Below are 115,343 nucleotides of genomic sequence, written 5' to 3' on the forward strand. Positions count from 1 at the left end.
TGAAGTGATCATAATAGGCGAGGACAGCTGGGACGATGCCGCACGCGCCGTTTGTTGGTGCCGTCACCACTCGGCCCCCAGCGGCGTTTTCTTCATTTACCGCTAGCGCGAACATATTAACCCAGTCCACTACGTTCATCGGGTCGTTGGACAGCTTATCGGAAGACACCAGTATACGACGCAGCGCAGAGGCACGGCGTGGAACGCGCAGCGGGCCGGGCAAAACGCCTTCGGTATTTATACCGCGATCGATACAGGCACGCATCGTCTGCCAGATATCAGCAAAATAGGCGTCAATATCCTGACGACTGTGTAGCGCCAGCTCGTTCCGCATGACCATCCCGGAAAGTGACAGACCACTCTGCTTGCAGTGATCCAATATCTCTTTGGCGGAATTGAATGTATAGGGAACGGAGACATCGGTAGTGGCATCTTTGCCAAAATTCTCTGCATCAACGATGAAGCCACCGCCGATGGAGTAATAGGTTTTACTATAAATTTCTTTATTGCTGGCAAAGGCGGTGATCGTCATGCCGTTTTCGTGCAGTGGCAGATTCTCGCTGCGGAAAACCATGCCGCCTTCGCGTGGGAAATCGACCTCATGCTGCCCGTTAGCCAGCAGCAGGCGTTGGCGTTGCTCAACATCACGGATAAATCCGGGAATCGCATCAATATCAACGGTATCCGGCATGTTGCCCGCCAGACCCATGATGATAGCGATATCCGTATGGTGGCCTTTACCCGTCAGCGACAGAGAGCCATAAACATCGACGGCAATACGCGTGGTCGCAGTCAGTAAATTCTGATTGATCAATTCATCGACAAATTGCTTACCGGCTTTCATCGGTCCAACCGTATGAGAGCTAGAGGGGCCAATACCGATCTTAAACATGTCGAAAACGCTTATCACGCGAAACTCCTCAAAGACTCAGGATCGTACCCACTACTCTCTGGCTGCCTGCTTCCAGCGTCTTCATCACCATCAGATAGTTATACTCGTCGCACTTCAAGATGAGCCTCGCCCTAAAGAGCCAACGCTAACGTATTGCCCTGAAACTCGAATTATGTAGAGTCATTGCTGCAAACTACCTGGCGATTCTGATTCTGGCGAGACATGGCCTGAATTGTAGTGGGTATATACCCAAAGATTAGAATAAAACTCGTCAAATCGCGCTATTTTAGTGTGGAATATGTTGTAAGACTTTCTTTTTCGCATGAAATAAACTTATGCCAATGCATAATTTAACTTATCTCAAATATGACCTAAGTCATTGTAAATTATCTATCTGAATGGTTTTTGTTCGGCAAGGCTGCATTGAAGGTGATGATAATTAGTGAGAGAAAAGAAGTGCCGAGCAAAAGCCGCAGAGTGCGGCTTTGTACTTAGGGCCTGTCGGAAATCTGTAAAGCAAGCTGGTGGATGATGGCGGCAGTCAGTCCCCAGACAAACTGCTGCTGATACCAGGAGAGATAAACCCGGTGCCGTTGCTGTTTACGCTCAATATCCAGCGGATAATAGCGCGTCAATGCGAAAGCCTCATCCAGCGGCATTTCAAACAGTTCGGCGACTTCATCTTCATTGGGGTGAAAGCGTGTCTGTGCGGCGATCAGCCCGACGACGGGCGTGACTTGAAAGCCGCTAACGCTATCCAACGGCGGTAGCACGCCCAACACCTGTACATTCTCCGGTGGGATAGCCACTTCCTCCTGCGCTTCACGCAGCGCCGTTTCTATGATTGAACGATCCGTTTTGTCTGCCGCGCCGCCGGGGAACGCGACTTGTCCGGCATGCTTACGGAGATCGGCAGAACGTCGGGTCAATAATAGCGTGGGCGTAGGATGACAAATAATCGGCACCAGAACCGCAGCCTGACGTTGTTGATGAACCGGCCGTAGCGACGGTGGAAGCTGTAACTGAAAGCGCGTAATAAAGTCGTTCAGCGCAAACGCCGTTGGCGGCAAGGCGATCTCACTCATTTACTCGGTACCTGAGTTATTTGGGAATCCTCCAGTAGGGGGAGAATGCGGCCCACTTTATCAAACGTTTCCTGATATTCAGCCTGTTCCTGGCTATCGGCGACGATGCCGCCACCCGCCCAGCAGTAAATTCTGCCGTGTTCGGTTAATAACGTCCTGATGGTGATGTTAGTGTCCATGGTTCCACACAGGCTAATGTAACCGAGGCTGCCGCAGTAAGCATTGCGGCGCTGAGGCTCTAGTTCTTCAATAATCTGCATAGCACGGATTTTTGGTGCGCCGGTAATCGATCCTCCGGGGAAACAGGCGCGTAGCAGTGTGGTGGCAGGGCAATCTTCCGGTAGCTGTGCTTCAATCGTACTGACTAGATGATGTACCGCGGGAAAAGGTTCGACGACGAACAACTCAGGTACACGAACGCTGCCCGGAACCGCGACGCGGCCAATATCGTTGCGCAGTAGATCGACAATCATCAGGTTTTCAGAGCGATCTTTCTCGGAACTTGCGAGCCGTACTGCCTGCTGTTTATCAGCATCCGGGTCTGCGAGGCGCGGTAATGTCCCTTTAATCGGGCGCGTTTGAATGTGATTGTTTTCCAGCCAGAGAAAGCGTTCCGGCGACACGCTGATTACCGTATTTTCCGGCAGGCGCAGGAAGGCAGAAAAGGGCGCTTTATTTCCTGCGGACAGTTGTACAAACGCCTGCCATTCATCGCCCGCATAAGCGGCAGAAAAACGCTGCGCCAGATTGACCTGATAGCAATCGCCCGCCAGAAGATAGTCCTGTATTTTGCAGAATTTTTCACCGTATGCGTCGCGTGACATATTCGGTTGCCAGTCGCTGGTGAGGTTGAAACCGACTTTCGTCGTGTTAACGGGCGGGTTGGCTAACCAGTCAAGTCGCGCCTGAAGAGAATGATGTACGATCAGCGTTAGTGTTTGCCGGTGATGATCGGCAATCAGCGCCCAGTCGTATAATCCAATCGCCATGTCTGGCAGGTCGATATCCTGTTCTGCCTGTGTGGGCAACGTTTCAATCTGACGCCCCAAATCGTAGCCGAACAGGCCAAGTGCGCCCCCCTGAAAAGGGAAATCAAGGTGGGTTTCGGTGGGTAGCGCCAATGCATCCAACTGTTGCTGCAGCAGAGTAAATGGATCGCTCTCTACTGTATTCGTTACGCCGTCACTTGTGATTTCCGTCTTGCCCCCCCGCGTGCATAGCGTGACTCGCGGGTCAGCGACCATGACATCGAAGCGATTGTGCGGATGATCGGCAAACCCCGAATGCAGCAACATAGCCCACGGCTGTTGAGAAAAGGGCGCAAAGCGATCGAACAATACGTTCGGGTAGTAAGGCAGCGCGTGATAGAGAACGGCGGAGCCTGTCGCGGTGGCCGAATCGTTTGCAGAATCTCTTGTATGAGTGACGTGAGTCGTATTGGCGGCAGTCATGTTTTTCGTGTTGTGTCTACTATGGCAGCAATTTTACTGACCACAGCGTACCACAAAGCAGAAATGCTGGTGTATGCCGAAGCGGGCATGCGATGATACGGCGAATTGATCAAACAGGAAATTATCATGATTGCAGGTATGCCCGCGCTGACACACAAACAGCAGCAAGATGCCGTAGAGCGCATTCAGGAGTTGATGTCTGAGGGCATGAGCAGTGGACAGGCTATCGCGCTCGTCGCGGCGGAAATTCGCGAAAACCATACGGGTGGCAACGTCGCGATGATGTTTGACGATGACGACATGATTAATGACAGCGATGATGAATATCATTTTGACGATGGTGAGGAAGAGGAAGAGCAGTAAGCGCGCTTCCTCTATACCTGTGTAACTTCAAGTTGCATGGGCGTTGGTCGCACTTAAATGCTCGCCCTAACGGGCCAACGCTTTGCGTTGTTCAAGCCGTTAACGTTTTGTCCTGAAACTCGAATTATTTAGGGCATAGGCAGGTATATGTACATAAGGGGTTATGGTTTATACCGCCGCTATTGCTTTTATTTCGACTTTAAATTTCGGATGCATCAACTTCGCCTGCACGGTACAGCGTACGGGCGCGCTGCCAGCCACGACCCAAGCATCCCACGCGGCGTTCATCGCAGCAAAATCATCGGCGTCGGCGAGAAAAATCGTCACGTCCAGCAGCGTGCTCTTATCCGTTCCCGCCTGTTTTAGGACTGCATCTATCGTGCTCAGCGCGTTTTCCGTCTGCGATTGAGCGTCGTCATCCAAATTCTCCGGCACGCTGGTGTAATAGAGCGTGTTGTTGTGGATGACAGCGTCTGACCAGCGTGCTTCAGGATTAATGCGTGTGATCGCCATGGGTGAAATTTCTCCTAACGTAATAAAAGCGAATCGCCAAGCCTAACACAGTAGCTGTCGGCACGGGTTCCTGATTTAGGGTGGTAGCGGCGAGTGACTCTTGGCATAATCAGCGCGATATTTTTGCCGCGGCCTGAAACGGCTAGAGGCTTATAGATTTACTCTAAATAATTCCTTTGATAAAGAGAGCTGGCGTGACGAACGATCGGGTAATCGATGATTTTGCTAATGACGGCGCGCTGGCGAAAGCGATCACGGGCTTCAAGCCTCGTGAACCACAGCGGCAGATGGCGCAGGCCGTCATGCGGGCCATTGACGACAAAACGGCGCTGGTGGTGGAAGCAGGAACCGGAACGGGTAAAACCTATGCTTACCTTGCGCCTGCTTTGCGTTCAGATAAAAAAGTCATCATTTCAACTGGGTCGAAAGCGCTACAGGATCAGCTCTATAGTCGTGACTTACCGACGATTGCGCAGGCGTTGAAGTACAAAGGCAAATTAGCGCTGTTGAAAGGCCGCTCGAACTATCTCTGTCTGGAACGGCTTGAACAGCAGTCGCTAGGAGGCGGTGATTTGCCCGGTGAAACGCTGAGCGAACTGGTCAGGCTGCGCGGCTGGTCGTCGGAAACAACGGAAGGCGATGTCACGACCTGTGCAGGCGTGGCCGAAGATAGCGCGATCTGGCCATTAGTGACCAGCACCAACGATAACTGTCTGGGCAGCGACTGTCCGCATTATAAAGAATGCTTCGTAGTGAAGGCGCGGCGCAAAGCGATGGATGCCGATATCGTGGTGGTCAATCATCATCTTTATCTGGCGGACATGGTGGTGAAGGAGACGGGGTTCGCCGAGCTGATCCCGGAAAGTGATGTCGTTATTTTCGATGAAGCCCACCAGATTCCCGATATCGCCAGCCAATATTTTGGCCAACAGCTTTCCAGCCGCCAACTGCTGGATTTGGCAAAAGATATCATCATTGCCTACCGCACCGAAGTACGTGATGCCTCTCAACTACAAAAAAGTGCCGATCGTCTGACGCAGAGTACGCAGGACTTCCGGCTGGCGCTGGGCGACCCGGGGTTTCGCGGCAATCTCCGCGATGTGCTTGAACAGCCGTCGCTTCAACGTGCGCTGCTGCTGCTGGATGATGCTCTGGAGCTGTGTTACGACGTCGCGAAACTGTCACTCGGCCGTTCTGCGCTGCTGGATATTGCCTTTGAACGTGCAACACTTTATCGCAACCGGCTGAAACGACTGAAAGAGGTTCAACAGCCGGGCTACAGCTACTGGTACGAATGCAATTCGCGTCATTTCGTATTGGCACTGACGCCATTGTCCGTCGCCGATCGCTTTCGCGAACTGATCAAGGAGAAGCCCGCGGCCTGGGTGTTTACCTCCGCAACGCTGTCTGTTAACGATCAACTCTTCCACTTCACCGATAGGCTGGGGTTGGATAACGCAAAGACGCTCCTCTTGCCGAGCCCGTTTGACTATGCCAATCAGGCACTGCTCTGCGTCCCTCGTAACCTGCCGGAAACTAATCGTCCCGGTGCGGCGAAAAAGCTGGCGGCGATGCTGCGACCGTTGATTGAAGCGAATCAGGGACGCTGTTTTATGCTGTGTACCTCGAATCAGATGATGCGCGATTTAGCTGCAGAGTTCCGCGCCACGCTGACGCTACCGGTGCTGTTACAAGGGGAAACCGGCAAGGCGCAACTGTTGTCACAGTTTGTCTCGGCGGGTAATGCCTTGCTGGTGGCGACCAGCAGCTTCTGGGAAGGCGTGGATGTGCGCGGTGATACGCTCTCCTGCGTCATTATCGATAAACTGCCGTTTACCTCACCGGACGATCCGCTGCTGAAGGCACGCATTGAGGATTGTCGTCTGCGCGGCGGTGAGCCGTTCGACGATGTGCAGGTTCCCGATGCGGTGATTACCCTGAAACAAGGCGTGGGTCGCCTCATTCGTGATGTCGACGATCGCGGTGTGATTGTGATTTGCGATAATCGACTGGTGATGCGTCCGTACGGTGCCGTGTTCCTTAACAGCTTGCCGCCGACACCGCGTACCCGCGATATTCAGCAAGCGATTACTTTCCTGACGCGTAACACCTAATCTCCGTTGACGATTGCCGTATGGCCTAACCGATGGTGGGAAGGGCTGCGGCACGACAGGGGCTTATGCTATGATACGGGTTATTAAGATTTATTTATCCTGCCTGAGGTTGGCATGTCTACGCGAATTCTAGCGCTTGATACCGCAACGGAAGCCTGTTCCGTTGCACTCTGGAATGAAGGTGAAATTCATTCTCTGTTCGAAATTTGTCCCCGTGAACACACGCAACGTATCCTGCCGATGGTTCAGCAGGTGCTGGCCGACAGCGGCCTGACGCTCAAGGATCTTGATGCGTTGGCCTTTGGTCAGGGGCCAGGAAGTTTTACCGGTGTGCGGATTGGTATTGGTATTGCGCAAGGGCTGGCGCTGGGTGCGGATCTACCGCTACTCGGCGTATCGTCACTGGCGACCATGGCGCAGGGCGCTTTCCGCCTGATGCAGGCGACGCAAGTGCTGGCTGCCATTGATGCGCGGATGGGAGAAGTGTACTGGGGTTGTTATCAGCGTGATGCTAACGGCGGCTGGCAGGGGGAATCCGAAGAAGCCGTATTGAAACCTGAACAGGTGCAGGCGTTAACTGCCGCGCTGTCAGGCGAATGGGCCACGGTAGGAACCGGGTGGGAAACCTACCCTGAACTGGTCAATCATTCCTCCCTGATTTTAGCGAAGGGGGGCGTGCTGTTGCCACAGGCGCAGGACATGTTACCGCTGGCCTGTCAGCTATGGCAGGCAGGGAAAGCGGTCAGCGTCGAGAATGCGCAACCGCGTTATCTGCGTAATGAAGTGACCTGGAAAAAACTGCCCGGCCGCGAATAGGTAAAACGCACATTTTGCGTGATGTATACCGGTAATACTTCAAGCTGCATGTGCGTTGGCTGCGTTTACTCACCCGAATCACTTACCTGAGTAAGCTCATCGGGATTCCCTCTCTTGCCGCCTTCCTGCAACTCGAATTATTTGGGGTATATAACGGCAATAAACAGCAACTTATTCGATACTGAGCAGTCTAACGATCAGATATCTGAAGAGGGGGGTGTGCCATGCTTGTACAGATAAAAAGCGTACAGATGAAAAGTATGCACATGAAAAATCTGAGACAGAAAAAAGCCCGCCTCTGTATGGTGGCTGCGACAGTGCTGCTACTTTCAGGCTGTGTCACGGTGCCGGATGCCATCAAAGGCACATCGCCAATGCCGCAGGACGATCTCGTTCGTGTAATGAATGCGCCGCAAATTTATGTCGGTCAGGAATCCCGCTTTGGCGGACGGGTGGTTAGCATCCGTAATGAAGCGAATAAAACGCGCCTTGAGATAGCCAGCATGCCGCTGGATAGCGGTGCGAAACCGCGGCTGGATATGCCGTCAGAAGGGCGCTTTATTGCCTATGTAAATCGCTTTCTGGAACCTGTCGATTTTAAAGACCAACTGGTGACGGTTGTAGGGCCCATTGTCGGCACTGAACAGGGTGCTATTGGTGATAAACCTTATCGCTATGTCGTGATCGACGCACAAGGCTACAAACGCTGGAATGTCGTGCAGCGTCTGATGGTGCCGCCCGGTGGTTATGGCTATGGTCCGTGGGGATGGCGCGCGGGTTACGGTTACGGCTGGGGCCCTGGATGGGGATTTGACGGCGGTTGGCCTAGTCCTGCACGGATTGAGAATATCGTGACAGAATAAGAATAGGGCTATTTTACTTGTCATTTTGAACTAGGGCAGTGCTCAAACAAACGCAATTGCGTTTGAACGCCACTTGGGGCGGCCCGCAGGGTGAGCGTAGCGAATAATCCTCACGTACTACGTGTACGCTCCGGTTTTTCCGCGCTGTCCGTGTCCAAACTGACTGCGCCAATAACGCCCTATGGGGTAGGCTCTAAAATTATTTTGTTCGACATAAAGAGATCAGGCGACGCAGGTCGCCTGATTTTTTTTGAATAAAGAATAAATTAGTGATCGTTCTCGCAACCTTCACATTGTTTGTTAGCTAACTGGTAAGCTGAGTTAAAATAATGTTAATAACAATATGCCTTTGAGGGCGACGACGATGCCACTAAAAAAATATCTCGGGAGTGACGTCTTGGAAAAAATTTGGTTATCTCGCTATCCGGCGGACGTACCGGCGGAAATTGACCCGGATCGCTATTCGTCGTTGATTGACATGTTTGAAAATAACGTAAAGCGTTACGCCGATCGACCTGCATTCATCAACATGGGTGAGGTGATGACGTTTCGCAAGTTGGAAGAGCGGAGCCGGGCGTTTGCGGCCTATTTGCAAAATCAGCTTAAATTGCAGAAAGGCGATCGCGTGGCGCTGATGATGCCCAATCTGCTGCAATACCCTGTTGCGCTGTTTGGTGTGCTGCGTGCGGGTATGGTGGTCGTCAACGTTAACCCGCTGTATACGCCACGGGAACTGGAACACCAGCTAAAAGATAGCGGAGCCAGCACCATTGTTATTGTGTCTAACTTTGCACATACGCTGGAAAAAGTCGTTCATAACACGGCGGTGGAGCACGTTATCTTGACCCGCATGGGCGACCAGCTATCCACGGCAAAAGGCACTCTGGTTAACTTCGTCGTGAAATACATTAAGCGACTGGTGCCCAAATATCATTTGCCTGATGCAATCTCGTTTCGTCGCGTGTTACAGGAAGGGCGACGTCAGCAGTACGTTCGGCCTGATATCATCAATAGCGATCTCGCCTTTCTGCAATATACCGGCGGCACGACGGGCGTGGCGAAAGGCGCCATGCTCACGCACCGCAATATGCAGGCGAATGTGGCACAGTGTCTTGCGGCTTATGGCCCGGTGTTGAAGGAAGGGAATGAATGGGTGGTAACGGCGTTGCCGCTGTACCATATTTTTGCTTTGACGGCTAACTGTCTGCTGTTCTTTGAACTGGGCGGGCAGAATCTGTTGATCACCAATCCTCGAGATATTCCTGCGGTGGTAAAAGAACTGAAACAGTATCCTTTTACTGCGATTACGGGCGTCAATACGCTGTTTAATGCGTTGTTAAATAATAAAGAATTCCATGAGCTTGATTTCTCGACACTGCGATTATCCGTTGGCGGAGGCGCGTCGGTGCAACGGGCAGTCGCGGAACGTTGGGAGAAGCTAACGGGTAAACATCTGCTTGAGGGATACGGGTTAACAGAAAGCTCCCCCTTGGTGGCCGTGAATCCCTACGATCTCAAACATTACAGCGGCAGTATCGGGCTGCCAGTGGCCTCAACGGATGTCAGAATCATTGACGATAACGGCAACGACGTTGGGCCGGGCGAATCCGGTGAACTGTGGGTACGCGGACCGCAGGTGATGTTAGGGTACTGGCAGCAGCCTGCCGCCACGGATGACGTGTTAAAAGACGGTTGGTTGGCGACAGGTGACATTGTCACGGCTGATGATGAAGGATTCCTGCGAGTGATCGACCGTAAGAAAGATATGATTCTGGTTTCCGGTTTTAACGTCTACCCGACGGAGATTGAAGACGTGATCAGCCGTCATCCCAAGGTATCCGAGTCGGCGGTGATTGGGGTCGAAAATGAGGTTTCCGGTGAGGCGGTAAAAGCCTTTGTGGTCAGGCGTGATAACTCGTTAACAAAAGAGGAACTCATTACGCACTGTCGTCGTAATCTTACGGGCTATAAAGTGCCGAAAGAGATCGAATTCTGTGAGGATCTGCCAAAATCCAACGTCGGAAAAATTCTGCGTCGTGAATTACGTGACGATAAGAAGGCAAAGAAAGACGCTGCTGCCTGACGATTTTCCGCGAAAAACGACTGCCAGAGAGAGGCAGGACGCGATATGATGTTTTCACGCCGGTTTATCCGGCGTTCTTTTTTATAGCGATACGGATTTTACTCAGAACCGTAAAGTAAAAACAACCAAGAGAATGACGTTTTGAATTATCAGTTGATCACTTCCGACATCGGGTTACAACAGGTTTGCTCTCAGGCGCGACGCTTTCCGCAGGTGGCATTGGACACGGAGTTCGTCAGAACCCGTACTTATTACCCGCAATTAGGGTTGATTCAATTGTATGACGGCGAACAGCTTTCACTTATCGACCCGTTAACGATTACAGATTGGGCACCTTTTCAGGCGTTACTGCGTGACGAAGAGGTCACTAAATTCCTGCATGCAGGCAGCGAAGATCTGGAAGTGTTTCTCAATACGTTTGGAACATTGCCGACGCCTTTCATTGACACACAGATTCTGGCCGCATTTTTAGGCAAACCGCTTTCTTATGGTTTCGCTGCGCTGGTGGCCGACTACATGGGCGTGTCGCTGGATAAAAGCGAGTCGAGAACGGACTGGCTTGCCCGACCGCTAAGCGAAAAGCAGTGTGACTACGCGGCCGCCGATGTGTTCTACCTGCTGCCGATGGCCATTCAACTGGTGGCGGATACGGAAACCGCAGGGTGGATGAACGCCGCGCTGGACGAATGTCTCCTGCTTTGTCAGCGTAAACAGGATATTTTAGCACCGGCGCTGGCCTATCGTGAATTTGGCAATGCCTGGCAGCTACGTGGCCGAAATCTGGCTTGTCTTCAGCGCCTGGCTGAGTGGCGCTTGCGCAAAGCGCGTGAGCGGGACAGTGCGGTGAATTTTGTCGTACGTGAAGAGAACCTCTTGCAGGTAGCGCGCTGTCTGCCTTCTTCGCTGGGAGAACTGGGTTCACTGGGGCTGAGTGGCCCGGAGATCCGCTATCACGGCAAAACGCTGCTGGACTGTGTTGCACAGACGGACGGTATTACTGACGCAGATTGCCCACCGCCAGTGATTAATTTGATCGACCATCCGGGCTATAAGAAAGCGTTTAAAGACATCAAAGCGCTGGTACAGCGTGCGAGTGAACAGAGTGGATTATCCGCCGAGTTATTGGCATCTCGTCGCCAAATTAATCGCCTGCTGAACTGGCACTGGAAATTAAGCAGGCAAGATGCTGGTATGCCGGAAATGTTGTCCGGCTGGCGCGGCCAGTTATATGGCGACGAACTGCGTGAAATTGTGCAGGGCTATTAATCACCGGTAAACGAGTGCTCTCCATTCACCTTATTTGTTGCGATGATTCAATTATAAAAGCAGCAAATAGGGTGACGAGAATACGGCGAAAAAACAAAGCAAGAAAAAATAACTGGCTAAATATACAGTTATATTGTGAAGTGAAACGCACGCAATTTGAAGTATGACGAATATACCCTAAATAATTCGAGTTTCAGGAAGGCGGCAAGAGAAGGAATCCCGATGAGCTTACACAAGTAAGTGATTCGGGTGAGTGAACGCAGCCAACGCACATGCAACTTGAAGTATGACGGGAATAGATATCCCCTGCGTAAAAGCAGGGGATACTAAAGCAGAAAAATCATTTAGGCGTTTCTTCCGCTTCCGGTAATGTAACGTTCAACTCAAGCACGGAAATATCATCTCCTTTTTGCTCAAGTTGAACCGTTACCATCTCAGGATCAATCTGTACATATCTACAGATAACCTCAAGAATGTCTCGCTTTAATTGCGGCAGATAATGGGGTTCGTTATCACCCCGGCGTCGCTCCGCGACAATAATTTGCAGCCGTTCCTTGGCAATATTGGCTGTCGTTTTTTTGCGGGACAGAAAGAAGTCCAGTAAAGCCATAATTTATCCCCCAAAAAGTCGTTTAAGGAAACCCTTCTTCTCTTCTTCAATAAAACGGAAAGGACGCTCTTCGCCAAGCAAGCGTTCAACGGTATCCGAGTAGGCTTTACCCGCGTCGGCTTCAGCATCCAGAATCACTGGTTCGCCTTGGTTAGAGGCGCGGAGTACGGATTGATCTTCAGGAATAACGCCAATCAGCGGGATCCGCAGGATCTCAAGAACGTCTTCCATACTCAGCATGTCGCCACGGTTCACCCTGCCTGGGTTGTAACGCGTCAACAGCAAATGCTCTTTGATTGGATCTTCAGAACGCTCCGCGCGACGTGATTTTGAGGACAAAATGCCCAGAATACGGTCGGAGTCGCGAACGGAAGAGACTTCCGGGTTGGTGGTGATAATCGCTTCGTCAGCAAAATAGAGCGCCATCAACGCACCCGTTTCAATCCCGGCTGGTGAATCACACACGATAAAATCGAAGTTCATATCGCCCAGGTCGTTGAGTATTTTTTCAACGCCTTCATACGTTAACGCATCTTTATCACGCGTTTGTGATGCTGGCAGAATGTAGAGATTATCCGTTCTCTTATCTTTGATCAGCGCCTGATTTAGCGTGGCATCACCCTGAATAACGTTCACGAAGTCATAGACCACGCGACGCTCACACCCCATGATCAAGTCAAGGTTACGCAGACCAATGTCAAAATCGATGACAACGGTCTTTTTTCCTTTCTGGGCTAAACCGGTAGCAATGGCCGCGCTTGATGTGGTCTTGCCAACGCCCCCTTTACCCGATGTAACAACAATGATGCGTGCCATAAATGTTTCCTTGGGAGATTCTAGTCTAGAGGTTTTATCGTTAAAACATTGTCCAGCTGGTTCAGGTTGATCCGTGCTGGCTGCCCAAAATACGCTTCCGGTACCTGATCGCTTAGCCAGTAACGACCTGCGATAGAGACCAGTTCTGCGGCCAGATGCGTACAGAATATCTGGCTCTGAACATCACCAGAAACGCCTGCAAGGGCTCGGCCGCGCATCATGCCGTAAATATGAATATTGCCATCGGCAATCACCTCTGCCCCTGCGCTGACGTTGCTTGTGACGATTAAGTCACAGTTCCGGGCGTAAATCTGTTGGCCGGAGCGAACGGGGGTGTCGATGATTTGCGTTTTCACCGCAGCAGGAACGGCGGCGACGGGCTCGACTACCCGGCGTTGTGCTTTACCTTCGCTCAGGAGGGGAAGCCCTGCCTGCGCAATGATTTTCTTTAATGCGTCATCGGTACATCCGCTGACACCGACGACATGCAGGCCGGTAGACGAAATGGCCTGCTGCAATTTTATCCAGTCGGTTTCCGCTGTTAATGCAGCAACATTAATGACAACGGGGGCATTTTTCAGGAAAGCAGGCGCTTGCTCTATTTTTTCCTGTAGTGCCTGGTAAATTACCTCGGGTTGGGAATCATGCAAATGAACAACCGATAAGGTAAAGCTGCTGCCTTTTAGCTCTATTGGCATTTGTGACATCTATCCGGACTCAGTTTCAGCATCTTTTAATCCCTAGAGTAACATCTAAGGCATGATATTCCAGAGCGCTATAAGCATGTTATAGTCACAATTATATACAGGCAAGATGGCATTCCCATCAAATAGAGTAAAAAAAATGTTTTGTGTGATCTATCGAAGTGTGAAACGCGATCAGACCTATCTTTATGTTGAAAAAAAAGACGATTTCTCACGCGTGCCTGAAGAATTAATGAAAAGTTTTGGCGCGCCGCAGTTAGCCATGGTTTTACCGTTGAATGGACGTAAAAAACTGGCGAATGCCGATATAGAAAAAGTGAAACTGGCGCTTCAGGAACAGGGTTTTTATCTGCAAGTTCCACCTCCGGTTGAGAGCTTATTAACCACGCCGATGTAAGTGTAAAAAAATAATACCAAGACGTACTTTCAGATAAAGCCGCAAACATAATTTGGTGTGGAATATCTCGACCGTTTACATGATATTCCGCGCGATAAATATTCATCTTTCGAGTTTTAGCCCGTCGTAATTTAATTGTTTCCATTTTTGATAGGTTATGGCGTCTTCTTCAGATCGCACGATCGCTAGCCTGGCTCTCCTGAAATCTGTTGGGATAACCCCTGTTGCGATGATATAACGATGGTTTTGCACCATCGTGTTTTTATATAGCTGTTTTCCATTTTGGCGAGTTCTGTGCCATGAAAGCAGTGATAATCCAACAGACAGGGCAGGAGAATACCCATGTATCAACACAGAGACTGGCAGGGCGCGCTGCTTGATTTCCCAGTAAATAAAGTCGTTTGCGTCGGGAGCAACTACTCAGAACACATCAAAGAAATGGGAAGTGCGACCCCGAGCGAGCCAGTTTTATTCATCAAGCCTGAAACCGCACTGTGTGATTTACGTCAACCCGTCGCTATTCCTAAAAATCTGGGCTCGGTTCACCACGAAGTCGAGCTGGCGGTGCTGATCGGTACGCCATTAAAGCAGGCGAATGAAGAACGCGTTGCCCGAGCCATCGCGGGTTATGGCGTGGCGTTGGATTTGACGCTGCGTGATTTGCAGTCCGAATTCAAAAAAGCAGGCCAGCCGTGGGAAAAAGCCAAAGCCTTTGACGGTTCCTGCCCGATCTCCGGTTTTATTCCGGTTGCTGAGTTTGGCGATCCGCAGCAAACCGAACTGGGTGTAAAAGTGAATGATGAAGTACGCCAGCAGGGCAACACGCGTGATATGATTACGTCGATTCTGCCGCTGATTGCCTACATGAGCCGTTTCTTTACGCTGCGCGCGGGCGATATTATTTTAACGGGTACGCCAAAAGGAGTCGGTCCGATCCTGTCAGGCGATATGCTGACGATTACGGTAAATGACCGGACGCTGAGCACCCGTATTATCTAACGCTCTGGCTGCCCGTATTGAACGACGGGCAGCAAAACATCCCCGCAGTGCCTGCCAGAATCACGCATCTTTTTTTACAACGCTATCGATCTACAACAGGAATAAACATGACTGAACGCCCTTTTTGGCAGCAAAAAACGTTGTCTGAGATGTCTGACGATGAATGGGAGTCGCTGTGCGATGGCTGCGGTCAGTGCTGTTTGCATAAACTGATTGATGAGGATACGGAGGAGATCTACTTTACCAACGTCGCCTGTAATCAACTCAATATTAAAAGCTGTCAGTGCCGTAACTATGAGAAACGTTTCGAATACGAACCGGACTGCATCAAGCTGACGCGTGAAAATCTGCTGACGTTTAACTGGCTGCCGGCGACCTGTGCTTATCGTCTGGTTCATGAACGTGAGGATTTACCGCAGTGGCATCCGCTGGTTTGCGGAACCAAAACAGAAATGCACCGTGAGCGTATCTCAGTCCGTCATATCGCCGTGCGCGAAAGTGAGGTGATGGACTGGCAGGATCACATACTGAACAAACCGGGATGGGCTAGGTAAGGCTGTAAATTAAAGATAGGTCACCGTGATGTGGGGGTAGACGCCACGGTGACGTGCTGCTGTTGTGCTGTATTTAGTCGTAGCCTTACTGTGCGGCGATTTTATAGTTTATGATTTTTGCTCTGTCTATAGACTGCTGATTCCTGTCAATCTCTTGTTGTACCAACTGATTTTTTTGTGACTGTTGATAGCGAGCTTCGTCAGCCTCAGCTTCTTGTTGTTTGTATGCGATGTACTGATTCTGCAATTCAATCCTCGCCTCCAGATCCTTTAGTTCCCCCTTGTCCACTTTCTGCCCCAGCAATTTTGCGTTTAAGACATAAAGCTTCAGCCAAGGTGTTGAAGAGAGTATGGGCTCTTCTTTTATTGAGTAATCCAGACAGGTAGCCATATCGCTGAGGCGAACGTACCGCTTTTCGCATTCAGATTGGAGCTCGCTTGCTGTTGTACACGATGTCAACATCAGTGGAATAATGGCAAAGAGATATTTCATTACAGACTTCTTCCTTGTGAAAAACCACAGTAATTTTAAGTGATTATACTGTAATGAATGGAGTATTTCTTCTTCATATCTTTAGGTTCTGGTCGTGAATTTACACTATTGATAGCGATAAATCGGTAGGGATTGCAGGCATTGAATTGTAAAACTGTAACCAGTATCACAATGTTTCATTAATGATGTTAATTTATTGTTTTTTAAGTCCATATCCCATATTTCATTCGAAATTTTGCTAGAAATTAATGTGTTTTTCTTCTTTTCGGCAGAAGTCGAGTGGCTGCGGCGGAGGGCTTCCCTGTGTTATTGCTAGCGTGTTGTATAATTTTAGAGCAGTCAAACCAGCAGGAGGGAGAGCATGTGATTAACTTTGAGAAAATCATTCTTGAGTACAGCGAGCAGTACACCGACTTTGCTGCCTCCACAATTGCTTTTATGGAAAGTCAGGAAAAAAAGATCGACGCAGATGAAATATCACGAAGAATTCCGCAGGAAAAGAGACCTTTTTTCAACGAACGATTAGGCCATTATCGCGATATCTACAGACCACAGCAGTGAGGGTTGGCACAAGCCTGTGAAGCGTAGAAACAGTCACCAGAAGCCCGACGACGTTATCGTCGGGCTTTTAGGTCTATTCTTTAGCGGCTGAAGAGGTCGCGTCGCTTCGGACGGAAAGGTTGAGCGATCAACACCAGCACAGCAATCAACAGATAAGCGGCGAAGATGCCAAGCAGCCATTGTGGCATTTCCATCGAGAGGAATGACCACTGACGCTCTGAACAATCACCGGTCGCATTGAAAATGGCCGGGAGCCATTTGTCTAAAGGCAGCCATGATGGGAAGCTGACAAAGAAATCGCAGGTGGTAAAAGGCGACGGATTCAACAAAATATCGGTGTGTTTCCAAGCCAGTCTAATCCCTTCATAGGAACTGTATATCCACAGTGCGATGGCTGGATAACGCAGTAGACTTGACGGCGCAATGGCACCGACAATACCTGCCGCGAATACTCCCCATAGAGCACTGCGCTGATAGATACACAGTACGCAGGGTTTTAATAACATAACGTGCTGAAAATAGAGTGCAGTCAATTCCAATGCTAAAGCAGTAAACGCCAGCAGCAGCCACGCACCACGTCCGCGTGAGCAACGATTAAGAAATCGCAACATAAAAATATTCCATGCTAAACATGATAAAAGCAGCAGTGTAAACCGTTCTGGCTTCACTGCCATCATTTCACTGTGCAAAACGTAACGATATGTTTATTTGATGCTTTTCTATCATTTTACGGCGGCGAAATATGTGTTGATAAAGCCATCAAGACAGAAATTGTCGCCACCGAGATTACTATACACGATCGTGATTATGCGTGACTGCCCGATATGGTCAAATTTGGCAAAGAAATCCAGTGATTATTCATCAAAAAATCGGTGAACGGCACCAGCGTGAACTCAACGCAAAGCAACCCGACCAGCGTCATCACAATGGTGTAAGGCAGTGCCATGATCACCATGCGCCCATAAGACAGACGGATAAGCGGAGCTAGCGAGGATGTCAGCAGAAATAGAAACGCGGCTTGCCCATTTGGTGTGGCCACGGAAGGCAGATTAGTGCCAGTATTAATCGCCACGGCGAGTAGCTCAAATTGGGGTAAGGATATTTTGCCGCTCTCAAACGCATTACGCGCTTCGTTGATATACACCGATCCAACAAATACGTTATCTGATATCGACGATAGCAGGCCATTGAACAGATAAAATTGTGTCAGTTGGGCACTATCAGAAGATTGCAGGACGTAATGGATAATCGGTGAGAACAGTTGCTGATCGATAATGACGGCGACGATGGCAAAAAAGACCGTCAGCAGTGCGGTAAACGGCATAGCATCTTGAAATGCTTTACCGATAGCGTGTTCTTCGGTCACGCCGCAGAACGTTGTGGCCATAATAATCACGGAGAGGCCAATCAATCCGACCTCAGCCAAATGAAACGCCAGCGCGATAATGAGCCAGACGCCAATCACTGCCTGCACGAGTAAACGCACTTTATCCTGCTGCGTGCGTTTTTCTGTCATGTCCCGATCGTAATCCTCAAGTACGCGGCGCACGTTGTCCGGCAGGTTTACCCCATAACCGAATAGCTTGAAGCGTTCGACCAGCACGCAGGTCAGGATGCCGCAAATAAAGACGGGCACGGTTACCGGTGACATGCGTAGAAAAAAGTCGACGAAATCCCAGCCTGCGCTTTTCGCAATAATCAGATTCTGAGGTTCGCCGACCATCGTCATCACCCCGCCCAGTGCCGTACCGACGCCTGCATGCATCATCAGACTACGTAGAAATGCACGGAATTGGTCCAGCGTACGATGATGCTCCTCGCCGTTTAACGTGCTGTCATCGCTGATATCGGCCTCGTCTTCACCTTGCTGAGAGGCGAAACGGTGGTAAATACCATAAAACCCGATAGCGACGCTGATGATGACTGCAATCACAGTCAATGCGTCTAAAAAGGCGGAGAGAAACGCAGCCGCCATGCAAAAGGCGAGTGAGAGCAGGGATTTAGAATGGATGCGCAGCAGCAGTTTGGTAAACACAAAAAGCAGCAGTTGCTTCATGAAGTAGATGCCTGCCACCATAAACACCAACAGCATGAGAACTTCAATATTCCCTGTGACTTCATGCCACACCTGCTGTGGGCTGGTCATGCCGATGAGTATTGCCTGTAACGCCAGTAGACCACCAGGCTGTAGCGGATAACATTTCAGCGCCATGCCGAGCGTAAAAATAAACTCCACGACCAATAACCAACCAGCCCAAAACGGACTGACAAAATAAAACAGCAGCGGATTAATCAGCAAGAAACCAAAAATAGTCAGTTTGTACCAGTCTGGCGCGTATCCCAGGAAATTTTTTAACAGCGCACGGTGGAGGGGCATGGCGATCATATGGGCGCGGGATCCTTATTCGTTATAATAGCTTGATGGTTTTTATCATATAGTAAAAACTTTACAAACAGTCATAAGTCTACCGTTCTACGCTGTGACAGGGCGGTTTGCAGTCACAATTTTTCATTGAAATGGTTCGGTGCCTGAGTACGGCGCTATATCATGATTCTTTCGTCTGGTATTATGATTCGGCTTTTTTCGGCAATCACCGCTACGGATTATCAAACACATGGTTATAAAGGCGCAAAGTCCGGCTGGATTCGCGGAAGAATACATTATCGAAAGTATATGGAATAACCGTTTTCCTCCTGGCTCTATTTTGCCCGCGGAAAGAGAGCTTTCCGAACTGATCTGCGTGACCCGTACTACGCTGCGCGAAGTGCTTCAGCGTTTAGCCCGTGATGGCTGGCTGACGATACAGCACGGGAAACCGACAAAGATTAACAACTTTTGGGAAACCTCCGGTCTCAATATTCTGGAAACGCTGGCTCGGCTCGATCACGATAGCGTGCCGCAATTGATTGATAACCTGCTGGCTGTGCGCACCAACATTGCCGCGATCTTTATTCGGACGGCGTTACGACACAACCCGGAAAAGGTGCGTGATGTGTTGACCCAGTCAAGCGCGGTGGACGATAGCGCAGAAGCCTTTGCGCAACTTGACTACAACGTGTTCCGTGGTTTGGCTTTTGCCTCCGGTAATCCGATTTATGGCCTGATCCTGAACGGTCTGAAAGGGTTATATATTCGCGTAGGGCGATACTATTTCTCCAATCCGGAAGCCCGCAAACTGGCAGTGAATTTTTACGGTAGGTTGGAAGCGTTGCGTAGCGAAGAGCTATACGATCAGGTGATGGATGTCGTCAGACATTACGGTAAAGAAAGTGGAGCGATCTGGCACAGTATGCAGAGTGCCATCCCGCGGGATATCGCGGAAGTGCGACGCTAAGACGTCATACGCTTCATGGTGAACACGTGAAAAGGGGACTCAGGTACTGCCTGAATCCCCTTTGTCTTTGTTGGCGAGACCTTTTACCTGTGTAACCGTGTTCTGCTATGTGGGTGCAGCTCCGTTACGTGGTGGGCAGCGCTCAATCAGTTCAATGCTGCCATCGGCGTTAGCCTGCTCCAGATAAACGTCAAACCCCCACAGGCGATGAACGTGTTTCAACACTTCCTGGCTACTTTTATCCAACGGTGCGCGGTTGTGTGGAACATAGCGCAGCGTCAGCGCCCGATTGCCGCGTAAATCCACGTTCCAGACCTGAATATTCGGCTCCAGATGGCTCAGGTTGTACTGTGCGGACAGCTCCTGTCGGATCAAACGATAACCTTCTTCGTCATGAATCGCGGCAATTTCCAGATAGTTGTTTCGGTCATCGTCCAGCACGGTAAATAGCCGGAAGTCGCGCATCAATTTAGGTGATAAGAACTGGCTGATAAAGCTCTCGTCCTTAAAGTTCTGCATCGCAAAATGCAGCGTATCAAGCCAGTCTTTACCTGCAATATCGGGGAACCAGTAGCGATCTTCATCCGTCGGCGACTGACAAATACGTTTAATGTCCTGAAACATCGCGAAGCCCAGTGCATACGGATTGATGCCGCTGTAATACGGACTGTTATACGGCGGCTGATAAATCACGTTGGTGTGGCTGTGCAGGAATTCCAGCATGAAGCGCTCAGACACACTGCCTTCATCATAGAGATGGTTGAGAATGGTGTAGTGCCAGAAGGTGGCCCAGCCTTCATTCATCACCTGAGTCTGCTTCTGCGGATAGAAATACTGGCTGACTTTCCGCACGATGCGTAAAACCTCTCGCTGCCAGGGTTCCAGCAGCGGGGCGTTTTTCTCCATGAAGTAGAGCAAGTTTTCCTGCGGCTCTTGCGGAAAGCGTCTTGCTTGTTCCGGGGCGGCACCTTGTTCACGACGCGGTAAGGTTTTCCAGAGATCGTTCACCTGGCTTTGCAGATAGGCCTCACGACTTTTCTGGCGAGATTTTTCCTCTTCGAGCGAGATTTTCTGCGGGCGCTTGTAGCGGTCAACGCCGTAGTTCATCAGCGCGTGGCAGGAGTCTAGCAGGCGCTCTACCTCCTCTACGCCATAACGCTCTTCGCATTGCGCGATATATTGTCGTGCAAACAGCAGGTAATCGACGATGGAGCTGGCATCGGTCCAACTGCGGAACAGATAATTACCCTTGAAGAACGAGTTGTGTCCGTAGCAGGCGTGCGCCATGACGAGCGCTTGCATTGGCAGCGTATTCTCTTCCATCAAGTACGCGATACAAGGATCGGAGTTAATAACGATTTCGTATGCTAATCCCTGCTGCCCGTGTTTGTAACGCTGTTCGGTTTCAATAAATTTCTTCCCGAACGACCAGTGGGAATAGTTGATCGGCATGCCTATGCTGGAATAGGCGTCCATCATTTGTTCTGAGGTGATTACTTCAATCTGGTGAGGATAGGTCGCCAGCCGGTACAGCTTGGCTACCCGATCAATCTCATCGAGATAAACCCGCAATAACTCAAATGTCCAGTCCGGTCCATCACTCAGGCGAAGTGTTTTTTTTACCTGATTATCCGTCGATATAGCCATCAGCGCGCCCCCTAACATAACAAGCCTGTACGTGAGATCCCGTTTACTGCTTTCCCGCTGGCTCCTGTCAAAAAATCATCGTGGTTCATTTAGTTATAGCTGAGCTTTGGACACGCGGCAATTGACGAATTGGCCGGATTCGATGGATAAAGATCGCTGATGGGATAAAAAAGACGTGTGTTTGCGCTGTCTATCAATTGAGAAGTGCGCTCCCCTGAGAGAGCGCAACATAGCGTCTGAACTAGGGGCGCTGGTACCGTTTTAACAGCGCCTGAATATCGTTAAGGCGTGAGACGGCAACCGTGGATAGCTTCTCTTTAGAAACGTTGCGATCGAGCGAGATGCAATCCTTCCACAGAGAACGACCGGCAATCACGCCAGAAGCGCCATTTTTTAACGCGCTCTCCACCTGAGGGAGAAAGGTAGCGTGATCGACGCCCGCAGACAGAACGGCCCAGGGTATTTCACCGCAGAGTGTGGTCACGCGCGCGCAGGCTTCATCCGACCCAGGATAAGGAATCTTCAAGACTTTTGCGCCTTGATCGATACAGGCCTGACAGCCCGCCGGAATGAGCTCAGGCAGAAGGCGGGTATAGGCATCACGAGATTCATTTTCCAGAGAATAGGTCAGAAATTCGACGACGAGCAGTAAATCCTCCTGCGCAAAATCCTGAATCACGGTACGGAGTGTTTCAAGATTACGCGTATTGGCGTCTGGGATATCCGGGCGAAGGTAGATCATGATTTTTCCACCGGTGGCCCCCCATTCGCGGACTTTGCGTGCCGTCACGCCCTCAACCATAGTGGAGATCCGATAGCCTTCTGGGGTCGTTTCCCAACCTGAAGCATCAAGCCCGATGAGCAGACCGGTATCGCGAGGCAAAATGTTTTCGTCTATAAGACCCGGTATGGCACAGATCGGATCGACCAGTACACAGCCCGCCTCAGCCGCCAGATAGCGAGTGATGTCGTATTTTGTTTTTCCTAATGTTTCATTGGTAATCGCAGCCTGCGCATCAGAGGTCGGTGCTAATAACGTTCGCATGCCGCCACGTTGATCGCAGGCAATAACCATCATAGCGCCCGTCGCGTTACAAATTAATTGATATCCTCGGTGCTCAGCTGTTGTCATGGTGTTCATGATAATTACCCTCATAAAATTAATGTAAATAAGCGATTAATCCAGGTGTGTTTTGATCCATTGAATTAATTCCTGATGATTAATTTCCTTATCCTGATCAACCGTGTAACACTTCCCAATGCACATTGGCTGTGCCTGATGTGCGAGTGAAATTAATTCCGGGAGATACTCATCACCGGGATGGCCTTTTATTCTTTCATTCATTCTGGTTTGATATCGTTCTGCCACCCGATCGGATGAGATGGCATTCCATATTTCAAGCGGATGTTCGATATCACACGAGGTCAGATATTCCTGTAATATCGATTTTTCGCGAAATCCGAACCAGGCATCAAGAATAAAAATACTACTATTAGGCGCTTGCCTAACGATATTAAACATCGCCTGATACGCGGCGCATCCCAGTTTTCTATTTAACGATCTATCGATAATGTCGCAGAACTGCATCATGAATGGTTCTTTTATTTCATCGAGGCTTAACCGTGGGAGATGCAATTCATCAGCAATAATACGCGCCACAGTGCTTTTCCCTGATGCGGGTATGCCATTTACTAAAATAATTTTTTTCATAATACCCCGACAATATCATCTGACGTGGTGGCACATCGAATCCGAGAGAGCATGTCATCCTGCTCCAATAGATTGACGATGGAGGCGATGCCTTCTGTAATATGAGCATCACTGTTAACGCCACCAAACATAATTAAAATATCCACCGGTTCACTTCCATGAATAGAAAGTGGAGTTTGTAACGTTAGTAAACTGAAGCAATTCTCAATAACGCCGCACTCAGGGCGGGCATGTGGAATAGCGACTCCTTCATCAAAAACATAATAAGGACCGTACTCCTTCGTGCTTTCTATCACCGCAATGGGATAGTCCCTCGTAATACACCCCGCACTGATTAATGGTTGTGCGGCACAATAAATAGCCTCTTCCCATGTTTTACACATCACGCCGAGTTGAATGCAATTGTGCTGCAAAAGGAAATTTTTTATGCTCATAAAGCCTCATATATTTTTCCGAATGGTATTTCTGAGTTCATCGATCTGAATGAAAATAGTATCAACCCGATCCCGATAATCAGGATGGGAAGAAAATAATTGAATGGCCTGATTGTATTTAATCATTAACGTTTTTTGTGTTTCACTATGCGTCGGATCTTGTGCTAAACGAGATTCAAGTTCCGTTAATTCATCCTCAATTTCCCTGACGCGATTGTCATTTGTATTATCACGGTGACCGGAAGGCGGGGCAGGCGATAAAAAACGTTTGAGTAGAGAAAACATAGTAACTCCTTAGCAATTGACACAATGACATTAATGACGACAGACCATGCGACGTGTTTATGCGCTATTGCGATAGTTTACGATTCGCAATAAAGGCAATGGCTGCAACGAACGCGACAAATGCGGCGACAAATAACCAGTCCTGCTGGAAGGCGTGTCCTAATATCAGGCCAGTACCGATAACGTCAGAATCACTGAAGGTGACGCCAGTAAATCCGAAGACTTCCAGTAATGGCACCAGAATGGCTGGCAATAAGGTAATGAAAAGACCATGAACCACACCGCCGATAATAGCGCCGCGCCGACCTCCCATTGCGTTACCGAAAATACCCGCCGTCCCGCCCGCAAAGAAGTTGGTCAATAAACCCGGCAAAATCATTGCCAATCCAAACATCGGGAAGATCAGCATTCCCAGAATGGAGCCGACGGTGGTGGCGAGGAAGCCAACAATCACGGCGTTGGGTGCATAAGGGAAGAGCACCGGGCAATCCAACGCGGGTTTAGCGTTAGGCACCAGACGCATGGCGATACCTCGAAATGCGGGAACCAGCTCATTAAGCAGCAGACGGACACCGCTGTAGAGAACGAAAACGCCCGCCACAAACTGCATGGACTGCATAAACGAGTACATCAGATAGTTGACGCCATTGGCATATTGCGCGATGTATTCTGGTCCCGCTGCCACGGCGGGGATGAGGTACATCGGCACCATAACGACGGCCATCGACAGGTAGGTATCCTGCAAGAATTTGAAGTTATCGGGCAGCGTTAAATCTTCTGTGGATTTGGAGTTTTTACCGACTAGCCGAGCAACGGCGGCCTGCACCAGATACCCGATGGTACAAAAATGCCCGAGTGCAACATCATCGGAATTTGTGATTTTACGGACAATCGGCTGTGCCAGCGCAGGCATCAGCACGGCCATAATGCCGCCAAATATGCCTCCGGTTAGGATCAGCGTCGCGCCGGTTAAGCCCGACTTATAGCCGATCACGGTACCGATTGTTGCCATCCACAGCAGAGCCTGTCCCGTCAGGAAGATATATTTAAAGGGGGTAATTCGTGCAATCAGGATGTTGACGGCAAAGATCACCATCAGCGTTAACGCGACTTCTGAGCCGAGTTCGCGGTTTGCCAATCCGGCGATGGCGGCGACATCGGTGATGTAGCCCTTCATGCCGAAACCGTGGGTAAAGATACTGTTCAAATACGTCAGAGCATCGACGATGATGTTAATCCCCGCCATCATGATGAGGAAACCAAGCAGTGTCTTGAATGTCCCCTCTGCAATTTTCCCTACCGACTTCTTCTGTAAAATCAACCCGATCATGGCGATCAGCGCGATTAATATGGATGCCTGGCCTAATAAATCTTTCACAATGAAATTGATAACGGTGTTCATTTTTCACCTCATGCTATTTATGAGCCTGGATATACGCTAAAATTTTTTCTTCTATTTCATCTTTGTCGGTAAGTTTATTAAGAATGATGACCCTTTTTTTCTCATCTTCACTGGCATCGCTATTCAGAATGTCAGCAAATATTTTCTGGGTTAGGATGACGTCATAATTGAAGGCAGAGGCTTCTGAAATCGTGGTGTGATTGATTTCCGCATCAATGCCTAGCTTTTTTAGTACGGATTTCGCACTCATTTCGATAGCGAAACTGGAGCCTAATCCACAGCCGCAAACGCAAAGTACTTTCAACATAATAATGGCCTCATATAAGATGATGAGTTTTCGCGAGCTTATAAAAGTGACTTTCGACATCAACCAAACGTCGTTCAGAATCCTCCAGATCGATAGGGATCGCTTTGTTGTTATTATTGATAATGATAATTTTATTAGTCAGGCCAGCGTTAATACACCGAACCATTTCTTCTGCTAACAGGGTGCCCTGAATAATTTCTTCCCCGGTGGGCGCGCCATTTCGTAAGCCGTATCCTAAAATGGTTTTTCGGATACGGATTCCAACCTTATGTTCGAGTTTCTTGATAATAGTATCGATAGCGCCCTGAAAACCGGGAGTGTATTCATGGGTGTAGCCTTCAGAGCATAAAATGATCACGCTATTTTGTTCTGCGATTTTATCCCGAATACATTGTGCTAACGCATCAATATCCCACGGTGATTCTGGAATGAGTGCGATATCGGCATTACTCTTTAATGCCGCCTGTAGTGTTAATTCACCACAATAGCCACCGAGTAATTCAATCATGAATACCCGACCTTGTAATCCACGGCCCGTATTACGCAATTTCTCTACTTCACTCATTACTTGTTCGCAGGCGGTGGAAAAACCAATCGTATAGCTATTTCCTGAGATGTCATTATCAATCGTCATTCCTACACCGTAGCAATGAATACCATAGCAACTTAATTTTTTTAGAAATTGGAACGAGCCATCTCCACCGGCCATAATGAGCGAGTCGAGCTTTTGTTTTTGGATATTTTTGACGATTTTCTCGTAGTCTGTTTTTCTACATTTCCCGGTTTTTCTCCCTGATGTAACCAAGGGCATTGATGAGAGTGAATAATCCACCAGATCGCGGCGGGTGAGAACTTTGCAGCAGTTATCGATAAGGCCATTAATTCCACCATCGAAAATGACGATGTCAGAGGCAGTCATTCTATTCACCTGAAAGATGAAGTTATTTATTCCGCTAACGTCGCCGCCGCTAATAACTAGTCCAATTTTCATCATCGCCTCTACAATATGAATAACCATCTTGTGAACACAATGTTATTAAACTGATAAGGCGTTTTTTTGATGAATGTCTCAAATTTGTATTTAACTATGGAAGGGTATGTCTTGACAGTGATGTTATTGACTTTATTGTTGTGATGATTATCACAATTTAAAAATAAGCAACCTGACTAACTTGTTAATTAATTTAGGATTTAACATCTTCATCTTTTTTATTTCCCCTGACCTTTTCTGCTAAAAAACGAATACGTATTTTGTGAATAGTTTCACAGTTATTTCGTTACGATCTCAATGATGAATCGAAGATATAAAAGACGACGATAGATAAATGTTATCGCTGAGACGAGTGACAATTCCCTCCCAAATGCTAGAGTAGTCTTCAGTTTTACCTTTTAACTAGTGTTTTATTCCATTAAATAAGCATTTTTCCAGCAGATTAGACGGTCTTTTACGGAAAGAAAGGGAGAGCGGTAGCATGCGGGTTGTGATTCTGGGAAGTGGTGTAGTTGGCGTCAGTACCGCCTGGTATCTTGCGCAGGCAGGGCATGATGTCACCGTTATCGACAGACAACCGGAGCCTGCGTTGGAAACCAGCGCCGGGAATGCCGGACAGATTTCCCCCGGCTATGCCGCGCCTTGGGCTGCACCGGGAATACCGCTGAAAGCGATAAAATGGATGTTCCAGCGCCATGCGCCGTTGGCCATTCGGCCTGACTTCACGACTGCACAGCTTTGTTGGATGTGGCAAATGCTGCTTAACTGCGATGCGCGCCACTATAAAACCAATAAAGCGCGGATGGTGCGTCTGGCTGAATACAGCCGTGACTGCTTGCAACAGCTGCGGCGAGATACGGGTATCCAGTACGAAGGTCGACAAGGTGGAACGCTGCAACTGTTCCGCACCGAACAGCAATATGACAATGCGACACGGGATATCGCCGTGCTGGAAGAGGCTGGCGTACCGTATCAATTGTTGGCTCGCCATGAGCTGGCCTCGATTGAACCCGCGTTGGCGAATGTAGTCGGGACACTGACTGGCGGGCTGCGTTTACCACACGATGAGACGGGCGATTGCCAACTGTTCACCCGCCAACTGGCAGCGATGGCCGCTGAGGCTGGTGTCACGTTTAAACTGGGGCGTAACGTCCGTCAACTGCGGGTTGAAGGGCAGAGCGTCACGGGCGTGCAGTGCGACGACGAGATGATTGTGGCAGATGCCTATGTGATGGCCTGCGGTTCCTATTCAACGGGACTACTGCGCCAGTGGTTCGATATTCCGGTTTATCCGCTGAAAGGTTATTCACTGACGATCCCGCTGGCGGATGACGCCTCAGCACCGGTTTCTACCGTGCTGGATGAAACGTACAAAGTGGCAATTACGCGTTTTGACAATCGTATTCGCGTTGGTGGAATGGCAGAAGTTGTGGGCTTCAACACTGATTTGAACCCCAAGCGCCGGGAAACGCTGGAAATGGTGGTACGCGATTTGTATCCCCATTGTGGCCCGATTGAGCAAGCGACATTCTGGACGGGATTGCGTCCGATGACACCGGACGGTACGCCGCTGGTGGGACGTTCACCGCTGAAAAACCTGTATCTGAATACCGGCCACGGCACATTAGGCTGGACGATGGCCTGCGGGTCGGGAAAATTGCTGGCTGATATTCTGTCGGATAAATCACCGGAGATTGAGGCCGATGATTTATCCGTGTCTCGCTATACTCGTCATACTTAAAGTTGCATGTGCGTTGGCTGCGCTTAAATACTCGGCCCGTCGTGGGCCTCGCCCTGAAGGGCCGCTGCAAGCAGCGTTCAAATCTGCTCCCGGCAGATTTGTCACCCGAATCACTTACCTGATGTTTTGCACTAGGCACTAGGCACGGGGCAGCGATGTAATGCTGCTCTTGTGGTGACGCGTGAGCAGGCGGGCGCGTATCGCCAGCAGGGCGGCACAAAGCATAACCAGCGCCAGTGATATTTTTGACGGCAGAGGAATCGCCATCGCACCCAGCCCCAACACCGCACCGCCGGCCATCTGCACAAATCCTACCATCGCCGACGCAATACCCGCCTCATTGGGATAAGGCTCCAGCGCATAGCTGGTGGATGGACCGATCAAAAATGCCAGACCCGCACAGGCCAGCGCGACGGGCAACATGTAGGTTGGCCAAGTGTCTTGCATCGCTTCGGGTAAGAGCGCGACACCACCAAGCAGCGAAAGAAAACCCGCTCCCATCAGCAGGCTACCGATAGCCAGACAGCGCGGCCGACCGACTTTGCGGATAATACGATTCGCGAAGAAGCTGACCAGCATAATCCAAAAACCGTTCGCGCCGAAGGCAATCGAAAACTCAAGCGGTGTGAGTTGCGCCTGATTCATCAACACCACAGGAGAAAAGGTGACATAGGTTAACGCCATGCCCATTGCGCCCGCATTGACTGATGCGAACCCCAGAAAGTGGCGATCGGATAGCAGGCGGGCATATTGGCGCAGCGGCAAACCGTGCACAGGTAAGGTTGAGTCTGGGCGTGTTTCTGGTAGAAAGCGGATAATGAGAGCCAGTACCAAAATGCTGTAACCTGCCAGGAACCAGAAGGGTGCACGCCAGCCAAAGGCTTCGGCCAAAAGTCCGCCTAATAGCGGTGCCAGCGCCGGTACAATGTTCAGCGTGCCGTTAAGAAAGCCATAGGTTCTGGCGGCATCATCGCCGTTTAGTTTGTCACGCACGCTGCTGAAAATGGCAACGGCGGTACAGCAGACGGCCATGCCCTGAAAAATGCGTGAGAGAATGAAGAGTGTGGCGCTGGTGGCTAGTGCCGCAATGATCGCACCGATGATGTAAATAACCACGCCAGCTAACGCCATTGGACGCCGACCATATTTATCAACCAGCGGTCCGGCCAGAAGCTGACCTAATCCCATGACCAGAATAAAGAGAGCGACGGTAGACTGAATCAGCGATTCTGGGCTGTCCAGCGCCACGGCGATGGCGGGGATAAGCGGTAAATAGATGTCAATGCCCAGAGGGCCGAGTAGAACCAGAGTCAGTAAAATCAGAACAAATCGTTGCATAACAAAACAGAAATCTACGTTTTATGGGTTCGACAGGGTAATGCGCACATTGGCGGAAAGGAAGTATTATCTTTGTGACAACGTCACGCTGATGTCGTTGGGAAAGGAAATCGGCCAGTTTACTGGCCGATTAAGATGTGCTCAATGTCCTACGGTTTGTTTACGGAAGAGTTCACGGAAGACAGGGTAGATATCATCCTGATCGCGAATATGCTGCATGGCGAAATTGTCGAACGTATCGCGCAGCGTTTCATATTCGCGCCAGAGCGTCTGATGTGAACGCCGGGTGATTTCAATGTAGCTGTAGTAACGCACCATCGGCAGAAGTTTACTCGCCAGAATTTGGTGACACAGCGGTGAATCATCAGCCCAGTTATCACCATCCGATGCCTGGGCGGCGTAGATATTCCACTGTGACGGGTCGTAACGCTCGCGCACGACTTCCTCCATCAGCTTTAGCGCACTGGAGACAATGGTCCCGCCAGTTTCCTGAGAGTAGAAGAACTCCTGTTCATCGACTTCTTTAGCCTGCGTGTGGTGGCGAATGTAGACAACGTCGACGTTTTTGTAATTTCTGCTGAGGAACAGGTACAGCAGAATATAAAAGCGTTTCGCCATGTCTTTTGTCGCCTGATCCATGGATCCAGACACGTCCATCAAACAGAACATCACGGCCTGACTCGATGGCTCGGCCCGGCGCTCGTAGTTCTTGTAGCGCAGGTCAAACGTATCGATAAAAGGCACGCGCGCGATTTTCTTGCGTAGTTCGGCGATGTCCTCCCGTAGCCGCTCCTCTTCCAGCAATTGTGCCGGTTCGGTGTGTGCCAGCTGTTCTAACGACTCTTCCAACTCATGCAGCGTGCGACGTTTACCCGCTGTCATCGCCATACGGCGTGCCAGCGAGTTTTGCAACGAACGTACCACGCTGATATTGGCAGGAACGCCGTTAGCGGTGTACCCGGCGCGATGCATTTTGTACTCGGTCATCTGTCGGTGCTGGGTCTTCTTCAGATTCGGCAGCGCCAGATCTTCAAACAGCAGGTCCAGATATTCGTCTTTGGAGATCTGAAAGACAAATTCATCATCACCTTCGCCGTCTTTACTGGCGTCACCCTGACCGGAACCACTGCCGCCACCTCCTTGTGGCCGCTCGATTTTGTCGTTCTGTACGAAGTGATCGTTACCTGGGTGGACGCGGTGGCGGTGTCCTCCGCGCCCCTGATGGAACATCGGTTCGTTGATGTCTGCATTGGGGATCGATACTGACTCCCCGCTTTCGATGTCGGTCACCGAACGCTTATTAATGGCCTCGGAAATCGACTGTTTTATTTGCGACTTATAGCGGCGCAGAAAGCGTTGGCGGTTCACCGTGCTTTTGTTTTTGCCGTTCAGCCGTCGATCAATAAAATAGGCCATGTTTCCCCCAAACGCTGTTGCCAGCATCGTGCGTCATTATGATGACTTCCTCACCCGCAGATACCATTCGCACAGCAAACGAACCTGCTTCCGGGTGTAGCCTTTCTCCATCATGCGATCGACGAAGTCATCATGTTTTTTCTGTTCATCCGTTGAGGTTTTGGTGTTAAACGAAATCACAGGCAGCAGCTCTTCCGTGTTGGAGAACATCTTCTTCTCGATAACCGTGCGCAGTTTTTCGTAACTGGTCCAGTTTGGATTCCGGCTGCTATTGCTGGCACGGGCGCGCAGGACAAAGTTGACGATCTCGTTACGGAAGTCTTTGGGATTACTGATCCCCGCGGGCTTCTCGATCTTTTCCAGCTCGGCGTTCAGCGATTCACGGTCAAACAGCTGACCCGTATCTGGATCACGGTACTCCTGATCCTGAATCCAGAAATCTGCATAGGTAACATAACGGTCAAAAATGTTCTGCCCGTATTCGGAATAGGATTCGAGATAGGCGGTCTGGATCTCTTTACCGATAAACTCCGCGTACTTCGGCGTCAGATACCCTTTCAGGTGCTCCAGATATTTCTCTGCCAGCTCCTGTGGGAACTGCTCGCGTTCGATCTGCTGTTCCAGTACGTAGAACAGGTGTACCGGGTTGGCGGCGACTTCGCTGTGATCGAAGTTGAAGACGCGTGACAGAATCTTAAACGCAAAGCGGGTCGACAGACCGTTCATCCCTTCATCCACGCCCGCGTAGTCACGATATTCCTGATAGGATTTGGCCTTCGGATCGGTATCTTTCAGGCTTTCCCCGTCGTAAACCCGCATTTTGGAGTAGAGGCTGGAGTTTTCGGGATCTTTCAGTCGCGACAGAATGGAGAAGCGAGCCAGCGTTTCCAGCGTACCGGGCGCGCAAGGGGCATGTGTCAGCTCGCTGTGATCCAGCAGCTTGTCGTAGATCTTGACCTCTTCGGACACGCGCAGGCAGTAGGGCACCTTCACGATATACACGCGGTCGAGGAACGCTTCATTGTTCTTGTTGTTACGGAACTGCACCCACTCGGATTCGTTGGAGTGCGCCAGAATAATCCCGTTGAACGGCAGGGCAGCAATGCCTTCCGTCCCGTTATAGTTGCCTTCCTGTGTGGCGGTCAGCAGCGGGTGGAGCACCTTGATGGGGGCTTTGAACATCTCGACGAATTCCATAATGCCCTGGTTCGCGCGGCACAATGCACCGGAGTAGCCGTAGGCATCGGGGTCGTTCTGGGCAAAATGCTCTAGCTTGCGGATATCGACTTTACCGACCAGCGCTGAAATATCCTGATTGTTTTCATCGCCGGGTTCGGTTTTCGCGATCCCGATTTGCGCCAGAATTGATGGCCACACTTTGACGACTCTGAATTTGGAAATGTCGCCGCCGAATTCCTGGAGGCGTTTGGCCGCCCATGGCGACATAATGGTGCCGAGGTAGCGCCGAGGAATCGTGTACTCTTTCTCGAGTATCCCAGCATCTTCCTGCGGATTGAATAGGCAGAGCGGATGATCATTTACTGGGCTGTGCTCGCCGTTGGCACTGAGGATGTAAATAGGCACGCGCTGCATCAGCGCTTTCAGGCGTTCGGCCAGAGAGGATTTCCCGCCGCCGACTGGCCCCAACAGATACAGAATCTGTTTCTTCTCTTCCAATCCCTGCGCGGCATGCTTCAGGTAAGAGACAATCTGTTCGATAGCCTCTTCCATACCATAGAATTCTTCAAAAGCAGGATAGCGGGCAATCACCCGGTTAGAGAATAGGCGCGACATTCGTGATTCTTGGGCGGTATCCACCATTACAGGCTCACCGATAGCCGTTAACAATCGTTCAGCCGCGTTTACATAAGCATTGCGATCTTGCTGACAGATGGTAAGGAATTCCTGCAGAGTGAACTCTTCGTCCTTGGCAGCGTCGTAGCGCTGGCGGTAGTGATCAAATATGTTCATAGCGATGCCCGTCCTTCGTCGATTAGCACAGATTAAGAGAGCGTGTGGAATATATGTCTATTAATGTATTGCCCTCCGAAAGAAGAAGTCTTTTAAGTCCAGCAACCCTTATGCCAACTTGTCGCGTCAGGGCGTCGTAATTTTATTCATACCTGCTGGTCAGGAAGACGTCACCTTCTGTATTAAAGCGTAGTTTGCATCCGTAAAATTTCCTCTAGTCCACGGACGTATTTTTAAGATATTTCAATGACTCACTTTCAGGAAAATCCGTGTAACATTACAGTTAATAGGCTCTCAGCCTTAAGAACACTGCCTATTACAGACGTTAGCGCACGTAAAACCTATCGAATATATCGGTTATTCGTTAATGTTATTTTTATATAACCTGAACGCGAACGGGTGTAATTGGCTTATCATGTTTCATGATGTTTATCTGTAATAGGAAATAGAAAACTGTGAAAAAACCTCAACTATGTGTGCTGGCCGCGCTGATTTCTGGTGCTGTGGTCCTGCCTTCAGCCTATGCCGCAGATGTTTCTCTGGGCCTTGGCGCTGTGGGCTCAACGTCCGTGTATCGTGGTGTTGATAATGATGTTTATCCGCTTCCTGTACTGAATTATGAAAGTGATAGTTTTTATTTCCGCGGGCTGGGTGGTGGATACTACCTGTGGAATGACGGCGTAAATCGTTTCTCTTTAACGGCCTACTACCTGCCTTTAGGTTTTAAACCGGGAGATAGCGACGATCAGCGTATGAAACAGTTGAATAAACGCCGTGGGACGCTAATGGCCGGTGCGGCTTATCGTCATACCGCTGACTGGGGTGAAATTCGTACCGTGCTGGCAGGCGATACGCTGGATTACAGCAACGGCTTCGCGTGGGATACCGCCTACCTTTACCGTTTCTCAATGGGCGATCTGAGCATCACCCCTGGTATCGGTGCGACTTGGTTTAGTGAAAACATGAACCAGTATTACTACGGTGTGAGTGCGCAAGAATCTTCGCGTTCTGGCTTTAACCAGTACAGCCCTGGTGATGGCTGGGCTCCGTATCTTGAACTGAGCGCGGGCTATCAGATTAACGAAAGCTGGAGCGCTTGGGCCGTCGGTCGTTACACGCGTTTGTCTGACGAAATGAAAGACAGCCCTATCGTTGATAGTAACCACAGCATCTTAATGAGCGCGGGCGTCAGCTATCGCTTCTAACGCTTTTCGTTAGCATGGTGCATCTGCCGTACAATAATGGGGTGATATCACCCCATTTGCACGTTTATAGTGCACCGAATGCCATGTTAGGTTGACGGTAAACACGTTACGTTGACGGAAAACAAGGGAGAGATTCATGACAAAAGCGATTCATTTTCCAGATGATACCCGCGTACCGGCAATCGGTCAGGGAACGTGGTACATGGGCGAAAATGCTCGAATGAAAGCACGGGAAGTGACCGCGCTGCAAACGGGTATCGACCTAGGTTTAACGTTGATTGATACCGCTGAAATGTACGCGGAAGGTAGGGCGGAAGACGTAGTCGGGGAAGCGATTCGTGGCCGTCGCGATAGCGTTTATCTGGTATCGAAAGTCTACCCGCACAATGCGGGAGGCGAAAAAGCGATACAGGCGTGTGAACGTAGTCTGAAGCGACTGAAAACCGAGCGTATTGATTTGTATCTGCTGCACTGGCGCGGTGGTATCCCACTCGTCGATACGATTGCGGCGATGGAACGGTTGCAGCAGGCAGGTAAAATTGGTCAATGGGGCGTATCCAATCTCGACCTTGAGGATATGCAGGAGTTGTGGTCGCTAAGCGGCGGACAGCGCTGCATGACCAATCAGGTGCTTTACCATTTGGCATCGCGTGGCATTGAGTTTGATTTGTTGCCGTGGTGTCAGCAACAGCAGCTTCCCGTGATGGCGTATTGCCCGCTGGCGCAGGCGGGGCGGTTACGTGATGGATTATTTTCACATCCAGTGGTGAATCGCATTGCGCGCGAACACAATATTACGCCAGCTCAACTTTTATTGGCATGGGTCATCCGTCAGCCGGGCGTGATCGCGATTCCAAAAGCAAGTGCTGTAAAGCATGTTCAGGAAAATGCTAAAGCGCTGGACGTATTGTTGTCTGCGGAAGATCTCGCGCAGTTAGATCAGGCATTTCCACCGCCAACGCGCAAACAGCATTTGGATGTGGTGTAGCGGAGGGTGTATGGCATCAGCAGCCATACACCAAGGTATTTAGAGTATCGCTATGGTTATTTCTTGATGCGGATAACCGTCGTCAGACGAGCCGGAGCTTTGGCAGACGCGACAAACGGTTGATTAATCCGCGCGGTTTCCACACACACGAACGTTTTATATCCCTCATCTGGCATATCGCCAATCGTACGGGAGAGTTCTGCACCGGGGTTCCATGACACTACGTCGCTATGGTGAGTATGGTGGACTTCGATGGCGCGTTTCAGTACGGCATCATGCACCACGCTAGTGTCCTGCGGTTGGGTATAGATACGGTCTGTACGATCGGTAAAGACCAGATCGCCTTGCTGCGTTGCCAGTTTGCCCTGATCGACCTTATCAATGAATGACTCACCCAGACCGGCAATGCGAATATCGCTGATGTCGCCGATGTTGAAATAGGTGTGCAGCGCGCTGGTAATGCTGTAATCGCCATGCGCCTCTAACTCAATACCGCACTCCTTGCCCAGTTTGAAACGAGCGATGAGTGTGAATTCATGCGGCCAGCTCTTACGCGTTTCTTCATTATCGCGCAGTGTGAATGTGAGTTGTACGCCATGCTCATCTTCGCTGTGGGCGGTAAATTCCCACGGCAGCAGACGGGCAAAACCGTGGTTAGGTTCGGCGAAAGGCCCAAACCAAGGGAAACAGATAGGGACACCGCCGCGAATAGCAACGTGATGAGTAAAAGGCGTATTGTCGCTCAGCCAAAGCACCGGCTCTTCGTTTGTCGGCTGCCAACTGAGCAGGTGCGCCCCTTGTAGTGCTACTGCTGCTCGAACTTCAGGATGATCAACGACGATGACGGGTAATTGGTCCAACTGACGTTGGCTGAGGGTGGCGCTAATTTGCTTAGTGACGGGGAGTGAGAAAATTGTGTTATGCATGATAGTGCCTTTTTTTGATTGTTTTTCGTTGTAAAAAGAAATCTGCAGTTAACAATAAAAAAGGGCGACATCACGTCGCCCTTTTTTCACCGAATCATCGCTGACGCTTATTTAGAAATGTGAGCGATCAGATCCAGAACCTTGTTTGAGTAACCCGTTTCGTTGTCGTACCAAGAAACCAGTTTCACAAAGTTATCGCTCAGTGCGATACCGGCTTTAGCATCAAACACGGAAGTCAGTTTTTCACCGTTGAAATCGGTAGAAACCACTTCGTCTTCGGTGTAACCCAGAACGCCTTTCAGCTCGCCTTCAGAAGCGGCTTTGATTGCTGCACAGATTTCTTTGTAAGAAGCTGGTTTTTCCAGACGTGCAGTCAGGTCAACAACAGAAACGTTCGGGGTAGGAACGCGGAACGCCATACCAGTCAGTTTGCCGTTCAGCTCAGGGATAACTTTACCTACAGCTTTAGCTGCACCGGTAGAAGATGGGATGATGTTCTGTGCTGCGCCGCGGCCGCCGCGCCAGTCTTTGTGAGACGGGCCATCAACGGTTTTCTGCGTTGCAGTCGTTGCGTGAACGGTGGTCATCAGTGCTTCAACGATACCGAAGTTGTCGTTGATGACTTTTGCCAGTGGAGCCAAGCAGTTAGTGGTGCAAGAAGCGTTAGAAACGATTTCTTGGCCAGCGTAAGTTTTGTGGTTTACGCCCATAACGAACATTGGGGTGTCATCTTTAGATGGACCAGTCAGAACGACTTTCTTCGCACCAGCAGCGATGTGTTTACGTGCAGTGTCGTCAGTCAGGAACAGGCCAGTTGCTTCAGCAACAACATCAACGTTAACTTCGTTCCACTTCAGGTTTGAAGGGTCGCGCTCTGCGGTAACACGAATGGTTTTACCGTTAACAACCAGGTGGCCATCTTTAACTTCAACGGTGCCGTTGAAACGACCATGAGTAGAGTCGTACTTCAGCATATACGCCATGTACTCAGCGTCTAACAGGTCGTTGATTGCAACGATCTCGATGTCAGAACGCTCTTGTGCAGCGCGGAAAACAATACGGCCGATACGGCCAAAACCGTTGATACCTACTTTGATAGTCATATATTCCACCAGCTATTGGTTTGTGAATAAAAATTTGTGAATAAAAAGGTTGGTTGTAAAATTACAAAAACCTTGCTGAGCGTCAAGCGGAATCGTGTCAATAGTTGCTGTAAGTCAAACCTATGACCAAACTTTGTGCGAAAACCGCTCGACCCTGTAACTAAGTAACATCTAAGACTGATATGAGGGCGGAATGCATCATATAAAGCCTGCATTACCTCATTATGTGATACACATCACAATTAAATATTCGTGCTAATAACATTCCTAATATTAGGCCAGAACAGCCTGTTAGGTTGTTAATTTTTTGTTATAATCAATGATTAATTGAATTGCTAACACCGCTGTGAGACTCCCATGACTAACGACTCTGCTTCGCATACCCCGTCCGATAATACTGAAATGACAGAGATGCAGCGCTATGTCACCCAGCAACGCGGTACCGAGCCTGCGTTTTCAGGCAAATTGCTGCATAACAAGCGCACAGGCGCTTATCACTGCTTGTGCTGTCAGGCTCCGCTGTTTTATTCCGACAGTAAATATGATTCCGGCTGTGGCTGGCCGAGCTTCGATCAGCCCGTTTCCTCAGAGGCGGTTCGTTATCTGGAGGATGAATCACACAATATGCGCCGTATCGAGATCCGCTGTGGGCAGTGTGATGCGCACCTGGGGCACGTTTTCCCTGATGGCCCGAAAACCACTGGCGAACGCTACTGCGTGAATTCCGCCTCACTGAGCTTTATCGACGACGTTGATGGCGAACGTGTTGACGGATAATCTGTCTGCGATAGGTGTGGCAGTGACAGGCTGATAATCTTAGCTTTAAACGATTCAGCTAATATGGCGCGCTGTCAGCAACAGGAATCCAGTAATAATAAACTGATCTTTCTCGGAGCAGAAACCGGATATGGAACTCAATGATCTGATCGACGTCATGACGCCAGAAATTTATCAACGGCTAGTCACGGCGGTAGAGTTGGGCAAATGGCCAGACGGTGTCGCGTTGACGGCTGAACAGAAAGAAAACTGCCTGCAAATGGTGATGATGTGGCAAGCTCGCCATAACGAACAGGCTGAGCACATGACGATTGGTACTGATGGCGAAATCGTGATGAAGAGCAAGCAGGAGCTGAAACGCCAGTTTAACGGTTCTGATGCGATTGTTACGCTTAAACCCTAGTTACTCTTGGCTTTAGAAACGCAACGCGTAACGTGTAAGCAGGCAGCCTTATCGGCTGCCGCTATGTTCGGTTGTGAGTGACGTTAGCGAACAGACGACAGTGTGGTAAGAAACTGCGTCATATCCGTAAGCGTTGCGCCACGCTGCACCATTTCCTGTAATGCGGATTCACTGTCGTCGGGCGAAAGATTAACGCCACGACAGCCATCCACCAATACTTCGGTGTGATAGCCCAGAGCAATAGCATCCAATACACTGAATTTTATGCAATAATCTGTCGCCAGCCCCAGAATGGTCAAATGGGTGATTTGATTGGCGCGTAGCCACGCATCCAATTCGGTTTTAACTCGATGCCCGTTATCGAAAAAAGCGCTATAGCTGTCGATCTCCGGCTGGGTTCCTTTTTGTACGATCCACTGAATGGCCGACTGATTCAGTGCTGGATGAAAATCAGCTCCGGTTGTTCCCTGCACGCAGTGAACAGGCCACCAGATCTGCGGCCATCCGTTTAGCTCGCCGATTTCTCCGACCTTGGTATTCGCATTCACGGCAAAGCTGCCGTGGTTCGTCGGGTGCCAATCCTGACTGGCAATCACCGCGACGCCAGCGGCCAGGCAGGCATCAATAGCACGGTTGGCAACCTCAATGACGCGGTCGCCTTCGTTAACGGCTAAGGCACCTTCGGGACAAAAATCATTTTGTAAATCAACTAATAGCAATGCTTTTTTCATTATCTACTCCGTGATTAACTCAATCTTTATCGCTCAATTCCCCATGCAGGTTCTGCTGCATCAAATGGCGGATTTCATCGGCGCTTAAATCTTGCTGGCTCAATAAGTAATGCAGTTTGGTCAATGCCGCCTCAACGGTCATGTCAAAGCCACTAATTACCCCAGCATTCGCCAGCGCATTACCTGTTGCATAGCCACCCATATTCACACGCCCGGAAATACACTGAGTCAGGTTGACGACCACAATGCCGCGTGCGGAGGCTTCACGTAACTCGTGCAGCAGCCCGGGGCTTTGCGGCGCGTTGCCAACACCGTAGGATCGCAAGATAAGCGCCTTCACTGGCTGACGGAGGAAATTGCTGATGACATCGGCAGAAATACCGGGGTAAATCGTAATCACCCCAATAGGCTGCGGCGTAATGTGATGCACTTTCAGTGGCGGACAGTTGCTGCATTCCACTGTGGGTGCCAGCCGGCGAATATGGATACCGGCTTCCAGCAGCGGTGGATAGTTGGGGGAAGCAAAGGCATCAAAACCATCCGCATGGGCCTTGGTGGTGCGGTTGCCGCGTAACAGTTTGTTATTGAAGAAGAGTGCGACTTCATTAATCGGATGATTAGCGGCAACGTATAGGGCGTTTAGCAGGTTTGTCTGGCCGTCCGAGCGCAATTCCGCTAGCGGAATTTGTGACCCTGTCACGATGACTGGTTTAGCAAGATTTTCCAGCATAAACGAGAGCGCAGATGCGGTGAACGCCATTGTGTCAGTACCATGCAGGATTACGAAGCCGTCATAATCATCGTAGTGGGCTTGAATATCGTCCGCGATGGATTGCCAATCTGCTGGTGTCATATCAGACGAATCGATCAGTGGGTCATATTCATTAATCGTGAACGAAGGCATCTCTTCGCGGTGGAATTCGGGCATTTTTGCCAGTTGCTGCTGTAAATGACCGGATACCGGCACATAGCCATTGGCAGATCGCTGCATGCCTATGGTGCCGCCCGTATAGGCGACATAAATGGATTTCTTTTGCATGGTGGTGTGAGTCAGGATTAAAAATCAAGTATAGAGGGAAAAACAGCCCAGCAATATCATCATAAGCAATGACTATTACCGGGCTATCCCCGTCATACTTCAAGTTGCTGGTGCGTTGGCTTCGCTTAAATACTCGGCCCATCGTGGGCCTCACCCTAAAGGGCCGCTGCTAGCAGCGTTCAAATCTGCTCCCGGCAGATTTGTCACCCCAGTCACTTACTTGAGTAAGCTCCTGGGGATTAATGAGCCTCATAAATGAGATTCACCCTTCGGGCCAGCGCTAGCGCTGTTCAAATCGGTATAAAACCGATTTGTCGCTCGGTTGCCGCGTTATTCGGCCTTATGGCCTCACCCCTTCAGGGTTAGCGCAAGCGCTGTTCAAAAACGGCTTGCCGTTTTTGTCCTGCAACTCGAATTATTTAGGGTACATATGAACAGCCGATATAAATCTTACCGGACTTCTCCGCAGGTGAGACAAAATGCGTATCGGTTCTGCGGGTCGTTCAGGTTATTCATGATGGACGGCTGTGAACGCACAACTTCCGCCAACTGTGCGACCGGAGCTGGCAGCATAGACTGAACAGCAACGGGCAGCAGGGCGTAAACAGACGCGTTCACCTGATTCAACATTGTGTCGAGCAGACCCGGTTGTTCGGCATACCAGTTCAATTGATATTGTCCCAGTTTTGCCAGTTCAGCGGCCTTCTTCACGGCATCATCAAAATCACCGATCTGATCGACCAGACCATTTTCTTTCGCGTCGCTACCGACCCAGACGTGTCCTTGTGCGATCTCATTGATTTGCTCTGGCGTTTTCTTACGTGCCTGAGCCACGATATCGATGAAGTTCTTATAACCGCGTTCGATACTCAACTGCATCATCTGCGAGAATTCAGGTGGCAGCGATTTCGTGATCGACAGATCGGCCAGCGGGGAGGTTGCAACGCCATCCGTGTGGACGCCAAGGCTTTCCAGCGAATCTTCGAACGTGGTAATCACGCCAAAAATACCGATAGAGCCTGTTAACGTACTGGCGCTGGAGATGATTGCGTTCGCCGGCGTTGAGATCCAGTAGCCGCCTGATGCCGCCATGCCGCCCATGGATACCACGATCGGTTTACCCGCCATACGGAGCGACATCAGTTCTGAGCGAATCAGTTCCGATGCCGTGACGCTACCGCCAGGGCTATTGACGCGCAGTACCAGCGCTTTGACTTTAGGATCGAGGCGCGCGGCACGAATTTGTGCAGCTGTGGTATCACCACCGACCATTCCCGGCGTTTCCGGTCCGTCAATGATTGCACCATTGGCAAAGACAACCGCTATCTGGTTGTTATTTTGTACCGGCGGTTTGACGACATAGTCGTAGATGCTGATGGAATTAAAGTTGTTCTTCTGGTTATTCCAGCCGAACGTTTTCACCAGCGATTGTTCGGTCACGGAACGTGATGCCACTTCATCGACCAGCTTGTTATCCAGCGCATAGCGTGCGGTGTCACCCTGAACGGCCTGCAAACCCGCAATAATGCTGGTTGCACCAGGGAAGAGCTGCTGAGGCGTAATCTGACGATTAGCGGAAACCGTATTTAAATACTGCTGCCACAGAGCGTTGATCCAGCGGCCATCGGCATCGCGAGCAGCAGGTGACATGTCATCACGCAGATACGGCTCAACGGCTGATTTGTACGTTCCCACTCGGAAGATATTGGTGGTCACTTTCAGCTTGTCGAGCATGGATTTGAAGTAGAGGTTGTTGGTCGCAAAACCGTGCAGATCAACACTGCCTTGTGGCGTCAATGACACCGTATTGGCAAAACTGGCCAAATAGTATTGAGACTGGTTGTAGCTGTCACCAACGGCATAAATGGGTTTACCACTATCGCGAAATTCGCGCAGCGCCTTGCCAATATATTGCAGAGACGGCTGATCGGCACCGGTAAAATCGCTGAGGTCCAGTACCATTCCGGTAATATTGTCGTCGCCTTTTGCCTGACGAATGCTGTCGACGATATCAAACAGTGAGTTTTCCTGACGGCGGTTGCTCGATGCGCCAAAGAATTCACGCCCTAATTGACGCAGCTTATTATTGACGGTTGGTTGATCAACCACCACGCCCGTCAGATCGACCAGCAGAGCTCCCTTCGTGGCCGCTTCCGGCGTCGTTTTTACCTGTGAGTAGATCCCAACGCCAGCTAAAATCAGCGCGATAAGGAAAATATTGAGAATAAATTCTCTGATAAAATTAAGCAGACGCCATGTCCACTTAAAAAAGCCGCTAAAAATTCGCCACAATGTGCGCATGATATCTCCATGAACGGGTAAACAGCGTGTGCCCTACGTCCTTCAACTCGCCCTCTGGCAAGTGGTGAAGCACAAGGAGTGATAGTATCCTAATGAGCAGACAGTAAAAAGTCAGCATTAAATCACCGTGGCAGCGCACCCTTTCGGGGTTATCTTGTAACAAAACTTCTACTTGTGCTAACGTGGCGCGCAACGTTGTCGTACCGCTGTTTCTTCCTGAGAAATCGGTTGTACCGCAGAAATTATATTGCCAGACAGGAGATGTGCGATGGATGCTCTTGAGTTGCTATTGAATCGTCGTTCGGCCTCGCGCCTGACCACGCCAGCACCGACGGGTGACGCATTGAATAACATTATCCACGCCGGTATGCGTGCGCCGGATCATGGTGCGATGCAGCCGTGGCGCTTTTTTATGATCGAAAATAATGGTCTGGATCGTTTTAGTACATTACTGACTCGTGCTGCGCAGCACGAGGGGCTGGACGAAGCTGGCATCGATAAAGCACGTCAGGCTCCTTATCGTGCCCCGCTGATTATCACCGTTGTCGCGCATTGTGAAGATAGCCCGAAAGTCCCGCTCTGGGAGCAAATTGTCTCCGCCGGTTGTGCGGTTCAGGCGATGCAGATGGCGGCATTGGCACAAGGCTTTAATGGCATCTGGCGTAGCGGTGCCTGGACGCACAATACGCTGGTCCGTGAGGCGTTTAACTGTCGCGAACAGGATGAAATTGTCGGTTTCCTTTATCTGGGGACACCACAGCTGAAAGCATCGACCACGGTCACGCCGCTTGATACCGACGCGTTTGTTCACTACTTCTGATCGTCGTCTTTTGAATAATATCGATTTCCCACTCGTTTTACAGCGTGCTTTCCCGCGAGTTACGCGGGAAATGCCCAGTCTGCTTGATGGTGAATAATGCGACTTTTTATTGCCGAAAAGCCTAGCCTTGCGCGGGCGATTGCAGACGTGTTACCCAAACCGCATCGACGCGGCGATGGTTTTATTGCCTGTGGCCAGAATGATGTTGTGACGTGGTGCGTGGGGCACCTGCTGGAGCAGGCGCAACCGGATGTTTATGATGCGCGCTACGCACGGTGGTCTCTCGCCGACTTACCGATCATTCCTCAGAAATGGCTGTTGCAACCGCGCCCCTCGGTCAGCAAGCAGTTGAGCGCCATAAAAAAACTCCTGAATGATGCCAGCGAAGTGATTCACGCGGGAGACCCCGATCGTGAAGGGCAACTGCTGGTTGATGAAGTACTGGACTATCTTTCCCTACCGGAAGAGAAGCGTCAGCAGGTACGTCGTTGTCTGATCAACGATCTCAATCCACAGGCGGTAGAGCGCGCCGTTTCTCGCTTGCGTGAGAACAGAGAGTTCATTCCCTTGTGCGTTTCGGCATTGGCGCGTTCCCGTGCTGATTGGCTCTACGGCATTAACATGACCCGTGTCTATACGATATTGGGGCGCAATGCCGGTTATGATGGCGTGCTGTCGGTTGGCCGCGTGCAAACGCCAGTGCTGGGGCTGGTGGTGCGGCGAGACGAAGAAATAGAAAACTTCGTTTCCAAAGATTACTTTGAAGTTAAAGCCCATATCGTGACCCCGGCCGATGAACGCTTTGTCGCTATCTGGCAGCCCAGCGAATCCTGCGAGCCTTATCAGGATGAAGAAGGGCGCCTACTGCACCGTTCTCTGGCGGATCACGTCGTTAAACGCATCGACGGTCAGCCCGCGTTCGTCACCAGCTATAATGATAAGCGGGAATCGGAAACCGCACCGCTACCTTATTCGCTCTCGACGCTTCAGATTGAAGCTGCGAAGCGTTTCGGGCTCAGCGCACAGCAGGTACTGGACGTGTGTCAGAAGCTGTATGAAACCCATAAGCTGATTACGTACCCACGTTCTGACAGTCGCTATCTGCCAGAAGAACATTTTACCGGACGTCATGCCGTCTTGAATGCGATAGCCGTACACCAACCTGACCTCTTGCCACAGCCGGTTATGGATATCGATCGGCGCAACCGCTGCTGGGACGATGGTAAGGTTGACGCTCACCACGCGATTATTCCTACTGCTCGCAGTGCCAGTGCCTCGCTGACTGAGAATGAACGCAAGGTGTATGGTTTAGTCGCGCGGCAGTACATCATGCAGTTCTGCCCGGACGCCGTGTTTCGCAAATGTGTTATTGAATTGGATATTGCGGGCGGTAAATTTATTGCCAAAGCACGATTCCTGGCCGAGGCCGGTTGGCGAACGTTGCTAGGCGGCAAAGAGCGAGACGAAGAAAACGAAGGCATGCCGTTGCCCGTGGTGGCAAAGGGTGATGAATTATTGTGTGAACGCGGTGAGGTGGTTGAGCGTCAAACTCAGCCGCCGCGACCTTTTACCGATGCGACGCTGTTATCGGCGATGACGGGTATCGCACGTTTTGTGCAGGATAAAGAGTTAAAGAAAATCCTGCGGGCGACCGATGGTTTAGGCACAGAGGCGACGCGTGCAGGTATCATCGAGCTCTTGTTTAAGCGGACATTTCTGTTTAAAAAAGCGCGCTATATTCACGCGAGTGAAGCGGGGCGAGCATTAATTCACTCGCTGCCTGCTAGCGCGGCGCATCCTGATATGACCGCACATTGGGAAGCCACGTTGACGCAGATCAGCGAGAAGAAATGCCGCTATCAGGATTTTATGCAACCGCTGACGAACTCCTTACAGGAGCTGATTCAACAAGCGAAACAAAACGGTGCAGTGAGAGCATTCAAAGGGCTTTCTGCACCGCCGTCGGGTGCCTCAAAGCGGCGTAAGCCTCAGACTAAAAAAGCGAAGGAACAGGATCAATGAAATCGTTAGTGTCGTTGTGTTTCTCCAGTGTGATGCTGGTGCTGCCCACGCTGGCGCAGGCTAATCGCGGCGGAACGGATATTGTCGTTCCCGTTCCACCGGAAGTATGGGGAGCAGGGACGACGGTACGCGAGCAAAGCAATAACTGCCTGCGCTGCTGCGTGTATGAAAACCGTAATTATTCTGAAGGCGCGGTGGTAAAGGTTGACGGGGTGATTCTCCAATGCGTGCGGGACAAGCAAACGCTGGGAACGAACAACCTGATATGGCAATTGATTAAGCAGTAACCGTAAATTAAGAAAATATTATATTCGGCACGACTGTTGATGTTAATCACCGCTGTAGCTTTGATGCCCAGCGGTGGTGTCATTTTTACCACCCACTCTTTTTAAAGCGTAAATTCCGCCCAGATCGGCGCATGGTCGGAAGGTTTTTCCATTCCACGAATATCGTAATCAATCCCGGTGGCGACACAGCGTTCGGCCAGGAAGGTACTGGCGAGAATGAGATCGATGCGCAAACCGCGGTTGTCATCAAATCCAGAAGAGCGATAGTCGAACCACGAGAAACGATCGTTACTTTCTGGATTGGCTGCACGGAAGGTGTCGATGAGCCCCCAACCTTGCAAACGCGCCATCCACTCACGCTCTTCCGGTAGGAAAGAACATTTACCGGTGCGTAGCCAGCGCTTGCGGCTTTCTTCGCCGATACCGATATCCAAGTCGGTAGCGCTGATATTGACATCACCCATCACAATCAGCGGCTGTGTCGCGCTGTGGTGCTGTTCCAGATAGGTTTGTAGATCCTGATAGAAGCGCGTCTTGGCGGGGAATTTCACCGGATGGTCGCGGCTTTCTCCTTGCGGAAAATACCCGTTTACTACTGTAAGCGTACCGTGCTCGGTGGCGAAGTCCGCCATGATGATCCGACGTTGCGCATCCTCTTCATCTGTTGGGAAACCGCGACGGACTGCAAGGGGTTTCTCTTTACATAGCAGCGCGACGCCGTAGTGACCCTTCTGTCCGTGATAATAAACGTGGTAGCCGTACTGGCTGACATCCTCTAACGGAAACATGTCATCGTGGACTTTCGTTTCCTGCAACCCAATTACATCCGGCTGGTGTTGTTCGATAATGGCGGCCAACTGATGAGGGCGCGCCCGCAGGCCATTGATATTAAAAGATACAACTTTCATGTTCGCTGCCATTCGCTAAAAAATGTGACCAGATGGTAGCAGAAAATGGCGCGTGGCGTCACGGCGAGGCTGCGCTTTCGGATTGAGTTGATAGGCTTATTGCTATGGCTTTAGTGACGGGTGAGGCAGATGAAAATCGTTGAAAATAAGATTCACTTATATTCAGTTGAACACGAGGCTTATCGACCGTTATACTCCGCACCTCGCAGGAGAGAGGGCGTGTACTTCAGCATACTTCAAGCTACATGTACGTTGGCATAAAGTATAACGCTCCGCCGAAGGCGCAAACTCCCATAATCGCTCAGGCTACCCTAACTGCGAATTCCATTGAAGCCAACTGGAGAGAGGTTGCGATGCAACCCACCGAAGGGGCAAGCAGCTCTGCTGCGTAAACTCTCAGGTAAAGCGGACAGAGGGAGTGGCACATTTCACAGGATAACTTGTGTGCTGACTTACATCTATCTGATCGCAATTACAGCCGAAGGGATGTCCGGGGCGCTAGCCGCCGGGCGTCGTAATATGGATATTTTTGGCGTAGGCATGATTGCCTTTATCACCGCGCTTGGCGGTGGTACCGTTCGCGATATTCTTCTCGGTAATTACCCCATCGGCTGGACGCAGCATCCCGGCTATACCTACCTCACCATTGGTGCAGGTCTTTTCACGATTATCATTGCGCGTTTTATGCACCATTTGCATCGTCTCTTTCTGGTACTGGATGCGATGGGGCTAATTGCTTTTACCATTATTGGGTGCAATGTGGCGCTGAAGCTGAATTATTCGATGACAGTAGTTGTCATGGCGGGGATTGTGACCGGGATTTTCGGTGGCATATTACGTGATATTTTCTGTAACCGTACGCCAATGGTGTTGAAGAAAGAGCTGTATGCCAGCGTCTCGCTTCTCGTCGCACTTTTATATCTGGGTCTGAAATCGCTTAATATCAATCACGATATTAACCTGCTGGCGTCATTCACTATCGGTCTGGCTGTGCGATTGGCAGCAATTCGCTGGTCATGGCAGCTTCCCGTGTTCTCTTATGTTCCTGGACGCTGGAAAGGGAAGGCGTAAGGGTAACTTTTCCCCATCCATAATATTGTGCTGATTAGTGGTGCAAGTGGTGGTGGGGGAAGGATAATTCGGCGCTTCGCACCTCACGCTGCGGGTCAACGCTAAGCGTTGCTCAAAACCGTACCGGTTTTGTCGAACCTTGGTCGAAGGTTCTCACCTTCCCCTGATGGGAATTTGATGCTTTGGTGTTGGGATGTAGTTCAGAAGTGTTGCTTTGAAATGGTGGTGGGGGAAGGATTCGAACCTTCGAAGTCTGTGACGGCAGATTTACAGTCTGCTCCCTTTGGCCGCTCGGGAACCCCACCACTGGCCTTGCTGCAAGAAGCTTTCACTTCAAGCGGGGCGCATCATATCAAATGACACGCCCCTGTAAAGCGGTATATATCAAAAATAAATGTGCCTGCCGTTTTTTTATTCCGTTCGGCGCATCCTTATACAAAAAGATGTCCGATCAACCAATTACAGAATAATGGTACGGTTCCCGTAGACAAAAACACGCTGTGCCAGCACGCGATACAGCGCCCGGCTTAGGACATTTTTCTCAACGTCGCGGCCTGCACGCATCATGTCGTCACCCGAGTACGTATGGTCGACGTGAATGACGTCCTGCATGATGATTGGGCCTTCATCCAGATTATCGTTGACGTAGTGGGCTGTCGCGCCAATGATTTTCACTCCACGCTCATATGCCTGATGGTACGGGCGGGCACCGATAAAGGCGGGTAAGAATGAATGGTGGATGTTGATCACTTGGTTTGGATAGTGCTGAACAAACGCCGGAGTCAGAACTCGCATGTATTTCGCCAGCACGACGTAATCAGGTTTGTATTGATCGATCTGCGCGATCATCTGTTGATCGTGCTCTTCGCGAGTCAGCCCTTCATGGCTAACCAAATGGAAAGGAATATCAAACCGCTCGACCAGCGTCTGTAACGTATCGTGGTTGCCGATGACGGCAGAGATTTCGACATCCAGACCGCCATACGCGCTCTTCATCAACAGATCGCCCAGGCAGTGAGCTTCTTTCGTTACCAGAACGACGATGCGACGACGGCCTGCTGCGGTTAATTCGCGAGACGATCCTTCTGGAAGTGCGCTATCTAGATCGGCTAACAGCGTGGTGTCGTTGAAAATCCCTTCCAACTCGGTCCGCATGAAAAAGCGTCCAGTGCGATGATCGACAAACTCATTGTTTTGCACGATGTTCAGTTCGTGCTTATAACAAATATTCGTAATTTTCGCGATGAGCCCTTTTGCGTCGGGGCAAATGGTTCGTAATACTTTTCTTTGTATATTTTGGGATTGCATGAGCGTGTAGATCCTGTCGAAAAACTAGAATAACGATCTTATGGTAACGCAGCGGTAAGGCCGCGTGGGCGACTGCCTGTGTTCTATTGTCCGCAACACTTTTTGTATTTTTTGCCGGAACCACACGGGCAAGGTTCATTTCTGCCTGTCTGCAAATGAACGCCGTCTATATAGTACCAGCGATTATGCTGGCGAAGGAAGCGTGAGCGCTCTCGCATCACTTCTGTGCGCTGGCTGTCGATTTCCGATATATAACGCGCGGCAAATTCCACATAACCTTCATCGGGCATTTTCCCGGGAGATGTTGCCAGTATAGTGAGGCCAAGCCACTGTGAATTCTGGCAGCTTTCAGTGAGAGACTCGCGCCATTTCTCGGGGTGAAGGTCGGGATGCCAGGTAGCGATAAGGTAATCGACATCGTGCTTGACGTAGGCGGTATAGCGCGACCTCATTAATATGGCAGGTTCGGCCGCTGTGGCGGCGTGCGTGAGGTAGGGTTGACAGCATGCGTTATACTGCAACCCACTGCAACAGGGGCAAGATTCAGACACGATGTCTCCTGAAGAAAATTTAAGATAAAAATTGATAGATAATAAACAGATCCCTATGCAGGATGCCGATATGTTACCTAAGAAACTCTACGTGTAGCAATGTGCGCTAAAATGAAGACAGGTGGATCAATCATGCAACGGAAAAAAATTGGAGTAGCCTTGGGGTCCGGGGCCGCGAAAGGATGGGCGCATATTGGTGTATTGAATGCGTTAACTGAAATGGGGATCGAGGTCGATGTTGTAGCCGGTTGTTCTATCGGCGCGTTGGTTGGTGCAGCGTATGCCACAAACAATTTATCCTCAATGGATCGCTGGGTGAGAAGTTTTGGTTACTGGGATGTGATTCGACTGATGGATCTCTCTTGGCAGCGCGGCAGTTTATTGCGTGGTGATCGCGTCTTTAACAGTGTGAAACATTTGTTACATACAACACAGATTGAAGACTGTGATATCAAGTATGGCGTGGTGACGACAAATCTTAGTACTGGTCGTGAACTCTGGCTGACAGAAGGCGATTTACATCAGGCTATGCGAGCGTCTTGCAGTATGCCAGGTCTGCTATCCCCGGTTAGATTTAACGATTACTGGTTGGTGGATGGGGCGGTGGTTAATCCCGTTCCCGTTTCTCTGGCGCGGGCAATGGGAGCTGACATCGTGATTGCGGTTGATCTCCAGCACGACGCGAGTCTTAATCATCAGGATTTGCTATCGATCAAACCGACGGCGTCGGACATTGATGTGGAGAATGTTCCACAAGATTGGCGTAGTAGGATTCGGGAACGTTTACTGCGTGGTCGACGTCATCCAGCAGAAAGTTCGCCAACGGCAATGGAGATAATGAGCACATCGATCCAGATTCTTGAAAATCGATTGAAGATGACGCGGATGGCGGGCGATCCGCCCGACGTACTGCTGCAACCGCATTGTCCCCAGATTGCTACGTTAGATTTTCATCGGGCGCAGGAGGCGATCGATGCGGGCTATAAGGCGGTGGAAAAGATGCGTGATGAATTGTTGCCGCTAGCGAAAGAGGCATAGTGAAGAGCGTATACGTGTAGCTAAGCACACACGTGGTAAAGAAAACATGGTGTGAAGAAGACATACGTGTGAAGAAAATATAGTGTGCCGTCTATCCGGCGCATTGACGCTAAAGCAGATGTGATTATTCGGTGTTTGAAGTAAGGGGTACTGATGGAACAACCACTGGCGGGTAAGCATATTTTAGTCATTGATGACGAGGCCGTTTTTCGATCTGTGCTCGCTGGTTATCTGACTTCTCTTGGCGCTTTAGTTCAGGAGGCGGTTAATGGATTAGATGCGCTAAGTATTCTTGAACATTACCAACCCGATTTAATGATTTGCGATCTGAAGATGCCGACCATGGGAGGCATTGAATTCCTTGAATGTCTGCGCTTGAAGGATAACGACACGCCAATACTTGTCATTTCTGCGACCAGCCAGATGGCGGATATCGCCAAAGTCTTGCGCCTTGGTGTCCAGGATGTATTGCTGAAACCGATTCGTGATTACACACGTTTGCGTGAGGCTGTTATGTCCTGCCTCTATCCCGACATGTTCACCTCACAGTTGAATGAGATGGATCAGCTGATGCAGGATATGGATTCCCTTAATCAATCTCCTGAAGCGGTAACTAAACTGCTCGCTCAGTTGCAACCGCCCGTTCAGCAAACGCTTGCTCGCTGCCGTGTTAACTACCGTCAGTTGACGACCGCCGAACAACCGGGGCTGGTGCTGGATATTGCCGCGCTTTCGGAGACAGAGCTAGCGTTCTATTGCCTGGATGTCACTCAGGGCGTCAATAATAATGGGACGCTGGCGGCGCTACTGCTTCGAACCTTGTTTAACGGGTTACTTCAGGAGCATTTGGCCGATCAGCAACATCGTTTACCGTATCTGCCGACGTTATTAAAGCAGGTAAACCAGCTGCTGCGACAGGCGAGCCTAGACGGTCGTTTTCCTTTGCTTGTGGGATATTACCATCGGCAATTAAAACAGCTGATACTGATTTCCGCTGGGTTAAACGCGACGTTGAATGTTAACGAGCAGCAAATAGCATTGAATAGCGGTATCCCTTTAGGAACGCTTGAAGGCGCTTATCTCAACCAGCTAAATTATCAATGCGAAGCGTGGCAGTGTCAGATATGGGGGGGCGGCGGTCGTTTACGGCTCATGTTGGCTACAGAATAATCTTATAGAACGAGGTGGGCGCTGGTTTCGGGTAATACCTCTCTTTCGGTACTATTCTTTATTTCCTACTATGTAGGGAGTTATCTTATTTTTATTGAACGCTAACGTTGGGACAAGCGTGCCCTTGTTAAAGAAGTTATACTCTTCCGGTTATCTTGATTAGATAAATAAAGTTCATTATTTGAACGGTATATAAGAGGCTGTTTATGTCTATTGTGAATAAAAAAGTAAAAAAAGCGGTCATACCGGTTGCTGGATTAGGTACGCGTATGCTGCCTGCCACCAAAGCCATTCCTAAAGAAATGCTGCCGTTGGTAGATAAACCGCTGATCCAATATGTCGTTAATGAGTGTATCGCCGCAGGGATTAATGAAATTATCCTGGTTACGCACTCCTCTAAGAATTCCATCGAAAACCATTTCGATACCAGTTTTGAACTCGAAGCCATACTGGAAAAGCGTGTTAAACGTCAGCTGTTGGAAGAAATTCAATCCATCTGCCCTAAACACGTCACCATTATGCAAGTCCGTCAGGGATTAGCGAAAGGGTTGGGCCATGCCGTATTGTGCGCGCACCCGCTAGTCGGGGATGAGCCAGTCGCGGTTATTCTGCCGGATGTGATTATTGATGAATATGAATCCGATCTGAAGAAAGATAACCTGAGCGAAATGCTACAGCGTTTTTCTACTACAGGTCACAGTCAGATTATGGTTGAGCCGGTTGAGAATGTAAGTAGCTACGGCGTGGTTGATTGCAAAGGCGTGGAATTAAAAGCAGGGGATAGCGCACCTATGGTTGGTGTGGTTGAAAAACCGAAAGCTTCCGAAGCGCCGTCTAATTTAGCTGTTGTTGGCCGTTATGTACTCTCAGCGGATATTTGGTCTCTGCTGGAGAAAACACCACCAGGCGCTGGTAATGAAATTCAGTTAACCGATGCTATTGCGATGCTGATGGAAAAAGAAACAGTAGAAGCGTATCACCTGAAAGGTGTGAGCCATGACTGTGGTAACAAATTAGGCTATATGCAGGCATTTGTGGAATATGGCTTACGTCATGATGGTTTAGGCGAAGAGTTCGCGCAATGGTTGCAGGAAGCGATTGACGCAGAAGAAAAATAACAGGATGTAATAATTGCCCTCTGTTTACAGAAACAGAGGGCAGCCTAAAACGGCGACATATCTGTTTTCTCTTTGCAAGACGCGTTATAAAGAAAAACCCCCGATAGCTAGCTATCGGGGGTTTTCAATATTCAGTACTTATAAACAATTACAGCAGGAAATCATCTAAAGATTTACCTTGCTCTTCGATTGCTTTCTTGATTACTGCTGGAGTACGACCCTGACCAGTCCAGGTTTTAGCTTCACCGTTCTCGTCAATGTATTGATATTTTGCCGGACGGGCAGCGCGTTTGCTTTTACCTGCAACTTTCACTGAACCTAAAGATTGCAATAATTCGTTAGGGTCAATGCCATCTGCAATCAGCATATCGCGATATTGTTGCAATTTACGCGCACGTTCTTCAACTTCAGCCTGAACCTGGCTATCTTCTTCGCGGCGTTCATTAACCACGACTTCCAGTTTTTCCAGCATTTCTTCCAACGTATCGAGGGTACATTCTCTTGCCTGGGCACGCAGAGTACGGATGTTGTTAAGAATCTTTAGTGCTTCGCTCATTGTGATAATCTCAAATTAATATTATTGGTGGCGTGTAGTGTGATAATAGAGTGCTATTTTCCTTTCTGCAATAGTCAAATTTGTAAGTTTGTTAAAAAACATCATTTTTAAAACAGATATCACATCGTATGTTACATAAATATAAATACTTTCCTATTATCAAAAAAATACATTTTGTATGCCGTTTTTCTACCTCAAACGACAGTGAATGGTTTATTGACGCGCGTCGTTGTTATAAGGAATTTTTATATCTTTTATCGTAATGGGCAGCCAGTGGCGGCCGAGTGGACAAGATGTGGTCGGGAATAGCCCATTGCACAGCGTGAAGGCGAGTTGTTACAATAAGTTTTTACGACACGACGATCATATAGCCTGTGTTTGGAGTAGTTAAGTGGCCCAACTTTATTTTTATTATTCTGCAATGAATGCAGGGAAGTCGACGGCACTATTGCAGTCGTCATATAACTACCAGGAACGCGGGATGCGCACGCTGGTGTTCACCGCAGAAATAGATAATCGGCATGGTGTAGGGATAGTCAGTTCACGGATCGGTCTTTCTTCCCCAGCATTATTGTTTAATCGGCAGACATCCTTATTTGAACTGCTGGAGAAAGAGCACCGTACTCAGCCCGTAGATTGTGTATTAATTGACGAATGTCAATTTTTAACCCGCGAGCAGGTGAACGAGCTTTCCGATGTCGTGGACCAATTAGATATCCCGGTATTGTGTTACGGGCTGCGTACTGATTTTCGTGGTGATTTGTTTTCCGGAAGTCACTATTTATTAGCGTGGGCAGATAAGCTGATTGAGTTAAAAACGGTCTGTCATTGCGGCCGTAAAGCCAACTGTGTATTGCGGTTAGATGCTCAGGGTAATGCCGTCCATGAAGGGGAACAGGTCGTTATTGGTGGCAATGAGAGTTATGTTTCCGTGTGTCGTAAACATTATAAAATTGCGCTGGGATTAACCCGTAAGGAAAGCGTGTAAGGCGGTTAAATATCCGGCTGGCGGGATGATTAATAAACGGCGCATTGATGCCTGTGCGTGTAATAAAAATGCCCAACCTTAAAAGGGTTGGGCATTGTAGTGAACTAAACTATAAGGCAGTAACAGCTGACGCGTTAATGTGCGGCTTTCTTGCCGGTTTTGGCGGCTTTTGCTACAGGTTCAACGGTTTCCGTTTTTACCTCTTCAGAGAACTTACGACCATAGTAAGTGTCCAGCAGAATCTGTTTCAATTCAGAAATCAGCGGGTAGCGTGGGTTAGCACCAGTACACTGATCGTCGAACGCATCTTCTGACAGTTTATCGACCTTAGCCAGGAAATCGGCCTCCTGTACGCCCGCTTCACGAATGGACGCTGGGATCCCCAGTTCGGTCTTTATTTCTTCCAGCCAGTTCAGTAATTTCTCGATTTTCTGTGCAGTACGGTCGCTAGGCGCAGTCAAACGTAGGTGGTCGGCTATTTCAGCGTAACGACGACGAGCTTGCGGACGGTCATATTGGCTGAACGTTGTTTGTTTGGTCGGGTTATCGTTCGCGTTATAGCGAATCACGTTCGAGATCAGCATGGCATTAGCCAGACCGTGCGGAATATGGAACTCCGAGCCCAGTTTATGCGCCATTGAGTGACAGACGCCGAGGAAGGCGTTGGCAAACGCGATACCCGCAATCGTCGCGGCGTTGTGCACGCGCTCACGGGCAACCGGGTTTTTCGCACCGTCACGGTAGCTGTCCGGCAGATTTTCCTTCAGCAGTTTCAGCGCTTGTAACGCCTGTCCGTCTGAATATTCATTTGCCAGCACGGAAACATAGGCTTCCAGCGAGTGGGTTACGGCATCGAGCCCACCAAAGGCACACAGCGATTTCGGCATGTTCATCACCAGATTGGCATCAACAATGGCCATATCTGGGGTCAGCGCATAGTCCGCCAACGGATATTTCTGTCCAGTTGCATCGTCGGTCACCACGGCAAATGGCGTGACTTCGGAACCAGTACCGGATGTAGTGGTAATCGCCACCATCTTGGCTTTGACACCCATTTTCGGGAACTTATAGATACGTTTACGGATATCCATAAAGCGCAGCGCCAGCTCTTCGAAGTGTGTAGTAGGGTGCTCATACATCACCCACATGATCTTCGCAGCATCCATCGGAGAACCGCCACCCAGTGCAATAATCACATCGGGCTTGAAGGAGTGCATTTGTTCCGCGCCTTTGCGCACGATGCTCAGTGTCGGGTCAGCTTCAACTTCAAAGAAAACTTCGGTTTCCAGTCCGTGTTGTTTCAGTACGGAAGTTACCTGATCAACGTAGCCATTATTGAACAGGAAGCGGTCAGTCACGATAAATGCGCGTTTTGCACCATCGGATGCGACTTCTTCAAGTGCGATAGGCAGTGAGCCACGACGGAAGTAAATGGATTTAGGAAGTTTATGCCACAACATATTCTCTGCTCGCTTGGCTACCGTTTTTTTGTTGATCAAGTGCTTCGGACCGACGTTTTCGGAGATGGAGTTTCCGCCCCATGAGCCACAGCCCAGTGTCAGAGACGGAGCGAGTTTGAAGTTGTAGAGATCGCCGATACCACCCTGAGAAGCCGGCGTGTTAATCAGGATACGTGCCGTTTTCATCATATTCCCGAAATGATTTACACGCTCTGGCTGATTGTCCTGATCGGTATACAGGCAGGATGTGTGACCGATGCCACCCATTGCCACCAGTTTTTCCGCTTTAATGACGGCGTCATTGAAGTCTTTCGCCCGGTACATCGCCAGCGTCGGAGACAGTTTTTCATGGGCAAACGGTTCGGATTCATCAACGGCCGTCACTTCACCGATCAGCACTTTGGTGTTCGCAGGGACGGTGATACCCGCCATTTCAGCGATCTTTGGTGCTGGCTGGCCCACAATGTCGGCATTCAGTGAGCCGTTTTTCAGCAGAATGCCTTGTACGGCATGAAGTTCTTTGCCTTTCAGCATGTAGCCGCCGTGGGTGGCGAAACGCTCACGTACGGCATCATAGGCGCTGTCTACCACGATGACTGACTGTTCTGACGCACAAATGACGCCGTTATCGAAGGTTTTCGACATCAGGATAGAGGCAACGGCACGCTTAATATCCGCCGTTTCGTCAATAACAACGGGGGTGTTACCTGCACCTACGCCGATCGCCGGTTTACCTGAGCTGTATGCCGCTTTCACCATACCCGGCCCGCCGGTAGCCAGAATCAGGTTGATATCTGGGTGGTGCATCAGTTGGTTGGATAAATCGACGGACGGTTGATCAATCCAGCCGATGATATCTTTCGGGGCGCCAGCGGCAATCGCAGCTTGCAGTACAATGTCTGCGGCTTTATTGGTCGCATTTTTTGCACGTGGATGGGGAGAGAAGATAATCCCGTTACGAGTCTTCAGGCTGATCAGCGCTTTAAAAATCGCGGTAGAAGTGGGGTTGGTGGTGGGAACAATACCGCAAATCAGGCCAATAGGCTCTGCAATGGTAATAGTACCGAAAGTGTCATCAGTAGAGAGGACGCCACAGGTTTTTTCATCCTGATAGGCGTTATAAATGTATTCGGATGCGAAGTGGTTTTTGATGACTTTATCTTCCACGATCCCCATACCGGATTCAGCAACCGCCATTTTTGCCAGCGGGATACGGGCATCCGATGCAGCGAGTGCGGCAGCGCGGAAGATCTTGTCCACTTGTTCCTGAGTGTAAGTGGCAAATTCCTGCTGTGCCTTTTTAACTCTTTCGACCAGTGCGTTAAGTTCAGCAACGTTGGTTACGGCCATAATGCTCTCCTGATAAATGTTAAACTCTTTCAGTCAATTGTTCGCCGGATAGAACAGTATAGATAAACAAGCGGGGTACGTTTCCGCTACCAGGCTATTCTTTCCTATCTATCTCACGTTAATTGACTCAAAGAGCTTGTCAGACGCCGTTATGGCGCGATTGCAGCTTTTTAAAATACTGTAACCGTCGATACCGTAAATTTTTGAAATATTGTTTTGAAAATAAGCCAAAATTAAGAGGATTTACGTGTTCACTACGGTATGGAATGAGCATACCTATTTGTGGGTGCCTTTTTTGTGATCAACATCGAACTTTCTTTAAGCTGACACCATTCAGCAATGTGATATTGATAATCAATATCATTAGGAAGGTAAAGGTAGGGGCTTTTCTACCTAAAATGGAGTGGTAGGGGGGCAGAATTGACGGCGGTGATACAGATAGTTATCGGAATCACTGACGAGTTCGACTTGTTTGTAGAATAGGGTCTATCCGTTCGAGTAAAACGTATTCGTATAAATATTGCTTATATCTTAATCGGGTTAGTTATTTTACGTGCCGTCTATAGCAGAGAAGCAGAACGCTATCGGCGCGTATGGTTAGTAATAAAATTGTTAAAATAATAACATTCCGATCAGATAATGACGCGGATAGGTAAGCATGCGTCATCATTTTTGTGCTGTGAAAATGATGAAACCCACTACGATGTTTTTTTGTTCAAAATCCATAAATTGCTGAATATTTAAAAAACATTTGCAAATAAAGATAAAAGGCATTGTTTATCATGGGGTTAATCATTGCGTCACTCTATTGCAATAAAACAGCTATCGGGCTGTATTAAAGAAAATTAAGCAACATCAATGTAAAAATATTGGCGAATGTGTCCGCTTTTGATAGCTTCGAGTTTCGACCTGTTATCCGCCATTCACCCATAAATTAATTTTATGATTTATTTGGATAATAGGCGTTCTTTTCTACTCTATGTGACGGCAATTTTTACGCATAGAGTCCGGTATGGCGTTGTATCAGACAGGGGCGTTTATAAAGTGAAAATTTGCAAAACAAAACGATGCTTTGTTACCAGTATGATTGCCGCGGCAGTGATGGCGTCATGCGTGAATGTTCAGGCTGCTAATGTACCTGCCGGTATTGAGCTGGCAAAAGAACAGGTTCTGGTGAGAAACAATGGCGCCGAGGTGTCATCACTGGATCCGCATAAAATAGAAGGCGTACCGGAATCCAACGTCGCGCGCGATTTATATGAAGGATTGGTAATTTCCGATCCGGATGGACACCCGATTCCCGGCGTGGCTGAGCGTTGGGAAAGCAGCGATTTTAAAGTCTGGACGTTCCATTTACGTAAAGATGCCAAGTGGTCAAATGGCGAACCGGTTACCGCACAGGATTTCGTTTATAGCTGGCAGCGTCTGGCCGATCCGAAAACCGTTTCCCCTTATGCCAGCTATTTGCAATATGGTCATCTGTTGAATATTGATGACATTATTGCCAGCAAGAAATCTCCCGATACGCTGGGCGTAAAAGCACTCGACGCCCATACGTTGGAAGTGACATTAAGCGAGCCGATCCCTTACTTTTATAAATTACTGAATCACTCGTCCATGTCCCCAGTAAATAAAACAGCGGTGGAGAAATTTGGTGATAAATGGACCCAGCCGGAAAACTGGGTGGGGAATGGTGCCTATCGCCTTAAATCCTGGGTAGTGAATGAACGGCTTGTGCTGGAGCGTAACCCCCAATATTGGGATAACGCCAAGACCGTGATTAATCAGGTCACCTATCTGCCGATTTCTTCAGAAGTCACGGATGTTAACCGTTACCGTGCGGGGGAAATTGATGTCACCAATAATAAATTACCCATCGAGCTATTTCAGAAGCTAAAAAAAGAAATCCCACAAGAAGTTAACATCAACCCTTATCTCTGCACCTATTATTACGAAATCAATAACCAGAAACCGCCATTTAACGATGTTCGGGTACGTACAGCTCTGCGCATGGGGCTCGATCAGGACATATTGACCAATAAAGTTAAAAATCAGGGCGACATTCCTGCCTATGGCTATATTCCACCCTTTACTGACGGCCTGAAAGCGCATACGCCAGAGTGGTTTACCTGGCCACAGGCGAAACGTAATGAAGAAGCGAAAAAATTACTGGCGGAAGCGGGTTATACCGCAGATAAGCCGTTGACGTTTAATTTGCTTTATAACTCGTCTGATTTGCATAAAAAGATGGCGATCGCAGCGGTATCGATCTGGAAACAGAATCTGGGCGTCGACGCGAAGTTGGAAAATCAGGAGTGGAAAACCTATCTCAGCACCCGTCATCAGGGCAATTATGACGTCGCGCGTGCTGGATGGTGTGCGGACTATAACGAACCGACATCGTTCCTGAATAGTATGCTGTCAGATAGCAGCAACAACACGGCGCATTATAAGAGCGCGGCGTTCGACAAGCTGATGGCTCAGGCTGTTCAGGCGAAAACGGACGATGAACGTGCACAAGTTTATCAGCAGGCAGAATCGCAGTTAGATAAAGATGCAGCCATTGTACCGGTCTATTACTACGCGAACGCCAGGCTGATAAAACCCTATGTCGGTGGCATTACCGGCAAGGATCCGTTGGATAATTTACGGGTGAAGGATCTCTATATCATTAAGCATTAATCTGCCGCTGTTTACGGTTTGATGCAAATGAAGTGAGCGAGCAGCGATTAATTTGGTGTTTAATCTCTGGTTACCCATTCCTACTCTGTGGGAATGGGTCGTGAGTCGAATCGATTAATCGTCTTCTCACAGGACTCTCATTCAGGAATCGTGCTGGGATAACTAACACGACAACATTACAGGAGAAAATAATGACACACATCACAACTAAAAAAAGAGTAGCTGCCGCTATTATCGCGGCATTAAGTAGCACGATGGCTGTTTCTGCCTTCGCCGCGACCGTTCCCGCAGGCGTTCAGTTAGCAGACAAACAGGAATTGATTCGTAACAACGGCGCTGAAGTTTCATCCCTTGACCCGCATAAAATCGAAGGTGTACCGGAATCTAACGTATCGCGCGATCTGCTGGAAGGGTTGGTGATTTCTGACGTTAACGGCAAAACCAGCCCCGGTGTAGCGGAAAGCTGGGATAACAAAGATTTTAAAGTGTGGACATTCCACCTGCGTAAAGATGCCAAATGGTCGAATGGTGAGCCGGTTACCGCACAGGATTTCGTCTACAGCTGGCAGCGTCTGGCCGATCCAAAGACGGCATCGCCTTATGCTAGCTACCTGCAATATGGTCATCTGCTGAATATCGATGACATCATTGCCGGTAAAAAATCCCCAGATACGCTAGGCGTGAAAGCGATCGACGACCATACGTTTGAGGTCACGCTTTCTGAAGCCGTACCTTACTTCTATAAGCTGCCTGTTTACGTCGCAATGTCCCCAATCAATAAAACCGTTGTTGAAAAATTCGGTGAAAAATGGACGCAGCCGCAAAACTGGGTTGGTAATGGTGCCTATAAGCTGAAAAGTTGGGTGGTGAATGAAAAAATGGTGCTGGAGCGTAACCCGCAATATTGGGACAACGCCCATACTGTGATTAACCAAGTGACGTATTTGCCGATTGCGTCTGAAGTGACGGACGTTAACCGCTACCGCAGCGGTGAAATCGACATGACGTACAATAATCTGCCAATCGAACTCTTCCAAAAACTGAAGAAAGAAATCCCGGATGAAGTGAAGGTTAACCCGTACCTGTGTACCTACTACTACGAAGTTAACAACCAGAAGCCACCGTTTAATGATGTGCGCGTACGTAACGCGCTGCGTCTGGGCCTGAGCCAGGATATTCTGACCAACAAGGTGAAGAATCAAGGCGACATTCCTGCCTATGGCTTTGTACCACCCTATATCGATGGCCTGAAAGCATCAGTACCTGAGTGGTTCACCTGGTCACAGACCAAACGTAATGAAGAAGCGAAAAAACTGTTGGCCGAAGCGGGTTATACCGCAGAAAAACCGCTGACGCTGAGCCTGCTGTACAACACTTCCGATCTGCATAAGAAAATGGCTATCGCGGCAGCTTCTATCTGGAAACAGAATATCGGTGTAGACGTTAAGCTGGAAAATCAGGAATGGAAAACCTTCCTCAGCACCCGTCATCAGGGGACCTATGATGTTGCACGTGCCGGATGGTGTGCGGATTATAACGAACCGTCAACCTTCCTGAACAGCATGCTGTCCGACAGCAGCAGTAACACCTCGCACTATAAGAGCAAAGAGTTTGATGCACTGGTGGCGAAATCCTTGCAGGTGAAAACTGACGAGGAGCGCGCTGCGGTTTACCAGCAGGCGGAATCACAGCTGGATAAAGACGCTGTCACCATACCGGTCTATTACTATGCGAATACCCGACTGGTGAAACCTTATGTTGGTGGATTAACGGGCAAAGATCCCCAAGATAATGTTTACGTGAAAGATCTTTATATCATCAAGCACTAATAATAATGGCTGGCGCACGCAACTGTGCTGCCAGCCTTTTATAGGTACGAGCAATGTTAAAATTTATTCTTCGCCGCTGTTTAGAGGCGATTCCAACGCTACTTATCCTGATCACCATCTCGTTCTTCATGATGCGATTGGCACCCGGCAGCCCTTTTACCGGTGAACGTAATTTACCGCCGGAAGTGATGGCGAATATTGAAGCTAAATATCATCTGAACGACCCAATACTGACGCAGTACGGTAATTACTTGCTGCAATTGGTACAGGGTGATTTCGGTCCTTCTTTTAAATACAAAGACTATTCCGTGAACGATTTGGTCGCGACATCTTTCCCAGTTTCTGCGAAATTAGGGTTCGCGGCATTCATTCTTGCCATTGTTTTTGGTGTGAGTGCGGGTGTGATCGCCGCGCTGAATCAAAATACGAAATGGGATTATACCGTGATGGGCTTTGCCATGACGGGGGTGGTTATTCCCAGCTTTGTCGTCGCGCCGTTATTGGTGCTGATTTTTGCCATTACGCTACGTTGGCTACCTGGCGGTGGCTGGAACGGCGGGGCACCCAAATACATGATTTTACCGATGGTGGCACTGTCTTTGTCTTATATCGCCAGCATCGCGCGTATTACCCGAGGATCTATGATCGAGGTTTTGCACTCTAACTTTATCCGCACCGCGCGCGCCAAAGGGCTACCGATGCGTCGCATCGTTCTGCGCCACGCGTTAAAGCCTGCGTTGCTGCCCGTGCTTTCCTATATGGGGCCCGCGTTTGTGGGGATTATTACCGGCTCAATGGTTATTGAAACCATTTTTGGTTTACCCGGTATTGGGCAACTGTTCGTGAACGGTGCACTGAACCGCGACTATTCACTGGTATTGAGTTTGACGATTCTGGTCGGCGGCTTAACCATTTTATTTAATGCGATCATTGACGTGCTCTACGCTGTTATCGATCCGAAAATTCGCTATTAATTGGAGGCGTTATGTTTTGGAATCGAAAAAACGTTGAAGCGTTAGAGAACTTCACCGAGCAGGCTGAGATTGAAGGCCGTAGTTTGTGGCAGGATGCGCGCCTGCGCTTTATCCATAACCGTGCTGCGCTGGCCAGTCTGTTTGTTTTGGCTGTGATTACTGTGTTTGTGATTTTTGCACCTCTGCTGTCTGCATTTGACTACGCCGATACGGACTGGGGAATGATGTCAGCTGCGCCGGATATGACGTCCGGACACTATTTTGGTACAGACTCCTCCGGTCGTGATTTGTTGGTTCGCGTTGCCATCGGTGGACGCGTCTCGCTGATGGTGGGTGTCGCGGCGGCGCTGGTTGCCGTGGTCGTTGGAACGCTGTATGGCGCGATGTCCGGTTATTTGGGCGGAAAAGTAGATTCGGTGATGATGCGTCTGCTGGAGATCCTCAATTCGTTCCCGTTCATGTTCTTCGTCATTCTGCTGGTAACATTCTTTGGGCAAAACATGCTGCTGATCTTCGTGGCCATTGGCATGGTGTCTTGGCTGGATATGGCGCGTATCGTGCGCGGCCAGACACTGAGCCTGAAACGTAAAGAGTTCATTGAGGCGGCGATGGTTTCCGGTGTCTCTACGCGCGGTATCGTGCTGCGTCACATTGTTCCTAACGTGCTCGGTGTGGTGGTGGTTTATGCCTCTTTGCTGGTGCCAAGCATGATTCTGTTTGAGTCCTTCCTGAGCTTCCTGGGTTTGGGAACGCAGGAGCCGTTAAGCAGCTGGGGCGCTTTGCTGAATGATGGTGCGAACTCAATGGAAGTGTCGCCATGGTTACTGTTCTATCCGGCGGCGTTTCTTGTTGTCACGTTGTTTTGTTTTAACTTTATCGGCGATGGCCTGCGTGATGCCCTCGACCCGAAAGATCGCTGAGGAGCATTAACATGAGCAAAATTGAGTTAACTGGCGCGCAAGACGCGCTGCTACATGTTCAGGATCTACGGGTAACGTTTAAAACGCAGGATGGAGACGTGACGGCGGTTAACGACCTGAATTTCACGCTCAATGCTGGTGAAACGCTGGGGATTGTCGGTGAATCTGGGTCCGGTAAATCACAGACTGCGTTTGCGTTGATGGGGCTATTGGCCCGCAATGGCCGTATTGGTGGCTCGGCGCGTTTTCGTGGTAGAGAGATTCTCAATTTACCTGAAAACCAACTGAATAAGCTGCGTGCTGAAGAAATTAGCATGATCTTTCAGGATCCGATGACCTCGCTGAACCCTTACATGCGCGTCGGTGAACAGCTGATGGAAGTACTGATGCTGCACAAACGCCTGAGCAAAAGTGAAGCGTTTGAAGAGTCGGTCAAAATGCTGGATGCGGTCAAAATGCCGGAAGCGCGTAAGCGTATGAAGATGTATCCGCATGAATTTTCCGGTGGGATGCGTCAGCGCGTGATGATTGCGATGGCGCTGCTGTGTCGGCCGAAGTTGCTGATTGCCGATGAACCGACAACGGCACTGGATGTGACCGTTCAGGCGCAGATTATGACGCTGTTGAACGAGCTGAAGAGCGAGTTTAATACCGCCATCATCATGATCACGCATGATCTGGGTGTGGTTGCCGGTATTTGTGACAAAGTGCTGGTGATGTACGCGGGGCGCACCATGGAATACGGCGTTGCACGCGATGTCTTTTATCATCCGAGCCACCCATATTCTGTCGGCTTGCTCAATGCCGTGCCGCGTCTGGATGCAGAAGATGACGTGTTGGCGACCATTCCGGGTAATCCACCTAACTTATTACGCTTGCCGAAAGGGTGTCCGTTCCAACCGCGCTGCCCGTATTCAATGGATGTCTGCCATAGCGCACCTGCGCTAGAATCTTTTGGTGATGGCCGCTTGCGCGCCTGCTTTAGAGCGATTGAGGAGGTGGTATGAACAACGCGGACGAGAAAAAGGTGTTGTTAGAAGTGGACGATCTGAAAGTCCACTTTGATGTCAGAGATGATAAGCAGTGGTTCTGGCAGCCGCCGAAAAAACTGAAAGCCGTCGATGGTGTGACGCTGCGCTTGTATGAAGGTGAAACGCTGGGCGTGGTCGGGGAATCCGGCTGCGGCAAGTCTACGCTAGCGCGTGCTATTATCGGATTGGTAAAAGCGACGGACGGGCGGGTGACCTGGCTGGGGAAAGATCTGCTGGGGATGAGCGCAGCTGAATGGCGCGCAACGCGTAACGATATTCAGATGATATTTCAGGATCCGCTGGCATCGCTGAATCCGCGTATGAACATCGGCGAAATTATTGCTGAGCCGTTGAAAGTTTATCATCCAGAGCTTGATCGACAGACGGTGAAAGACCGCGTGAAAACCATGATGTTGAAGGTTGGACTGCTGCCGAGCCTGATCAACCGCTATCCGCATGAATTCTCCGGCGGGCAGTGCCAACGTATTGGGATCGCGCGGGCGCTGATTCTGGAGCCGAAGCTGATTATCTGTGATGAGCCAGTTTCCGCACTGGACGTATCTATTCAGGCTCAGGTCGTTAACCTACTGCGTCAGCTACAGCGTGAAATGCGCCTGTCGCTGATTTTCATCGCCCATGATTTATCGGTAGTGAAGCACATTTCCGATCGCGTGTTGGTGATGTATCTGGGTCATGCGGTAGAGCTGGGAACGTACGATCAGGTCTATCAAAACCCGCAGCACCCGTATACCCGTGCGCTGATGTCCGCTGTGCCGGTTCCCGATCCCGATAAGGAACGCAACAAGAAGATACAGTTGCTGGAAGGGGATCTACCTTCACCGATCAATCCGCCATCGGGCTGCGTATTCTGCACTCGTTGTCCCGTAGTCGGCCCTGAGTGCACGAAAACCCGGCCATTGCTGGAGGGGAGCTTTACACACGCCGTCTCGTGTCTGAAAGTCGATCCGCAGGCGCTACTACCGGCCTCGGAAGCGGAAGCACAGTAGCTTGTTTTATCCGTTACCAATGTAAAAAGGCGTCTCCTGTGGGAGACGCCTTACGTTTAGGCGAGATGACTTATTCTTTCCACAGGGCTTATTCTTTCCACAGAATGTGGCAAAGTTTGTGGTCTTTTTCTCGGCAAATCAGTACGCGGGCAAAAATATCGGTAATTTCTTCACCTTCCTGTTCGGCCAGCCCAATCACGACTTCAGCGAAGAAATCTGGGTTCAGGTCGAAATCAACGTGCTCAGCCCAATCTTCCGCGGGGTCGAATAACTCAGCACCGCCGCGTTCTTCGAATTGCAGGTTGAACAGCAGAATATCTGCTGGATCGAGGTTGTCAGCAGCAAGTTCCAAGAAAATGTCGTAGGCCTGTTCCAATGCTTCGTCTTCGGTCAGGCGATTATTCAAATCCATAAAGCGATTCCTGTAAATTCCCAATGATCTTATTAAAACACGGCAAAACGCGTATGCCCTAAATAATTTGATTCATAGCAGGGGGCTGAAAAAGTAGAACAGCCGCTCGACAATGCGTTGCCAATAAGGACGGTTTTGCCACTGCGTCGCGTTTAACAGGCGTGAGCGGGCGATATAGTCTTCCTGCACGCAGGCTAAGTCGCTGCCGAATCCAGCATCGTCAATCACCAGCGTAATTTCAAAATTCAGCCACAGGCTGCGCATATCGAGATTCACCGTGCCGACCAAGCTGAGCTGTCCGTCGACCAGCACACTTTTGGTGTGCAGCAGTCCGTCTTTGAATTGGTAAATTTTTACGCCTGCGGCCAGCAGTTCCGTGAAGAACGCACGGCTGGCCCAGCCGACCAGTACGGAGTCGTTCTTGTGCGGAACAATAATGCTGACATCGACCCCGCGCTGGGCGGCGGTGCAGATGGCATGCAGCAGATCGTCGCTGGGCACGAAGTAGGGGGTCGTCATGATCAATTGCTTACGCGCCGAATAGACGGACGTCAGCAGCGCCTGATGAATCATTTCTTCCGGGTAACCAGGGCCGGAAGCTATAACCTGAATGGTGTGGCCGCTCTCCTGTTCGAACGGCATGACGTTAACATCAGGCGGCGGCGGGAGCAGGCGTTTGCCCGTTTCCATCTCCCAGTCACAGCAGTAAATGATGCCCAGGGTAGTCGCTACCGGGCCTTCAATACGCGCCATGAGGTCAATCCATTGCCCAACGCCAGCATCCTGCTTGAAGAGACGTGGATCGACCATATTCATGCTGCCGGTATAAGCAATGCGGCTGTCGATCAGAATAATTTTACGGTGCTGTCGTAAATCCATGCGGCGCAGGAAAGCACGGAACAGATTCACTTTCAGCGCTTCGACCACTTCTATTCCAGCGGTGCGCATCAGTTCGGGATGATGTTGGCGGAAAAATTGAACGCTGCCGGCCGAGTCCAGCAGGATGCGGCAATGTACGCCGCGTCGTGCGGCCGAGATAAGGGAAGACGTGACTTGCTCGACCAGACCACCGGGTTGCCAGATATAGAACACCATTTCGATGTTATTACGCGCGAGTTCAATATCACGTAATAACGCCTTAATGGTGTCATCAAATGTGGTCATCAATTGCAACTGGTTGCCTTTGACGCCGCCAACCCCTTGTCGGCGTTCACAGAGCTGAAATAGTGCGCTGGCGACTTCACTGTTTTCCGTCGCGAAAATACGGCGATATTCCTTTAATTCGCGCAGCCATTTTGCCGTTGATGGCCACATTTTGCTCGCGCGTTCAGCCCGACGTTTACCGAGATGGAGTTCGCCAAATGAAAGATAAGCGACAATACCGACAAGTGGCAGAATATAAATCACCAGTAGCCAGGCCATCGCTGAAGGCACTGCCCGACGTTTCATCAGAATACGCAAGGTCACACCTGCGATCAGCAACCAGTAGCTAAAAACCAGTAACCAACTTATTACGGTATAAAATGTCGACATAAAAGCAGCATAGTCCCTTCTGCAAAGAATTAACAAAGTGTACGCATAGATTTATAAAAGGGGAAATGCCTTTCCTCTGAATATCCCCTTCATACTTCAAGCTGCATACGCGTTGGCTGCATTCACTCACCCGAATCACTTACCTGAGTAAGCTCATCGGGATTCCCTCTCTTGCCGCCTTCATGCAACTCGAATTATTTAGGGTATAAACGTTATGGGTAAGAAGAGAATGACGGAGAGGGTGATTCACCGATTGTCGTCACGTATTAGGGGTATATAATGCCCAGCGCGAGTGGATTAATAAGAGTTGCATAATGAAACGCAGTCGGAATGAAGTGGGCCGCTGGCGGATGTTACGTCAGGTTCAGCGTAGAAGAAGCCGCTGGTTGGAGGCGCAATCGCGTACTTACCGCCATATTCGCTCTGCCCGTTATTTGCAGCAGAAGCATCAACGGCGGGCATTACTCTATGCGGTAGCCTACGAGTGGTAAACCAGCGAGGAAAATAGCGACCCGAAGTATGGTCGCTATTTTTTTATCACAAAACGGCTCTTATTCCCTTATCCGTTCATCCCATCATGGGAATGCGCTGTGTCATCTCTCTCTGATCAATCATCGGGTTCACATCAGCTTCTGTCGAGGGCAGGATAAACAGCGACACTGAAGTATTTAAGCGTTCCGTTTGCTCCAGCAGTGAGGCGAAGGTGTGAGCGGAGGCTTCAACCTGTCCTGCATTTTCTCTGACGGTGTCGTTCAGCGTGCTGAGTCGCGCAGTCACTTCATGAATACTTTCGTTCTGCTGGTGTGATATCTCCGAGATCTCGCTCAGGAACGTGCCCGTGTCTTTCGCCGTCTGAATGATATTCTGTAGGCTGTCATTCAGTTTGTTCACCAGTCGTGTTCCTGCGGTTACGCTGTTGTCTGAATCACGAATCAGCACATTAATACTTTGTGCTGAGTGACTGCTTTGCGAAGCCAGGGTGCCAACTTCTCTGGCGACAACGGCAAACCCTCGACCCATCGTGCCAGCTCGCGCCGCTTCAATCGCTGCGTTCAATGACAAGATATGCGTCTGGAATGCTACATTTTCAATCATCCCAATGGCTTCTGTCATTTCTCGAGTTCTGCCTGCAATATCTGACATTGCCGCCTTGACGTCATTCATCATTGTCTCACCCTGCGTGGCGATTTTGCTGGTGTCTTCTGCGTGCAAATTAGCCTGCTGGGTATGCTGAGTGTTTTGCTCGAGATGTTGGCTAAGTTGAATGACGTGTTCAGTAGTCACTTTGAGTTCGTGGGACTGGCGATTCGCCTGCTCGGAAAGACGATGGTTATCCTCAGCCACGCGATCGACCTGTGTCACCATGTGATCAACACCCTGACGAACCTGATTAACCAAGGTCACCAGACCTTCCTGCATTAGGATGACGCTGGTATTGAGCTGTTCAACTTCCCGTGTTCCGCGTGTCTCTGTATTGACTGAATGAGAAAGATCGCCCGCCGCGATCAGTTTTAAATGGGCAATGATGTGCGCCAGTGGACGAATAATGACCCGGTTAACGCCAAACCAAACGGCAATGGCGATCGCCAGTAATAACCCCAACACCGTGATAAAGATTGTTTTCGCTTGATCGAGAGAGGATAAAAATTGTTGGCCATGCTGTTTTTGCAGCGCATCGGTATCTTGCAGATAGTGTGAGTACTTCTGGGTAAAATCGCTTTGATAGGCCTGAACCGGGACAGCAAAGAAAATATCGATCTGATTGGTGGTTTTTATTCCTTCGGCTAACTCGACAAGCCCGGAATAAAGCTGGTTGTAGCCCTTTTTCAGATCGACAAATGCTGTTGTGTCTGCTTCCGCCGTCGTGGTTGTTTCCAGTAACTGATAATGTTCTTTTGCCTGTTTCAGAGACACTTCAGCCTCATCCATCAGGCTGTGCCAGCTGCCTTCAGACCCGGTTTCTTTGTCTACCAACAGATAAATGCCTGCGCGGTTAAGTTTGTCGCTGGCATTCATGACTTCCATCCGCGCTTTATCCATTAACGCTTGTTGCTGGCGCAGACTCTCGTTAGCAGAAATATCCTGTTGAACCTGGGTCATTGTTTGAGAAATGACGCCGACGGAAACCAATTGCAATAAAGAAAATAACCCAATGATCAATAACAATCCAGAGAGAATACTGAGGCGATGACGGCGGCGGATAGTAGCAACTCCGTTTCGCAAAATCGCAGGCATTAACATGATTGTTGACCCTCTATAGATGAATAGCGGCCAAACTATCACGGTTAAATGACTAAAATATTTCAGCTTTTGACGGAGGGGTAGGAGGCCATGGTTTTTGCGTGTAACCATGACCTGTATCAATTGAACCTTTAAAACACTTTTTTGAAGGGTTTCACACTGACGCGTTGATAGACACCGGCTGCGATGTAGGGGTCGGCGTTGGCCCATGCTGTTGCCTCATCCAGCGATGCGAATTCAGCGATGATCACGGAACCGCTAAAACCAGCCTGACCGGGATCTTCGCTGTCGATAGCAGGTAACGGGCCAGCGGTAATCAGTCGGCCCTGATCGCGTAATGCCTGTAAACGGGCAAGATGGTCTGGTCTTACCGACAGGCGTTTTGCTAATGAATCAACATTATCTTCAGCATAAATGACATAGAGCATAGCGACCTCACTGGTTAGGAAGGTACCCTTTCTCGTTTGGGATACCGGGTAGGGATCCCAGTGGCCAAACGCTATCGGGTAAGAGAAACGTGTTTTTATCATCATACGTGATGTTGTTCGAGGACAATAGGTTGATTTGCCAGACTAATCCCCCCACGATTTCTGTTTTTTTTACAATTCCACGCGTTGTTATTGAATATGATTGCTATTTGCATTTAAACTTGGGCGGCATAAGAGGATAAAGACAGACTATGCCGCAAAAAAAGTTTTTTTTGACCCGCCGTTACTCATGGCCATTCATACTTTCAGTTGGTTTTCATGGTTCACTGATTGCAGGTTTGCTGTACGCATCGTTTAATAATTCAATCGAATTACCGCAGGAATCTAAGCCTATCAGCGTTGTGATGGTGAACCCTGCGGCCTATGAAGCTGCGCCTGCTGCCAAATCTGCGCCCGAACCTGAGCCAGTTAAGCAACCAGAACCTGAGCCGGAACCGATTCCAGAACCGGAGCCATTGCCGCAGCCGGTTCCTATGCCATTACCCGAGCCAAAGCCCAAACCTAAACCGGAACCTAAGCCCGTAAAGAAGGTTGAGCAGCCGAAGCCGGTTAAACGTGAGCCGACCGTTGAAAAACAGCCGCCTTCACCGTTTACCAGCGAAGAGCCGACGCGCAATGTCAATAATGCGCCAGTGAAGCAGGCGCCCGCGCCCGCAGCAAGTTCGCAGTCAAGTGGGCCGCGCCCGTTGAGCCGCGCACAGCCACAGTATCCGGCGCGTGCGTTCTCTCTGCGTGTTGAAGGGCGAGTGAAAATGCAGTTTGATGTGGATGAGTCTGGACGCGTTGATAACGTTCGCGTGCTTTCTGCCGAACCGCGCAATATGTTCGAGCGTGACATCAAGCAGGCGATGCGCAAATGGCGTTACGAAGCGAGCAAGCCGGGTAAAGATCTGGTTGTGACCATCGTCTTTAAAATTGACGGCGGCGCGGCGGTCGAATAATTTACACCAATGCAGATAAAAAACGGGACGTCATCTTTGGCAGATGGCGCCCCGTTTTCGTTAATTATTCAGGATAGATGATGTCGCATCTACGCGAAAAGGTGTGTCAGAGGTTACTCGCTTGGTGTGAAGTTGCTTTTACCTGCTGGCAGCTCACGCGGCTGGCCTTCTTCATCGACTGCTACGTAGGTGAATAACGCTTCGGTGGCCCGATAGCGCTGACCAATCGGCTCAGACGACACTTTCTTTACCCAAACCTCAACATTGACGTTGATGGAGCTGCGACCAGTGCGTAAGCAACGCGCATAGCAGCAAACGACATCGCCCACGGCGACAGGTTTTAAGAACGACATTCCATCAACCCGTACAGTAACGACACGCCCCTCGGCGATTTCTTTCGCCAAAATCGCACCGCCCATGTCCATTTGCGACATCAGCCAGCCGCCAAAAATATCGCCATTCGCATTAGTATCGGCTGGCATGGCCAGCGTACGGAGAACCAGTTCACCCTGTGGTAACACGTTTTGTGTGCTCATTGTGTATGCCTCGGTTTAGCGATTACGGTTGCTCGCTTTTTTCTTCTTCTGATTTCTCTTGGTCGTTAGGCAAGTGGCGATAAATATAGACGCCACAAATCAGCGTAAACAGCAGCGTCACACCAGTTAGCCCAAAAACTTTGAAATTTACCCAAACGCTTTGCGGTAGCCAGAAAGCAATATAGATGTTAACCAATCCACACACCAGAAAGAACATGGCCCAGGCGAAATTCAATTTCCCCCAGACGGGCTGTGGCAAAGTGAGTTCTTTACCCAACATCTTCTGAATCAGGGTCTGTTTCATAACAAACTGGCTGACCAGCAGGGCAACGGCGAACAAGCCGTAGATGATGGTGACTTTCCACTTGATGAACAGGTCGTTATGGAACACCAGCGTTAGCGAACCAAAAATGACGACCATCGCAAAGGTGACCAGCGTCATTTTCTCTATTTTACGATACATCACCCAGGTGACCACGAGTGACAGCGCGGTTGCCGCAATCAGTGCACCCGATGCGATATAGATGTCATAAAGTTTATAGGCCGCAAAAAAAACGACCAACGGTATAAAATCAAGAAGTTGCTTCATTATGTCAATCCATCACTCAACAGTGTCGTAATCATAACCCGCGAGAGTTATCCGATAGCTCATGCCATTATCCTTTATTGTGGAACACCATTCCCGAGATATTGTAATAATTTGCAGAAAATTACGATTGGGTAGATAGCGAACGGGGATCTGGCGAAGCCTATGCCACCAAAGTAGTGGCATAGGCAGAGGACGGCAATTAAGCACGTAGCAGCATATAAAGGCGGAACAGATAAATAAGCAGGATAGCGGAGATCAGATTGCTTAACCCGTTCAGAACCACGCTCAGTACCGTGGGTGAGGAAATCGGTAACTTTGACACGATCAGCAAAATAGCGATTTTAGCCAGCAGCCACATCACGATGGCAGGTGCGGTTGCACGTAAGTTGCTATAGGCCAGTTTGGTGCTCGTTTTAATGGCACTGAAAATTCCGCTTTTTTCAGTGACGACAATCACAGGGGACAAACTCAGCGCAATAGCTAACAACACGCCAGGAATGACCAAAAGCATCATGCCAAGCTGGATGAGCAGGGTGCACAGCAGAATCAAGAAAAGCAGACGCAGTAAAAACGGTGCGGATGCGCCAATGGCTCGCAGGGCACTGGTGCGTTGTCCGTCAGAAACCAACTGGATCAGCATCAGAACCCCGCCCGTTAGCAGCACGTTGCCCACTAACGCAGCAAAAGTGCCTGCCGCCGACATTTTCAGCAACACGGTTTGTTGTTCCGGCGTCATTTGCTGAATCAAATCCATTAGGCCAGATTCGACAGAAGATGACAGATCGCTGCTGGAACTGCTCAGAATCTGTAACTCGTCTCCAGAAGGCGATAACGCATGATTCAGTATGACAGTAATGAATGCCGTCAACAGCGACATCATTAAGATGCTGATGAGCTGGTTACGGGTAAAATTCATTGTGTCACGGTACAACGTGTTAGCCGTGATAGGCATGCAGGCTCCTTGAAAAAGATAATCGACAGAAAGAACTTAACTCGCGATTGTAACCTGTTAATTCGCGCTGTGGCACCCCGTCAACGACACAATGCTGCTTTTCCCTTCACACCAGATCAATGCGGCATTGCTACTAATAGTGATTCTCCTTGTTATCGGTTACGTGTTTTATGATGTTGTGTTGTTTTTGATCTGGATCAATTCCATGAAATTTAATTGGTTAGTGATAAATGATTCAGTTCAATTTGGGGGTGAAATCTTTAAAGGATGTGATCTGGCTTAAAACAAGAATACCTACTTAGGGGTATATTTCGCTCGAAATTTAAACCCTATATAAGGAGTGGGTAATGAAAAAGGCATCTTTCTTATTGTTGGCGGCGGCATTAATGCCGGCATTGGCACAGGCTCATCAAGAGGGTGATTTCATTGTTCGTGCGGGATCGGCAACCGTACGCCCTTCTGAAAGCTCGGACAACGTGCTAGGTAGCCTGGGGTCGTTTCAGGTTAATAACAATACCCAGTTGGGTCTGACCTTCAGTTACATGGTGACGGATAACATTGGTGTCGAATTGCTGGCTGCAACCCCGTTTAACCACAATGTCGGTTTGCGAAGCACTGGGACAATCGCTGAAGTGAAACATTTGCCGCCGTCTCTAGTGGCACAATATTACTTTGGTGATAAGGAAGATACGCTACGCCCCTATCTCGGCGTAGGCGTGAACTACACCCTGTTCTTCGATGAGAAATTTAATGATACGGGGACAAATGCTGGGCTGAGCGATCTGAGCCTGAAAAATTCCTGGGGCATTGCGGCGCAGGCGGGGTTGGATTACAACCTGGATAAAAACTGGTTGCTCAATATGTCCGTGTGGTGGATGGATATTGATACCGATGTGAAATTTAAAGCCGGTAACGATCAGCAAAGCGTGCATACTCGTCTCGATCCGTGGGCCTTTATGTTTGGCGTAGGTTATCGTTTCTGATTGCGAACTTAATTTTATTCTTTGCGTCAGCAACGGCACGCCATAAAAAAACGGCGAAGTTAATAACTTCGCCGTTTTTATAGACAGGAAATAACAAACCAATAAAGAAAAACTATTTACTATTGAATCTATTCTCTAAATGGCGTTAGCCATTAGAAATTGTATTGTACACCAACGCGGTAGCGAGTTTGACGTTCGTCAGTATTTTTGCTGCCAACCACGTTGCCGACTTCAGCGTAAGGCGTCCAGTTTTTATCGTATTTATACGCTAATTTAAAGTTGTGAGTTAGGCCATAGTTGTCGTTGTCAGCAATGTAACCAGGAGATCCTGCTTTGGTTTTTTTATCGTATTCAAATTCGTATTCAACCACAAAGTTCGCTGGCAGTTTATAACCCAGAGTACTGGTGATAGTATAGCCTTTGATGTCACTAGGGTTCGCCGCGGTATTGGTGTTACCGATGTTGTTACTTTTGCGCAGGTAAGATGCACGGTAGCGCAGACCATAATACAGTGAATCGGTGATGTTAGCCGTGCCTTTGATATAAGGGCGATAGTTGTTGTCGTCTGAAGTAGAAACCATGTTCAGGCCGCCTTCCAGCCCAAAGGTTTTATCGAATTTGTACAGGTAGCTGGCGGTCACTTCAGTACCGTTGCTGACGGTTTCGTTATATGGCTTATTTGGGGTTGTATCACTTTTTGATTGACCCCACTTGCCTTCCAGTGACAGACCAAAACCATTGTCGAAACGGTGGGACATCAGCAGGCGATCTTTATGGTCGTTTTTTGCCGTATCCTGCATTTCATGACGATAGTCAATCGTAACAGCCATGGAGCTTAAGCTGATTAAGGAAGTTACCATCATCGTCAATATTTTAGCTTTCATTTTATTATCCCAAGTCAAAGAGAATTATTATTTAAAAACGCGCTGCCACTTTTGTTCAGCGGTTCCATTCTATTTATTATTTCTTACAGTAATGTGAACGAGATCGTTAAAAAGAGAAAATTTTAAATGATCTCAATTATGTGATTTTCTTCGTATTTTACTGATGGGATTTATGCGGTTTGGAAAATAATGGTTAATTAATTTATTTCTTTAAAGTGATGGTAAATAATTATTTCAATTTGAAAATAATTCTTACAATTATAACTAATTAGACATTAAATAATAATTGAATATATTAATCGTTAATTAAATAAGAAATAATTTGAAACATTATTGGGCGCGCGACATCGCTTGCGTTAAGCACAAATCGCGCGCCTGAAAAGTCTTATGAACGTGTAGCCGCTTTCATTTCACTCACAAAGGCGTGTAACTCTGACAGCATGACATCAGGCTGGTTCAGATTTTTTTCGATAATCCGGACGATGGCAGAGCCAGAAATGGCCCCCGCTGCACCTGACGCTACTGTTTCACGCACTTGGGCAGGATCAGAAATGCCAAATCCTTGTAGTGGCGGAGCAGCGTGATACTCGTTCAGTTTGGCAACCAGATGATTCAGCGGCAACTGAGCACGTTTTTCTGCCCCCGTCACGCCCGCGCGTGAAACCAGATAGGTATAGCCACGGCCATAAGAGGCGATCTCTCGCAGCAGTTCATCATCAGCATTGGGTGGACAGATAAATATAGGGGCAATACCGTGCCGCAGCGCTGCGGCACGGAAAGCGGCTGACTCGACCACCGGGACATCTGCCACTAAAACCGAATCGACGCCAACCTCTGCACAGCGCTGATAAAATTCATCAATGCCGTTGCTGAAAACCAGATTGGCATACATCAGCAGGCCGATTGGAATTTCCGGGTATTTCTGGCGTATGGCCGCCAGCATTTCGAAACATTGCCCTGACGTGACGCCTGCGGCAAAGGCGCGCAGGTTAGCATCCTGAATGGTTGGGCCGTCCGCTAGCGGGTCAGAGAAGGGGACCCCCAACTCTAGCGCATCGGCACCGGCGGCAATCAACGTATCGATAATCTTCAGTGACTGCTCGGGGGACGGATCGCCTAGCGTGACAAAGGGGACGAACGCGCCTTCTTTTTTCTCTGACAGGCGTGTAAACAACTGTTGATAGCGCTCCATTAGATTTCTCCCCGATCTTTCAAAATATCGTGCACGGTAAAGATGTCTTTATCACCACGTCCGGACAGGTTGACCACCAGCAGTTGCTCTTTCTCCGGCTCCGCTTTGATCATCTTCAAGGCGTGTGCCAGCGCATGGGAGGATTCCAGTGCAGGGATAATACCTTCACCGCGGCAGAGCGCTTTGAAGGCATCCAGCGCTTCATCATCGGTAATCGAGACATAGTCTGCACGGCCGATGCTGTTCAGGTAGGCGTGCTGCGGCCCTACGGATGGGAAATCCAGCCCAGCGGAAATAGAATAGGACTCTTCAATTTGTCCGTCAGATGTTTGCATCATCGGGGACTTCATACCGAAATAAATACCGACGCGGCCATGCTTTAACGGTGCACCGTGCTGCCCAGATTCAATGCCTAAGCCGCCCGGCTCAATGCCGATCAGGCGAACGTGAGTATCGTCGATGAAATCAGCGAACATGCCAATTGCGTTAGAGCCGCCGCCGACACAGGCCAGCACCGCATCCGGCAAGCGACCTTCTTTTTCCAGGATCTGCGCTTTCGTCTCTTCACCAATCATACGTTGGAATTCGCGTACGATAGTTGGGTAAGGGTGCGGACCTGCCGCCGTTCCCAGCAGATAGTGTGCCGTTTCATAGCTGCCAGACCAGTCACGCAGCGCTTCGTTACAGGCATCTTTCAGCGTGGAAGAACCGCTATGAACTGGAATCACTTCTGCACCCATCAAGCGCATGCGGAAGACGTTCGGCGACTGACGCTCAACGTCTTTTGCACCCATATAAACGCGGCATTTCAGGCCAAGCAGGGCGCAAGCCAGCGCCGTCGCGACGCCGTGTTGTCCCGCACCGGTTTCAGCGATGATTTCACTTTTACCCATGCGCTTAGCCAGCAATGCCTGTCCAAGCACCTGATTCGTTTTGTGCGCGCCGCCGTGCAGCAGATCTTCACGCTTCAGGTACAGCTTGGTTTTCGTCCCAGCCGTCAGGTTTTTGCATAGGGTTAATGCTGTCGGGCGACCCGCATAGTTTTTCAGCAGATCGGTAAATTCAGCCTGAAATTCAGGATCTTTTTGTGCGCTGACGAAAGCCTCTTCCAGCTGGCGCAACGCCGGGATGAGGATCTGCGGAACAAACTGTCCGCCGAATTCACCGAAATAAGGGTTGAGTAATGTCATAATTTTCCCGTCTGTTTTAGTGTTGCTGCTGACGTAACGTCGCAAAAACGGCAGCAATTTTATGTGAATCTTTTTTCCCCGGTTCGCTTTCCACCCCGGAATTGAAATCCAGTCCTGCGCAACCTTGCCGTGCCGCCAGTGCGCAGTTATCGCTATTCAGTCCACCGGCTAACAGCACGTTATCCAGTGACTGATTGTCCAGCAGCGACCAGTTGAAGGTTTTACCGCTGCCGCCCTGACCGTTGTCAAACACGTAGCGATCGACGTGAGTGAGATTACGCTCTGGCAGCACATCCGTGATGCTCAGTGCTTTCCAAATCTGGCACGTTGCAGGTAATTGCTGGCGTAGCTGGTCGATCGTCTGTTGATCCTCATCGCCATGTAGTTGAACAGCCGCTAACCCCAACTGCGTCGTGATAGCAACGATATGAGCGACGGGCGCATTGCGGAAAACGCCGACATAACGCAGTGGCGCACCCTCAATGACATCGGCCGCTTGTTTGGCGTCGATATAGCGTGGAGAACTGGCGACGAAGATTAAACCGCCGTAGAGCGCACCCGCATGATAGGCGGCCTGTGCATCAGCTGCGCGCGTCAGGCCGCAGACCTTGTTTTCACCCAGAATAACGCGGCGTACCGCGCCGTTCAGATCCGGTTCAGACATCAGTGAACTGCCGATCAGGAAGCCCTGAGCAAAAGCGCTGAGTTCACGAATCTGTGCCTGGCAGTTGATACCGGATTCGCTGATCACGGTGACGCCAGCAGGCAGACGCGGTGCGAGCGTCCGGGTACGGTTGAGGTCAATGGAGAGATCGCGCAGGTCGCGGTTGTTGATCCCAACGACGCGTGCTTCGAGCTGAATGGCCCGCAGCAGCTCTTCTTCATTACTAACTTCTGTCAACACGCCCAGCTTCAGGCTGTGCGCCACTTCGGCCAGTTGCTGATATTGCTCGTCGTCCAGCACGGATAGCATCAGCAGAATGGCATCGGCCTGATAGTAGCGTGCCAGATAGATCTGGTAGGGCGAAATAATAAAGTCTTTGCACAACACCGGCTGATGGACTGCCGCGCTAACCTGCGGCAGGAAGGCAAAATCGCCCTGAAAATACTTTTCGTCAGTCAAAACGGAAATAGCAGACGCGTAATCTTTATAGACCTGAGCTATCGCTACCGGGTCGAAATCATCGCGAATCAATCCCTTCGACGGTGACGCCTTTTTGCATTCAAGAATAAAGGCGGGCTTATCTTGTTTCAGCGCCTGATAAAAGTCGCGCTGGCTGGGAACGATCTCATGCTGAAAAGAGGCCAGCGGCTGTGCTTTTTCTCGTTCCGCAACCCAGAGCGCTTTATCACGCACAATTTTATGTAATACGGTTTCCTGCATGGTTCCATTATCCTCTGGCGGACAGGGCGATAACGCGCTGATAAGCCTGTCCACTATGAATGACTTCAAGCGCCTGTTGCGCATTTTGGCGCAGATCTTCTTGTCCGAATAATCTCAGGAGCAGCGCAACGTTGGCGGCAACCGCCGCGGCGTGCGCGCGTTCACCTTTACCTTGTAGCAGTGACGCGAGAATGTCACGATTTTCTTCTGGCGTACCGCCTTGTAATGCCGATAGCGGATGCGTATCCAGCCCGAAATCGCGGTGCGTCAGTTCGTAGGTTTCGATCTCGCCATGGTTCAACTCGGCAACCTGCGTCGGTGCATGAATCGCGACTTCATCCATTCCGCCACCGTGTACAACCGCGGCACGCTGGTAGCCCAGCACTTTCAGCGTTTCGGCGATAGGGCGAACCAATTCGGGGCTATACACGCCAATCAGCGCCAGCGGTGGACGAGCGGGGTTAACCAACGGCCCCAGCACGTTGAAGACGGTGCGTGTTTTGAGCTGCTGACGTACCGGCATGGCATGACGGAAGCCCAGATGGTATTGCGGAGCAAACAGGAAACACACGCCCAGGTCGTCCAGCGCCTGACGGGAATCCTGTGCGCTCATATCCAGCTTAATGCCGAAAGCGGAGAGTAAGTCAGAGGAACCGGAACGGCTGGATACGCTACGGTTGCCGTGCTTGGCGATTTTCAGACCACAGCTGGCAGCAACGAAGGCACTGGCCGTCGAAATATTGATGCTGTTGGTGCCGTCACCGCCTGTGCCGACGATATCGGCAAATAAATAGTCAGGGCGCGGGAACGGCTGCGCATCGGCCAGCAGAGCCGTGGCAGCACCGGCGATCTCATCGGGATGTTCGCCGCGCACTTTCATACTAATCAACGCCGCTGCCAGTTGGCTGGCTTCCAGTTCACCGCGAATAATGGCACCAAACAGCGCCTGACTTTCCTGACGGCTGATGCTGTTCGCGCCGTATAATTTTTCCAGTATGTGTTGCATGGTAATGACATCCTGAGCAGTAGACGGTTCCTGGGTCTTAGACGACGGTTGTGTAGAAGACAGTTGCATAATCGTATCCCTCGTTAAGCCAGCGCCCAGTCCAGCGTTTGTTCCAGCAGTCGAGCGCCGTGCGTGGTCAGGATCGACTCAGGATGGAATTGAAAACCGCAGACGCGATCGGCATCGTTCCGCACGGCCATGACCATCGTGTTGAAGTGTGCGTTGACGGTCAGCGTCGACGGAATGTTGCTGCCGACCAGCGAGTGGTAGCGAGCGACGGGCAATGGATGCGGTAAACCGCTAAACATGCCGCTGGCATCGTGGTCGATGGCAGACGCCTTGCCGTGCAGGATTTCACCCGCCTGACCGACATGGCCGCCGTAGGCTTCCACAATGGCCTGATGGCCGAGGCAAATGCCGATAATCGGCAACTGACCGCGCAAACGTTGCAGCAGCTCAGGCATACAACCCGCTTCGGCTGGCGTGCCGGGGCCGGGGGAGAGCATCAGGATCGGTTTTTCCATTTGCTGTAACCGCGCGATGATGACGTCGGCAGGCAGATGGTTACGGTAAATCACGACCTGATGACCGCTGGCACGCAGCTGATCCACCAGGTTGTAGGTGAATGAATCGATGTTATCGAGCAGCAGGATATCGGCCATCAGAAAATCTCCTTTGCATGGTGCGCGCTGGCAATGGCTCGCAGTACGGCCCGGGCTTTATTGCGTGTTTCGTCGGCTTCGGCTTGAGGGTTAGAATCCAGCACCACGCCCGCACCGGCCTGAACAGTGGCAATACCGTCTTCGACATAGGCGGAGCGAATGACGATGCAGGTGTCCAGGTCGCCGTGAGCGGTGAAGTAGCCCACCGCGCCGCCGTAGCTGCCGCGTCGGGTTTTCTCACTTTCGGCAATCAGCTGCATGGCCCGAACTTTCGGCGCGCCGCTTAGCGTGCCCATATTCATGCAGGCGCGGTAGGCGTGCAGCACATCTAAATCTTCACGCAATGTCCCCACAACGCGGGAGACCAGATGCATGACAAAGGAATAGCGGTCCACTTTGGTCAAGTCAGCAACGTAACGGCTACCCGGCTGACAGATGCGCGCCAGATCGTTACGGGCTAAATCTACCAGCATCAAATGCTCAGCCAGCTCTTTATGGTCGGTACGCATTTCCAGTTCAATACGGCTATCGAGATCGCGATCCAGCGAGCCATCGGCACGGCGACCGCGCGGGCGAGTACCGGCAATCGGATAGATTTCGATTTGACGGCTGTCTGCATCGTATTTCAGCGAGCTTTCCGGCGAGGCACCGAACAACGTGAAGTCTTGATCCTGCATGTAAAACATGTAAGGGCTGGGATTGCTATCCTTCAGCGTTTGGTAGGCGGCCAGCGGTGAAGGACACGGCAGAGAGAAACGACGTGACGGCACGACCTGGAAAATTTCACCGATGCGGATAGCTTCCTGCATCTGGCTGACGACTTCCCCGAAAGCCTCATCGCTCTGGTTGCAGCTCAGCGTCATGTCTTCGATGGACTGACGCGGCAGCGCGGGCGCGGGCTGAGTGAGCTGAAGTTGCAGCTGTTCCAGACGCTGTTGCAGACGCTGCTTTTCGCTATGGTTCGGTGTAAACAGGCTGGCTTGCAGAGCGGTCACACGTTTTTGGTGGTCAAGCACCAGCAGCGTTTCTGCCAGATAGAAGCAAAAATCCGGGCAACGCTGCTGCTGGTTCAGCGCAGGTAATTCTTCAAACCCGGCGACCAGATCGTAGGCGAACAGGCCGCCGAGAAACATAGCTTCACGCTCATCTATCGGGCAGGCGACCAGCGTCAGAATCTGACGTAAGGCGTCAAACACGGACAGCGAACGCAGGCGAGCATCTTCGTCCTGCATGGCGTCTGCCAGTGGGAACGTGAGTTCACGACCGTTCGGACGCGGCTGATTGATAATCTCCACTGGCAGCGCGGCATCCAGAAGCGGCAGAAGGCTGGCGCCGTTTGCCGTGAGTGCCTGAATGGAAACGTGCTGACCCAGTGCGGTGATGCGTAGTGCGCTATCTACGATCAACAGGCTTTTCAGGTTTTCCTTGCTGTCGATTTCAGCCGACTCTAACAGCAACGTTGCCGGTCTGGCACCGCAGAGCTGATGGAAGATGGCGCTGGGGTCGTTACGGTAAACGGCCTCAATACGCAGCAGTTCCAGTTTAGGTTGTGTTGTTTGCATTCTTGCTACCCGTTTAATGTTGTGACCATCAAATAAAAAGCCCGCTTAGTTAAGCGGGCCTGGGAATATCTGCATGTGTGATAACAGCGATGCGTGATTAGTCCACCCGCGAGAGGGAAGAGCGCCACCAACCATGCTTCATCATTTTCTGCGTTGCCATTATCATCATCTCACTGTTTGTATACTGATTACTGTCTGCGCACTGCGCTTGTGTACTAGTTAACTGGTTCGGGGATAAAATGTCAACACCTTCAATAGGATTATTTTATCGATGCTTTACATCATAAAAAGGCAGCAGTTATGTCATTTCATAGGCAAGCATGCCTTCTTACAACCTCTTTCACGAAAGAACCCAGGAGATGACCTGAACCAGCGTAGGCATGCACGGTGGAAACTACTGAGATCTTTATATCCAACCAATTCAGCAACTTGAGAAAGCGAATATTGGCTATATATGAGATAATATTCTGCAAGATTCATTTTAACGTCCTCAAGTATATCCTTGAAATAAGCCCCTTCTTCTTCCAGACGCCTCTGTAATGTCCGGGGAGTCATAAAAAGGTCAGATGCGACAGAATGAATATTGCACGAACCGGTTTCTAGTTTTTTGTTAATGCTGTCTCTTACTCGGCTCTTTATTGTTTTATTAAAAAGAATGTCGATCAAGCAGGTTGCGTGTTTTTCATGCAATTTGAAAAGTGACGCATTGGAAGTAACCAATGGCATTAACAGGATCTCTGCATTCAGATAAACACAATTTCGATGTGTGCCAAAGGTCATTGGGCAAGCAAATAGCGTTTCATATTTTCTTATGCCATAGGGTTGTGGATAACTAAATTCCATGGAAGAAAAATGAGTAAAATTAGCAGCAGTGAGCCACTGACAATAAGCCAGTAAACTGGCAACCGTTAATTCATGAAATTGACGAGTGATTTCTTTGTTTTTATCTTGTGGGTAAAGATAAGTAAATCCTATGCAGTATGTGTTTGTGTTTTTCTTATCTAACGTTAGCTGACAGCCGCTGTATAACAGTCTAGAAAAACGGCAAAGGCATTCAAGTGCATGTAATAAATTGTCACTACTCATCATAATATAATTAACGATATCATAATCACCAGGGTGAAAGTATTCATAAGATAGTAACCCAAAACTTTCTTTTCCCTGACTGGCATAGGCAATGTTAAGCAATTTTTGAATGTTATAAACACTGGTGAATTCATCACCGATTTCTTCACTCCTATAGCGTATTGTTGCATCGTTTGATAGCGCGTCTACGATTACCCCTTCCTTTTTTAATATATTCTCTAATGATGTTATATATTTTTTTCTTATTAAATACATGGTGGGTACACTCCTTGTTTTATTTTTTATCTCATCCAATAAGTAACTTTATGGGAACAGGTTTAATTTATCAAAAATGTCATTTAATGGCAAATAAGTGTCATCGTTAAACATTGTCAAATGTAGAATATTTTTTTTGGCATAGATAATCAAAATAATGTCATCATTTCCCTTAATAATAAATCGGCGAATAAGATATTAATATTGCGTTAATCATGATGATTATCATCATTCAGGGCGTGTTTTGATATCACCATCTTAATGGTGTGAAAACTATCACCCCCTGATTATTACAAATATTTCTTAATGGGGCTTTTAATGTTTGAATTTATCTCTCTTGATAGGGATGGTGTTTTATATATTGCTGCTTTCTTGGTGATAATAAGATCTGTGTCACTCTATATTTTTTCGAAAGGAAACAATGTTGATAAGGCCAATGTCAACATATTGATGCTGGTTTTTTTTCTGCTCTTTATGACAGCATCCTCCCTTTCATCGTGGCCGCTTATTTATTTTTTGGCACTGTTTTTCGTCGGCAGTATTATCTCTTTCACATGGTTCACATACTCAGGAATGATAACCCCGTTTGGGTCGGGACTTACAGCAATTAGCACTACTTTGCTTTTATGTCTGCTCAGCTACATGCTTTCTTTTTATGAAACGTTTGTCGAACATGGTTTTCAGGCTATTTTTATTGCTATTTTTTTATTTTCGATAATAACATCGATTTATTCATTTTACTATTTGCCATTTTCTCAAAACTCCTTGTTTTATCTTAATTTCAAGAGAAATAAAAAAGTGATGCATATCCAGAGTGTTAGTGAAGTCTACTCACCCAAAGTCACTATCCATCTGCCTTGCTATTCTGAACCGCCAGAAATAGTAATCAATACGCTGAATAGTATTTCCGCATTAGATTATGACAATTATGAAGTTATCGTCATAGATAATAACACTCGGGATGAAACACTCTGGAAACCCGTGGAAAAACACTGTAGCATGTTGGGTGAGAAATTCAGATTTTATCATGTTCCTGTACTAGCAGGAGCAAAAGCTGGAGCATTGAATTATGCATTGAAAATCACGTCTTCTGATACTGAGTTGATCGCTGTTATTGATGCGGATTATATCACCGAACCCGATTTTATTCGACGCTACGTCAAAATTTTTAAAGATGAAAACGTCGGTTTTGTTCAGACTAGCCATGATTACTATAATCATCAATCAAGCCCTGTTATGGAAGGCGCCTATTATTTCTGGACATTATTCCATAAAATAGAACTGCCATCATATACCGAAATTAACGCTGCATTTACCGTCGGGACGATGTGTATTTTGAGGCGGAATATATTGGAGAAGGTAGGAGGGTGGGATGAAACTGCATTGACAGAGGATTCTGAGCTTGCAGTAAGAATGCATGCGCAGGGATATATAGGTTACGTATTCGCTGATACGGTAGGAAGAGGACTGATTCCTACAACTTTTTCTGATATGAAAAAACAGCAAGTTAGATGGACTGCGGGGCCTGTTCAACAATTACTTAAACATTGGCGGCTGTACTTCGGTTTTTCGAGTGAAAATAAAATGACCCTCAATCAAAGAGTCATGGAAATTAGACATAGTACATCCAGAATCAAACCCGTTTTTTCGCTAATATCACTTCATATTATGGTGGTGGTGAGCTTCTTTCTCTTGAGCGGGAATGTTTATTTATCTATTCCTTATGAATTTATCGTTTTCTTTTTATGCATGTTGATAAGCACCTTTATTGAAAAAATGGCCTATTTTAGATTATTTAATTGCTCAGGGATTCTTCCCGTTTTCTATCATGGGATTATGGCTCGGGCGTTAGAGTGGACTTTTATTTACGGAGTCATTTCATCACTGTTTGGTTTTTCAATGAAATGGGATAGGACAAATAAATTTGAAAATTCGAAGAGCATTAAGCGTGCATTTTTAGCATCAAAAATAGAGGTGGTAATGAGTGTCTTTTTTTTCTTATACTCATTTTTTTTATTATCCGGAAATCATTCTGGTTATAATGATTTTGTTTTCCTTACAGGTATTGCATGCCTTGTTAAAGGGATAGGTTTCCTGTGTGCGCTGCTTGTGGCTTCCTTACTGGAAAACAATTTGCGTATCCTGGAAGCACCTTAAAAATCTCGTAGGGGAAAGGAGAGAAAAGGGCACGCAGAGAAGATGAGAATTACCCTTTTCCTCCTATTGATGGCATCATGCGGCCTTCGCATTATTCTTGTTAATGGATAGGCTTGTGCCAGAAGATTCTCAACCGATATCGTCGTTCCCACTTTATGATTTGCATAGCCATACCACGGCATCTGATGGTCTTTTAACGCCGACGGCGCTGGTCAGTCGGGCGGTAGACATGCGGGTGAGCGTGCTGGCCATTACCGATCACGACACGACGGCTGGACTTGACGAAGCGCAACATGCGATTGCACAACAGGGGCTGCCGCTGAGATTGGTTTCCGGCGTGGAGATCTCCACGCTGTGGGAAAACCATGAGATCCATATTGTCGGATTGGGGATGGATACTGCACACCCTGCATTGACGAGGTTGCTGCAACAGCAGGCGGCGTGTCGGCAAAGTCGGGCGGAGCAGATCGCGGCTCGACTGGAAAAAAACCGCATTCCTGATGCGCTGGCTGGCGCACAGCGTCTGGCGACCGGAGGGCAGATTACACGCGCGCATTTTGCACGTTATCTGATCGAACTGGGTATCGCGGCGAATATGAATCAGGTGTTCAAAAAATATCTGGCGAAAGGCAAAATCGGTTACGTGCCACCGCAGTGGTGCACCATCCCGCAAGCGATTGAGGCGATTCATCAATCCGGCGGTGTGTCGGTGTTGGCGCATCCGGGGCGCTACGATTTGACGGCCAAATGGCTAAAGCGCCTGTTAGCTACCTTCGCAGAAAGCGGCGGGATCGCGATGGAAGTGGCGCAATGCCAGCAGGCACCGGATGAGCGAACACAGTTGGGACGCTATGCGCGTGACTACAACCTGATGGCGTCGCAAGGATCGGATTTCCACCTGCCGTGCGCCTGGATTGAGCTGGGCCGCAAGCTGTGGCTGCCTGCCGATGTCGAACCCGTTTGGCACCATCCGCTATTGGTGGAGGCTGGCAGCGCATAGCCGCGTTGATGCCACGACACTCTTTTTGAAATAACAAATTCATGGAATAACAATCTTTTACCGTCAACACGTTCTATAATAATCCTTATTGCACGATGAAGCGGGTTGGAATGAACAGCGCCGCGAAATGTCAGACGTACGAGGTAGGGTCATGAGCCAGTTTTTCTATATTCACCCACAGAATCCGCAGCCGCGATTGATTAATCAGTCGGTCGAGTTTTTGCATAAAGGTGGGGTGATTGTTTATCCAACGGATTCCGGTTATGCGTTGGGCTGTATGTTGGGCGAAAAGAACGCGTTGGAACGCATCTGTCGGATTCGCGATCTGGGTAGCGATCATAACTTCACGCTGATGTGCCGCGATTTGTCAGAACTATCGACGTATGCCCATGTTGATAACGCGGCCTTCCGGTTGATTAAAAATAATACGCCGGGAAATTACACGTTTATTCTGAAAGCGACAAAAGAGGTTCCTCGCCGCTTAATGAATGACAAACGCAAAACTATCGGTCTGCGTGTGCCGTCTAATCCTATTGCACTGGATCTGCTGGCCGCGCTGAATGAACCTCTGATGTCGACAACGCTGATGCTGCAGGGAAATGATTTTGCTGAATCCGATCCAGAGGAAATTCAGGAAAGATTGGGAAAACTGGTGGATTTGATTATTCACGGCGGTTCTCTTGGTCAACAGCCTACGACGGTTATCGACTTGACCGAGTCCGTACCGCGCGTTGCCCGTGAAGGTACTGGCGACGTTACGCCGTTCTTATAAGCGCTGCGACGGCTATAACAATGGGAATACAAATGGCGCGAAGATCGGTATAATCGCGCCAGTATTGCATATAACGAACGATTTTTACGTAACCTGCTGAATTTTATCGGCAGTTATGACTCCCCCCGACGCCTGGGAAGGCGACACTAGAGGTTGCTCAATGAGCGAAAAGTTACAAAAAGTTCTGGCGCGCGCCGGACATGGCTCACGCCGCGAAATTGAAAGTATCATTCAGGCTGGACGCGTCAGCGTTGATGGTAAGATTGCCACTCTGGGCGATCGCGTTGAAGTGACGAAAGCCACTAAAATTCGTATTGATGGTCATGTGGTTACCGTTAAGGAAACCGAAGAAACCGTGTGTCGCGTGCTGGTGTATTACAAACCAGAAGGCGAGCTGTGTACCCGTAACGATCCTGATGGGCGTCCAACGGTGTTTGACCGTCTGCCGAAAATTCAGGGCTCTCGTTGGGTTGCTGTAGGGCGTCTGGATGTGAACACCTCCGGCCTGCTGCTGTTCACGACCGACGGTGAATTGGCCAATCGCCTGATGCACCCCAGCCATGAGGTTGAGCGCGAATATGCCGTGCGTGTCTTCGGCGAAGTTGATGATGAAAAGATCAAACAGCTGAGTAAAGGCGTACAGCTGGAAGACGGCCCTGCATCGTTCCGCACTATCCGCTATCAGGGCGGTGAAGGCCTGAACCAATGGTATAACGTGACGCTGACAGAAGGGCGTAACCGTGAAGTTCGCCGTCTCTGGGAAGCGGTTGGCGTGCAAGTTAGCCGCCTGATTCGTGTGCGCTACGGCGATATTACGTTGCCAAAAGGTATTCCACGCGGTGGCTGGACAGAAATGCCGTTGGAACAGCTGAACTATCTGCGCGAGTTAGTGCAGCTTCCGGCAGAAACCGTGTCGAAACTGCCGGTAGAGCGTGAACGCCGTCGGGTGAAAGCGAACCAGATCCGTCGTGCGGTAAAACGTCACAGCCAGATCAGCAGCGCTCCGGCACGTCGCACGTCGCCAAAGTCTAAACGCAACGGCTAATCTTTTTTATCAATACGCTTCACGGGCAGCCTTCGCTGCCCGTTTTCATTTAGCCTCATTACTGATAGCAATAAGGCTAAAGACTACCAGTCAATCCCTTGTTGTGCCTGAATCCCGTTATCAAACGCATGCTTTACCGGGCGCATTTCCGTCACGGTATCGGCCATTTCCAGCAAATCACGGTGGCAACCACGTCCGGTGATGATCACGGTCTGTCCTGCAGGGCGCTGCTTTAAGGCAGTGACAACGTCACTTAATTCCAAATAATCGTAACTAACCATATACGTCAGCTCATCTAATACGACGAGATCAAGCTGTGGATCGGCCAGCATCCGTTTACCTGCCTGCCAGACGTGCTGTGCCGCTTCGCTATCCGTCTGGCGATTCTGTGTCTCCCAGGTAAACCCGGTTGCCATGACCTGAAATTCCACGCCGTGTTGTTGCAGCAAGTTTCTTTCACCGTTTGGCCATTCACCTTTAATAAACTGAATCACACCAGCCTGTAATCCGTGGCCTATCGCCCGTGTGACGGTGCCAAACGCTGCTGTCGTTTTCCCTTTCCCATTACCAGTGAAAACAATCAGGATACCGCGTGCTTCATTCGCAGCGGCGATGCGGGCATCGACCTTTTCTTTCAGGCGCTGCTGGCGTTGCTGGTGGCGTTCATCGCTCATACTTAGTGTTCTTCTCTATTATTCGGCTGGACCGACTTTTCTACCTGGCTGTGCATCAAAACTCATCCCTGTCTTACGGCGGCTATCATCGCCCATCAGATAGAGATACAACGGCATGATATCTGCCGGCGTTTTTAGCTTCATCGGATCTTCGTTGGGGAAAGCCGACGCGCGCATATCCGTACGCGTTCCGCCGGGATTAATACAGTTAACCCGCAGATTGTGTGAACGATACTCATCTGCCAGCACCTGCATCAGACCTTCTGTGGCGAATTTAGATACGGAATAAGCTCCCCAGTTGGCGCGACCTTCGCGGCCGACGCTGGAACTAGTGAAAACCAGAGAAGAGCATGGCGATTTCAATAACAGCGGCAGTAGCGCCTGCGTCAACATGAAGGTCGCGTTGACGTTAACCTGCATAACCTGATGCCAGATTTCAGGCGTTTGCTGTACGACTGGGACAATTTCCCCGAGCAATCCGGCATTGTGGAGCACGCCATCCAGATGAGGTACAACCTGCGCCAGCTCGTCAGCCAACTGAAAGCACTGCGTGGAGGATAAGGCCAGCATATCGCAGACAACAACGTGTGCTGTCGTACCGTGTTCCTGTTCGATCTGCTGTTTAACCGCCTGAAGTTTACTTTCTGTCCGCCCCAATAAGATAACGTGTGCGCCATGGCGGGCGTAGTTCAGCGCGGCTTCCCGGCCAATGCCGTCGCCCGCGCCAGTGACCAGAATGATGCGGTTTTGCAGTAAATCGATTTTAGGCTGGTAGTGCACAATGAATTCCTCTTGCCGCGACGTAGGACGCCACGCTTCAGATAATAGACCTGCCATAGCATATCGCTCCGACGTGAGCTGTCGGGCGGGCGGTTCGGAACGTCAAGTGAAGGCGCATCCGGGCAGGGCGAATGAGGGTGTTATGCCTCAAATGCTGTACGTTTTCAATGAGACTGCCTCTATTTATCCCAGCGCTGTTGTAAAAAGCAGCAATAGGCATAAAAACCACAGGAATAACATCGCCATATTGCGTGCCATCAGTTAGGTTATAGAAAGGGAATGGCGCGCGACGTCAACGCCATGGTTGGTGAGTAAGCCAATATTAATTAATACTCAGTCAATGAGGACGGTGTTTGTGGAATTACTTTCTCTGTACGGTTTATTCCTGGCTAAGGCACTCACCATCGTGGTGGCTATTGGTGCATTAGTCGTTCTGGCATTCGGAATGACGCAGCGTAAGCACCAGCATAAAGGTGAGTTGCAGGTCACGAATCTGGGCGAGCAATATCAGGAAATGCAGCGTGAAATGCAGACTGCCTGTATGAGCGACACCGAGCGCAAGTTGTTATCTAAACAAGAAAAGAAGAAAGAAAAAGAAACGGCTAAGCAAGATAAACAACGCGCCAAGCGTGGCGAAGAAAAAAGTGTAAAACCGTGCCTGTATGTTCTCGATTTCAACGGCAGTATGGATGCGGGAGAAGTCAGTTCGCTGCGTGAAGAGATCTCCGCCGTGCTCGCCGTGGCGAAACCGAAAGACGAAGTGTTGCTGCGTCTCGAAAGTCCCGGCGGCGTGGTACACGGCTATGGGCTGGCCGCGTCGCAATTACAACGCCTGCGCCAAGGCGGCGTGCGCTTGACGGTCGCGGTCGATAAAGTGGCTGCCAGCGGAGGATATATGATGGCCTGCGTGGCCGACCACATCGTAGCAGCACCGTTTGCTATTGTGGGTTCTATTGGCGTTGTGGCACAAATCCCCAATTTCCACCGTTTGCTGAAAAACAAAGATATCGATGTTGAGTTACATACGGCGGGTGAGTTTAAACGCACATTGACGCTGTTTGGTGAGAATACCGAACAAGGCCGTGAAAAATTCCGCGAAGATCTGAATGTCACACATACGCTGTTTAAGGATTTTGTACAGCAGATGCGTCCGTCTCTGGATATTGATTCGGTTGCGACGGGAGAGCACTGGTTTGGCACGCAGGCGAAAGATCTGAAGTTGATTGATGCCATCGGCACCAGTGACGATCTGCTCATTGGCGAAATTGCTAATCATGAAGTGTTGAGCGTGCGCTATACGCGGCGTAAACGCCTGCTGGATCGTCTGACGGGCAGCGCGGGGGATACCGCTGAACGCCTGATGCTGCGTTGGTGGCAGCGAGGTTCGAAACCTTTGCTGTAACTGAGATATTATTCAGTCGTACATAGTCAAATGCCCGCAGTTTTGCGGGCATTTACGTTTAATCGACCAGATAATATTTTTCGGACAAAACATGCGCAAGATGTTTGAACATGTTAAATACAGCGGTGCTTTTTAAGGTCGGGATTCCGTTTTCATCGAGAAAAAACTCACCGCGAAAAACCAGTACGCCGTTTTTTTGTTCTACGCTATCAGCGACCATTCCATGCAAATAATCATCGTGATGTTTAATGATGTCATTGGCTTCAACTAATAAACTCTGGCGGCTAATAGGACGTTTTTCTTCATTAACCTGGTGTTCAGGTGACATGATTGCTACTCCTGTACGCTCCCTTAAAAAAGGGAACATTGCATTATATCAACAACGTTTGTTTCAAAACTGCTTCAATAGAAAGGGTACTGCGATACGGTTTCAGCGTAAAGAGTAGATTATGAGGTAAATGGGCTAAATTTTAGAGGGTTACCTGCCGATATTTAGTTTGGCAGGAAGCGGATAAAACAACGATCTCGTGCTAATTAGGTTGCGTGGCAGTATTTATCAGGTAGAGTGTGGGATTTTGCGCAGTCAGTAGAATCCGCTCTGAATGCCCCGAAAAATATCTGATTTTCAGAAGAATTCAGCAGGTAATAGTACATATGGGCAAAGCTCTCGTTATCGTCGAGTCCCCGGCAAAAGCCAAAACGATCAATAAGTATTTAGGCAATGACTACGTGGTGAAATCCAGCGTCGGTCATGTGCGCGATTTACCGACGAGTGGCTCAGTCAGTAAAAAGAGCGCGGACTCAACGACTAAAGATAAAACGAAAAAGAAAGTCAAAAAGGATGAGAAATCCGCGCTAGTTAATCGTATGGGCGTCGATCCTTATCATGGTTGGGAAGCCAACTACGAAATATTGCCGGGTAAGGAGAAGGTTGTCTCCGAACTAAAAGCGCTGGCGGAAAATGCCGACCACATCTATCTCGCAACCGACCTTGACCGCGAAGGGGAAGCCATTGCCTGGCACCTGCGGGAAATCATTGGTGGTGACGATCAGCGTTTCAGCCGCGTGGTGTTTAACGAAATCACGAAAAATGCCATTACACAGGCGTTTGAAAAACCAGACACGTTGAATATTGACCGCGTTAATGCACAGCAGGCGCGCCGGTTTATGGATCGCGTTGTGGGGTACATGGTTTCCCCGCTGCTGTGGAAAAAAATTGCTCGTGGCCTCTCTGCTGGGCGCGTGCAGTCGGTTGCGGTGCGTCTGATTGTCGATCGCGAGCGTGAAATCAAAGCGTTCGTGCCGGAAGAATATTGGGAATTGCACGCCGACTTGCTGGCGGGCAGCGATATTCAACTGCAAATGCAGGTGACGCACCACAACGGCAAACCGTTTAAGCCAGTCAATAAAGAGCAAACGCATGCGGCGGTCAGTCTGCTGGAAAACGCACGCTATGTGGTTGCTGACCGTGAAGATAAGCCGACCAGTAGCAAACCGGGCGCGCCGTTCATCACATCCACGCTGCAACAGGCTGCCAGTACGCGTCTTGGTTTTGGCGTGAAAAAGACCATGATGATGGCACAGCGTCTGTACGAAGCGGGCTACATTACCTACATGCGTACCGACTCAACGAACCTCAGTCAGGATGCACTGACGATGGTGCGTGGCTATATCGGCGAAGAGTTCGGCAAGCGCTACCTGCCGGAAGCGGCGACCGGCTACAGCAACAAAGAAAATTCGCAGGAAGCGCATGAAGCCATTCGTCCTTCCGATGTTGGCGTACTGGCCGACAGTCTGAAAGATATGGAAGCCGATGCGCAGAAGCTGTATCAGTTGATTTGGCGTCAGTTCGTTGCCTGTCAAATGACGCCTGCGCAATACGATTCCACCACGTTAATCGTGGAAGCGGCAGATTATCAACTGCGTGCGAAAGGCCGTACGCTGCGTTTTGATGGCTGGACGAAAGTCATGCCAGCGTTGCGTAAAAATGATGAAGATCGCACGTTGCCAACTGTGGCCGTGGGCGAGGCGCTGTCACTGCAGAAATTGCTGCCAGGACAACACTTCACCAAGCCACCGGCACGCTACAGCGATGCTTCTCTGGTTAAAGAGCTGGAAAAACGCGGTATTGGGCGTCCATCTACCTACGCCTCGATTATTTCAACCATTCAGGATCGTGGCTATGTACGGGCGGAGAATCGCCGTTTCTACGCTGAGAAAATGGGTGAAATCGTTACCGATCGACTGGAAGAAAACTTCCGCGAATTGATGAATTACGATTTTACCGCACGAATGGAAAGCCGCCTCGATCAGGTCGCCAACAATCAGGCGGAGTGGAAAGCGGTGCTAGATGAGTTCTTCAACGAATTTAGCCAGCAGTTGGAAAAGGCAGAACAGGATCCTGAAGAAGGCGGTATGCGGCCTAATGCGATGGTGTTGACCAGCATTGACTGTCCTACCTGCTCTCGTCAAATGGGTATTCGTACCGCCAGTACCGGGGTGTTTCTGGGCTGTTCCGGCTATGCACTGCCGCCGAAAGAGCGTTGTAAAACTACGATCAATCTGATACCAGAAACTGAAGTGCTGAACGTGTTAGAAGGTGATGAAGCCGAAACTAACGCGCTACGTGCTCGTCGTCGCTGTGAAAAATGTGGTACGGCGATGGACAGCTACCTGATTGATAATCAGCGTAAACTGCACGTTTGCGGGAATAATCCGGCCTGTGATGGGTATGAGATCGAAGCTGGTGAGTTTCGCATCAAGGGCTATGATGGGCCGATCGTTGAGTGCGAGAAATGTGGTTCCGAAATGCATCTCAAAATGGGACGCTTCGGCAAATACATGGCCTGTACCGGCGAGACGTGCAGTAACACGCGTAAAATCCTACGTAATGGCGATGTTGCACCACCGAAAGAAGATCCGGTGCCGTTGCCTGAGCTGTCCTGTGAGAAGTCCGATGCGTATTTCGTATTGCGTGACGGTGCGGCAGGGGTATTCCTTGCGGCCAATACGTTCCCGAAATCTCGCGAAACACGGGCCCCGCTGGTAGAAGAACTGGATCGATTCAAAGATCGTTTGCCGGAAAAACTGCGCTATTTGGCCGATGCCCCTGTGGCAGATAAAGACGGTAATAAAACGCAGGTGCGTTTCAGCCGTAAAACCAAACAGCAATATGTCTCGTCAGAAAAAGACGGCAAGGCAACGGGCTGGTCGGCGTTTTATATTGACGGAAAATGGGTTGAAGGGAAGAAGTAACCCCTTACGCACCGTTGTGTTTGTGCGTTTTAAATAGCCCAATTGAGCCAGCCAGCAAGGCTGGCTTTTTTTTATCGTAAAAATATCCTGATAAAACAGGCGTATGAGGATAGTCTTGCGGTAGCATGAAGATTGTTGATCCGTGATAGAGAATCATGCGGTTTACCTCGGTGATAATCGCACGCACTGCGTTCTTTATCGCTGCAGTCATGCAAAAATGGTTATATAAAAATAATTTTTATGATTAAATGACATTAATTGATGGAAATATGCGCCGGACGGTTAAGGTGTAATCAAGGTCAATATATCCCAAATAATTCGAGTGGCAGGACAAAAACGGCAAGGCGTTTTTGAACAGCGCTTGCGCTGACCCGAAGGGGTGAGGCCATAAGGCCGAATAACGCGGCAAGAGAGGGACAAATTCGTCGAGAACGAATTTGACCAGCCAACGGCTGGCCTTCGGTGAGAGACAGGATGTCTCTCGTTTCATCCCGATGAGCTTACTCAGGTAAGTGATTCGGGTGAATGACAAATCAGCCAGAGGGCAGATTTGAACGCTGCTTGCAGCGACCCCAACGGGGCGAGGTCCACGTGAGTGGGCCGAGTAGCGCAGCCAACGCACATGCAGCTTGAAGTATTACGGGTATAAAACGGAACGTCGTCAGAACGTCGTGAGATGCTACACGCACACTTCAATTGGGAATGGGATAAATTATGAAACTACAACAGCTTCGTTATATTGTTGAAGTTGTTAATCACAACCTGAATGTGTCTTCTACCGCAGAAGGGTTGTACACCTCCCAGCCGGGGATCAGTAAACAGGTCCGCATGCTGGAGGATGAGTTGGGTATTCAGATTTTCGCCCGTAGTGGAAAACACCTGACACAGGTGACACCCGCTGGACAGGAAGTCATCCGCATCGCACGTGAAGTGTTGTCGAAAGTCGAGGCTATCAAAGCGGTTGCCGGAGAGCACACCTATCCCGATAAAGGGTCGCTGTACGTCGCAACTACCCATACGCAGGCTCGCTACGCGCTGCCAAGCGTTATCAAAGGTTTCATCGATCGCTATCCTCGCGTATCGCTGCACATGCATCAGGGTTCACCGACGCAGATTGCCGAGGCTGTTGCGAAAGGATCTGCTGATTTTGCTATTGCGACGGAAGCGCTGCATCTGTACGACGATCTGATCATGCTGCCGTGCTACCACTGGAATCGCGCAGTAGTCGTAAAACCGGATCACCCGCTGGCATCCAAAACAGACATCACTATTGAAGAGCTGGCCGCTTATCCCATCGTTACCTATACCTTTGGCTTTACGGGGCGTTCTGAGCTGGATACCGCGTTTAACCGAGCGGGTCTCACGCCGCGCATCGTCTTTACCGCAACAGATGCTGATGTGATTAAGACCTACGTGCGTTTAGGACTGGGCGTGGGGGTGATTGCCAACATGGCGGTTGATCCGCAGACGGAAACCGATCTGGTGACCATCAACGCGAACAGCATCTTTAGCTATAGCACCACGAAAATTGGTTTCCGCCGCAGCACATTCCTGCGCAGCTACATGTACGATTTCATCCAGCGTTTTGCTCCGCATTTAACGCGTGATGTTGTCGATTCTGCCGTTGCGCTGCGCTCGAATGATGAAATTGAAGCGATGTTTAAAGACATTACGCTGCCAGTGAAGTAAGCATCAACAGCCGTACTTAAGCCTTGAAAGCAAAAAAGCCAGACAGTGTCTGGCTTTTTATCATCTATCATCTATCTATCTATCTATCTATCTATCTATCTATCTATCTATCTATCTATCTATCTATCTATCTATCTATCTATCTATCTATCTATCCTCAAACGCTTCACCAACAACACCTCACCCCGTTATCCGAGCGAGGTGTTAGGGCGGGTTATCAGGCAGATGCTGTGGTCGTGACGGTATCCACAGGGGCGTCGGTAACATCCTGCGTCATACGTGTCAATTTTGGTGCGGTCAGCAGCATCAGAACGGCGATGATGCCCGTGACGATGCCAATCTGCAGGAAGACATTGCTATAAATCTCAAGAGACGCGTGCGGATCTACGACGTTCTCTGGCACTGCCATCATATTGGCGACGTAGCCTGCGATAATCGCGGCGCCGGCTGATGTCAGGAACCAGGCACCCATGATGAAGCCCATCAGGCGCTGTGGCACCAGTTGAGCGACCATCGCCAGACCCAGACCGGAAATCATTAACTCCCCGATACTTTGCAGGCCATAGCAGAGGATCAGCCAGTTGACGGACATGATACCCTGTTCGTTTGCCATGCTAGCGCCCCACGGCAGCACCAGAAACGCACCGGAACACAACACCATACCAATCGCAAACTTGTGCGCCATCGGCAGTTGGTCGCCCATTTTGTTGTAAACCGCCGCCAAAATTGGGCTGGCCACCATGATCCAGAATGGATTGAGCGCTTGATACTGCTCTGGCTCAAAGGTAAAACCTAAAATAGAGTGCTCAACGTTGCGAATAGCAAAGAAGTTCAGCGATGTTGGCATCTGGTTGTACAGTACGAAGAAAACGACGGCTTCCAGCATCAGCAGAAGTGCCACGATCATTTTCCGACGTTCAGCACCGCTCACGGCCAGCATCTCTTTAATGAAGATGGCGACAACTGCCAGTGAAATAAGCGTCAGAATCCAGCGAGCGACGCTCTGGTTGTGTAACAACCAGGTGGAAATGGCGACCAGCGCGACAATACCCGCAAGGGTGATGGCAAGTTTCAGCAGATTAATTGGCTGAAAATCTGGCTGAGAACCTTGTGTGCTAACCCACTTACGACAGAACATGAAGTTGATCAGCGTCAGAATCATACCGACCACGCTTAGGGAGAAGGCAACGCTCCAGCCATAGCGCGCGGCAAGCACCGGTGTAGCCAGCATAGAAAAGAAGGAGCCGATGTTCACCGACATATAGTACATGGTGAAGGCACCATCCAGACGAGGGTCGTCTTTCGCGTAGCAGGTGGACAGCAGGGCTGACGGATTGGCTTTAAACAATCCGTTACCGACGGCAATCGTTGCCATGCCGATATAGACCCACGTAACGCTGTGGCCCGAGTAGGAAATCATGGCGTAGCCGAATGCCAACACGATAGCACCCAGCACGATGACACGTTTGGTGCCGAGGACTTTGTCGCCCAACCAGCCGCCAATGGCGACGAAACCGTAAACCAGCGCGCTGAAAGAGGAGAAAAGGGTGATGGAATCCGTTTCGGACATGCCCAGCATTTTGACCAGATAAACCGCCATAATGCCCTGCAGACCGTAGTAACCAAAACGCTCCCACAGTTCGATGCTAAAGATGAGATAAAACGCTTTTGGTTGTTTGAATGCGTTCATGCTGACGCTTTCGGGGGATTCGCTGTTGTTGTTTGCTGTTGACACAAAGACCTCTGATTTTACATATCTCGCTTTTTTTAACGAGAAAATAACAAGAGTGAGACAGTGAAACTGCAACCTCTTTTGATTGTTATGGGGAGGAAAAACGGCGTTATATTGACGTTATTTTACGGACAGGCAAGTCGTTTGACATGTTTTGTTACAAGTGGTTTTTGTAGTGGGATAAAACCAGAAAATAAATGTTATGCAGAGTTTAATTTCAGAACTTGCTTTTGCTTCAAATGATTATCTCGGTTTATCGCATTTGTTTTTTGTAAAAGGGATATAATCTGCCTTTTACTTAAAACCAAGACAATATCATTAACTATGAATGAATATGCGGTTTAATCTTTTGCATATTACTAAATATGCAGTGAGTGTAAAAATTCATCAACGGCAGGCAATAAGACCAATCTCGATATAGTTGCTCCATGTGACTTTCAATCCCTGAATTTCCTATTAAAAATAACTTATTAGCCTTAAATAGTGGTTACTTGTGTTTTTATACAGCTTTTGAACGAGGATCAGCCAGAAAGGGCGTGGTTGTCTGAGTGGTGAGGCGTTGCGAGCGTGTGACTGACGCTGATAGAGCGGGAACTAAGACGGGGCCGAGCGTGGAGCAATCGAGAAGAAGGTCTGGTCATAGAAGCCACCAGACCACAACAGATTAGGCGTCGACCTTTTCGCCAAATTCACATAAATCTTCAATCAGGCAGGAACCACAGCGTGGTTTTCGAGCAATACAGGTGTAACGGCCATGTAGGATTAACCAGTGGTGGCAGTCGACTTTAAATTCTGCCGGAACGACTTTCAGCAGTTTTTCCTCTACCTGTTCGACATTTTTACCTGGTGCGAATCTTGTACGGTTACTGACGCGAAAGATATGGGTATCAACAGCAATCGTCGGCCAACCAAATGCGGTATTCAAAACAACGTTTGCCGTTTTTCGTCCTACGCCGGGTAGGGCTTCCAACGCAGCACGATCTTCAGGAACCTGCCCCTGATGCTTTTCCAGCAATAGGCGGCAGGTCTTGATGACGTTTTCCGCTTTGCTGTTAAACAGACCGATTGTCTTGATATAGCCTTTAACGCCGTCGACACCGAGTGTGAGTAGCGCCTCCGGTGTGTTGGCGACAGGATAGAGCTTTGCGGTTGCTTTGTTGACGCTGACGTCGGTTGCCTGTGCGGAAAGCAGTACGGAGATGAGCAGTTCAAACGGCGTACTGAAGTTTAACTCAGTCGTCGGATGGGGATTGTTGTCGCGTAAACGCATTAAGATCTCAACCCGTTTGGCCTTGTTCACAGCGACTCCCCTACAGCACCGGCAGTTGGCACCATTTTCCCTTCGGCGGCAACGGCACGCGCTCGGCGTTGTTTCATTTTCTCATCGATCAAATATTTCACGGCAAGCAGCAGTCCCAGACCGATAAAGGCCCCCGGTGGCAACATTGCCAGCAGGAAAGGGGAATCGAGGTGGACAACCTCAATGCGGAGGACTTTAGCCCAACTGCCCAGCAGCAAGTCTGCACCGTCGAACAGCGTACCGTTACCCAGAATTTCACGCAAAGAGCCGAGAACCACCAGTGCGCTGGTTGCCCCCAGCCCCATTGCCAGCCCATCAATGGCGGAAGGGAAGACGGCATTTTTAGACGCGAAGGCTTCTGCGCGACCGATAACAATGCAGTTCGTCACGATCAGTGGAATAAAAATCCCCAGCGATTGATATAAACCGTAGGCATACGCGTTGATCAGCATCTGTACGGTGCTGACGACGGAAGCAATGATCATGACGTAAATCGGAATACGGATTTCCGCTGGTACCCAACGGCGCAGCGCAGAGACGGCTATGTTGGTACAGGTGAGAACCAGTGTGGTTGCCAGTCCTAATCCCAGCGCGTTAGTTGCAGTTGATGACACCGCCAGCAGGGGGCACAGGCCTAGCAATTGAACCAGTGCCGAGTTGTTCTTCCATAACCCGTCAATGAAAAGCGCTTTGGTTTGACTCATTGGTTCTCTCCACAGGCGGACAGCGTGTTGATTTGTGGCGGTAGCGTTTGCAGATAAAGCGCGCTGCGTTTCACGCTGTTAATGACGGCACGTGGCGTGATGGTGGCCCCGGTAAATTGATCAAACATCCCACCTTCTTTCTTCACCGCCCAGCGGGCGTCATGCTCGCCTTGCACCATCAGCCCATTGAACCTTGTGATCCAGTCAGAAATTCGCACTTCGATTTTATCACCCAGCCCCGGTGTTTCATGGTGCTCGGTCACGCGGACGCCGAGTACCTTGCCATGAAAATCGGCACCTACCAGCAGTCTAATGGCACCAGAGTAACCATCCGGCGCGGTACTTTCCAGTGCAGCGGCGACCGGTTCACCATTCTGACGGGCGATGAAGACACGGTGCGGTGCTGACGATCCTAATGCTGGATTGGTGACAACGTAACACTCTTTTTGAATATCACTATTGTACAACTCGGCGGGAACCACCTGATCTAACAACATCTTTTGCTGCAACATTGCCTGATGGGAGATTGTCGGCTCCGTCAACATATTCACCACGGCAGTGACTGCGGTAGTGGAAGCGGCAAATAGAGCCAGTGTTGTCGCGTGGCGGCGCATTGTTGTCATCATGGGCGTCTCCTCAGCGATGGTGGCCGTAAGCACGTGGCTTGGTGTAATAGTCGATCAGCGGGACGGTGATGTTCGCCAGTAGAACGGCAAAGGCAACGCCGTCTGGGTAGCCGCCATAGGTGCGAATCAGCCACACCAGTAACCCAATCAACGCACCGAAAATCAGACGGCCCCGGTTCGTGGTTGATGCTGTAACGGGATCTGTGGCGATGAAAAATGCGCCGAGCATGGTCGCACCGGACAACAGATGTAACATCGGTTGGGCAAATTTATCCGGCGCGATGATCCAGCTTAGCAGGGCGCAGAACATCAGCGACAGCAGGAAACTGACTGGAATATGCCAGCGAATCGTGCCGCGCATCAGCAAGAACAGCCCGCCGATGAGAAAACCGATATTAACCCACTGCCAGCCAATACCAGACAGTGATTGTGCAAACATCGGCTGTTGCAGGATGTTCTGTGGCGTTTGGCCGGAACGTAAGCTGGTTTTAAACGTATCCAGCGGGGTGGCCTGACTCACGCCATCAACATTGTGCATCAGCTGCTGCATGGTATGCCCGTCAGGCGTGTGTCCGGTAAAAATGATGACTAGCGAGTCATGGAAACTAAGCGAGATGGTTTGCAGCGGCTCGGGTGGCAGCCAGCTCGTCATCTGGACAGGGAAAGAGATCAGCAACACCACATAACCAATCATCGCGGGGTTAAAGGGATTTTGCCCTAATCCGCCATACAGCTGTTTAGCGATAATGATAGCGAAGACGGTTGCCATGACCACCATCCACCAGGGCGCTAATGGCGGTAGACTGATTCCGAGCAGCACGGCGGTCAGTAACGCGGAATTATCAGCCAGGGTGGTACGAACCGCAAATTTCCTCAGTGACAGCGTCACGCCTTCCGCAATGAGTGCGGTGGCAGACGCCAGCCCGACCTGAATCAGGTTGCCGTAGCCAAAGAAATAGACCTGCGCCAACATGCCCGGCAGGCAGGCCAGAATAACCCACAGCATGATGCGCTGCGTGCGCTGCTGGTTATGTGTGAACGGTGAACTCGCAATTCTAAAAGCCATTTATTCCTCTTGATATGACGATGCCTGCGCGGCTTTACGGGCTTTAACGCGAGCGATAGCGGCGGCAACGGCAGCCTTCCGTGGATCTTCTGGCTCTTGTACTTCAACGACAGCAATGGGTTCCGCTGTTGTCTCGGTAACGACAGGAACGGCTGCTTCTACGTTTGTTACAAGCTGCTGCGCGGCTTTACGGGCTTTAACGCGCGCGATAGCGGCGGCCACGGCAGCCTTGCGCGGATCTTCCTGCTCTTGTGCTTCAACGACCGCGATGGGTTCAGCTGCTGTATCGGGAATAGCTGATGACACAGACTCTGTCGTATTTAACTCGGACTGCTGTGCAGCCTTGCGGGCTTTAACGCGCGCAAGAGCAGCCGCTACGGCGGCTTTACGTGGGTCAAGCTCCTCAGGCGTCACCTCTGTCGCTGGTGTTTCCTGCTGTGATTGTTTCTCTCGCACCCGTTCTTCACGTACTAATGCTTTATGTGCGGCACGCGCAGCAATGGCCGCACTGTTATCCGGCTGCGCATCAGGGATTACCGTGATGGGTGAACCGATCTCGGCTTCTGCGGTTTGTTTGCGGCGTACACGTTCTAATGCTGCCTGAACCGCGTCTTTGTCACTGGTGGATACGCCAGCGGCGGCCTGTTTATGGCGCAGTTCGCGCGCGGCTTTTTCCCGTTCCAGACGCGCTTGTTTGGCATCAAAACGCACTTTGGCCAGCGCGGCACGCTGTGCGTCTTCGTCGATGGCCCGAATTTCGGCCTTTTCCTGACGATAGTACTGTACCAGCGGGATATTGCTGGGGCAGACATAGGCACAGGCACCACATTCGATACAATCGAACAGATGGTGATCGCGAGCTTTTTCGTGTTCCTGTCCGCGACTGAACCAGTAAAGCTGCTGGGGTAACAGACCCGCCGGACAAGCATCGGCACATTTGCTACAGCGAATACAGGATTGTTCCTCGGCAACCGGCTCCATTTCCGAATGTGACGGCGCGAGCAGGCAGTTGCTAATTTTGACGATGGGCACGTCTAGCAACGGCAGAGTAAAACCCATCAGCGGGCCACCCATCACCACCATCGGCTGTTTAGTGACATGGAATCCACCCTGTTTCAGCAGGTGGCGTACTGGCGTCCCCAGTCGCGCCCACACGTTACCGGGCTGACGCAAGGCTTCACCGGTCAGCGTTACCACGCGCTCGGTGAGCGGTTCACCGTCGATCACGGCACGTTTGATGGCGTAGGCCGTGCCGACGTTTTGCATGAGCACGCCAATCGCAGCGGAGTGTTTACCGAACGGGACTTCTTTGCCGGTCAAAATCTTGGTGAGCTGCTTGGCACCGCCCGACGGATACTTGGTGGGGATGACGCGCAGCTGCATGTCGCTGCGTTTGCCCAAAGCCAGACGCAGGGCGCTGATGGCTTCCGGCTTGTTATCTTCGATTCCGATCAGAATACGTTTCGGCTGCAACAGGAATGACAGAATCTCGACGCCTTGAATAATCTCATCGGCACACTCCTGCATGAGCCTATCGTCGGCGGTAATATAGGGTTCGCATTCTGCGCCGTTGATAATCAGGGTTTCAATCCCGCGCATCCCGCCTTGTAATTTGGCGGCAGTAGGGAAGCCTGCGCCGCCCAAACCCGCAATGCCAGCCTGATGCAGATGGGCAAGCAGGGTATCGACGCTCTGCGCACGATAATCTCTATAAGTCAGGCGCTCGCACCAGCGATCTTCGCCGTCTGGCACGATAATGATACTGAGTTCGGACAGGCCAGATGGATGCGCCGTCGTGTGCTGGCGAATCGCGTTCACCGTTCCCGATGTCGGTGCGTGAACGGGCAGTGTACGGCCTTTTCCCCGCGTCAACGGCTGGCCACGCAGTACTTTATCGCCGACGCTAACGCAGATTTCACCTTCCGGCCCGAGATGCTGCTTGAGTGGAATAATGAACTGTTCTGGCAGCGAAATCTGGCGCAGTGGCGTTTGGCTGGACTGCGTCTTCATTTCTGGCGGATGAATGCCTCCGTCGAAATCCCAGATCCTGTCTTTTCTAAAGGCGGAAAACAGCTTAAGCATGTCGTTCTACTTGAATAACGCGTACTGGAATCGTATCGAGATCCCATTTCCAGTTAGCAGGAGTCGGAGCGATGGGCCGTAATTCGATACAGTCCGTGGGGCAAGGGGAGATGCAGAGATCGCAGCCAGTGCATAAATCGCTGACGACGGTGTGTACCGCTTTGGTACTGCCGATGATGGCATCAACCGGACAGGCCTGAATGCACTTGGTGCAGCCGATGCAGTTGCTTTCATCGATCCAGGCAACATGTCGCGCAGGGGCTTGAATGTCAGCATCGCCTTCCAGCGGTTGCGGATCGACGTTGAGCTTTTCAGCCAACTTCAACATCATCGCTTCGCCGCCGGGCCCGCATTTATTAATGCTTTCACCATTTAGCGAGACCGCTTCGGCGTAAGGGCGACAGCCGGGGTAACCGCACTGGCCGCACTGGCTCTGCGGCAGCATGGCTTCCACTTCTTCCACGATCGGATCGTTTTCGACTTCAAAACGACGTGAGGCATAGCCAAGCACCAAGCCGAACGCCAGCGCGAGTGCGCTTAATGCCGCAATGGCGATCCAGATAGCGGTCATCAGAATTTCACCAGTCCGGTAAAGCCCATAAATGCCAGCGACATCAGGCCAGCGGTGATCAGTGCGATAGACGAACCTCGGAACGGCGCGGGAATGTCCGACACGGCGAGGCGCTCGCGGATGGCGGCGAAAAGGACCATCACCAGTGAGAATCCTGCGGCACCGCCGAAACCATAAATTGTCGATTGCAGAAAACCGTGCGACAGGTTGATGTTGAGCAAGACGACGCCAAGCACGGCACAGTTGGTGGTGATCAGCGGTAGGAAAATCCCCAGCAGGCGATACAGCTCAGGGCTAACTTTGCGCACGAACATCTCGGAGAACTGCACCACAACGGCGAGCACCAGAATAAAAGCCATGGTGCGTAAATAGAGAATGTCGAGCGGGACAAGAATAAATTCGTTGATCAGCCAGGAAAACATCGAGCCCAGCGTCATCACAAACGTGGTCGCCATTCCCATGCCAATCGCCGTCTCTAGTTTTTTGGACACGCCCATAAAGGGGCACAGCCCAAGAAACTTCACTAAGACGAAATTATTTACCAGAAGGATGCTAACAAAGAGCAATGCGTATTCGGTCATTACGGTGCCTAGAAAACAAAACCGGACTATTATCAGGCATTGTTGGGTTTTCGACAACATACCCAAAGTAGGGTTATCGCTGTTCCCTTCAAGAATAGCCATGAACGGTCATGGTAAAATAGCCTAATAGTTATGTGGTTGAGATGACTAAGTCTATTCAAACAAGAAGTCCATCTAGGACGGATTTGTAAAAATATAGTTATTTTTCAATGACAAAAAATGGAAAATAAAGAATTGATAGGGCGGTGAGATGGCTTTTAAGTCTACGGTGAGTCGCTGGGTGATGACACACAGAGAGTGGAAACAATTAATGTCTATGAAGGGGCAGATTGTGTTCGGATGAACGATCCATAGACAATCTGCCCCTTACGATCGGACTTAGCGGCTACAAAGTTTGTAATACACTTCGTTCCAGCGTAGGGCATCTTTGAATTCGTGGAGTCGGGTTTCGTTGTCGATCACCAGTAGTTCAATGTTCTGCATCTCTGCATAAAGCCGCATGTGGTCGAGATCCAACGCCTGACTAAAGACGGTGTGGTGTGCTCCTCCTGCCAAAATCCAGGCTTCGGCCGCCACTTCCAGCGACGGTTGCGCTTTCCAGATGGCACGAGCAACCGGCAATTTTGGCAATGGACGTGGCTGCTCAATGGTATCGACCAGATTAACCAACATTCTGAAGCGGTCACCCATGTCGATCACGCTGGCGTTGAGAGACGGTCCGGCTGGCGTGGAGAAAATCAAACGGGCAGGGTCGGCTTTTCCGCCGATGCCAAGGTGTTGCGCATCCAGAATCGGTTTCTGCTCTTTCGCAATGGTAGGGCAGACTTCCAGCATGTGGGACCCGACGACCAGATCGTTACCATTCTGGAAGTTATAGGTGTAGTCCTCCATGAACGAGGTTCCGCCCGACAATCCACCGGCCATCACTTTCATGATGCGCAACAGCGCGGCAGTTTTCCAGTCGCCTTCACCGCCGAAACCGTAACCTTGCTGCATCAGACGCTGCACCGCCAGCCCCGGCAGTTGTTTCAAGCCGTATAGGTTTTCAAAATCGGTGGTGAACGCGTGATAGCCGCCTTGTTCTAGAAAGCGTTTCATCCCGAGTTCGATCTGGGCTGCATCCAGCAGGTTCTGACGATTAGCTCCGTTGAGTTTCACCGCGTCCGTCAACTGGTAACTGGTTTCATACTCTTCGATCAGCGCATCGATATCGCCTTTGGAAACAGCATCAACCACGGCGGTTAAATCGCCCAGTCCCCAGGCGCTAACGGAGTAACCGAACTGAATCTGCGCGCCGACTTTATCGCCTTCGGTAACGGCGACCTCACGCATATTGTCGCCAAAGCGTGCGACCTTCAGCTGTTTGCTTTCCTGAATTGCCGCGGCAACACGCATCCATTTGCCGATGCGAACATGCGCGTTCTTATCCTGCCAGTGGCCGACCACCACCTGATGTGCCTGCCGCATCCGGGCACCGATGAAGCCAAACTCACGTCCGCCGTGTGCGGTCTGGTTCAGGTTCATGAAATCCATGTCCATGGTGTCCCACGGCACTTCGGCATTGAACTGGGTATGGAATTGCAGCAGCGGTTTACTGAGTACGCTCAGACCGCCAATCCACATTTTTGCCGGAGAGAAGGTGTGCAGCCAGGTTAGCAGGCCGATACAGTTATCCTGATAGTTGGCATCGCGACACAACGCCAGAATTTCATCCGGTGTTTTCACCAGCGGCTTCAGCACCAGCTTAACCGGTAGGTTGGCCTGTTGATTCAAACCCGCAACGACTTTTTCTGCGTTCTCTTTTACCTGACGTAATGTTTCCGGCCCATAGAGATGTTGGCTACCGATGACGAACCAGACTTCAAGCTGCTTAAAATGATCCATGATGACTCCTGTACGTGATCCCCAGAGGGATAAAAATTAGTTTTTTGCCGTAGACGTTGGGCTATAGGCCGGTTCCGCGAGGCGGCACCACTGCTGATAGCGCTCGTAAAGCTGCTGATAACGGGCAACACGCTGGCTGTCTGGCATCAAGGTGCGCTCTATACCGCTGGCCATATGCTGTTGTGCGGTTGGGATATCTCCGTGAACGCCGGCAGCGACGGCGGCAAAGATCGCCGCACCGAGTGCACAGCACTGGTCGGACGCGACGATCTGTAAGGGACGATTCATTACGTCAGTACACACCTGCATGATGACCGGGGATTTCCGTGCAATACCGCCCAGTGCCAGCACGTTCTCCACGGGGACGCCTTGTTCTTCAAAGCATTCCATAATCGCGCGCGCACCGAAGGCCGTGGCGGCAATGAAACCGCCAAATAGCGTAGGGGCATCAGTGCCCAGATTGAGATCGGTAATCACGCCTTTTAAGCGCTGGTTGGCGAACGGCGTTCTGCGGCCGTTAAACCAGTCCAACACGATAGGTAGGTGATCCAGCGTGGGGTTTTCTGCCCAGTTGTGGGTAAGTCGCTCCAGCAACTTGGCTTCCATCGCCTGTAGTGACGTTTTGAGTTCAGGATGGTCTTTCGCCGCTTCCTGTAACGACCAGCCCAGCAGCCTGCCAAACCAGGCGTACATGTCGCCGAAGGCTGACTGTCCGGCTTCCAGACCGATATAGTTGGGGACGACGCTGCCGTCTACCTGTCCACAAATACCGGCGATGGTGCGGTCGGCAATGCGTTCTTCATCAGCGATCAGAATGTCGCAGGTGGAGGTGCCAATCACTTTGACCAACGTATAAGGCTGTGCGCCCGCGCCGACGGTGCCGACGTGGCAGTCAAACGCGCCACCCGCAAGTGTGACCGTTTCGGGAATGCCGAGCCGCTGCGCCCACTCTGCGGTAATGGTGCCGACCGGCTGTTCGGCGGTCCAGGTATCGGTAAACAACGGATACTGCAATGTCTCTGTCAAGCAGGGATCGAGCGCGTGTAGGAAATCTTTCGGTGGGAGTCCACACCAGCTCGGATGCCAGAGTGATTTATGTCCGGCGCTGCACCGGCCACGACGAATATCGGCAGGCGCTTGCGTGCCGGAAAGTAGGGCGGGCACCCAGTCGCACAGTTCTATCCAGGAAACGGCCGCCTGACGCACCGCTGCATCTTCGCGTGATACATGCAGGATTTTGGCCCAGAACCATTCGGATGAGTAAACACCACCGATATAGCGGGTGTAATCCGGGAACTGACCGCTGCGGCACAGCGCATTAATGGCATCTGCTTCTTCTATTGCCGTGTGATCTTTCCACAGCACGAACATCGCATTGGGGTTGTTGGCAAACTCGGGGCGCAGCGCCAGGATCTGGCCTTGTTCATCAATCGGTGCGGGCGTTGACCCGGTGGAGTCCACGCCAATGCCAATGATGCTCTGCCGTTGGTCGTTAGTCAGGCGAGAGACCACCACTTTGATCGCCTGTTCCAGCGATTCGATATAGTCCAACGGATGGTGTCGGAACTGGTTGTTGGCAGGCTGACAATATTTACCCTCACGCCAGCGGGGGTAGTAGACCACGTCTGTTTCCAGCTCTTTCCCGCTTTGGCAGTCAACGGCTAAGGCGCGTACCGAATCACTGCCGAAGTCGAGACCAATCGTAATAGCGCCCGCGCTCATGCTTTGCTCCTCATTAATCTCAGATCGTTGGTGTTTACGATAGGCAGGGATAACGAGAGGCGGTTAGGAGTGGTTAGCTAGAAGTATGTATTTTTCTGTCGCGAGCAGCCATTTTGTGAAGCTGGTCAAAGGTTAATAATTGGTTAAATTTGCTAAATGTATGCACAAACCTGTCATTGTTCCGGACTGTGATAGCGCTCTATATTCTTGCCGGTAATAACGGCTAAAACATAAAGCGTCTGAATGCTACTGAGTAAAGGAATTACGCTAAGTCTGTGTTTTTCCTTTATCCGGACCGGAAATGCCTTACCAGGAACTCGAACTCGCTTCAGCGTCGCTGGCGAATGAAAAGATAATTACACCGGAGAACATCATGCATAAATTCACTAAGGCGCTGGCAGCAATCGGGTTAGCCGCTGTTATGTCACAATCAGCTATGGCAGAGAACATAAAACTGGGATTTCTGGTTAAGCAGCCGGAAGAGCCCTGGTTCCAGACCGAATGGAAATTCGCTGATAAGGCAGGAAAAGATCTCGGTTTTGATGTGATAAAAATTGCGGTTCCTGACGGGGAAAAAACCCTGAACGCAATTGATAGCCTAGCGGCCAGCGGGGCGAAAGGTTTTGTTATTTGTACCCCAGACCCGAAATTGGGGCCGGCCATTATTGCAAAAGCACGTAGCTATAACCTGAAAGTGATCGCGGTTGATGACCAGTTCGTGAACGCCAAAGGTCAGCCAATGGACACGGTGCCGTTGGTGATGATGGCGGCCACCAAAATTGGTGAGCGTCAGGGTCAGGAACTGTATAAAGAGATGAACAAACGCGGCTGGAAAGTAGACGAAACCGGCGTGATGGCGATTACCGCTGATGAGCTGGACACCGCGCGCCGTCGTACTGCTGGTTCCATGGATGCGCTGAAGGCTGCTGGATTCCCAGAAAAACAGATCTATCGGGTTCCGACCAAATCCAACGATATCCCCGGTGCGTTTGACGCCGCTAACTCCATGCTGGTTCAGCATCCTGGCGTGAAAAACTGGCTGATTATCGGTATGAACGACAACACCGTACTGGGTGGCGTTCGTGCGACAGAAGGACAGGGCTTTAAAGCGGCAAACGTCATTGGTATCGGTATCAACGGCGTGGATGCGGTGAGCGAACTGTCTAAGGGTCAGGCAACGGGCTTCTTTGGCTCACTGCTGCCAAGCCCAGATATTCACGGCTACAAGAGTATCCAGATGCTGAATGACTGGGTCACCAAAGGCGTGGAACCGGAGAAATTCACCGAAGTGACCGACGTGGTGCTGATCACTCGTGACAACTTTAAGGTCGAACTGGAGAAAAAAGGCCTGATGTAATCTCGCCTGATTTCGTAAAGACGCGGATAACGCCGATCAGCATGATGCTGGCCGAGGTTATCCGCGCTCTACCTGCATCGTTATGAGGAAACAGACATGACAGCACAGTCACCCTATTTGTCGTTTCATGGGATTGGTAAAGAATTTCCCGGTGTTAAGGCGCTTTCGGATATCAGCTTTTCCTGCCATGCCGGCCAGATCCATGCATTGATGGGGGAAAACGGGGCGGGCAAGTCGACGCTGTTAAAAATCCTGAGCGGCAACTATTCACCGTCAGCGGGCGAAATCCACATTCAGGGCAAGCCTGTGCAGTTTAGTAATACGATGGATGCCCTGAATGCGGGCGTTGCCATTATTTATCAGGAACTGCATTTGGTGCCAGAAATGACGGTCGCCGAGAATATCTATCTGGGTCAATTGCCGCATAAATACGGCATGGTGAACTACTCACTGCTGCGCTATGAAGCCAAACTGCAATTACAGCATCTGGGGCTGGATATCGATCCTGATACCCCGCTGAAATACCTGTCTATCGGGCAGTGGCAAATGGTGGAAATCGCCAAAGCGCTGGCGCGTAATGCCAAGATTATCGCTTTTGATGAACCGACCAGTTCGCTGTCTGCCCGTGAAATCGAGCAACTTTTCCGGGTGATTACTGAATTGCGTAGTGAAGGCCGGATCATTTTGTATGTTTCGCACCGGATGGAAGAAATTTTTGCGCTGAGCGATGCCATTACCGTGTTTAAAGATGGTCGCTACGTGTGCACGTTTGACGATATGCAACAGGTGAACCATGAGTCGCTGGTACAGGCGATGGTAGGGCGTAACTTGGGGAATATCTATGGTTACGCGCCGCGTCCGCACGGCGAAGACCGCTTGACGCTGAAAGACGTAAAAGCGCCGGGCGTGAAATCCACGATTTCCCTGAACGTCAAGCAGGGGGAAATTGTCGGGCTATTTGGTCTGGTGGGGGCCGGCCGCAGCGAACTGATGAAAGGGCTGTTTGGTGCGACCAAAATCACCAGCGGTCAGGTGTTGCTGGATGGCAAACCGCTGGTGGTGAATTCCCCCATCGATGCGATTCGCCAAGGCGTGATGCTCTGCCCTGAGGATCGCAAAGCGGACGGTATCATTCCGGTGCACTCGGTGCGTGACAACATCAATATCAGCGCAAGACGTAAGAGCCTGAAAGCCGGTTTTATTATTAATAATCAGTGGGAAGCAGATAACGCCGCGCAGCGCATTGACGCGTTGAATATCAAAACGCCGTCCGATGAACAGCTGATTATGAATCTTTCCGGCGGAAATCAGCAGAAAGTCATTCTTGGTCGCTGGTTGTCCGAAGAGATGAAAGTCATTTTGCTCGATGAGCCCACGCGCGGCATCGATGTCGGCGCGAAGCACGAAATTTATCATGTCATCTATGAACTGGCGAATCAGGGGATCGCGGTGCTGTTTGCCTCCAGCGATTTACCCGAAGTGCTTGGGCTGGCCGACCGGATTATCGTCATGCGCGAAGGTGCCGTCTCCGGCGAACTGCTACATGCTGATGCCACGGAACAGAAGGTGCTCAGCCTAGCCATGTTACGAATCCCCGATATCGAATCTGCGGTTGCCTGACCGCGAAGGAGCAAAATAATGTCAACGGTTACGTCTGCAACCTCAGAAAAGAAGAAAAACGGTATGGGATTGTCCCGCATTTGGGATAACTACGGCATGCTGGTGGTTTTTGCCGTGCTGTTTCTTGGCTGTGCGATTTTCGTCCCAAATTTCGCCTCATTTATCAATATGAAAGGGTTGGGACTGGCGATCTCCATGTCCGGTATGGTGGCCTGCGGGATGCTGTTCTGTCTGGCTTCTGGTGATTTTGATCTATCTGTGGCTTCGATTATCGCCTGTTCCGGGGTGGCGACGGCGGTGGTGATTAATATCAGTGAAAGTCTGTGGATCGGCGTCGGTGCTGGGCTGCTGCTGGGCGTGGCATTCGGTTTACTTAACGGCTTCGTGATTGCCCGTTTGAAGATCAACGCACTGATCACGACGCTGGCGACCATGCAGATTGCACGCGGTCTGGCGTACATTATTTCTGATGGTAAAGCGGTAGGGATTGAAGATGAGCGTTTCTTCGCATTGGGTTATGCCAACTGGCTGGGCTTGCCTGCGCCAATTTGGATCACCATCGGCTGTATGATCCTGTTTGGCCTGTTGCTGAACAAGACCACGTTTGGCCGCAATACGCTGGCGATTGGGGGAAATGAGGAAGCGGCGCGTTTGGCCGGGGTGCCGGTTGTACGTACCAAGATCATCATTTTTGCCTTGTCCGGTCTGGTATCCGCCGCGGCGGGAATCATTTTGGCTTCGCGTATGACCAGCGGCCAGCCGATGACGTCCATCGGGTATGAGCTGATCGTCATTTCTGCCTGTGTGCTGGGTGGCGTATCGCTGAAAGGCGGGATCGGCAAAATTTCCTACGTGGTGGCTGGCGTACTGATTTTAGGTACGGTGGAAAACGCGATGAACCTGCTAAATATTTCTCCTTTCTCTCAGTATGTGGTGCGCGGTCTTATTTTGCTGGCGGCGGTTATCTTCGACCGTTACAAACAGCTGGCGAAGAAAACGGTATAAATGCCCGTGCGGTAGGTAAGTCATCCTGCCGCTTCTTATCATTACTAGCGTGTACCGGAGGCCTGATGTATCACCGTATGGCGCATGAATCTCAGCCTAATCCGCTGCTGCCGGGATATTCGTTCAACGCTTACCTTGTGGCAGGTCTGACGCCGATTCTGGCTGAAGGGCCGCTCGACTTTTTTATCGATCGTCCCGATGGCATGAAAGGTTACATTATTAATCTCACCATGAAGGGACAGGGTCAGGTCTTTGATGGCGATGAGACCTTTTTCTGTAATCCTGGCGATCTACTGTTGTTCCCGCCTAAATCGAAGCATTTTTATGGACGCTCATCCGGCAGCGACTGCTGGTATCACCGCTGGGTCTATTTCCGTCCACGCGCTTACTGGGCTGACTGGTTGGAATGGCATACCAAAAGCAGCGGGATTGGCCGTATGAGCCTGCCGAATAACCAACTGCTGCTGGAATTTGACCGGCTGTTTGCCAATATCGAGCAGACGCAGCGTTCAGGACGGCGTTTTTCGGAAGAACTTGGCATGAATCTGCTGGAGCGTCTGTTGCTCAGAGCGATGGAAGAAGATCCGCAGAGTCCGCAGAAAATTATGGATCCGCGCGTGATTGAAGCCTGCCAGTTTATTACCAGCAATCTGGCCGGAGAACTGCGTATTGATGAAGTCGCTCGGCACGTTTGCCTGTCGCCGTCGCGGCTGGCGCATTTGTTCCGTGAGCAGGTGGGCATTAACATTCTGCGCTGGCGTGAAGATCAGCGGGTGATCCGCGCCAAGCTGTTATTGCAGACGACGCAGGAATCCATTGCCAATATTGGTCGCGTGGTGGGGTATGACGATCAGCTCTATTTCTCACGCGTGTTCCGCAAACGGGTCGGCGTCAGCCCCAGTGACTTTCGTCGCCGCAGCAGTGAAATCAACTATCCGGCGGCCAAAGCGCTGCCCGTTGCATGGGGAGAGCGGATACCCAATGCCGTGACCGGTTAACATACTGGAATGACCCCGATTCCCCTGATAAATATCCCTCTCTGCAATCTGGCGGGCGACGGGTATATACTGAGTGAGAAATCACAAAGTCAAAATATGCTAAGGGGAATCGTCATGAGTGAGACCGTTCGTGTTGGGCTGCTGGGCTACGGTTATGCCAGTAAGACATTCCACGCGCCGTTAATTGCAGGTACGGCAGGTATGGAGCTGGTGGCCGTGTCCAGCAGCAATGCTGAAAAAGTGCATGCGGATTGGGCAAATCTGCGGGTGGAGAAAGACCCGCAGGCATTGTTTAGCGATCCCGATATTGACCTCATTGTTATTCCTACCCCCAATGACACACACTTCCCACTGGCGAAACAAGCGCTGGAAGCGGGCAAACATGTCGTCGTCGATAAACCCTTTACCGTGACGTTGTCACAAGCATACGATCTGGGCGCGATTGCTGAACGCGCCGGAAAAGTGCTTTCTGTTTTCCATAACCGCCGTTGGGACAGCGATTTTCTGACGCTGAAACAGCTACTGTCTGCGGGCACATTGGGAAATGTGGTGTATATGGAATCGCATTTTGATCGCTTCCGTCCTGAGGTTCGTCAGCGGTGGCGTGAAGACGGCAGCGAAGGTAGCGGGATCTGGTACGATCTTGGTCCGCACTTGCTGGATCAGGCGTTGGAACTGTTTGGTTTGCCGGTGGCGATTCAGGTAGATATGGCGCAACTGAGACCAGGCAGTAAGGCAACGGATTATTTCCACGCGACGCTGATTTACCCGCAGCGCCGAGTTATCCTGCACGCCAGCATGCTGGTGGCAGCGGCTTCCGCACGCTATACCGTGCATGGTACGCGCGGTAGCTTTGTAAAATATGGACTCGACCCACAGGAAGATCGCCTGAAAGCGGGTGAACGCCCACCGCTGGCCGATTGGGGACAGGATAAACATGATGGCGTGCTGACGCTGTCTCGCGATGGCATAACGGCGGAACAGACCATCGCAACGATTCCGGGTAACTATCCGGCTTACTATGCGGCAGTGCGCGATGCGTTGCTGGGTAAGGGAGAAAATCCTGTTGGCGTGAATCAGGCGATTCAGGTGATGGAGTTAATCGAACTGGGGCTGCTTTCCCACGAGCAGAAAAAAGCCGTCGCGCTGAAAAATAGCTAGATTTGCTGCATTTTATTCCAGATAGTTAACGGTTTGTTTAAACAGGCGATCTTAGGATCGCCGTAGACTGCCGTTTTGGGCGATCTCCGGGTCGCCCGTATTGTTAGAGTGTTAATTAGGCTAAGGCTAGGGGAAAGGTGTCGGGCATGGGGTGGTTACAACGGTTACGCATTGATAAGTTTTTATTGGTTCTGATTCTGGTCGTAGTGACGGCGTCGATTCTTCCTGCTGAAGGCACCGTGAAGGTTTTCTTTGAGTATCTGACAACGGCGGCGATTGCTCTGTTGTTCTTTATGCACGGTGCGAAGCTGTCGCGTGAAGCGATCACCACCGGTATGGGGCACTGGCGTTTGCACCTCGTGGTGTTTGCCAGCACGTTTATTCTGTTCCCGCTGCTGGGAATCGGCATGAGCCTGCTGTCGCCAGTGGTGCTGACGCCAACCTTGTATCTTGGCTTCCTCTACCTGTGTGCGTTACCCGCAACGGTGCAGTCGGCGATTGCTTATACCTCAATGGCTGGCGGTAATGTGGCGGCGGCGATCT

Annotated in this window: 106 protein-coding genes, 1 tRNA gene, 1 other RNA gene and 1 riboswitch (2 of these 109 only partly in view); of the genes, 47 read left to right on the forward strand and 61 right to left on the reverse strand. The window is 50.1% G+C overall.

Features of this window, described 5'->3' with window-relative positions; genetic code table 11:
* The 3 genes from DCX48_01925 to pabB form a co-directional block, all read right to left on the reverse strand.
* Positions 1 to 910, reverse strand: the 5' portion of a protein-coding gene (locus tag DCX48_01925; GenBank protein ID QXE13373.1) for an L-serine ammonia-lyase. Its footprint begins 455 nt before the window's first position; 910 of the gene's 1,365 nt are visible here — the first part of the coding sequence; it begins with the start codon at positions 908 to 910; its stop codon lies beyond the left edge, outside the window.
* 473 nt (positions 911 to 1,383) lie between these two features.
* On the reverse strand, positions 1,384 to 1,977 hold the full coding sequence (locus tag DCX48_01930; GenBank protein QXE13374.1) for a CoA pyrophosphatase: 594 nt from the start codon (positions 1,975 to 1,977) through the stop codon (positions 1,384 to 1,386).
* The gene (pabB, locus tag DCX48_01935) at positions 1,974 to 3,428 is read right to left on the reverse strand and encodes an aminodeoxychorismate synthase component 1 (protein QXE13375.1); all 1,455 of its coding nucleotides are present in this window, start codon (positions 3,426 to 3,428) and stop codon (positions 1,974 to 1,976) included. Before pabB ends, DCX48_01930 begins: the two co-directional genes overlap by 4 nt.
* A gap of 126 nt (positions 3,429 to 3,554) precedes the next feature.
* On the opposite strand from pabB, the gene DCX48_01940 reads away from it, so the two are divergent.
* A complete protein-coding gene (locus DCX48_01940; protein QXE13376.1) occupies positions 3,555 to 3,791 on the forward strand; it encodes a YoaH family protein in 237 nt (78 codons plus the stop codon).
* A 168-nt stretch (positions 3,792 to 3,959) separates the two neighbouring features.
* Here DCX48_01940 and DCX48_01945 read toward each other — a convergent pair whose 3' ends face one another.
* Positions 3,960 to 4,304 carry a RidA family protein gene (locus DCX48_01945; GenBank protein ID QXE13377.1) on the reverse strand — a complete coding sequence of 115 codons (345 nt, stop codon included), beginning with the start codon at positions 4,302 to 4,304 and terminating at the stop codon, positions 3,960 to 3,962.
* Positions 4,305 to 4,498: 194 nt separating this feature from the next.
* Here DCX48_01945 and DCX48_01950 point away from each other — a divergent pair, with 194 nt between their 5' ends.
* From DCX48_01950 to DCX48_01970, 5 genes are all read left to right on the forward strand, one after another.
* Complete coding sequence (locus DCX48_01950) at positions 4,499 to 6,418, forward strand: ATP-dependent DNA helicase (GenBank protein ID QXE13378.1); 1,920 nt, start codon at positions 4,499 to 4,501, stop codon at positions 6,416 to 6,418.
* Positions 6,419 to 6,532: 114 nt separating this feature from the next.
* Positions 6,533 to 7,234 (forward strand): tRNA (adenosine(37)-N6)-threonylcarbamoyltransferase complex dimerization subunit type 1 TsaB, encoded by a 702-nt coding sequence (gene tsaB / locus DCX48_01955; GenBank protein QXE13379.1) that lies wholly within the window; start codon positions 6,533 to 6,535, stop codon positions 7,232 to 7,234.
* A gap of 224 nt (positions 7,235 to 7,458) precedes the next feature.
* Positions 7,459 to 8,097, forward strand: coding sequence for a Slp family lipoprotein (locus tag DCX48_01960; GenBank protein ID QXE13380.1), 639 nt, complete (start codon positions 7,459 to 7,461; stop codon positions 8,095 to 8,097).
* Between the two features lie 397 nt (positions 8,098 to 8,494).
* Positions 8,495 to 10,180 carry a long-chain-fatty-acid--CoA ligase FadD gene (fadD, locus tag DCX48_01965; protein QXE13381.1) on the forward strand — a complete coding sequence of 562 codons (1,686 nt, stop codon included), beginning with the start codon at positions 8,495 to 8,497 and terminating at the stop codon, positions 10,178 to 10,180.
* A 141-nt stretch (positions 10,181 to 10,321) separates the two neighbouring features.
* Positions 10,322 to 11,446, forward strand: coding sequence for a ribonuclease D (locus DCX48_01970; protein ID QXE13382.1), 1,125 nt, complete (start codon positions 10,322 to 10,324; stop codon positions 11,444 to 11,446).
* Positions 11,447 to 11,786: 340 nt separating this feature from the next.
* On the opposite strand, the gene minE is transcribed toward DCX48_01970, so the two are convergent.
* Genes minE through minC form a run of 3 tightly spaced genes read right to left on the reverse strand, consistent with a single transcriptional unit; the run spans position 11,787 to position 13,579 of the window.
* The gene (minE, locus tag DCX48_01975; protein ID QXE13383.1) at positions 11,787 to 12,056 is read right to left on the reverse strand and encodes a cell division topological specificity factor MinE; all 270 of its coding nucleotides are present in this window, start codon (positions 12,054 to 12,056) and stop codon (positions 11,787 to 11,789) included.
* Between the two features lie 3 nt (positions 12,057 to 12,059).
* A complete protein-coding gene (gene minD, locus DCX48_01980) occupies positions 12,060 to 12,872 on the reverse strand; it encodes a septum site-determining protein MinD (GenBank protein QXE13384.1) in 813 nt (270 codons plus the stop codon).
* Positions 12,873 to 12,892: 20 nt separating this feature from the next.
* The gene (minC, locus tag DCX48_01985; GenBank protein QXE13385.1) at positions 12,893 to 13,579 is read right to left on the reverse strand and encodes a septum site-determining protein MinC; all 687 of its coding nucleotides are present in this window, start codon (positions 13,577 to 13,579) and stop codon (positions 12,893 to 12,895) included.
* Positions 13,580 to 13,715: 136 nt separating this feature from the next.
* Here minC and DCX48_01990 point away from each other — a divergent pair, with 136 nt between their 5' ends.
* The 3 genes from DCX48_01990 (at position 13,716) to DCX48_02000 (ending at position 15,526) form a co-directional block, all read left to right on the forward strand.
* Positions 13,716 to 13,973, forward strand: coding sequence for a hypothetical protein (locus DCX48_01990; protein QXE17121.1), 258 nt, complete (start codon positions 13,716 to 13,718; stop codon positions 13,971 to 13,973).
* Between the two features lie 342 nt (positions 13,974 to 14,315).
* Complete coding sequence (locus DCX48_01995) at positions 14,316 to 14,972, forward strand: fumarylacetoacetate hydrolase family protein (GenBank protein ID QXE13386.1); 657 nt, start codon at positions 14,316 to 14,318, stop codon at positions 14,970 to 14,972.
* Positions 14,973 to 15,079: 107 nt separating this feature from the next.
* Positions 15,080 to 15,526, forward strand: a complete 447-nt coding sequence (locus DCX48_02000; GenBank protein ID QXE13387.1) for a YcgN family cysteine cluster protein — start codon at positions 15,080 to 15,082, stop codon at positions 15,524 to 15,526.
* Positions 15,527 to 15,611: 85 nt separating this feature from the next.
* On the opposite strand, the gene DCX48_02005 is transcribed toward DCX48_02000, so the two are convergent.
* On the reverse strand, positions 15,612 to 16,019 hold the full coding sequence (locus tag DCX48_02005) for a hypothetical protein (GenBank protein ID QXE13388.1): 408 nt from the start codon (positions 16,017 to 16,019) through the stop codon (positions 15,612 to 15,614).
* A gap of 363 nt (positions 16,020 to 16,382) precedes the next feature.
* On the opposite strand from DCX48_02005, the gene DCX48_02010 reads away from it, so the two are divergent.
* Positions 16,383 to 16,580 (forward strand): DNA polymerase III subunit theta, encoded by a 198-nt coding sequence (locus DCX48_02010; protein QXE17122.1) that lies wholly within the window; start codon positions 16,383 to 16,385, stop codon positions 16,578 to 16,580.
* Positions 16,581 to 16,660: 80 nt separating this feature from the next.
* On the opposite strand, the gene dsbB is transcribed toward DCX48_02010, so the two are convergent.
* On the reverse strand, positions 16,661 to 17,191 hold the full coding sequence (gene dsbB, locus DCX48_02015; GenBank protein ID QXE13389.1) for a disulfide bond formation protein DsbB: 531 nt from the start codon (positions 17,189 to 17,191) through the stop codon (positions 16,661 to 16,663).
* Between the two features lie 194 nt (positions 17,192 to 17,385).
* Positions 17,386 to 18,966 (reverse strand): sodium/proton antiporter NhaB, encoded by a 1,581-nt coding sequence (nhaB, locus tag DCX48_02020; protein ID QXE13390.1) that lies wholly within the window; start codon positions 18,964 to 18,966, stop codon positions 17,386 to 17,388.
* A gap of 229 nt (positions 18,967 to 19,195) precedes the next feature.
* On the opposite strand from nhaB, the gene fadR reads away from it, so the two are divergent.
* Positions 19,196 to 19,915, forward strand: a complete 720-nt coding sequence (fadR, locus tag DCX48_02025; protein QXE13391.1) for a fatty acid metabolism transcriptional regulator FadR — start codon at positions 19,196 to 19,198, stop codon at positions 19,913 to 19,915.
* A 105-nt stretch (positions 19,916 to 20,020) separates the two neighbouring features.
* Here fadR and DCX48_02030 read toward each other — a convergent pair whose 3' ends face one another.
* From DCX48_02030 to DCX48_02065, 8 genes are all read right to left on the reverse strand, one after another.
* Positions 20,021 to 21,562, reverse strand: a complete 1,542-nt coding sequence (locus DCX48_02030) for a SpoVR family protein (GenBank protein QXE13392.1) — start codon at positions 21,560 to 21,562, stop codon at positions 20,021 to 20,023.
* 241 nt (positions 21,563 to 21,803) lie between these two features.
* Positions 21,804 to 22,703 (reverse strand): tagatose-bisphosphate aldolase, encoded by a 900-nt coding sequence (locus DCX48_02035; protein ID QXE13393.1) that lies wholly within the window; start codon positions 22,701 to 22,703, stop codon positions 21,804 to 21,806.
* A 36-nt stretch (positions 22,704 to 22,739) separates the two neighbouring features.
* Positions 22,740 to 23,273, reverse strand: coding sequence for an AAA family ATPase (locus tag DCX48_02040; GenBank protein QXE13394.1), 534 nt, complete (start codon positions 23,271 to 23,273; stop codon positions 22,740 to 22,742).
* Entirely contained in the window at positions 23,270 to 23,707 is a 438-nt protein-coding gene (locus DCX48_02045) for a PTS fructose transporter subunit IIA (protein ID QXE13395.1), read from the reverse strand. The genes DCX48_02040 and DCX48_02045 overlap by 4 nt, the downstream gene beginning before the upstream one ends.
* A 6-nt stretch (positions 23,708 to 23,713) precedes the next feature.
* On the reverse strand, positions 23,714 to 23,992 hold the full coding sequence (locus tag DCX48_02050) for a hypothetical protein (GenBank protein ID QXE13396.1): 279 nt from the start codon (positions 23,990 to 23,992) through the stop codon (positions 23,714 to 23,716).
* Between the two features lie 64 nt (positions 23,993 to 24,056).
* Positions 24,057 to 25,394, reverse strand: a complete 1,338-nt coding sequence (locus DCX48_02055) for a PTS sugar transporter subunit IIC (protein ID QXE13397.1) — start codon at positions 25,392 to 25,394, stop codon at positions 24,057 to 24,059.
* A gap of 13 nt (positions 25,395 to 25,407) precedes the next feature.
* Positions 25,408 to 25,701: a PTS sugar transporter subunit IIB gene (locus tag DCX48_02060; protein QXE13398.1), complete on the reverse strand. Its 294-nt coding sequence runs from the start codon at positions 25,699 to 25,701 to the stop codon at positions 25,408 to 25,410.
* 10 nt (positions 25,702 to 25,711) lie between these two features.
* Positions 25,712 to 26,692, reverse strand: a complete 981-nt coding sequence (locus tag DCX48_02065; protein ID QXE17123.1) for a permease — start codon at positions 26,690 to 26,692, stop codon at positions 25,712 to 25,714.
* A 481-nt stretch (positions 26,693 to 27,173) separates the two neighbouring features.
* Between DCX48_02065 and DCX48_02070 the strand changes: the two genes are divergently transcribed.
* Positions 27,174 to 28,433, forward strand: coding sequence for a D-amino acid dehydrogenase (locus tag DCX48_02070; GenBank protein ID QXE13399.1), 1,260 nt, complete (start codon positions 27,174 to 27,176; stop codon positions 28,431 to 28,433).
* A gap of 138 nt (positions 28,434 to 28,571) precedes the next feature.
* On the opposite strand, the gene DCX48_02075 is transcribed toward DCX48_02070, so the two are convergent.
* The 3 genes from DCX48_02075 to DCX48_02085 all read right to left on the reverse strand — a co-directional run bounded on the left by DCX48_02075 (position 28,572) and on the right by DCX48_02085 (position 33,158).
* Entirely contained in the window at positions 28,572 to 29,771 is a 1,200-nt protein-coding gene (locus DCX48_02075; protein ID QXE13400.1) for a Bcr/CflA family efflux MFS transporter, read from the reverse strand.
* Between the two features lie 141 nt (positions 29,772 to 29,912).
* Positions 29,913 to 31,187, reverse strand: a complete 1,275-nt coding sequence (locus DCX48_02080; protein ID QXE13401.1) for a YeaH/YhbH family protein — start codon at positions 31,185 to 31,187, stop codon at positions 29,913 to 29,915.
* A 36-nt stretch (positions 31,188 to 31,223) separates the two neighbouring features.
* Positions 31,224 to 33,158 carry a PrkA family serine protein kinase gene (locus DCX48_02085; GenBank protein QXE13402.1) on the reverse strand — a complete coding sequence of 645 codons (1,935 nt, stop codon included), beginning with the start codon at positions 33,156 to 33,158 and terminating at the stop codon, positions 31,224 to 31,226.
* Between the two features lie 455 nt (positions 33,159 to 33,613).
* On the opposite strand from DCX48_02085, the gene DCX48_02090 reads away from it, so the two are divergent.
* Both DCX48_02090 and DCX48_02095 read left to right on the forward strand, forming a co-directional pair.
* Complete coding sequence (locus DCX48_02090; protein ID QXE13403.1) at positions 33,614 to 34,363, forward strand: MipA/OmpV family protein; 750 nt, start codon at positions 33,614 to 33,616, stop codon at positions 34,361 to 34,363.
* Between the two features lie 136 nt (positions 34,364 to 34,499).
* Positions 34,500 to 35,351: an aldo/keto reductase gene (locus tag DCX48_02095; protein ID QXE13404.1), complete on the forward strand. Its 852-nt coding sequence runs from the start codon at positions 34,500 to 34,502 to the stop codon at positions 35,349 to 35,351.
* Between the two features lie 56 nt (positions 35,352 to 35,407).
* Here the strand turns inward: DCX48_02095 and DCX48_02100 are convergent, their stop codons facing one another.
* On the reverse strand, positions 35,408 to 36,277 hold the full coding sequence (locus DCX48_02100; GenBank protein QXE13405.1) for a D-hexose-6-phosphate mutarotase: 870 nt from the start codon (positions 36,275 to 36,277) through the stop codon (positions 35,408 to 35,410).
* A gap of 107 nt (positions 36,278 to 36,384) precedes the next feature.
* Positions 36,385 to 37,389, reverse strand: coding sequence for a glyceraldehyde-3-phosphate dehydrogenase (gene gapA / locus DCX48_02105; GenBank protein QXE13406.1), 1,005 nt, complete (start codon positions 37,387 to 37,389; stop codon positions 36,385 to 36,387).
* Between the two features lie 348 nt (positions 37,390 to 37,737).
* Here gapA and msrB point away from each other — a divergent pair, with 348 nt between their 5' ends.
* The gene (gene msrB / locus DCX48_02110; GenBank protein QXE13407.1) at positions 37,738 to 38,157 is read left to right on the forward strand and encodes a peptide-methionine (R)-S-oxide reductase; all 420 of its coding nucleotides are present in this window, start codon (positions 37,738 to 37,740) and stop codon (positions 38,155 to 38,157) included.
* 130 nt (positions 38,158 to 38,287) lie between these two features.
* Entirely contained in the window at positions 38,288 to 38,560 is a 273-nt protein-coding gene (locus DCX48_02115) for a DUF1315 family protein (protein QXE13408.1), read from the forward strand.
* Positions 38,561 to 38,643: 83 nt separating this feature from the next.
* Here the strand turns inward: DCX48_02115 and pncA are convergent, their stop codons facing one another.
* The 3 genes from pncA to sppA form a co-directional block, all read right to left on the reverse strand.
* Positions 38,644 to 39,291: a bifunctional nicotinamidase/pyrazinamidase gene (gene pncA / locus DCX48_02120; protein QXE13409.1), complete on the reverse strand. Its 648-nt coding sequence runs from the start codon at positions 39,289 to 39,291 to the stop codon at positions 38,644 to 38,646.
* 19 nt (positions 39,292 to 39,310) lie between these two features.
* The gene (locus DCX48_02125) at positions 39,311 to 40,330 is read right to left on the reverse strand and encodes an L-asparaginase 1 (GenBank protein QXE13410.1); all 1,020 of its coding nucleotides are present in this window, start codon (positions 40,328 to 40,330) and stop codon (positions 39,311 to 39,313) included.
* A gap of 450 nt (positions 40,331 to 40,780) precedes the next feature.
* Positions 40,781 to 42,631 (reverse strand): signal peptide peptidase SppA, encoded by a 1,851-nt coding sequence (gene sppA, locus DCX48_02130; protein QXE13411.1) that lies wholly within the window; start codon positions 42,629 to 42,631, stop codon positions 40,781 to 40,783.
* Between the two features lie 268 nt (positions 42,632 to 42,899).
* On the opposite strand from sppA, the gene DCX48_02135 reads away from it, so the two are divergent.
* The 3 genes from DCX48_02135 to DCX48_02145 all read left to right on the forward strand — a co-directional run bounded on the left by DCX48_02135 (position 42,900) and on the right by DCX48_02145 (position 45,760).
* Positions 42,900 to 43,451 (forward strand): NAD(P)H nitroreductase, encoded by a 552-nt coding sequence (locus DCX48_02135; protein QXE13412.1) that lies wholly within the window; start codon positions 42,900 to 42,902, stop codon positions 43,449 to 43,451.
* A 96-nt stretch (positions 43,452 to 43,547) separates the two neighbouring features.
* The gene (locus DCX48_02140) at positions 43,548 to 45,473 is read left to right on the forward strand and encodes a DNA topoisomerase III (protein ID QXE13413.1); all 1,926 of its coding nucleotides are present in this window, start codon (positions 43,548 to 43,550) and stop codon (positions 45,471 to 45,473) included.
* Positions 45,470 to 45,760 (forward strand): DUF1496 domain-containing protein, encoded by a 291-nt coding sequence (locus DCX48_02145; GenBank protein ID QXE13414.1) that lies wholly within the window; start codon positions 45,470 to 45,472, stop codon positions 45,758 to 45,760. The genes DCX48_02140 and DCX48_02145 overlap by 4 nt, the downstream gene beginning before the upstream one ends.
* Positions 45,761 to 45,861: 101 nt before the next feature.
* On the opposite strand, the gene DCX48_02150 is transcribed toward DCX48_02145, so the two are convergent.
* Positions 45,862 to 46,668 carry an exodeoxyribonuclease III gene (locus tag DCX48_02150; GenBank protein ID QXE13415.1) on the reverse strand — a complete coding sequence of 269 codons (807 nt, stop codon included), beginning with the start codon at positions 46,666 to 46,668 and terminating at the stop codon, positions 45,862 to 45,864.
* Positions 46,669 to 46,995: 327 nt separating this feature from the next.
* Positions 46,996 to 47,091: riboswitch (glycine riboswitch) on the forward strand.
* A 21-nt stretch (positions 47,092 to 47,112) separates the two neighbouring features.
* Here DCX48_02150 and DCX48_02155 point away from each other — a divergent pair.
* Positions 47,113 to 47,739 carry a trimeric intracellular cation channel family protein gene (locus tag DCX48_02155; GenBank protein QXE13416.1) on the forward strand — a complete coding sequence of 209 codons (627 nt, stop codon included), beginning with the start codon at positions 47,113 to 47,115 and terminating at the stop codon, positions 47,737 to 47,739.
* 47 nt (positions 47,740 to 47,786) lie between these two features.
* Here DCX48_02155 and DCX48_02160 read toward each other — a convergent pair.
* The 4 genes from DCX48_02160 to DCX48_02175 form a co-directional block, all read right to left on the reverse strand.
* Positions 47,787 to 47,916, reverse strand: a non-coding RNA gene (locus DCX48_02160) — RtT sRNA.
* Positions 47,917 to 47,959: 43 nt separating this feature from the next.
* Positions 47,960 to 48,044: transfer RNA gene (locus tag DCX48_02165), tRNA-Tyr, on the reverse strand.
* A 154-nt stretch (positions 48,045 to 48,198) separates the two neighbouring features.
* Positions 48,199 to 49,047, reverse strand: coding sequence for a formyltetrahydrofolate deformylase (gene purU, locus DCX48_02170; protein QXE13417.1), 849 nt, complete (start codon positions 49,045 to 49,047; stop codon positions 48,199 to 48,201).
* An 83-nt stretch (positions 49,048 to 49,130) separates the two neighbouring features.
* Entirely contained in the window at positions 49,131 to 49,598 is a 468-nt protein-coding gene (locus DCX48_02175) for a YchJ family protein (GenBank protein QXE13418.1), read from the reverse strand.
* Positions 49,599 to 49,730: 132 nt separating this feature from the next.
* On the opposite strand from DCX48_02175, the gene rssA reads away from it, so the two are divergent.
* The 3 genes from rssA to galU all read left to right on the forward strand — a co-directional run bounded on the left by rssA (position 49,731) and on the right by galU (position 52,924).
* On the forward strand, positions 49,731 to 50,636 hold the full coding sequence (gene rssA / locus DCX48_02180) for a patatin-like phospholipase RssA (GenBank protein QXE13419.1): 906 nt from the start codon (positions 49,731 to 49,733) through the stop codon (positions 50,634 to 50,636).
* Between the two features lie 153 nt (positions 50,637 to 50,789).
* The gene (rssB, locus tag DCX48_02185; protein QXE13420.1) at positions 50,790 to 51,806 is read left to right on the forward strand and encodes a two-component system response regulator RssB; all 1,017 of its coding nucleotides are present in this window, start codon (positions 50,790 to 50,792) and stop codon (positions 51,804 to 51,806) included.
* Positions 51,807 to 52,012: 206 nt separating this feature from the next.
* Positions 52,013 to 52,924 carry a UTP--glucose-1-phosphate uridylyltransferase GalU gene (galU, locus tag DCX48_02190; GenBank protein QXE13421.1) on the forward strand — a complete coding sequence of 304 codons (912 nt, stop codon included), beginning with the start codon at positions 52,013 to 52,015 and terminating at the stop codon, positions 52,922 to 52,924.
* A gap of 148 nt (positions 52,925 to 53,072) precedes the next feature.
* On the opposite strand, the gene DCX48_02195 is transcribed toward galU, so the two are convergent.
* Entirely contained in the window at positions 53,073 to 53,480 is a 408-nt protein-coding gene (locus DCX48_02195; GenBank protein ID QXE13422.1) for a DNA-binding transcriptional regulator H-NS, read from the reverse strand.
* Positions 53,481 to 53,871: 391 nt separating this feature from the next.
* Between DCX48_02195 and DCX48_02200 the strand changes: the two genes are divergently transcribed.
* A complete protein-coding gene (locus tag DCX48_02200) occupies positions 53,872 to 54,468 on the forward strand; it encodes a thymidine kinase (protein QXE13423.1) in 597 nt (198 codons plus the stop codon).
* Positions 54,469 to 54,602: 134 nt separating this feature from the next.
* Here the strand turns inward: DCX48_02200 and adhE are convergent, their stop codons facing one another.
* A complete protein-coding gene (gene adhE / locus DCX48_02205) occupies positions 54,603 to 57,278 on the reverse strand; it encodes a bifunctional acetaldehyde-CoA/alcohol dehydrogenase (protein ID QXE13424.1) in 2,676 nt (891 codons plus the stop codon).
* Between the two features lie 990 nt (positions 57,279 to 58,268).
* Here adhE and oppA (DCX48_02210) point away from each other — a divergent pair.
* The 6 genes from oppA (DCX48_02210) to DCX48_02235 all read left to right on the forward strand — a co-directional run bounded on the left by oppA (DCX48_02210) (position 58,269) and on the right by DCX48_02235 (position 65,721).
* Positions 58,269 to 59,960 carry an oligopeptide ABC transporter substrate-binding protein OppA gene (gene oppA / locus DCX48_02210; GenBank protein QXE17124.1) on the forward strand — a complete coding sequence of 564 codons (1,692 nt, stop codon included), beginning with the start codon at positions 58,269 to 58,271 and terminating at the stop codon, positions 59,958 to 59,960.
* 191 nt (positions 59,961 to 60,151) lie between these two features.
* The gene (gene oppA, locus DCX48_02215) at positions 60,152 to 61,789 is read left to right on the forward strand and encodes an oligopeptide ABC transporter substrate-binding protein OppA (protein QXE13425.1); all 1,638 of its coding nucleotides are present in this window, start codon (positions 60,152 to 60,154) and stop codon (positions 61,787 to 61,789) included.
* 53 nt (positions 61,790 to 61,842) lie between these two features.
* Entirely contained in the window at positions 61,843 to 62,763 is a 921-nt protein-coding gene (oppB, locus tag DCX48_02220; protein ID QXE13426.1) for an oligopeptide ABC transporter permease OppB, read from the forward strand.
* A gap of 11 nt (positions 62,764 to 62,774) precedes the next feature.
* On the forward strand, positions 62,775 to 63,683 hold the full coding sequence (gene oppC / locus DCX48_02225; GenBank protein QXE13427.1) for an oligopeptide ABC transporter permease OppC: 909 nt from the start codon (positions 62,775 to 62,777) through the stop codon (positions 63,681 to 63,683).
* An 11-nt stretch (positions 63,684 to 63,694) separates the two neighbouring features.
* Positions 63,695 to 64,690: an ABC transporter ATP-binding protein gene (locus DCX48_02230; GenBank protein ID QXE13428.1), complete on the forward strand. Its 996-nt coding sequence runs from the start codon at positions 63,695 to 63,697 to the stop codon at positions 64,688 to 64,690.
* Positions 64,687 to 65,721, forward strand: a complete 1,035-nt coding sequence (locus tag DCX48_02235; protein ID QXE13429.1) for an ABC transporter ATP-binding protein — start codon at positions 64,687 to 64,689, stop codon at positions 65,719 to 65,721. Before DCX48_02230 ends, DCX48_02235 begins: the two co-directional genes overlap by 4 nt.
* An 88-nt stretch (positions 65,722 to 65,809) precedes the next feature.
* Here the strand turns inward: DCX48_02235 and DCX48_02240 are convergent, their stop codons facing one another.
* The gene (locus DCX48_02240) at positions 65,810 to 66,133 is read right to left on the reverse strand and encodes a DUF440 family protein (protein ID QXE13430.1); all 324 of its coding nucleotides are present in this window, start codon (positions 66,131 to 66,133) and stop codon (positions 65,810 to 65,812) included.
* Positions 66,134 to 66,205: 72 nt separating this feature from the next.
* Positions 66,206 to 67,666 carry a cardiolipin synthase gene (gene cls / locus DCX48_02245; protein QXE13431.1) on the reverse strand — a complete coding sequence of 487 codons (1,461 nt, stop codon included), beginning with the start codon at positions 67,664 to 67,666 and terminating at the stop codon, positions 66,206 to 66,208.
* Between the two features lie 314 nt (positions 67,667 to 67,980).
* On the opposite strand from cls, the gene DCX48_02250 reads away from it, so the two are divergent.
* The gene (locus DCX48_02250) at positions 67,981 to 68,157 is read left to right on the forward strand and encodes a YciY family protein (GenBank protein ID QXE13432.1); all 177 of its coding nucleotides are present in this window, start codon (positions 67,981 to 67,983) and stop codon (positions 68,155 to 68,157) included.
* Between the two features lie 76 nt (positions 68,158 to 68,233).
* Here DCX48_02250 and DCX48_02255 read toward each other — a convergent pair whose 3' ends face one another.
* On the reverse strand, positions 68,234 to 69,907 hold the full coding sequence (locus DCX48_02255; GenBank protein ID QXE13433.1) for a HAMP domain-containing protein: 1,674 nt from the start codon (positions 69,905 to 69,907) through the stop codon (positions 68,234 to 68,236).
* 131 nt (positions 69,908 to 70,038) lie between these two features.
* Positions 70,039 to 70,335, reverse strand: a complete 297-nt coding sequence (locus DCX48_02260) for a YciI family protein (protein ID QXE17125.1) — start codon at positions 70,333 to 70,335, stop codon at positions 70,039 to 70,041.
* A gap of 251 nt (positions 70,336 to 70,586) precedes the next feature.
* On the opposite strand from DCX48_02260, the gene tonB reads away from it, so the two are divergent.
* Complete coding sequence (gene tonB, locus DCX48_02265; GenBank protein ID QXE13434.1) at positions 70,587 to 71,336, forward strand: TonB system transport protein TonB; 750 nt, start codon at positions 70,587 to 70,589, stop codon at positions 71,334 to 71,336.
* Positions 71,337 to 71,449: 113 nt separating this feature from the next.
* Here the strand turns inward: tonB and yciA are convergent, their stop codons facing one another.
* From yciA to DCX48_02280, 3 genes are all read right to left on the reverse strand, one after another.
* Entirely contained in the window at positions 71,450 to 71,872 is a 423-nt protein-coding gene (gene yciA / locus DCX48_02270; GenBank protein QXE13435.1) for an acyl-CoA thioester hydrolase YciA, read from the reverse strand.
* Between the two features lie 22 nt (positions 71,873 to 71,894).
* Positions 71,895 to 72,461, reverse strand: coding sequence for a septation protein A (locus tag DCX48_02275; GenBank protein ID QXE13436.1), 567 nt, complete (start codon positions 72,459 to 72,461; stop codon positions 71,895 to 71,897).
* A gap of 199 nt (positions 72,462 to 72,660) precedes the next feature.
* Entirely contained in the window at positions 72,661 to 73,413 is a 753-nt protein-coding gene (locus DCX48_02280) for a UPF0259 family protein (protein QXE13437.1), read from the reverse strand.
* A 347-nt stretch (positions 73,414 to 73,760) separates the two neighbouring features.
* Between DCX48_02280 and ompW the strand changes: the two genes are divergently transcribed.
* Positions 73,761 to 74,396 carry an outer membrane protein OmpW gene (ompW, locus tag DCX48_02285; GenBank protein QXE13438.1) on the forward strand — a complete coding sequence of 212 codons (636 nt, stop codon included), beginning with the start codon at positions 73,761 to 73,763 and terminating at the stop codon, positions 74,394 to 74,396.
* Between the two features lie 152 nt (positions 74,397 to 74,548).
* Here the strand turns inward: ompW and DCX48_02290 are convergent, their stop codons facing one another.
* The 8 genes from DCX48_02290 to DCX48_02325 form a co-directional block, all read right to left on the reverse strand.
* Complete coding sequence (locus tag DCX48_02290) at positions 74,549 to 75,280, reverse strand: porin (protein QXE13439.1); 732 nt, start codon at positions 75,278 to 75,280, stop codon at positions 74,549 to 74,551.
* A gap of 385 nt (positions 75,281 to 75,665) precedes the next feature.
* Positions 75,666 to 76,472 carry a tryptophan synthase subunit alpha gene (locus DCX48_02295; protein QXE13440.1) on the reverse strand — a complete coding sequence of 269 codons (807 nt, stop codon included), beginning with the start codon at positions 76,470 to 76,472 and terminating at the stop codon, positions 75,666 to 75,668.
* The gene (trpB, locus tag DCX48_02300; GenBank protein QXE13441.1) at positions 76,472 to 77,662 is read right to left on the reverse strand and encodes a tryptophan synthase subunit beta; all 1,191 of its coding nucleotides are present in this window, start codon (positions 77,660 to 77,662) and stop codon (positions 76,472 to 76,474) included. Before trpB ends, DCX48_02295 begins: the two co-directional genes overlap by 1 nt.
* 16 nt (positions 77,663 to 77,678) lie before the next feature.
* Positions 77,679 to 79,046 carry a bifunctional indole-3-glycerol-phosphate synthase TrpC/phosphoribosylanthranilate isomerase TrpF gene (gene trpF / locus DCX48_02305; GenBank protein QXE13442.1) on the reverse strand — a complete coding sequence of 456 codons (1,368 nt, stop codon included), beginning with the start codon at positions 79,044 to 79,046 and terminating at the stop codon, positions 77,679 to 77,681.
* Between the two features lie 7 nt (positions 79,047 to 79,053).
* Positions 79,054 to 80,052 carry an anthranilate phosphoribosyltransferase gene (trpD, locus tag DCX48_02310; GenBank protein ID QXE17126.1) on the reverse strand — a complete coding sequence of 333 codons (999 nt, stop codon included), beginning with the start codon at positions 80,050 to 80,052 and terminating at the stop codon, positions 79,054 to 79,056.
* A gap of 83 nt (positions 80,053 to 80,135) precedes the next feature.
* Positions 80,136 to 80,714, reverse strand: a complete 579-nt coding sequence (locus tag DCX48_02315) for a glutamine amidotransferase (GenBank protein QXE13443.1) — start codon at positions 80,712 to 80,714, stop codon at positions 80,136 to 80,138.
* Positions 80,714 to 82,276 (reverse strand): anthranilate synthase component 1, encoded by a 1,563-nt coding sequence (locus DCX48_02320; GenBank protein QXE13444.1) that lies wholly within the window; start codon positions 82,274 to 82,276, stop codon positions 80,714 to 80,716. The genes DCX48_02315 and DCX48_02320 overlap by 1 nt, the downstream gene beginning before the upstream one ends.
* 303 nt (positions 82,277 to 82,579) lie before the next feature.
* Positions 82,580 to 83,617: an AraC family transcriptional regulator gene (locus DCX48_02325; protein QXE13445.1), complete on the reverse strand. Its 1,038-nt coding sequence runs from the start codon at positions 83,615 to 83,617 to the stop codon at positions 82,580 to 82,582.
* 318 nt (positions 83,618 to 83,935) lie between these two features.
* Here DCX48_02325 and DCX48_02330 point away from each other — a divergent pair, with 318 nt between their 5' ends.
* The 4 genes from DCX48_02330 (at position 83,936) to rluB (ending at position 88,591) form a co-directional block, all read left to right on the forward strand.
* Positions 83,936 to 85,774, forward strand: a complete 1,839-nt coding sequence (locus DCX48_02330) for a glycosyltransferase (GenBank protein QXE13446.1) — start codon at positions 83,936 to 83,938, stop codon at positions 85,772 to 85,774.
* A 115-nt stretch (positions 85,775 to 85,889) separates the two neighbouring features.
* Positions 85,890 to 86,774: a PHP domain-containing protein gene (locus DCX48_02335; protein QXE13447.1), complete on the forward strand. Its 885-nt coding sequence runs from the start codon at positions 85,890 to 85,892 to the stop codon at positions 86,772 to 86,774.
* A 151-nt stretch (positions 86,775 to 86,925) separates the two neighbouring features.
* On the forward strand, positions 86,926 to 87,546 hold the full coding sequence (locus DCX48_02340; GenBank protein QXE13448.1) for a threonylcarbamoyl-AMP synthase: 621 nt from the start codon (positions 86,926 to 86,928) through the stop codon (positions 87,544 to 87,546).
* 160 nt (positions 87,547 to 87,706) lie between these two features.
* A complete protein-coding gene (gene rluB, locus DCX48_02345) occupies positions 87,707 to 88,591 on the forward strand; it encodes a 23S rRNA pseudouridine(2605) synthase RluB (protein ID QXE13449.1) in 885 nt (294 codons plus the stop codon).
* 83 nt (positions 88,592 to 88,674) lie between these two features.
* On the opposite strand, the gene cobO is transcribed toward rluB, so the two are convergent.
* Together cobO and DCX48_02355 are read right to left on the reverse strand one after the other, a co-directional pair.
* On the reverse strand, positions 88,675 to 89,265 hold the full coding sequence (gene cobO / locus DCX48_02350) for a cob(I)yrinic acid a,c-diamide adenosyltransferase (GenBank protein ID QXE13450.1): 591 nt from the start codon (positions 89,263 to 89,265) through the stop codon (positions 88,675 to 88,677).
* A gap of 18 nt (positions 89,266 to 89,283) precedes the next feature.
* Positions 89,284 to 90,045 (reverse strand): YciK family oxidoreductase, encoded by a 762-nt coding sequence (locus tag DCX48_02355; protein QXE17127.1) that lies wholly within the window; start codon positions 90,043 to 90,045, stop codon positions 89,284 to 89,286.
* A gap of 355 nt (positions 90,046 to 90,400) precedes the next feature.
* On the opposite strand from DCX48_02355, the gene sohB reads away from it, so the two are divergent.
* A complete protein-coding gene (gene sohB / locus DCX48_02360) occupies positions 90,401 to 91,447 on the forward strand; it encodes a protease SohB (GenBank protein QXE13451.1) in 1,047 nt (348 codons plus the stop codon).
* 58 nt (positions 91,448 to 91,505) lie between these two features.
* Here the strand turns inward: sohB and DCX48_02365 are convergent, their stop codons facing one another.
* Positions 91,506 to 91,775 carry a DUF2498 family protein gene (locus DCX48_02365; GenBank protein QXE13452.1) on the reverse strand — a complete coding sequence of 90 codons (270 nt, stop codon included), beginning with the start codon at positions 91,773 to 91,775 and terminating at the stop codon, positions 91,506 to 91,508.
* Positions 91,776 to 92,101: 326 nt separating this feature from the next.
* Here DCX48_02365 and topA point away from each other — a divergent pair, with 326 nt between their 5' ends.
* From topA to DCX48_02380, 3 genes are all read left to right on the forward strand, one after another.
* Entirely contained in the window at positions 92,102 to 94,702 is a 2,601-nt protein-coding gene (gene topA, locus DCX48_02370; GenBank protein ID QXE13453.1) for a type I DNA topoisomerase, read from the forward strand.
* 714 nt (positions 94,703 to 95,416) lie between these two features.
* A complete protein-coding gene (gene cysB / locus DCX48_02375; protein QXE13454.1) occupies positions 95,417 to 96,391 on the forward strand; it encodes an HTH-type transcriptional regulator CysB in 975 nt (324 codons plus the stop codon).
* 45 nt (positions 96,392 to 96,436) lie between these two features.
* Positions 96,437 to 96,631, forward strand: coding sequence for a hypothetical protein (locus tag DCX48_02380; GenBank protein ID QXE13455.1), 195 nt, complete (start codon positions 96,437 to 96,439; stop codon positions 96,629 to 96,631).
* On the opposite strand, the gene dtpA is transcribed toward DCX48_02380, so the two are convergent.
* The 10 genes from dtpA to DCX48_02430 form a co-directional block, all read right to left on the reverse strand.
* On the reverse strand, positions 96,609 to 98,126 hold the full coding sequence (gene dtpA, locus DCX48_02385) for a dipeptide/tripeptide permease DtpA (GenBank protein QXE13456.1): 1,518 nt from the start codon (positions 98,124 to 98,126) through the stop codon (positions 96,609 to 96,611). The genes DCX48_02380 and dtpA overlap by 23 nt on opposite strands.
* Before the next feature lie 661 nt (positions 98,127 to 98,787).
* Positions 98,788 to 99,423, reverse strand: coding sequence for an endonuclease III (locus DCX48_02390; protein QXE13457.1), 636 nt, complete (start codon positions 99,421 to 99,423; stop codon positions 98,788 to 98,790).
* Entirely contained in the window at positions 99,420 to 100,127 is a 708-nt protein-coding gene (locus DCX48_02395) for an electron transport complex subunit E (protein QXE13458.1), read from the reverse strand. The genes DCX48_02390 and DCX48_02395 overlap by 4 nt, the downstream gene beginning before the upstream one ends.
* Positions 100,124 to 100,753 (reverse strand): electron transport complex subunit RsxG, encoded by a 630-nt coding sequence (gene rsxG, locus DCX48_02400; GenBank protein ID QXE13459.1) that lies wholly within the window; start codon positions 100,751 to 100,753, stop codon positions 100,124 to 100,126. Before rsxG ends, DCX48_02395 begins: the two co-directional genes overlap by 4 nt.
* A gap of 10 nt (positions 100,754 to 100,763) precedes the next feature.
* The gene (rsxD, locus tag DCX48_02405) at positions 100,764 to 101,819 is read right to left on the reverse strand and encodes an electron transport complex subunit RsxD (protein QXE13460.1); all 1,056 of its coding nucleotides are present in this window, start codon (positions 101,817 to 101,819) and stop codon (positions 100,764 to 100,766) included.
* Positions 101,820 to 103,901, reverse strand: coding sequence for an electron transport complex subunit RsxC (gene rsxC, locus DCX48_02410; protein ID QXE13461.1), 2,082 nt, complete (start codon positions 103,899 to 103,901; stop codon positions 101,820 to 101,822). It abuts the gene before it with no gap.
* Positions 103,894 to 104,472, reverse strand: coding sequence for an electron transport complex subunit RsxB (gene rsxB / locus DCX48_02415; protein ID QXE13462.1), 579 nt, complete (start codon positions 104,470 to 104,472; stop codon positions 103,894 to 103,896). The genes rsxC and rsxB overlap by 8 nt, the downstream gene beginning before the upstream one ends.
* Positions 104,472 to 105,053, reverse strand: coding sequence for an electron transport complex subunit RsxA (gene rsxA / locus DCX48_02420; GenBank protein QXE13463.1), 582 nt, complete (start codon positions 105,051 to 105,053; stop codon positions 104,472 to 104,474). Before rsxA ends, rsxB begins: the two co-directional genes overlap by 1 nt.
* 378 nt (positions 105,054 to 105,431) lie before the next feature.
* Positions 105,432 to 106,937 (reverse strand): L-arabinose isomerase, encoded by a 1,506-nt coding sequence (locus DCX48_02425; protein ID QXE13464.1) that lies wholly within the window; start codon positions 106,935 to 106,937, stop codon positions 105,432 to 105,434.
* A 36-nt stretch (positions 106,938 to 106,973) separates the two neighbouring features.
* Positions 106,974 to 108,659 carry a ribulokinase gene (locus tag DCX48_02430; protein QXE13465.1) on the reverse strand — a complete coding sequence of 562 codons (1,686 nt, stop codon included), beginning with the start codon at positions 108,657 to 108,659 and terminating at the stop codon, positions 106,974 to 106,976.
* 373 nt (positions 108,660 to 109,032) lie between these two features.
* On the opposite strand from DCX48_02430, the gene DCX48_02435 reads away from it, so the two are divergent.
* From DCX48_02435 to DCX48_02460, 6 genes are all read left to right on the forward strand, one after another.
* A complete protein-coding gene (locus DCX48_02435) occupies positions 109,033 to 110,016 on the forward strand; it encodes an arabinose ABC transporter substrate-binding protein (GenBank protein ID QXE13466.1) in 984 nt (327 codons plus the stop codon).
* Between the two features lie 96 nt (positions 110,017 to 110,112).
* Positions 110,113 to 111,636 carry an L-arabinose ABC transporter ATP-binding protein AraG gene (locus tag DCX48_02440; GenBank protein QXE13467.1) on the forward strand — a complete coding sequence of 508 codons (1,524 nt, stop codon included), beginning with the start codon at positions 110,113 to 110,115 and terminating at the stop codon, positions 111,634 to 111,636.
* An 18-nt stretch (positions 111,637 to 111,654) separates the two neighbouring features.
* On the forward strand, positions 111,655 to 112,641 hold the full coding sequence (gene araH, locus DCX48_02445) for an L-arabinose ABC transporter permease AraH (GenBank protein QXE13468.1): 987 nt from the start codon (positions 111,655 to 111,657) through the stop codon (positions 112,639 to 112,641).
* Between the two features lie 65 nt (positions 112,642 to 112,706).
* Complete coding sequence (gene araC, locus DCX48_02450) at positions 112,707 to 113,639, forward strand: arabinose operon transcriptional regulator AraC (protein ID QXE13469.1); 933 nt, start codon at positions 112,707 to 112,709, stop codon at positions 113,637 to 113,639.
* Positions 113,640 to 113,753: 114 nt separating this feature from the next.
* Positions 113,754 to 114,800 (forward strand): oxidoreductase, encoded by a 1,047-nt coding sequence (locus DCX48_02455; GenBank protein ID QXE13470.1) that lies wholly within the window; start codon positions 113,754 to 113,756, stop codon positions 114,798 to 114,800.
* Between the two features lie 146 nt (positions 114,801 to 114,946).
* Positions 114,947 to 115,343 carry the beginning of a bile acid:sodium symporter gene (locus DCX48_02460; GenBank protein ID QXE13471.1) on the forward strand. The gene runs 596 nt beyond the window's last position, so the window shows 397 of its 993 coding nt (coding positions 1-397); its start codon is at positions 114,947 to 114,949; its stop codon lies off the right edge, out of view.

The sequence above is a fragment of the Pectobacterium atrosepticum genome (assembly GCA_019056595.1).
Classification (GTDB): Bacteria; Pseudomonadota; Gammaproteobacteria; order Enterobacterales; family Enterobacteriaceae; genus Pectobacterium; species Pectobacterium atrosepticum.

Coding starts and splice junctions, on each gene's coding strand:
- DCX48_01930 (QXE13374.1), bottom strand. CDS start 1,977: ATGAGTGAGATCGCCTTGCCGCCAACGGCGTTTGCGCTGAACGACTTT.
- pabB (QXE13375.1), bottom strand. CDS start 3,428: ATGACTGCCGCCAATACGACTCACGTCACTCATACAAGAGATTCTGCA.
- DCX48_01940 (QXE13376.1), top strand. CDS start 3,555: ATGATTGCAGGTATGCCCGCGCTGACACACAAACAGCAGCAAGATGCC.
- DCX48_01945 (QXE13377.1), bottom strand. CDS start 4,304: ATGGCGATCACACGCATTAATCCTGAAGCACGCTGGTCAGACGCTGTC.
- tsaB (QXE13379.1), top strand. CDS start 6,533: ATGTCTACGCGAATTCTAGCGCTTGATACCGCAACGGAAGCCTGTTCC.
- DCX48_01960 (QXE13380.1), top strand. CDS start 7,459: ATGCTTGTACAGATAAAAAGCGTACAGATGAAAAGTATGCACATGAAA.
- minE (QXE13383.1), bottom strand. CDS start 12,056: ATGGCTTTACTGGACTTCTTTCTGTCCCGCAAAAAAACGACAGCCAAT.
- minD (QXE13384.1), bottom strand. CDS start 12,872: ATGGCACGCATCATTGTTGTTACATCGGGTAAAGGGGGCGTTGGCAAG.
- minC (QXE13385.1), bottom strand. CDS start 13,579: ATGTCACAAATGCCAATAGAGCTAAAAGGCAGCAGCTTTACCTTATCG.
- DCX48_01990 (QXE17121.1), top strand. CDS start 13,716: ATGTTTTGTGTGATCTATCGAAGTGTGAAACGCGATCAGACCTATCTT.
- DCX48_01995 (QXE13386.1), top strand. CDS start 14,316: ATGTATCAACACAGAGACTGGCAGGGCGCGCTGCTTGATTTCCCAGTA.
- DCX48_02000 (QXE13387.1), top strand. CDS start 15,080: ATGACTGAACGCCCTTTTTGGCAGCAAAAAACGTTGTCTGAGATGTCT.
- DCX48_02005 (QXE13388.1), bottom strand. CDS start 16,019: ATGAAATATCTCTTTGCCATTATTCCACTGATGTTGACATCGTGTACA.
- dsbB (QXE13389.1), bottom strand. CDS start 17,191: ATGTTGCGATTTCTTAATCGTTGCTCACGCGGACGTGGTGCGTGGCTG.
- nhaB (QXE13390.1), bottom strand. CDS start 18,966: ATGATCGCCATGCCCCTCCACCGTGCGCTGTTAAAAAATTTCCTGGGA.
- fadR (QXE13391.1), top strand. CDS start 19,196: ATGGTTATAAAGGCGCAAAGTCCGGCTGGATTCGCGGAAGAATACATT.
- DCX48_02030 (QXE13392.1), bottom strand. CDS start 21,562: ATGGCTATATCGACGGATAATCAGGTAAAAAAAACACTTCGCCTGAGT.
- DCX48_02035 (QXE13393.1), bottom strand. CDS start 22,703: ATGAACACCATGACAACAGCTGAGCACCGAGGATATCAATTAATTTGT.
- DCX48_02040 (QXE13394.1), bottom strand. CDS start 23,273: ATGAAAAAAATTATTTTAGTAAATGGCATACCCGCATCAGGGAAAAGC.
- DCX48_02045 (QXE13395.1), bottom strand. CDS start 23,707: ATGAGCATAAAAAATTTCCTTTTGCAGCACAATTGCATTCAACTCGGC.
- DCX48_02050 (QXE13396.1), bottom strand. CDS start 23,992: ATGTTTTCTCTACTCAAACGTTTTTTATCGCCTGCCCCGCCTTCCGGT.
- DCX48_02055 (QXE13397.1), bottom strand. CDS start 25,394: ATGAACACCGTTATCAATTTCATTGTGAAAGATTTATTAGGCCAGGCA.
- DCX48_02060 (QXE13398.1), bottom strand. CDS start 25,701: ATGTTGAAAGTACTTTGCGTTTGCGGCTGTGGATTAGGCTCCAGTTTC.
- DCX48_02065 (QXE17123.1), bottom strand. CDS start 26,692: ATGAAAATTGGACTAGTTATTAGCGGCGGCGACGTTAGCGGAATAAAT.
- DCX48_02070 (QXE13399.1), top strand. CDS start 27,174: ATGCGGGTTGTGATTCTGGGAAGTGGTGTAGTTGGCGTCAGTACCGCC.
- DCX48_02075 (QXE13400.1), bottom strand. CDS start 29,771: ATGCAACGATTTGTTCTGATTTTACTGACTCTGGTTCTACTCGGCCCT.
- DCX48_02080 (QXE13401.1), bottom strand. CDS start 31,187: ATGGCCTATTTTATTGATCGACGGCTGAACGGCAAAAACAAAAGCACG.
- DCX48_02085 (QXE13402.1), bottom strand. CDS start 33,158: ATGAACATATTTGATCACTACCGCCAGCGCTACGACGCTGCCAAGGAC.
- DCX48_02095 (QXE13404.1), top strand. CDS start 34,500: ATGACAAAAGCGATTCATTTTCCAGATGATACCCGCGTACCGGCAATC.
- DCX48_02100 (QXE13405.1), bottom strand. CDS start 36,277: ATGCATAACACAATTTTCTCACTCCCCGTCACTAAGCAAATTAGCGCC.
- msrB (QXE13407.1), top strand. CDS start 37,738: ATGACTAACGACTCTGCTTCGCATACCCCGTCCGATAATACTGAAATG.
- DCX48_02115 (QXE13408.1), top strand. CDS start 38,288: ATGGAACTCAATGATCTGATCGACGTCATGACGCCAGAAATTTATCAA.
- pncA (QXE13409.1), bottom strand. CDS start 39,291: ATGAAAAAAGCATTGCTATTAGTTGATTTACAAAATGATTTTTGTCCC.
- DCX48_02125 (QXE13410.1), bottom strand. CDS start 40,330: ATGCAAAAGAAATCCATTTATGTCGCCTATACGGGCGGCACCATAGGC.
- sppA (QXE13411.1), bottom strand. CDS start 42,631: ATGCGCACATTGTGGCGAATTTTTAGCGGCTTTTTTAAGTGGACATGG.
- DCX48_02135 (QXE13412.1), top strand. CDS start 42,900: ATGGATGCTCTTGAGTTGCTATTGAATCGTCGTTCGGCCTCGCGCCTG.
- DCX48_02140 (QXE13413.1), top strand. CDS start 43,548: ATGCGACTTTTTATTGCCGAAAAGCCTAGCCTTGCGCGGGCGATTGCA.
- DCX48_02145 (QXE13414.1), top strand. CDS start 45,470: ATGAAATCGTTAGTGTCGTTGTGTTTCTCCAGTGTGATGCTGGTGCTG.
- DCX48_02150 (QXE13415.1), bottom strand. CDS start 46,668: ATGAAAGTTGTATCTTTTAATATCAATGGCCTGCGGGCGCGCCCTCAT.
- purU (QXE13417.1), bottom strand. CDS start 49,047: ATGCAATCCCAAAATATACAAAGAAAAGTATTACGAACCATTTGCCCC.
- rssA (QXE13419.1), top strand. CDS start 49,731: ATGCAACGGAAAAAAATTGGAGTAGCCTTGGGGTCCGGGGCCGCGAAA.
- rssB (QXE13420.1), top strand. CDS start 50,790: ATGGAACAACCACTGGCGGGTAAGCATATTTTAGTCATTGATGACGAG.
- galU (QXE13421.1), top strand. CDS start 52,013: ATGTCTATTGTGAATAAAAAAGTAAAAAAAGCGGTCATACCGGTTGCT.
- DCX48_02195 (QXE13422.1), bottom strand. CDS start 53,480: ATGAGCGAAGCACTAAAGATTCTTAACAACATCCGTACTCTGCGTGCC.
- adhE (QXE13424.1), bottom strand. CDS start 57,278: ATGGCCGTAACCAACGTTGCTGAACTTAACGCACTGGTCGAAAGAGTT.
- oppA (QXE13425.1), top strand. CDS start 60,152: ATGACACACATCACAACTAAAAAAAGAGTAGCTGCCGCTATTATCGCG.
- oppB (QXE13426.1), top strand. CDS start 61,843: ATGTTAAAATTTATTCTTCGCCGCTGTTTAGAGGCGATTCCAACGCTA.
- oppC (QXE13427.1), top strand. CDS start 62,775: ATGTTTTGGAATCGAAAAAACGTTGAAGCGTTAGAGAACTTCACCGAG.
- DCX48_02230 (QXE13428.1), top strand. CDS start 63,695: ATGAGCAAAATTGAGTTAACTGGCGCGCAAGACGCGCTGCTACATGTT.
- DCX48_02235 (QXE13429.1), top strand. CDS start 64,687: ATGAACAACGCGGACGAGAAAAAGGTGTTGTTAGAAGTGGACGATCTG.
- DCX48_02240 (QXE13430.1), bottom strand. CDS start 66,133: ATGGATTTGAATAATCGCCTGACCGAAGACGAAGCATTGGAACAGGCC.
- cls (QXE13431.1), bottom strand. CDS start 67,666: ATGTCGACATTTTATACCGTAATAAGTTGGTTACTGGTTTTTAGCTAC.
- DCX48_02250 (QXE13432.1), top strand. CDS start 67,981: ATGAAACGCAGTCGGAATGAAGTGGGCCGCTGGCGGATGTTACGTCAG.
- DCX48_02255 (QXE13433.1), bottom strand. CDS start 69,907: ATGTTAATGCCTGCGATTTTGCGAAACGGAGTTGCTACTATCCGCCGC.
- DCX48_02260 (QXE17125.1), bottom strand. CDS start 70,335: ATGCTCTATGTCATTTATGCTGAAGATAATGTTGATTCATTAGCAAAA.
- tonB (QXE13434.1), top strand. CDS start 70,587: ATGCCGCAAAAAAAGTTTTTTTTGACCCGCCGTTACTCATGGCCATTC.
- yciA (QXE13435.1), bottom strand. CDS start 71,872: ATGAGCACACAAAACGTGTTACCACAGGGTGAACTGGTTCTCCGTACG.
- DCX48_02275 (QXE13436.1), bottom strand. CDS start 72,461: ATGAAGCAACTTCTTGATTTTATACCGTTGGTCGTTTTTTTTGCGGCC.
- DCX48_02280 (QXE13437.1), bottom strand. CDS start 73,413: ATGCCTATCACGGCTAACACGTTGTACCGTGACACAATGAATTTTACC.
- ompW (QXE13438.1), top strand. CDS start 73,761: ATGAAAAAGGCATCTTTCTTATTGTTGGCGGCGGCATTAATGCCGGCA.
- DCX48_02290 (QXE13439.1), bottom strand. CDS start 75,280: ATGAAAGCTAAAATATTGACGATGATGGTAACTTCCTTAATCAGCTTA.
- DCX48_02295 (QXE13440.1), bottom strand. CDS start 76,472: ATGGAGCGCTATCAACAGTTGTTTACACGCCTGTCAGAGAAAAAAGAA.
- trpB (QXE13441.1), bottom strand. CDS start 77,662: ATGACATTACTCAACCCTTATTTCGGTGAATTCGGCGGACAGTTTGTT.
- trpF (QXE13442.1), bottom strand. CDS start 79,046: ATGCAGGAAACCGTATTACATAAAATTGTGCGTGATAAAGCGCTCTGG.
- trpD (QXE17126.1), bottom strand. CDS start 80,052: ATGCAACACATACTGGAAAAATTATACGGCGCGAACAGCATCAGCCGT.
- DCX48_02315 (QXE13443.1), bottom strand. CDS start 80,714: ATGGCCGATATCCTGCTGCTCGATAACATCGATTCATTCACCTACAAC.
- DCX48_02320 (QXE13444.1), bottom strand. CDS start 82,276: ATGCAAACAACACAACCTAAACTGGAACTGCTGCGTATTGAGGCCGTT.
- DCX48_02325 (QXE13445.1), bottom strand. CDS start 83,617: ATGTATTTAATAAGAAAAAAATATATAACATCATTAGAGAATATATTA.
- DCX48_02330 (QXE13446.1), top strand. CDS start 83,936: ATGTTTGAATTTATCTCTCTTGATAGGGATGGTGTTTTATATATTGCT.
- DCX48_02340 (QXE13448.1), top strand. CDS start 86,926: ATGAGCCAGTTTTTCTATATTCACCCACAGAATCCGCAGCCGCGATTG.
- rluB (QXE13449.1), top strand. CDS start 87,707: ATGAGCGAAAAGTTACAAAAAGTTCTGGCGCGCGCCGGACATGGCTCA.
- cobO (QXE13450.1), bottom strand. CDS start 89,265: ATGAGCGATGAACGCCACCAGCAACGCCAGCAGCGCCTGAAAGAAAAG.
- DCX48_02365 (QXE13452.1), bottom strand. CDS start 91,775: ATGTCACCTGAACACCAGGTTAATGAAGAAAAACGTCCTATTAGCCGC.
- topA (QXE13453.1), top strand. CDS start 92,102: ATGGGCAAAGCTCTCGTTATCGTCGAGTCCCCGGCAAAAGCCAAAACG.
- cysB (QXE13454.1), top strand. CDS start 95,417: ATGAAACTACAACAGCTTCGTTATATTGTTGAAGTTGTTAATCACAAC.
- DCX48_02395 (QXE13458.1), bottom strand. CDS start 100,127: ATGAGTCAAACCAAAGCGCTTTTCATTGACGGGTTATGGAAGAACAAC.
- rsxG (QXE13459.1), bottom strand. CDS start 100,753: ATGATGACAACAATGCGCCGCCACGCGACAACACTGGCTCTATTTGCC.
- rsxD (QXE13460.1), bottom strand. CDS start 101,819: ATGGCTTTTAGAATTGCGAGTTCACCGTTCACACATAACCAGCAGCGC.
- rsxC (QXE13461.1), bottom strand. CDS start 103,901: ATGCTTAAGCTGTTTTCCGCCTTTAGAAAAGACAGGATCTGGGATTTC.
- rsxB (QXE13462.1), bottom strand. CDS start 104,472: ATGACCGCTATCTGGATCGCCATTGCGGCATTAAGCGCACTCGCGCTG.
- rsxA (QXE13463.1), bottom strand. CDS start 105,053: ATGACCGAATACGCATTGCTCTTTGTTAGCATCCTTCTGGTAAATAAT.
- DCX48_02425 (QXE13464.1), bottom strand. CDS start 106,937: ATGGATCATTTTAAGCAGCTTGAAGTCTGGTTCGTCATCGGTAGCCAA.
- DCX48_02430 (QXE13465.1), bottom strand. CDS start 108,659: ATGAGCGCGGGCGCTATTACGATTGGTCTCGACTTCGGCAGTGATTCG.
- DCX48_02435 (QXE13466.1), top strand. CDS start 109,033: ATGCATAAATTCACTAAGGCGCTGGCAGCAATCGGGTTAGCCGCTGTT.
- DCX48_02440 (QXE13467.1), top strand. CDS start 110,113: ATGACAGCACAGTCACCCTATTTGTCGTTTCATGGGATTGGTAAAGAA.
- araH (QXE13468.1), top strand. CDS start 111,655: ATGTCAACGGTTACGTCTGCAACCTCAGAAAAGAAGAAAAACGGTATG.
- araC (QXE13469.1), top strand. CDS start 112,707: ATGTATCACCGTATGGCGCATGAATCTCAGCCTAATCCGCTGCTGCCG.
- DCX48_02455 (QXE13470.1), top strand. CDS start 113,754: ATGAGTGAGACCGTTCGTGTTGGGCTGCTGGGCTACGGTTATGCCAGT.